The 115,343-nt window shown below is 55.9% G+C and carries 80 protein-coding genes, 3 tRNA genes, 1 pseudogene and 1 riboswitch (2 of these 85 only partly in view); of the genes and pseudogenes, 59 read left to right on the top strand and 25 right to left on the bottom strand.

Annotated elements, in window-relative coordinates; genetic code table 11:
- From brxC to B9Z47_RS05505, 11 genes are all read left to right on the top strand, one after another.
- On the top strand, nt 1–664 hold the final stretch of the coding sequence (brxC, locus tag B9Z47_RS05555; RefSeq protein WP_108330269.1) for a BREX system P-loop protein BrxC. 2,801 nt of this gene lie to the left of the window's left edge; only the last 664 of its 3,465 coding nucleotides appear in the window; the start codon falls outside the window, past its left edge; its stop codon occupies nt 662–664.
- A 146-nt stretch (nt 665–810) separates the two neighbouring features.
- Complete coding sequence (locus tag B9Z47_RS05550; protein ID WP_108330268.1) at nt 811–1,854, top strand: ATP/GTP-binding protein; 1,044 nt, start codon at nt 811–813, stop codon at nt 1,852–1,854.
- A complete protein-coding gene (locus tag B9Z47_RS05545) occupies nt 1,851–2,378 on the top strand; it encodes a hypothetical protein (RefSeq protein ID WP_108330267.1) in 528 nt (175 codons plus the stop codon). Before B9Z47_RS05550 ends, B9Z47_RS05545 begins: the two co-directional genes overlap by 4 nt.
- Nucleotides 2,379–2,477: 99 nt before the next feature.
- Entirely contained in the window at nt 2,478–5,840 is a 3,363-nt protein-coding gene (locus B9Z47_RS05540) for a BREX-1 system adenine-specific DNA-methyltransferase PglX (RefSeq protein WP_233253668.1), read from the top strand.
- Entirely contained in the window at nt 5,837–7,135 is a 1,299-nt protein-coding gene (locus B9Z47_RS05535) for an AAA family ATPase (RefSeq protein WP_108330265.1), read from the top strand. The genes B9Z47_RS05540 and B9Z47_RS05535 overlap by 4 nt, the downstream gene beginning before the upstream one ends.
- Nucleotides 7,132–7,848, top strand: a complete 717-nt coding sequence (locus tag B9Z47_RS05530; protein WP_108330264.1) for a hypothetical protein — start codon at nt 7,132–7,134, stop codon at nt 7,846–7,848. Before B9Z47_RS05535 ends, B9Z47_RS05530 begins: the two co-directional genes overlap by 4 nt.
- Nucleotides 7,848–10,205: a BREX-1 system phosphatase PglZ type B gene (gene pglZ / locus B9Z47_RS05525; protein WP_108330263.1), complete on the top strand. Its 2,358-nt coding sequence runs from the start codon at nt 7,848–7,850 to the stop codon at nt 10,203–10,205. Before B9Z47_RS05530 ends, pglZ begins: the two co-directional genes overlap by 1 nt.
- Before the next feature lie 9 nt (nt 10,206–10,214).
- Nucleotides 10,215–12,260: a protease Lon-related BREX system protein BrxL gene (gene brxL / locus B9Z47_RS05520; RefSeq protein ID WP_108330262.1), complete on the top strand. Its 2,046-nt coding sequence runs from the start codon at nt 10,215–10,217 to the stop codon at nt 12,258–12,260.
- A gap of 37 nt (nt 12,261–12,297) precedes the next feature.
- Nucleotides 12,298–13,611 (top strand): hypothetical protein, encoded by a 1,314-nt coding sequence (locus B9Z47_RS05515; RefSeq protein WP_108330261.1) that lies wholly within the window; start codon nt 12,298–12,300, stop codon nt 13,609–13,611.
- Between the two features lie 30 nt (nt 13,612–13,641).
- Nucleotides 13,642–14,946, top strand: coding sequence for a hypothetical protein (locus tag B9Z47_RS05510; protein WP_146185759.1), 1,305 nt, complete (start codon nt 13,642–13,644; stop codon nt 14,944–14,946).
- A 149-nt stretch (nt 14,947–15,095) separates the two neighbouring features.
- The gene (locus tag B9Z47_RS05505; RefSeq protein ID WP_108330259.1) at nt 15,096–15,638 is read left to right on the top strand and encodes a macro domain-containing protein; all 543 of its coding nucleotides are present in this window, start codon (nt 15,096–15,098) and stop codon (nt 15,636–15,638) included.
- On the opposite strand, the gene B9Z47_RS05500 is transcribed toward B9Z47_RS05505, so the two are convergent.
- Both B9Z47_RS05500 and B9Z47_RS05495 read right to left on the bottom strand, forming a co-directional pair.
- Nucleotides 15,624–16,586, bottom strand: a complete 963-nt coding sequence (locus tag B9Z47_RS05500; RefSeq protein WP_108330258.1) for a YafY family protein — start codon at nt 16,584–16,586, stop codon at nt 15,624–15,626. The two genes, B9Z47_RS05505 and B9Z47_RS05500, sit on opposite strands and share 15 nt — an antisense overlap.
- 243 nt (nt 16,587–16,829) lie before the next feature.
- Nucleotides 16,830–17,822 carry a YafY family protein gene (locus B9Z47_RS05495; RefSeq protein ID WP_108330257.1) on the bottom strand — a complete coding sequence of 331 codons (993 nt, stop codon included), beginning with the start codon at nt 17,820–17,822 and terminating at the stop codon, nt 16,830–16,832.
- A gap of 215 nt (nt 17,823–18,037) precedes the next feature.
- On the opposite strand from B9Z47_RS05495, the gene B9Z47_RS05490 reads away from it, so the two are divergent.
- The 21 genes and pseudogenes from B9Z47_RS05490 to B9Z47_RS18850 all read left to right on the top strand — a co-directional run.
- A complete protein-coding gene (locus B9Z47_RS05490) occupies nt 18,038–18,775 on the top strand; it encodes a hypothetical protein (protein WP_108330256.1) in 738 nt (245 codons plus the stop codon).
- Nucleotides 18,776–18,847: 72 nt separating this feature from the next.
- Nucleotides 18,848–19,159 (top strand): hypothetical protein, encoded by a 312-nt coding sequence (locus tag B9Z47_RS05485; RefSeq protein WP_108330255.1) that lies wholly within the window; start codon nt 18,848–18,850, stop codon nt 19,157–19,159.
- A 138-nt stretch (nt 19,160–19,297) separates the two neighbouring features.
- A complete protein-coding gene (locus tag B9Z47_RS05480; protein ID WP_108330254.1) occupies nt 19,298–23,848 on the top strand; it encodes an ankyrin repeat domain-containing protein in 4,551 nt (1,516 codons plus the stop codon).
- A 68-nt stretch (nt 23,849–23,916) separates the two neighbouring features.
- Nucleotides 23,917–24,513 carry a hypothetical protein gene (locus B9Z47_RS05475; protein WP_146185758.1) on the top strand — a complete coding sequence of 199 codons (597 nt, stop codon included), beginning with the start codon at nt 23,917–23,919 and terminating at the stop codon, nt 24,511–24,513.
- Between the two features lie 3 nt (nt 24,514–24,516).
- Nucleotides 24,517–25,227, top strand: a complete 711-nt coding sequence (locus B9Z47_RS05470) for a hypothetical protein (protein ID WP_108330252.1) — start codon at nt 24,517–24,519, stop codon at nt 25,225–25,227.
- 1 nt (nt 25,228) lies between these two features.
- Nucleotides 25,229–26,680, top strand: a complete 1,452-nt coding sequence (locus B9Z47_RS05465) for a hypothetical protein (RefSeq protein ID WP_108330251.1) — start codon at nt 25,229–25,231, stop codon at nt 26,678–26,680.
- A gap of 28 nt (nt 26,681–26,708) precedes the next feature.
- Nucleotides 26,709–27,677, top strand: coding sequence for a DUF1963 domain-containing protein (locus B9Z47_RS05460; protein ID WP_108330250.1), 969 nt, complete (start codon nt 26,709–26,711; stop codon nt 27,675–27,677).
- Nucleotides 27,678–27,736: 59 nt separating this feature from the next.
- Nucleotides 27,737–28,234 (top strand): hypothetical protein, encoded by a 498-nt coding sequence (locus B9Z47_RS05455; protein ID WP_108330249.1) that lies wholly within the window; start codon nt 27,737–27,739, stop codon nt 28,232–28,234.
- Nucleotides 28,235–28,287: 53 nt separating this feature from the next.
- On the top strand, nt 28,288–30,087 hold the full coding sequence (locus B9Z47_RS05450) for a hypothetical protein (RefSeq protein ID WP_146185757.1): 1,800 nt from the start codon (nt 28,288–28,290) through the stop codon (nt 30,085–30,087).
- The gene (locus B9Z47_RS18345; RefSeq protein WP_146185756.1) at nt 30,084–31,796 is read left to right on the top strand and encodes a hypothetical protein; all 1,713 of its coding nucleotides are present in this window, start codon (nt 30,084–30,086) and stop codon (nt 31,794–31,796) included. The genes B9Z47_RS05450 and B9Z47_RS18345 overlap by 4 nt, the downstream gene beginning before the upstream one ends.
- 23 nt (nt 31,797–31,819) lie before the next feature.
- The gene (locus B9Z47_RS05435; RefSeq protein ID WP_108330245.1) at nt 31,820–33,082 is read left to right on the top strand and encodes a toll/interleukin-1 receptor domain-containing protein; all 1,263 of its coding nucleotides are present in this window, start codon (nt 31,820–31,822) and stop codon (nt 33,080–33,082) included.
- Between the two features lie 38 nt (nt 33,083–33,120).
- Complete coding sequence (gene ligA / locus B9Z47_RS05430) at nt 33,121–35,766, top strand: NAD-dependent DNA ligase LigA (protein WP_108330244.1); 2,646 nt, start codon at nt 33,121–33,123, stop codon at nt 35,764–35,766.
- A 231-nt stretch (nt 35,767–35,997) separates the two neighbouring features.
- The gene (locus tag B9Z47_RS05425) at nt 35,998–40,086 is read left to right on the top strand and encodes an ankyrin repeat domain-containing protein (RefSeq protein WP_108330243.1); all 4,089 of its coding nucleotides are present in this window, start codon (nt 35,998–36,000) and stop codon (nt 40,084–40,086) included.
- Entirely contained in the window at nt 40,083–40,625 is a 543-nt protein-coding gene (locus tag B9Z47_RS05420; protein WP_108330242.1) for a hypothetical protein, read from the top strand. Before B9Z47_RS05425 ends, B9Z47_RS05420 begins: the two co-directional genes overlap by 4 nt.
- A 177-nt stretch (nt 40,626–40,802) precedes the next feature.
- The gene (locus B9Z47_RS05415) at nt 40,803–45,236 is read left to right on the top strand and encodes a WGR domain-containing protein (RefSeq protein WP_158271623.1); all 4,434 of its coding nucleotides are present in this window, start codon (nt 40,803–40,805) and stop codon (nt 45,234–45,236) included.
- A gap of 165 nt (nt 45,237–45,401) precedes the next feature.
- Nucleotides 45,402–48,941 (top strand): STY4851/ECs_5259 family protein, encoded by a 3,540-nt coding sequence (locus B9Z47_RS05410; RefSeq protein WP_108330240.1) that lies wholly within the window; start codon nt 45,402–45,404, stop codon nt 48,939–48,941.
- 25 nt (nt 48,942–48,966) lie between these two features.
- Complete coding sequence (locus tag B9Z47_RS05405; protein WP_108330239.1) at nt 48,967–55,311, top strand: DEAD/DEAH box helicase; 6,345 nt, start codon at nt 48,967–48,969, stop codon at nt 55,309–55,311.
- Between the two features lie 4 nt (nt 55,312–55,315).
- Nucleotides 55,316–59,422, top strand: a complete 4,107-nt coding sequence (locus B9Z47_RS05400; RefSeq protein WP_108330238.1) for a WGR domain-containing protein — start codon at nt 55,316–55,318, stop codon at nt 59,420–59,422.
- 120 nt (nt 59,423–59,542) lie between these two features.
- Nucleotides 59,543–60,544 carry an AAA family ATPase gene (locus tag B9Z47_RS05395; RefSeq protein WP_108330237.1) on the top strand — a complete coding sequence of 334 codons (1,002 nt, stop codon included), beginning with the start codon at nt 59,543–59,545 and terminating at the stop codon, nt 60,542–60,544.
- 23 nt (nt 60,545–60,567) lie between these two features.
- Nucleotides 60,568–61,743, top strand: coding sequence for a VWA-like domain-containing protein (locus tag B9Z47_RS05390; protein ID WP_108330236.1), 1,176 nt, complete (start codon nt 60,568–60,570; stop codon nt 61,741–61,743).
- A gap of 77 nt (nt 61,744–61,820) precedes the next feature.
- Nucleotides 61,821–62,024: pseudogene (locus B9Z47_RS18850) on the top strand (WGR domain-containing protein); the annotation flags it as partial.
- Between the two features lie 1,719 nt (nt 62,025–63,743).
- On the opposite strand, the gene B9Z47_RS05380 reads toward B9Z47_RS18850, so the two are convergent.
- The 16 genes from B9Z47_RS05380 to B9Z47_RS05310 form a co-directional block, all read right to left on the bottom strand.
- Nucleotides 63,744–64,940: a helix-turn-helix domain-containing protein gene (locus B9Z47_RS05380; RefSeq protein WP_146185755.1), complete on the bottom strand. Its 1,197-nt coding sequence runs from the start codon at nt 64,938–64,940 to the stop codon at nt 63,744–63,746.
- A gap of 180 nt (nt 64,941–65,120) precedes the next feature.
- Complete coding sequence (locus B9Z47_RS05375; protein WP_108330233.1) at nt 65,121–66,821, bottom strand: recombinase family protein; 1,701 nt, start codon at nt 66,819–66,821, stop codon at nt 65,121–65,123.
- Nucleotides 66,822–66,832: 11 nt separating this feature from the next.
- A complete protein-coding gene (locus B9Z47_RS18535) occupies nt 66,833–67,006 on the bottom strand; it encodes a hypothetical protein (protein ID WP_158271622.1) in 174 nt (57 codons plus the stop codon).
- Nucleotides 67,007–67,220: 214 nt separating this feature from the next.
- Complete coding sequence (locus tag B9Z47_RS05370) at nt 67,221–68,441, bottom strand: site-specific integrase (protein WP_108330232.1); 1,221 nt, start codon at nt 68,439–68,441, stop codon at nt 67,221–67,223.
- A gap of 377 nt (nt 68,442–68,818) precedes the next feature.
- Nucleotides 68,819–68,894 (bottom strand) — tRNA-Asn (locus B9Z47_RS05365).
- A gap of 79 nt (nt 68,895–68,973) precedes the next feature.
- Nucleotides 68,974–71,184: a TonB-dependent siderophore receptor gene (locus B9Z47_RS05360; RefSeq protein ID WP_108330231.1), complete on the bottom strand. Its 2,211-nt coding sequence runs from the start codon at nt 71,182–71,184 to the stop codon at nt 68,974–68,976.
- Nucleotides 71,185–71,250: 66 nt separating this feature from the next.
- A riboswitch (TPP riboswitch) is annotated at nt 71,251–71,353 on the bottom strand.
- Between the two features lie 27 nt (nt 71,354–71,380).
- Nucleotides 71,381–72,418, bottom strand: a complete 1,038-nt coding sequence (locus B9Z47_RS05355; protein ID WP_108330230.1) for an NAD(P)/FAD-dependent oxidoreductase — start codon at nt 72,416–72,418, stop codon at nt 71,381–71,383.
- A 58-nt stretch (nt 72,419–72,476) separates the two neighbouring features.
- Nucleotides 72,477–72,806 carry a ferredoxin FdxA gene (gene fdxA / locus B9Z47_RS05350; RefSeq protein ID WP_108330229.1) on the bottom strand — a complete coding sequence of 110 codons (330 nt, stop codon included), beginning with the start codon at nt 72,804–72,806 and terminating at the stop codon, nt 72,477–72,479.
- Nucleotides 72,807–72,921: 115 nt separating this feature from the next.
- Nucleotides 72,922–74,202 (bottom strand): sulfate adenylyltransferase subunit 1, encoded by a 1,281-nt coding sequence (locus B9Z47_RS05345; RefSeq protein ID WP_108330228.1) that lies wholly within the window; start codon nt 74,200–74,202, stop codon nt 72,922–72,924.
- A 117-nt stretch (nt 74,203–74,319) separates the two neighbouring features.
- Nucleotides 74,320–75,249: a sulfate adenylyltransferase subunit CysD gene (cysD, locus tag B9Z47_RS05340; protein WP_108330719.1), complete on the bottom strand. Its 930-nt coding sequence runs from the start codon at nt 75,247–75,249 to the stop codon at nt 74,320–74,322.
- 160 nt (nt 75,250–75,409) lie between these two features.
- Complete coding sequence (locus tag B9Z47_RS05335; RefSeq protein WP_108330227.1) at nt 75,410–76,165, bottom strand: phosphoadenylyl-sulfate reductase; 756 nt, start codon at nt 76,163–76,165, stop codon at nt 75,410–75,412.
- 71 nt (nt 76,166–76,236) lie between these two features.
- Complete coding sequence (locus B9Z47_RS05330) at nt 76,237–76,611, bottom strand: DUF934 domain-containing protein (RefSeq protein WP_108330226.1); 375 nt, start codon at nt 76,609–76,611, stop codon at nt 76,237–76,239.
- Between the two features lie 18 nt (nt 76,612–76,629).
- On the bottom strand, nt 76,630–78,441 hold the full coding sequence (locus B9Z47_RS05325; protein WP_108330718.1) for a nitrite/sulfite reductase: 1,812 nt from the start codon (nt 78,439–78,441) through the stop codon (nt 76,630–76,632).
- A gap of 20 nt (nt 78,442–78,461) precedes the next feature.
- Nucleotides 78,462–79,253 carry a sulfite exporter TauE/SafE family protein gene (locus B9Z47_RS05320; protein ID WP_108330225.1) on the bottom strand — a complete coding sequence of 264 codons (792 nt, stop codon included), beginning with the start codon at nt 79,251–79,253 and terminating at the stop codon, nt 78,462–78,464.
- Between the two features lie 288 nt (nt 79,254–79,541).
- The gene (locus B9Z47_RS05315) at nt 79,542–79,817 is read right to left on the bottom strand and encodes a plasmid stabilization protein (RefSeq protein WP_108330224.1); all 276 of its coding nucleotides are present in this window, start codon (nt 79,815–79,817) and stop codon (nt 79,542–79,544) included.
- A 4-nt stretch (nt 79,818–79,821) separates the two neighbouring features.
- Nucleotides 79,822–80,097 (bottom strand): prevent-host-death protein, encoded by a 276-nt coding sequence (locus tag B9Z47_RS05310; protein ID WP_108330223.1) that lies wholly within the window; start codon nt 80,095–80,097, stop codon nt 79,822–79,824.
- A 217-nt stretch (nt 80,098–80,314) separates the two neighbouring features.
- Here B9Z47_RS05310 and B9Z47_RS05305 point away from each other — a divergent pair, with 217 nt between their 5' ends.
- Complete coding sequence (locus tag B9Z47_RS05305; protein ID WP_108330222.1) at nt 80,315–81,514, top strand: ABC transporter substrate-binding protein; 1,200 nt, start codon at nt 80,315–80,317, stop codon at nt 81,512–81,514.
- Between the two features lie 65 nt (nt 81,515–81,579).
- On the opposite strand, the gene B9Z47_RS05300 is transcribed toward B9Z47_RS05305, so the two are convergent.
- The 3 genes from B9Z47_RS05300 to B9Z47_RS05290 form a co-directional block, all read right to left on the bottom strand.
- Complete coding sequence (locus B9Z47_RS05300) at nt 81,580–82,887, bottom strand: SPOR domain-containing protein (protein ID WP_108330221.1); 1,308 nt, start codon at nt 82,885–82,887, stop codon at nt 81,580–81,582.
- 153 nt (nt 82,888–83,040) lie between these two features.
- The gene (gene mnmC, locus B9Z47_RS05295; protein WP_233253667.1) at nt 83,041–84,918 is read right to left on the bottom strand and encodes an FAD-dependent 5-carboxymethylaminomethyl-2-thiouridine(34) oxidoreductase MnmC; all 1,878 of its coding nucleotides are present in this window, start codon (nt 84,916–84,918) and stop codon (nt 83,041–83,043) included.
- Nucleotides 84,919–84,999: 81 nt separating this feature from the next.
- Entirely contained in the window at nt 85,000–85,272 is a 273-nt protein-coding gene (locus tag B9Z47_RS05290; protein ID WP_108330220.1) for an oxidative damage protection protein, read from the bottom strand.
- A 205-nt stretch (nt 85,273–85,477) separates the two neighbouring features.
- Between B9Z47_RS05290 and B9Z47_RS05285 the strand changes: the two genes are divergently transcribed.
- The 9 genes from B9Z47_RS05285 (at nt 85,478) to B9Z47_RS05245 (ending at nt 94,423) form a co-directional block, all read left to right on the top strand.
- Nucleotides 85,478–86,254, top strand: coding sequence for a ferredoxin--NADP reductase (locus B9Z47_RS05285; RefSeq protein WP_108330716.1), 777 nt, complete (start codon nt 85,478–85,480; stop codon nt 86,252–86,254).
- 85 nt (nt 86,255–86,339) lie between these two features.
- Nucleotides 86,340–86,837, top strand: a complete 498-nt coding sequence (locus B9Z47_RS05280; protein WP_108330715.1) for a disulfide bond formation protein B — start codon at nt 86,340–86,342, stop codon at nt 86,835–86,837.
- Between the two features lie 74 nt (nt 86,838–86,911).
- On the top strand, nt 86,912–88,414 hold the full coding sequence (locus tag B9Z47_RS05275) for a sigma-54-dependent Fis family transcriptional regulator (RefSeq protein ID WP_108330219.1): 1,503 nt from the start codon (nt 86,912–86,914) through the stop codon (nt 88,412–88,414).
- Nucleotides 88,415–88,625: 211 nt separating this feature from the next.
- Entirely contained in the window at nt 88,626–89,813 is a 1,188-nt protein-coding gene (locus B9Z47_RS05270) for a substrate-binding domain-containing protein (protein WP_108330218.1), read from the top strand.
- Nucleotides 89,814–89,950: 137 nt separating this feature from the next.
- Nucleotides 89,951–90,715 carry an ABC transporter ATP-binding protein gene (locus B9Z47_RS05265; protein WP_108330217.1) on the top strand — a complete coding sequence of 255 codons (765 nt, stop codon included), beginning with the start codon at nt 89,951–89,953 and terminating at the stop codon, nt 90,713–90,715.
- 11 nt (nt 90,716–90,726) lie between these two features.
- Nucleotides 90,727–91,452, top strand: a complete 726-nt coding sequence (locus tag B9Z47_RS05260; RefSeq protein WP_108330216.1) for an ABC transporter ATP-binding protein — start codon at nt 90,727–90,729, stop codon at nt 91,450–91,452.
- Entirely contained in the window at nt 91,449–92,435 is a 987-nt protein-coding gene (locus B9Z47_RS05255; RefSeq protein WP_108330215.1) for a branched-chain amino acid ABC transporter permease, read from the top strand. Before B9Z47_RS05260 ends, B9Z47_RS05255 begins: the two co-directional genes overlap by 4 nt.
- A 10-nt stretch (nt 92,436–92,445) precedes the next feature.
- The gene (locus tag B9Z47_RS05250) at nt 92,446–93,534 is read left to right on the top strand and encodes a branched-chain amino acid ABC transporter permease (RefSeq protein WP_108330214.1); all 1,089 of its coding nucleotides are present in this window, start codon (nt 92,446–92,448) and stop codon (nt 93,532–93,534) included.
- Between the two features lie 7 nt (nt 93,535–93,541).
- The gene (locus tag B9Z47_RS05245; RefSeq protein WP_108330213.1) at nt 93,542–94,423 is read left to right on the top strand and encodes an alpha/beta fold hydrolase; all 882 of its coding nucleotides are present in this window, start codon (nt 93,542–93,544) and stop codon (nt 94,421–94,423) included.
- A gap of 36 nt (nt 94,424–94,459) precedes the next feature.
- Here the strand turns inward: B9Z47_RS05245 and hemH are convergent, their stop codons facing one another.
- Nucleotides 94,460–95,548 (bottom strand): ferrochelatase, encoded by a 1,089-nt coding sequence (gene hemH / locus B9Z47_RS05240; protein WP_108330714.1) that lies wholly within the window; start codon nt 95,546–95,548, stop codon nt 94,460–94,462.
- A gap of 19 nt (nt 95,549–95,567) precedes the next feature.
- Here hemH and B9Z47_RS05235 point away from each other — a divergent pair, with 19 nt between their 5' ends.
- From B9Z47_RS05235 to B9Z47_RS05220, 4 genes are all read left to right on the top strand, one after another.
- Complete coding sequence (locus B9Z47_RS05235) at nt 95,568–96,275, top strand: HAD family hydrolase (RefSeq protein ID WP_108330212.1); 708 nt, start codon at nt 95,568–95,570, stop codon at nt 96,273–96,275.
- 144 nt (nt 96,276–96,419) lie between these two features.
- Nucleotides 96,420–97,070: a glutathione S-transferase family protein gene (locus B9Z47_RS05230; RefSeq protein ID WP_108330713.1), complete on the top strand. Its 651-nt coding sequence runs from the start codon at nt 96,420–96,422 to the stop codon at nt 97,068–97,070.
- 74 nt (nt 97,071–97,144) lie between these two features.
- Entirely contained in the window at nt 97,145–97,738 is a 594-nt protein-coding gene (locus B9Z47_RS05225) for a nitroreductase (RefSeq protein WP_108330211.1), read from the top strand.
- Nucleotides 97,739–98,026: 288 nt separating this feature from the next.
- Nucleotides 98,027–98,254 carry a helix-turn-helix transcriptional regulator gene (locus tag B9Z47_RS05220; protein ID WP_108330210.1) on the top strand — a complete coding sequence of 76 codons (228 nt, stop codon included), beginning with the start codon at nt 98,027–98,029 and terminating at the stop codon, nt 98,252–98,254.
- Between the two features lie 48 nt (nt 98,255–98,302).
- Here the strand turns inward: B9Z47_RS05220 and hpnD are convergent, their stop codons facing one another.
- Nucleotides 98,303–99,142 carry a presqualene diphosphate synthase HpnD gene (gene hpnD / locus B9Z47_RS05215; RefSeq protein WP_108330209.1) on the bottom strand — a complete coding sequence of 280 codons (840 nt, stop codon included), beginning with the start codon at nt 99,140–99,142 and terminating at the stop codon, nt 98,303–98,305.
- Between the two features lie 56 nt (nt 99,143–99,198).
- On the bottom strand, nt 99,199–100,230 hold the full coding sequence (locus tag B9Z47_RS05210) for a squalene/phytoene synthase family protein (RefSeq protein ID WP_233253666.1): 1,032 nt from the start codon (nt 100,228–100,230) through the stop codon (nt 99,199–99,201).
- Between the two features lie 201 nt (nt 100,231–100,431).
- Here B9Z47_RS05210 and B9Z47_RS05205 point away from each other — a divergent pair, with 201 nt between their 5' ends.
- The 13 genes from B9Z47_RS05205 to B9Z47_RS05150 all read left to right on the top strand — a co-directional run bounded on the left by B9Z47_RS05205 (nt 100,432) and on the right by B9Z47_RS05150 (nt 115,080).
- The gene (locus B9Z47_RS05205; protein WP_233253665.1) at nt 100,432–101,496 is read left to right on the top strand and encodes an efflux RND transporter periplasmic adaptor subunit; all 1,065 of its coding nucleotides are present in this window, start codon (nt 100,432–100,434) and stop codon (nt 101,494–101,496) included.
- Nucleotides 101,497–101,500: 4 nt separating this feature from the next.
- Complete coding sequence (locus tag B9Z47_RS05200) at nt 101,501–104,656, top strand: efflux RND transporter permease subunit (RefSeq protein WP_108330206.1); 3,156 nt, start codon at nt 101,501–101,503, stop codon at nt 104,654–104,656.
- Nucleotides 104,657–104,772: 116 nt separating this feature from the next.
- A tRNA-Leu gene (locus B9Z47_RS05195) sits at nt 104,773–104,859 on the top strand.
- Between the two features lie 64 nt (nt 104,860–104,923).
- A complete protein-coding gene (tig, locus tag B9Z47_RS05190) occupies nt 104,924–106,237 on the top strand; it encodes a trigger factor (protein WP_108330205.1) in 1,314 nt (437 codons plus the stop codon).
- Between the two features lie 123 nt (nt 106,238–106,360).
- Nucleotides 106,361–106,969: an ATP-dependent Clp endopeptidase proteolytic subunit ClpP gene (gene clpP, locus B9Z47_RS05185; protein ID WP_108330204.1), complete on the top strand. Its 609-nt coding sequence runs from the start codon at nt 106,361–106,363 to the stop codon at nt 106,967–106,969.
- A 109-nt stretch (nt 106,970–107,078) separates the two neighbouring features.
- A complete protein-coding gene (clpX, locus tag B9Z47_RS05180) occupies nt 107,079–108,347 on the top strand; it encodes an ATP-dependent Clp protease ATP-binding subunit ClpX (protein WP_108330203.1) in 1,269 nt (422 codons plus the stop codon).
- Nucleotides 108,348–108,446: 99 nt separating this feature from the next.
- Nucleotides 108,447–110,870, top strand: coding sequence for an endopeptidase La (gene lon, locus B9Z47_RS05175; protein ID WP_108330202.1), 2,424 nt, complete (start codon nt 108,447–108,449; stop codon nt 110,868–110,870).
- Nucleotides 110,871–110,969: 99 nt separating this feature from the next.
- Nucleotides 110,970–111,045, top strand: a tRNA-Gly gene (locus tag B9Z47_RS05170).
- 13 nt (nt 111,046–111,058) lie between these two features.
- Nucleotides 111,059–111,202, top strand: coding sequence for a hypothetical protein (locus B9Z47_RS18530; RefSeq protein ID WP_158271621.1), 144 nt, complete (start codon nt 111,059–111,061; stop codon nt 111,200–111,202).
- Between the two features lie 116 nt (nt 111,203–111,318).
- Nucleotides 111,319–112,563 (top strand): LysR family transcriptional regulator, encoded by a 1,245-nt coding sequence (locus tag B9Z47_RS05165; RefSeq protein WP_108330201.1) that lies wholly within the window; start codon nt 111,319–111,321, stop codon nt 112,561–112,563.
- Between the two features lie 124 nt (nt 112,564–112,687).
- Entirely contained in the window at nt 112,688–113,857 is a 1,170-nt protein-coding gene (locus B9Z47_RS05160) for an ABC transporter substrate-binding protein (RefSeq protein ID WP_108330200.1), read from the top strand.
- Between the two features lie 10 nt (nt 113,858–113,867).
- Entirely contained in the window at nt 113,868–114,620 is a 753-nt protein-coding gene (locus B9Z47_RS05155; RefSeq protein WP_108330199.1) for an alpha/beta fold hydrolase, read from the top strand.
- A 1-nt stretch (nt 114,621) separates the two neighbouring features.
- Nucleotides 114,622–115,080, top strand: a complete 459-nt coding sequence (locus B9Z47_RS05150; RefSeq protein WP_108330198.1) for a nuclear transport factor 2 family protein — start codon at nt 114,622–114,624, stop codon at nt 115,078–115,080.
- Here the strand turns inward: B9Z47_RS05150 and B9Z47_RS05145 are convergent.
- Nucleotides 115,066–115,343, bottom strand: the 3' portion of a protein-coding gene (locus tag B9Z47_RS05145) for a YgcG family protein (RefSeq protein WP_233253664.1). It continues 598 nt past the right edge of the window; the window shows 278 of its 876 coding nt (coding positions 599–876); the start codon falls outside the window, past its right edge; it ends in the stop codon at nt 115,066–115,068. The two genes, B9Z47_RS05150 and B9Z47_RS05145, sit on opposite strands and share 15 nt — an antisense overlap.

The raw sequence follows: 115,343 nt of genomic DNA, 5'->3' as shown, positions 1-115,343 counted from the left end.
CGCCCAACTGCTGGAGCTGTTCAACCGTTACGACGAACTGCTCTCGCTGTCCAAAGACTGGACCCAAACCGCCGAAGCCATTGCCAAGCGCTTGCCTGTTTGGAGCCAGCTCAAAGAACTGCTGCGCCACGCCCAAATATTGGGGCCTTATGCCAATCTCAAGGCTGAGTTGGACGCCATCGAAACCCAGCGCAGCCTCTTGGCAGACCCGGACGCGGTGCGCCCCCTGCTCGACAAAACCGTGGACCTGCTGCGCCAGGCCCTGAATGCCAAGCTCGACGCCTTCGGCCAGGCCTATGCCCAGCAACAAAGCCAACTGTTTGCCGATGCCGAGTGGAACAAGCTCACCGATGCCCAGCGCCAGGACCTTACCGCCAAGCACCACCTGAGCCCCCCCGATACCGTACAGCTGAGCACCCCAGAGCAGTTGCAAGACGCCCTGGACGACTGCGACCTAGACCACTGGGTCTCAAAAACCCAGGCACTGCCCAGCCGCTTCGAGGCGGCCCGCCATGCTGCTGTGCAACTGCTCAAGCCCAATGTGGTTCAAGTTTCTCTGCCCAAGCGCACCCTCAACGACGAAGCCGAACTCAAGGCTTGGCTGCTCGAAGTGGAGAATCTTTTGCGTGACAAGCTGGGCCAAGGCCACCCGATTTCCCTGTGAAAACCCTCAGGACCGTCCTTTTGACCGTGTGAGAAAATGACACCAACAACACCCGCCACACTTCAGGCCTTCGCTTTGGCGACCGCACAGTGCTCCCAGGGCGGGTTTCTTTTTTTGAGTCGCTGCCCAGCGGCTAAGGATGCGACATGCTAGATCACATCAAATTGGAGCGCTTCACCGCGTTTGAAAAACTCAGCTTGAGCTTTTCACCTGGCCTCAACATCTTCATTGGTGAAAACGGCTGTGGCAAAACCCATCTGCTCAAACTGATCTACGCAGCATGCGACGTGAGCACCAGCCAAAAGTCGTTCGCAGAAAAAATCAACCGCGTGTTTTTGCCATCGGGTGAGCAAATTGGCCGATTGGTCAAGCGGCGCAAAAACAGCAGCACTGGCAGCGTTGAGGTCGCACGCAAGGTGCAAGTGGAGGATCAGGCCAAAACCATTGCCTTGCGCTTGTCCATGTCCAACCACACCAAAGAACCCTCGAAGGCCACCATATCGGGAGCCTTTAAGCAATGGCAAGAGCACCCCCTGACCTCGGTGTACATCCCCGTCAAAGACATGATGGCCAATGCACCGGGTTTCCGTTCGCTGTACAGCCTGCGCCACATCCACTTTGAAGAGGTGTACGCCGACATCATCGACCGCGCCTTTTTGGGCACCCTCAAAGGCCCTACCGACAAAGACCGCAAGCGCTTGCTCGACATCTTGCAGCAGTCCATGGAGGGCAAAGTCGTCTCGCGCAACGAAGAGTTTTTCCTCAAAAGCCCCCAAGGCGAACTCGAATTCACGCTGCTGGCCGAAGGCATCCGCAAGCTCGGCCTCTTGTGGATCTTGATCCAAAACGGCACGCTGCTCGACGGCAGCGTCTTGCTTTGGGACGAGCCCGAGGCCAACCTCAACCCCAGGCTCATGCGCACCGTGGTCGAGATCCTCATTGAGCTGCAACGCCTTGGGGTGCAGGTGTTCATCACCACGCACAACTACAACCTGCTGAAAGAATTTGACCTGCAAGTCAAGCCGCAAGACAAAGTCCAGTACCACAGCCTTTTCCGTGATGCCGACAAAAATGTGCAGGTGTCTTCTTTTGCCCGCTACGATGATTTGCAGCCAAACGCCATTGACGACACCCTGGGCGCACTGGCCGACCGCGAAATCCGCCAACAAATGGGGGAGTTGGGCCAATGAGAATTCAAGCCGACGGGTTCGAGTTTGACTTTCCGGGCGCACTCGATGCGTATGTCTTTGACGAGCAGGCCAAGACCGCCCCGCGTTTTCATGGCCTCTCACACGCCATGAAAGCGGTGGACCTGGTGGTCGAGATGCCCAACGACACGCTCTTCATCGAGATCAAAGACTTTCACGCGCCAGACGATTACAACTTCAAGGCCGCTACATCTGATGGGGAAAAAACACAACGTCGCCAGTCGGTCAACCACCTCATGAATGTGCTGGTGCACAAATTTCGCGACACCTGGCTGTACCGCTGGGCTGAGCGCCCAGCGGGTGCGCCCGACAAACCCGTGCGCTACCTGTGCCTGCTGACGCTGGACAACGGCCTCTTGGGTGTATTGAACAAAGAGCTGCGCCAAACCCTGCCCATTGGCATGGCTGGACCGCGCTGGCAGCGCGAGCTTGGCGTGGGTTGTGCCGTTCTCAATCCACAGCGCTGGGCCACCACCTTTCCCGCGTGGTCACTGCGGCGCGTTTAATGCCTGCTTGTGCAGGCTGATATCCATCTCCCCCATGCTTTTTAAGCGCTCAGTCCTCACCGACTTTGATCGCCCACTTTTTTGAAGACCAATCGAATGATGGCCGCACAGCACCCCCTGCCCAAACCCCTGCGCACGCAGCTAGAAAACACCGTCAAAGCCGCCCGTGATGTGGCCGAGATTGCTGCGACGGCAGCCTTGGTACAACTGGCAGTGGGCGAGGGCAAAGCCCCTGACTATTTGACTGACCCACAAAAAGCCCTGCGCCGTCGCTTGCGTGCGCACGGCCGAGCCTTGGGCGATATCAAAGCCGCAGACGACAGCCAAAGCATTCGCCACCTGGTGTGGGAAACGGCTTACGAGCACTGGCACCGCATGCTGTTTGCCCGCTTCTTGGCAGAAAACGGTTTGCTGCTGTGGGAGCCTGGTGCACCAGTTACTTTGGCCGAGTGCGAAGAAATGGCGCAAGATCCAGCCACCAACCTGGGTGCCAAAAGTGGCTGGGACTTGGCGGGCAAATTGGCCGCTCGCATGCTGCCGCAAGTCTTCAAGCCGCAGCACCCCGTGTTTGACATGGCCTTTGCCATCGAACACCAGCGCAAACTCGAAACGCTGCTTGCCGCCTTGCCAGAAGAAGTCTTCAAAGCCAGCGACAGCCTGGGCTGGGTGTACCAGTTCTGGCAAGCCAAGCGCAAAGACGAAGTCAACGCCTCTGAGGTCAAGATCGGCGCAGACGAGCTGCCCGCCGTCACCCAGCTCTTCACCGAGCCCTACATGGTGGACTTCTTGTTGCACAACTCGCTGGGTGCTTGGTGGAGCACGCGTCACCACGGCAAAACTTGCCCCGTGCCTTTGACCTATTTGCGCACCTTGGACGACGGCACTCCTGCTGCAGGTAAGTTTGAAGGCTGGCCCGACACCCTAGAGAAATTCAAGCTGCTGGACCCTTGCTGTGGTTCGGGGCACTTCTTGGTAGCGGCCTTCTTGTTACTGGTGCCCATGCGCATGGCGGCCGAAGGCCTGACCGCCATGGACGCGGTGGACCTGGTGCTGCAAGACAACCTGCACGGCCTGGAGCTGGATGCACGTTGCGTGGAGATTGCAGTGTTTGCCTTGGCCTTGGCGGCCTGGCGCTACCCAGATGAAAGCGGAGACTCGCTTGGCGTGCGAGCAGACATGCCAGCGCCAAACATCGCTTGCTGCGGCTTGAAGGTGGGAGCCAAGTCTGCTGACTGGACGGCGCTAGTCCCTGAGCATGTTGAAAACGCAGATGAACTGAAGAATGGTTTGCGGCAACTACACAAAGCGTTCACGCAAGCGCCCATATTGGGAAGTTTGCTCGATACAGGCAAGTCAAGTGGCGATCTGTTCACGGCCGATTACAAACTGTTGTCCAGCTTGCTGCAGCAGGCACTCAAGGCTGAACAGCAGTCTGATTTGTTAGAGGATGGTTCTGCCACCTGGAACAACGCATTGACGGCACTGGGCTTGCTGGATGCTGCACGTCTATTGGATGACCGATACAACTTGGTCATCACTAACGTGCCTTACTTGGCGCGAGGCAAGCAAAACGATACGCTGAAGGAATACTGCGAAACGCATTACGCAGATGCCAAGAATGATTTGGCCAATGTATTTTTGGAGCGGTGTTTGGAGTTGAGTCAAGAAAATGGTGTAGGCGTTGTGCAAATTGTGATGCCCCAGAATTGGTTGTTTTTGGGTAGTTACAAGAAGCAGCGGGAATCTTTGCTCAAACGCGTGCAATGGAATATGTTGGCATGGCTGGGACCAGGTGCATTCGAGACAATCAGCGGAGAAGTAGTTCAAGCCGTGTTGCTGACTCAAACCAGAACTTCAGTTTTGGATGATTTTCAGCTACGTGGTTTAGATGTTAGTCAATTCAAAGAGCCTAATGAAAAAGCCAAATATTTAAGTGACATAGACATCGTAGAGGTTGGTCAAAACGACCAATTGAAAAAACCAGATGCCCGAGTTAATTTGGAAAAATTATCACATCTGGAGTTACTTGAGAAGTTTGCGTCTGCCTATATAGGGCTTCATGTTGGCGATTGGGAGGCATTTAGAAGATCCTTTTGGGAGGTAGTTCAAATAGGTTTGGAGTGGCAGACGCTGCAAAATTCAGTATCAGGTACAGATCCCTATTCAGGACTCGATGACATCATTTATTGGCCTAATGAAGGGCGGATGCATAAAGAAAATCCTGCAGCAAGGGTACAGGGTCGACCAGCATGGGGTAAGCGAGGTGTCGCTGTAAGTTTGATGTCTCATCTACCAGCAGGCCTTTACGGTGGTGGCTTGTTTAGAAACGGAGTTGCAGTAATTTCACCCAAGGATCCGAGCCATCTCCCCGCAATTTGGATGTTTTGTAATAGCATTTATTTCAATCAGGAAGTTCGTAAGATTGATCAAAAGTTGTACGTTACTTGCGGTACCTTAGTCAAAATTCCGTTTGATTTGAAACGTTGGCAGCTAGCAGCTGACGAACGCTTCCATAAAGGGTTGCCCAAGCCATATACCGACAATCCGACTCAATGGCTGTTCCACGGCCATCCACAACCCGCAACCGATCCACTTCAAGTTGCAGTCGCTCGCCTCGCCGGTTATCGCTGGCCCGCAGAAACCGATGCGACCATGGAGTTGTCCGACGAAGCCCGTTCGTGGATAGCCTATTGCGCCAAATTGGCCGACCACACCGACGACGACGGCATTGTCTGCTTGCCCTCGGTGCGTGGCGAGCCTGCAGCGCATGACCGACTACTCAAACTTTTGATTGCGGCCTGGGAAACAGTGCAGCCCGGCTGCTGGAAGCCTGCAGTTCTCGATAAGCTGCTGACTGACGCCGACTGGGACGGCAAGGGGTTGGACACCTGGTTGCGCGAAAAGTTCTTCGAGCAGCACGCCAAACGCTTCCACCACCGGCCCTTCATCTGGCATGTGTGGGACGGCCTGAAAGACGGCTTTGCCGCGCTGGTCAACTACCACAAGCTCGACACCAAAAACCTGGAGCGCCTGATCCACACCTACTTAGGTGACTGGATTCGCCAACAAGAAGGCGGCGTGCGCGATGGCGTGGACGGAGCCCCAACTCGACTGGCAGCGGCACTCGACCTCAAGCGCCGTTTGGAGCTGATCTTGGAGGGAGAAAAGCCCTACGACATCTTCGTTCGCTGGAAGCCCTTGGCCGAACAACCCATCGGCTGGAACCCAGACCTGAACGACGGCGTGCGCATGAACATCCGCCCCTTCATGACCGCCGAAGTCCTGCGCCACAACAAAAAGCCCAAGCTCAACATCACCTGGGACAAAGACCGGGGCAAAGATGTGGAGAGTGCGCCGTGGTTCCACAAGTTTGAGGGCGACCGGATCAACGACCACCATTTGACGTTGGCTGAGAAAATGGCTGCGCGTAGCCTTGTGTCCAGTCTTGGAGTCAAACCATGAATATCAAGCAGCTAAGGGTTCAGAACTTTCGGTGTTTTGAGCAGGCAACGTTTGACTTTTCGCCCGGATTCAATCTTTTTGTGGGCATCAATGGCAGTGGCAAGTCATCGCTGCTGAAAGCCGTTGCGGCCAGTTTGGCCACACCCCTTAATGGTCTGGGAAAAAAAATGGTTTGGCTGCATGACCAAGAAGTCAACGCCCGTCTGGCTTTGGTGGAGTTGAAAGGGCGCGTGCGCTACGAACGCTGCTATCCGGTGCGTCTGGAAGTGACAGGGACGCTCAGCGGTGAAGTGCGCAGTTGGTGGATGGAGCAGTCAGGTCCAGGGAACAATCAAAACAAATGGGAGCACACCGCCTTTGCAGCCTTGACCGAGATCTCTGCGAGCATTTCTCAAGGCGGAGCAGGGGCGCTGCCGATCGTGGCTTTTTACACGGCTGAACGTCAATGGACGTTGGTGGGTGTTGGTGCTGATACGGCCGTCCGCCAGCAGGATTCAAGGTCGGATGGCTACGCGTCTTGGGAAAATGCCGCCTTGGATATGGCGGGCTTGGAGACCTGGGTGGTGGCTAAGTCCTTGGAGCGATTGGAGGCCGTGTCGGATTCGGGGCCTGTGCTGAGTGGCTTGCCCTTGGATGAACTGGACTTGGTCAATCAAGCAGTGGTTGAGGCGGTACCCGGCGCCAAAGGTTTGCGCTATGACATCAAATACCGCCGTCTGGTGCTGGACTGGGAGAATGCTGAATCGACGCCTTTTGACACACTCAGTGACGGCCAACGTGGTGTAGTTGCCTTGGTCGCCGATATGGCACGGCGCATGTGTTTGCTCAATCCGCAGTTGGGTGACGCAGTGCTGTCTGAAACCCCTGGCATCGTCATGATTGATGAGCTTGACATGCACCTGCACCCTGCGTGGCAGCGACGCTTGCCGGGTGTTCTGAAAAAGACTTTTCCTAGGGTTCAATTTATTGCCGCCAGCCATTCGCCGCAAATCATTGGGGAGTTGTCTGCGTCTGAAGTCTGGCTCATGCGCGACGCCAAGGTGCTCGGGAACCCGGAGCGTGCGCTGGGTTTGAGCAGCGGCGAGGTTCTGGAGGAGTTGATGGAGGGCAAGGCTCGCAATGTGGATGTGGCGTCTCAGCTCGACACTATCCGCGTCCAGCTGGACGAGGACGATATCGCTGGCGCACAAGCAGCGCTTTCGTGCTTGCGTCAAACGGTGGGCGATATTCCACAGGTGCTGGAACTGCAAGCTTCCATCGATAGCCTGCAATGGCTGGAGGATGGCGACGCATGAGAAGCATCAGCAAAGGCGCACAGCCGCAAGACCTGATTCGTTGGCGGGCTGATAACGCGGCTGTGCCGCAAAACTTGGTGTACGGGGCAGGCGGCTTTCCGGGCGAGGCGGTTCGCCAAAGTTTGCTGGCTGAGCAGTTGCACTTATGCGCGTACACCATGCGCCAGCTCAAAACTGCTGAGCAATGTCAAACAGACGGTCTGGATACAAGGGCTTCGTGCCACATTGAGCACCTCTTGCCTCAATGCCGCAAAGTGTCGGGCGAGGACATTGAATACAAAAACATGGTGGCCTGTTACCCACCCAGCCAAACCCATGTCGCATGCGAGTTTGGAGCCCATGCAAAGGCTGACTTTGACCCCGATACGGGTGGTTTTGTGTCACCCTTGTCACCCAACGCGCAGGCGCATTTCAAGTTTGATGAGCGCGGTGGCTTGCATGGCAGCACTGCGGATGGCGTTTCAACCATTCGGGTTTTGAATCTCAACCATCCAGCCTTGGTTAATGACCGTGCGGCGGTGGTCAAGGGCGCTTTGCAGCCCAGAGGGAAAAAGTTGACGGCGCAGGCCGCCCGTCGGTTGGCCCAGCAGGTGTTGCGGCCGGATGCCCAGCAACGGTTGCCGGCTTACTGCGTTGCCATTGCTCTGACTGCGCTGCAGCACGCTGATCGTGAAGAGCGTCGTGCAAACAGAACGAAGAAAGTGGGTGCGTGATGTCGTCCAGTGAGCAGTTGCGTACAGCCCTAACCATTGCACAGTCACTGAAAAGTTCGCTGGAATCGGCAGCAAAAGGCAATTCACACACCACCACACCTGCTGCGGCGGTGCTTTGGCCTGATAAAGAGGGCCAGTGGCAGGCTGCTATGCCAACGCTCAAGAAGCTGATTCCCAGCCTGTGCGAGTTGGGCACTTACGCCCCGGACGAACGCCGTGGACCTGCGGTCTGGGTCAAGTGTGTGCTTGCAGGTTTGCTGCCTGACGCTCAGCTCGAAGGCGTGCCTGTCATTTATTTGCCTCATGTGAGTCGCGCTGAACTGCGTGCCATTGAAAGTTGCCCGCGTGAGTTGCAGCCGCTTGCCGAACTGCAATACCGTGGGGCGTTTTGGAGCCAGGCCAACGCCAAGGACTGGACGTTGGGGGCATTTCTTGCGTCTAAAAATGGCGGTCTGGGGCTGGATATTGCCCAAGATAAAGCCACCCAAGAGGCGCTGTTTCAGGCGCTCGAAGCTGGCGTTCTATTGGACCGCAGTGTGGCCGATCTCAATGGTCGCACGATCAACGCCGAATGGTTGATGAGTCTTTTGGCCCCCAACCCCGCACGCGATTTGTTGGTCTGGATGAACGATCCGGACGCCGCTCAGTCCAAATGGAGCAAGCAGCGGTGGGCGGTGTTTGAAAAACGGGCCAAGACGGATTTTGGTTTTGACCCGAAAGCAGACGGTGTGCTGGCCGCAGCTGAAAAGCTGGCCAAAGCGGCTGGCCCATGGGCGGCAGTGTCTGAGCTTTATAAAGACTCGTTTGGCAGCTTTCCCAAGGTGTTTGACCTGCTGAGTCAGGTGCAACCACCTCAGCGAAGCTTGTTTGACGGCTACGAGGGCCAAGAGGGCTACCCGCAGGCCAATGAGGGCGGCGAGTCTGCCTTGCGTTATGCCTTGGCTGCTTGCGGCCCCATGATGCCGGACCAGGCCCGAGAAGAAATTGCCAAGTTAGACAAGGACCATGGCTTGCGCCGCAATTGGCTTTGGGCACGCATGGGGCAGGCACCTTTGGCCACGGCCTTGGGTTTTTTGGCGACTGTGGCATCGCAGAGTAAGCAATTGCCAGCAGGAACAACACCCGGTGCATTGGCTCAGAGTTACCAACAAATGGGTTGGCAGGTGGATGCTGCAGCCTTGAGTGCCCTGGCCGCTGTCACAACCAAGGTGGATGTGGACGCTGTGTCTGCAGCCTTGCGGGCCGTGTATTTGCCTTGGCTGGACGAGTGCGCCAAGCGCTTGCAAGAAGCGGCAAAAGCCTCGGGTGGTTTGCGTGGGCAAGCAGCGACTCCTGGTGCTGTGGGGCCAGTGCCTGGCACTTGCACTATTTTTGTGGATGGTCTTCGATATGACGTGGCGACGCGCTTGCAATCGCTTCTGTCCGAACTTGGGACGGTGAACTTGGATGGTGCTTGGACCAGCATGCCGTCGGTCACTGCTTCAGGCAAAGCCTGGTGTTCGCCCGTGGCCAATGCCATTGCGGGCGACAAGGATGACACCGAGTTCCAGCCCCGTGTGGCTGCCGATGGCAAGCCCCTGTCTACCCACCATTTCCGAAAACTCTTGTCTGATCACGGCGTGCAGTTCTTGGACAAACATGAAACGGGTGATGCGTTGGGCTCAGCATGGACTGAGGCGGGTGATTTGGACCATTACGGTCATGCGCACGGCATTCGATTGGCGCGTGACATGGATGTGCAACTGGCCCAGGTGGTCGAGCGTGTTGTGGAATTGCAGCAAGCGGGCTGGAACAAGTTCCGCATCGTGACGGACCATGGTTGGTTGTTGGTGCCTGGTGGCTTGCCCAAGTCGGATTTGCCTAAGCATCAAGCCGAAACCCGCTGGGGGCGTTGCGCCGTGCTCAAAGACTCTGCCCACGGTACACCCCTGACGTTTGGCTGGGATTGGTGCAACGACGTTCAAGTGGCTTATGCGCCTGGCGTGTCGTGCTTTGTTGCGGGCCAAGATTACGCGCATGGGGGCATCAGTTTTCAGGAGTGCTGGGTGCCTGTCTTGAGTCTGGAGGCTACCGCGAGCACTGCCAGCCAAGTCAAGGCCACCATTGATTCAGTGACTTGGAGAGGCTTGCGCTGCGTTGTGACCGTGACGTCGACGGCTTCGGACCTGAGCACGGATATTCGTACCAAACCAGCACAAGCTTCCAGTAGCCTGATCGCATCGCCCAAACTGTTGGTGGATGGCAAAGCCAATTTGGCCATTGCCGATGACGATCAAGAGGGCGCCGCTGCCGTGGTGGTGATCCTCGATGCGCAGGGCAATATCATTCAAAAAATTGCCACTACGGTCGGCGGTTAAGGACCTAATATGCAGCTCGACGAACTGGACAGCAAATCGACCAAGGCCTTTGAAGGCTATGTCGTCAGGAAAGATTTGGTGCGCACTTTCAGCCGCCAGTTTCCTGTGCCAACCTATGTGGTGGAATTTTTATTGGGGCGTTATTGCGCCACCACCGATGAGGCTGAAATTCAAGAAGGCATTGAGATTGTTCAGCGTCAATTGAGTTCCAGAACAATCAAGGCTGGCGAGGAGGAACTATTCAAAGCCCGTGCTCGCGAGTCAGGCTCGGTCAAGATCATTGACATCATCACGGCCAGATTGGATTCCAAGACCGACTCGTATGTGGCCAGCTTGCCGAGCTTGCGCCTGAACGATGTGCGCCTGACACCAGAGATGGTCAAGGACAATGAGCGCATGCTGACGGGGGGCTTTTATGCCGAGGTCACACTGGAATACGACGCATCAATTGCCCAGGAAAAAGGGGGGCGTCCATTTGGTGTTGAGTCGCTCAGGGCCATTCAGCTGTCTAAGCGAGAAGTGCTGGACGTTTTGGCCAAGGGGCGTGAAAACTTTTCGACGGCCGAGTGGCGCGATCTTTTATTGCGCAGCGTCGGATTTGAGCCTGCAACCTTGTCTGAGCGAGCCAAAGATGCGTTGTTCTTGCGTATGGTTCCTTTTGTGGAGCGCAATTACAACCTGGTGGAGTTGGGGCCGCGTGGAACGGGTAAGTCACATTTGTTCCAACAGGTATCGCCTTATGCGCACTTGATTTCGGGTGGTAAAGCCACCGTGGCGCGGATGTTTGTCAACAACGCTAACGGCCAGCGCGGTCTGGTGTGTCAATACGACGTGGTGTGTTTTGACGAAGTCTCTGGTGTGTCTTTTGATCAGAAGGATGGCGTCAACATCATGAAGGGTTACATGGAGAGCGGTGAGTTCTCTCGTGGCAAAGAAAGCATTCGTGCGGATGGCTCAATCGTGTTGGTTGGCAACTTCGATGTGGATGTGGAGCATCAACAAAGGGTGGGGCATCTGTTCAGTCCGTTACCACCCGAAATGCGTGATGACACTGCTTTTATGGACCGCATTCACTGCTTCTTGCCAGGCTGGGATGTGCCCAAGCTGAACCCAAGCCTCTTCACAGAGCACTTTGGTTTGGTCAGTGATTTTTTGTCGGAGTGTTTTACTCAGCTGAGAAATCAGAGCCGCGTGTCCTCTCTGCAGGGGCAGGTTTTTTGGGGTGGGGCACTTTCCGGTCGCGATATCAACGGCGTGAACAAAACCGTTAGCGGCTTGCTCAAGCTGATGTACCCCGACGCCAACAGCAAGGTCTCACCTGAAGACCTGGAGTGGGCCGTAAGGTTGGCATTGGAAGTTCGCCGTCGCGTCAAAGAGCAGCAAAAACGCATTGGCGCTGCCGAGTTCAGAAACACGCATTTCAGCTACACGATTGGCACAGAGGGCGTCGAGAAGTTTGTATCCACGCCCGAACTGCAAAGCCAGGGTGGCATTGGTGATGAGCCCTTGGAGTGTGGTCAAGTTTGGACTATTTCCCCTGGCGGCCAAGATGAACATCCGGGCCTTTTCAGGCTTGAGGTGAATGAGGGACCGGGCAGTGGTGTACGGGTTCTCAACAATCCAGTTCCTCAGGCGTTCAAAGAATCAATCCGTTGCGCAGAGCAAAACCTCTATGCACGAGCCATGCAGCTGGTCGGAGACCGCGATCCGCGTTCACATGAATTTTCTGTCCAGCTGCGTGGCTTTGATGCTGCAAAGTCCGGTTCAAAAACAGGCGTTGCCGCACTTATCGCTTTGTCCGGGGCGCTGCTGAAAAAGTCAGTGCGTGGTGGGTTGATTGTGGTCGGCGAGGTCACTCTTGGCGGCACGATTGAGCCGATTCACAACGCAGTGTCATTGGCTGAAATTGCAGTTGAGAAAGGTGCCAAGGCTTTATTGCTTCCTGTGTCATGTCGAAAGCAATTATTTGACCTGTCGGATGAAATGGCTACAAAGCTGGACATTGAGTTTTACCAGGATGGACGTGATGCACTGTTGAAGTCGTTGGCTGAGTGATTGGCAACTGACCACCCTCTTTTATCAAGACTGACAAATGACGAATTCCGATGATCCGGTGCAATCAGCAAGTGATGTAGCGAATGTCCTGCTGAATTTATTGACTCATCCCAAACCCAAAGAGGATGAATGGCAAGAGAAATGTGGGCGATTGACTGCGCGCCTTTCCGTGCACTTTGTTTCTGAGGTTGATGACGAAATTGCATTGTTACTGTTAGCCACTATTCAGCTGGCAGGTAACGCGGGCGTCAAGCAAGCTAAGAAAATCAACCCCAAGTTAACTCGTTGGCATGCAATGCCACCGGCTTCCGTTTTGATGTTGGAGGTGTTGGATTTGCAGTTGGCGGCGTTGGAGGCGCTTTCTCCAATCCGTGCGCCTTGGGTCAAGCGTTATTTGCTTGATCATTTGATGCATCCTGCGGTCAAGCCAGATCACGTCACTTTGTTGATGCAGTGGGCTCGCCAAATCTCTCCTGATTGGTTGGGTTTTGTGAATGACTTCTGCGCCGATGTTGTAACCCACAAAGCAGGACAGTCTGATGTATTGCTATCTGTAGTGAAGGCGGCTGATAAATGGATGTGGCCAGCCAACACCGATGCCTTATCTGTTGAGCAAGGCATGATCAGTTGGACGAGAGCATTGACCAAAGATATGCCTTCGGCCGAATCGGACAGCAAAGATTCAATTGTTCTTTTAACGCTGGCCTACACATCACTGGGCCATGCTGTCGCTGCACAACCGTCGCTATTGTTCCGGCCGATTTTTTCGCAGCTTTATGCTGATTTGTCGCAAGTTTCCAAATCAATAAAAAAGAAGCCACATACATCTGCTGCCAACGCATTGGCTGTTCTCATGGATTTGATTGAAGATGCGCTTCAGCGTTATGGTCATTTGGCATTGGATCAGTATCGGCCCATGGTGCCTTTGTGGCGAAATGCTTTTTCCAATTTTGAAAACGCAGTGCAGTCGGCAGCCTTGCGTCATCCCACAATTCAGTCGTTACTGCAAATCGAATCGAGCAATACCTCTGGTGCACAAGACAATTACGCATCAGAAGCAGCATTTGCCACGCTGATATCGGCATGGTTTTCGCATTTGAATGAGTTGACCGATCAAGACTCTATGGCGATGCTGCATGAACTCTTGGTTAAAGCGACGCGGTCAATCGGTATTGAGTTGTTGGGCCAAATAGGCGACTCAGTTGTTTTTGATCCATTGGCGCATGAGTTGCGAATGTTATCCACTCGTCCGGTGGGAATGGTTCGGATTGTTCGCCCAGGCATCCAGGTCAATCGTGCTGATGGGAGCAAACGCCTGTTGGCTTGCGCGCTGGTAGATTCGGTTAATTAAGCTGGTTTTCAACTCACTCAGGAGTTACGAATGTCTGGTGCGCTTTGCATTGATTTTGGGACCAGTTCTATCCGTGTGGTGCGGCGTATGCCAAATTTTTCAAGGGTGGTATTGGAGATTGGCCGCCAGAATAAGTCAACCCTCGACAGCGTTTCCATTCAGAGCGCCATCCACATAGATACGGATTGCAAATACATCAGGTATGGCGAGCGTGCTGTCAGCGCCAGAAAATTGTCGGCAGATTGTGCACTCTACGAGGCCAGCCCTAAGCTGTGGTTGGGTCAGCCTGAAAAACTGAGCATACCGGTTCTGCAAGGCATGCGCTTGTCGCGAGAAGATGTTTTGACTGGATTGCTTGCCAATGGATTGGCAGCAGCGGTGCGTGTGATGGATATTGGCGAACGCACTTTACGTGCTCTTGAGTTGCGTGTTGCACATCCGGTGTGGCCTGCTGCTGTCAACTCAGGTGCCTGTGCGGCGCTGGGGCGCATGCTCAATAAAGCTAAGCGCATGGCCTTTGATGGCGATTGGACAACGGTTACGGCTAATAAATTGAAGGATGCCTTGCCTACCGAAATCATTTGGGATGAGCGTGCTGGTTTGGTTTTGGAGCCTATTGCCGCGGCCGTTGAGTTGCTGCCATCAACCGACAATGTTCGAAGGGTTTGTTTACTTGTTGATGTTGGCGCTGGGACGACAGATATCGGTTTATTTGAAGGAGTTGCGCCAGACTCGAATTCAAGTGTTCGTCAAAAACTATATCTGATGGGCCAACCTGTAAGCCTTTTCAAGGCAGGAGACTACCTGGACTCGCTTGTCCTGGAAGAGTTTACCTGGCAGAAATCGACGCTGAGTCAAGCACAGTTGTCTGACCTTCGGTTTGATATCCGCCGTCTCAAAGAAACCATTTTTACTGTTGGGTACGCTCAGGCAGTTGGTGCACGTGTATCGCAGAATGATGTGAGTTCATCTGTTGGGGCTAATGAGTTTGTCTTGGAAATACGCGCTTCAATTCAGGCGCTTATTAACAATGAGAAATCAAGGATTTCGAGCTACCTTGGGGCTAGTGTCAATAGGATGGATGCGCTTGAAATTGTGATGTCTGGTGGTGGAGCCAGCATTCCTTTTCTCTGTGAAGCGCTTGAGAAGCCCTTCACCCTGGGTGAGTTGAAGTTACCAGTTCGGCTGATTGATTCTTCAAACGTTGGAGCTCCAAATTTATATGGTGCTACGCGTGAACGACTTGCAGTAGCCCTGGGTGGAGCAAGTGAGCAATATGAGCTTTGTCAACACCAGCGACCAGAGTTAAGAACGATTCGCCGTGGGTCTTATTGAATTCCTCCTGATTCGGCGGTGCGGTGCACGATGGTCCCAAACCTCTAGAAGTTTGGGGCTATCTCAGACCACGATTGACACCAAATTGGTGGAGCTCATGTCGTGAGCCTGTAAAGGCTCAAAATTCTTTGTTCCAAAGGAGCAAAACCATGAAGATCGAAGTCATTGTCGGCAACATCGTCAAGCAACCCGACATGGAAGCTGTGGTCAACAGCGCCAACGCCAACTTGCGTTTGGGCTCGGGTGTGGCTGGAGCCATCCATACCGCTGCTGGCCCCAAGCTGGAGGAGTATTGCAAGCCCTATGCGCCCTTGCAATTCGGCGCATTCCTGGTCACGCCGGGCTTCAAGCTGCCCAACCTGTGGGTGATTCATGTGCGCGCTGCTTCGTACACCCACCACGATGACGCACCTCAAATTTTGGAGCAAGCCATAGAAGCCGCACTCAGGGCGGCGCACCAAAATGACATCCGAGCCATGGCGATTCCGGCCATTGGGACCGGCGTTTTCGCTTTCCCACCAGAGTTGTCGGCCGAGATCACGGCCAAGGTCTTGTCTTCTGCCGCAAAAGTGGCCCCGCACTTGCAGTGCATTCGGGTGTGTGTGGCCAGTGAGTTTTTGCGTGATGTGTATGTCGCGGCCCTGGAGGCAAAAGGGGTGGACGTTTCGCTGAAAGAGTCAGCGCCCGTATAACTGCCCCAGTTTTTGGACCTCTGCCTGGATTTGTTCACGCAGTCGCGCAGGCCCGATCACCTCGACATCCGATCCGAAACGCAAGATGTCGCCGATCAGCTCTCGTTCATCGGCATAGGGCACCACCAGCTCATAACGCCCATCGGCCAAGCGCTGACTTTTTTGTTCTGGGTGCCAGATTTCATGCTCAACCCAGGCGGCCCGCGCTTTCGTGAACCGCAGCTGTGCCCAGGCTTTGGGGCTGCCACCAAAGATGCCGTATCCGCCATCGAGCTGTTGGCGCATGGCGATCAGGTCAATGTCTTTGGCCGGTTTGTCGAGCAGGGTGGCTTGGGTGATGGCATCGACCGAGAAGCTGCGCAGGCCACCGCGCAGATGGCACCAGGCGTCCACATACCAGTTGTCGCGGTAGTGCACCAGTTGTTGGGGTGAGATGTCGCGCACAACGATGTCGCCGTTTTGGCGGTTGACGTGCTCGACCTGAACTTGTTGGCGCTCCAGGGTGGCTTTGGCCAGGGTCTCAAAGCTGGTCAGAGGCAGGCGGCGTTTGCCCGCATGCACCGCCCGCACCCGCTGGGTTAGGGTGGCTGCATCCAGCCCTTGGCTGGCCAGCATGTCGTCCAGCCGCTTTTGAAATGGTTTGAGCTTGGGGCCGAGCAAGCCGGGTTCGAGCTGCACGATCATGCTTTGGATGGTCATTAGGGCGAGCATTTCGTCTTGGCTGAACCACATGCCCGGCAGTTCGGTGCTGTCCGTTTGTTCCAGCCGGTAGCCGCCCAGGTCTCGGTCGAACACGATGGGGGTGTGCAACTGGTCACGCAGTTTGGCAATGTCGCGCTTGAAGGTGGCCAGCGAGATCTCCAGCTTGGCCATGAGGTCCTCGCGGCTCATGACTCGGCGTGAGCTAAGCAAGGTTTTGTATTGGTAGAGGCGGTGGATTTCGGACATGTCGGTGCTGAGTTCTAATTTTTACCAGTTTAATCTTGCAGCCCAATTTGGCAAATTCAACGCCCGACCGTGTCTTTGTAAAGTTTTGCACAGCTCCGCTTATGCAGTTTGAACGTCTGTCCGTACTCAGAGAGCATCAATTTTTGCTTTTCCATCGCAACGTACTTTTGCACCGACGTCACGCTGGTTAGCGTTCCGGGGCGATAGAAGAAAAGATAAAGGGGAAAAGCGACAAGATTGTTTTCATTCAGAGTAAAGCCGTTGCAGTTCAGCTTGCTCAGCGGCGAGTTGCTCTTTTAAAAATGCCGGCGACATCACCACCGCATCAGGGCCCATGGATCGCAGCCACATTCTGAGCTGTACCGTGTCAGGCACGGTCACGTTGATTTGTGTCCATTCATCGTTGATGGGCGTCATCACTTGATCGTGGGCGACCGGGGTTTCAGCCAAGTATTTGCTCAAAATGCCTCTGACTCGTAGCGTTAAATTCAACGGCGCATCGCCCATGCGTATGCCGAATTCCCTGGAAATGAAAGCATCCATGTCGAATTTTTCGGGCCGTTTGGCATCTTCTTCCAAAAGGCGAGCGGCATCGATGCGATGCACCGCCAGAAATCGGGCGTTTTGGTAATTCTTCACTGTGCAAACAAGGTAGACCACCTGTTCCATGACCACCAATCCCAGTGGATGCAGAGGGTAGGTTTTGGCATCTGTACCCGTGGACAGTGCTCTGTATGTGACTTCTAGCTGCTTTTCCGCCAGCAGACCCCTGTAAATGGTGGCTTGAATATCGGGGTCAATCTGGGTAGGAATCCGATTGAATGAATGCGGAATCACGCGCAATTTTTCTTGCCATTTCGTGACTGTAGACGCCTGGGCGTTGGCCACACCTTGCGCAGCATCGAACCAAGGGGCCATGTGGCTGAGCGTGGATCTGGGCAGCAGGTTTTGCATGTATTGCTCGACCAGATTGAAGGTCAATGCGGCATGCGCATCCATGCTGGGTACTTCCAATTGGCTTGCTCCTTCGCGCCAACACCAGCCTTGCGGTTTTGATTCGTCAAAGTTCAATGGGAAGGTCTCTGCCAATGTGTAGAGGTCACGTTGAACGGTCCGCAATGAAACGCTCATACCCATATCTTCAAGCCTTGTATGGATGGTCGTGGCGTCAATGCGCTTGGGAAATCTGGGTATGGTGCGCAGCATTGCCCATTGCCGAATCAAAGTGTCACTCATAAGTGTTCCTAAACGGATTTTTCAAAATGAATGACGTTGGTCGATCCAGTTTGCCAATGTATTTTGCAGTTAAAAAGCCAAGACAAGCGACGCAATGTGTCGTTTGGGGCTGATACATTGATTTCCATGGTCACTGCCAATTCCCCAAAAAATTCACAACACCCTATGGATCCCCAAAGCCTGATCAGTCATCGATTGACTTGGTGAACCTGACCATGAATTCAACGAAACAACCTGGGCTGGAAACGATCTATTTGCTGGCGCCTCAAATCGTGGCGCTTGGGCGTGCATTGAAGCCTTTGTCAAAAGCTGCCCGCGATGCACTGCGGCACACGGTTCCGCAAACGGATCAACCTTTTGTTGCTCTCGATGACTTGGTGCGACACATGGGTGTTATCGAGCATGCCTTGTCCGCATTGGGCTCCAGGCTAGACGGGCTCATGGCTGAAGTGATACAGAACGGCGAGGCAGATGCACTTGTTGTCGGTCGGTCCGTAGGTCGGCTAGAGCAAGTCCTTTGGGAGTTCGTTGATGGTTACCACGATGCGAAGGCTTGCCAAGCAGGACCTGAAAGCGTGGAAGCGCAGGCATTGATACTGGGTGTTTACCGTCATCACATCGAAAGCATCTGCACCTGGCTGGACGAGCTGGTGACGACGGTGCTGAGTCCCAAAAAGGCGCTTGATCTGCGCGGCATCAAGCCTTCGAGCGATATCACATTGAATGTCTCTCTCAATATGACCGATCCCCCGGAAATGTCTGAAATTGGCAGCTTGGTCAAGTCATTATTGGCTCAGGCAGAAGAAGCAGCAGAGGCAGCACAGGTAGCACAGGTAGCACAGACCTTCGCAGGAATGGCTCGTGAAGCGAAGCCTGGCATCTTCAGCACCATCGGGGCGATGGCGTTCGGGTTGGGTGTTTCCGGCGCAATTTTCGGGAAAAAGCATGATTGAGCTCGAAAAAAATGCGTTGGACCTGCAAGAGGTCAATGTCCGACACTCGGTTTTTTTAACCAAGGAGTAAAAATGAAATTTCCAGGCTATTGGGTTTCCATGTCATCGGGCAAAGCTCTGTTGGAGCGCACCACGTTTGATGAAACGGATCTGGATCCGGCCACGAATTGGAAGCAGACGTGGCAAAACGAGGAAGAGTCATCCACCTGCAATGGGTTTGTAGAACTTCGAGAAGCATTGATATTTGCTGCAAAACTGCTTTCAACGGCTGAAGAGAGGGCGCTGAGCAAAGATGAAATTGCGAAGATAGTTCTTATTGATCCGCTGTGGATTAAAGACTCGTTTGAGATTTCTACAATTTCGCAATTGCTAAGTGATAAATGAGTCGGAAGAGCATCACAATGTTTATAAATAGTTGAATACCAAACGTCTTGCTCTTGTGAGTTGAAAAACCAATCGGGTACAAGAGTGTCGAAGATAGCTAATCACTACCAATTGGTTAAATAACATAAGGAATTGATCATGCTTTTCGGACTTTTTGGCGGTGAAAAAAAGCGAGTGGCCGAAATGATTGACGCAACTCGAACGGGAAATATTGAAAAAATAAAGCAACTCTTGTCTGAGGGTGTTGACATCAATGCTGCCGAGCCCGAGTCGGGCGACACACCGCTTCTGGCCGCCATCGACAAGAGCCAATGGGCTGCAACCGAATTTCTACTGCAGCAACGACCCAACTTGAACATTGAGGACAAGAACGGCAATTCGCCCCTGTACCTGGCGGTTTCCCGTGGCGATGAGGCTTTGGTACTTGTCAATCAGCTTCTGGACGCTGGTGCACAAGTTGACCTCGGACCGATGAAAGGCGACAACGCTGGTGTGACACCGCTCCATATAGCATGCGCAACGGGAGCCAATGGGTGTCTTGAAACCCTGCTGCGCCGTGGTGCATCGGCGACAAAGCAAATTCCAAGTGGGGCAACACCCCTGCACACAGCGGCCATAGGTGGCGATAAGAAGACGATCGATCTGCTGTTTAAGGCGGGTGGTAATGTCACTGCGCTTAATGCAGATAAGAGAACGCCACTGCATAACTGCGGCATCACAGGCAATGCGAAGGCCGCGGCTGCCTTGATCCAATACGGTGCTGAGATAGATGTTGTGGACGCCGAAGGTTGTACGCCGCTCATGCGAGCGGTAATGAAAAACAATGTGGAGGTCGCTAGGGTTTTGCTTGACCATGGCGCCGATCCGGATCGCATTGACAACATTGACGGCACCCCGTTTTATCCAGTGTTCGTTGCGGCTATGAATGGGTATACCGATTTGGTTCGCATCCTGATTGAAAAGGGTGTGAACGTTATGGCAAAAGTTGAAGGTGTCATTGCTCCCCTGGACGCGGCCAAACATAACGGGCACGAAGCTGCGGCCTCGTTGCTCTCTGCTGCAATCAAGAAAAAGAAGGCTGCGGAAAAGGCCGATAAAGAGGGCGAACTGATCTGGCGTGATTTGTTATCTGCGCTCAATGGAGTAAAAGCCAATCAGATTGATACTCTTGCAGCTAAACCAGCTTTTGCTAAATTGACACTAGATCAGCAACTAATTGTGCAATCAGTGCTCGGTGCAACCGAAAAAGTACAGGCCCTTCTTTCCCATGGGGCCAGTCCAAATGCTTCATTTGATGATGTGTTTTTTGGTGCACCAGTGCTTTATGTTGCTGCGGGTCGCGAGGGCAGCACCGATGTACTTGCTCTGTTGTTGGAAGCGGGTGCTGATCCACACTTAACCCAAAAAGATGGCTCAAATGCGCTGCATGTGGCAGCCAAACGCGGTAATGTCAGGGCCGCCAAATTGTTGATGGGAAAAGGTGTAAATCCGAACATTGGATATGCGGGGGGCCTGACTCCGCTGATTGATGCTTGCATTTCAGGAAATACGCGGATGGTGGATGCGCTGATCGATGGGGGCGCCGATGTCAATGCAACAATTGAGATGGGATTTTGTGCCTTTGCAGCCGCCATTGACAACAAGCGTATGAAGCTTGCGGAACACTTGCTGGCGCGCGGAGCTCATCCCAGTTTCGGTGAAGTTGAAACACTGCCCTTGGCGGTTGCAGAGCATGGCAATATGGCCCTAATCCAGGCGATTGCGTCGCGAGGGGGTTCAATAGTTCGCCCTGATATGTTGGCTCGTGTTGCTTTTATAGCTGCTCGTAACAAAGACAGCGAGGTGCTTGACTATGTCTTGAGAAACGGCGCGGATCTTTGTTTTGGTAATGATTTAAATTATTCCGAACTCACTCTGGCATCAATATCAAATCATCCCAAACTGGTAGAACGATACCTGAATCGCGGGGATGATGCCGGTCACCTGGATGTTGATCTTGAAACTGCCTTGTCACTGGCCATTGAAATGGAACATAGTGACGTGATTTCAATTCTTCGTCGACACGGTGCGCAGGTGATCGAATATCCCGAATTGTCGCACGATGAATCGATGCTAAAAGCGGCTTTAGACGGTGCGTTGGGAACAATTCTCAATCTTCACGACGAAGGGGTTTCAGTCAACGCGGAGGATTCTTTGGGTAATTCTCCGTTGATGATGGCTGCGCTTAATGGCCACGTTGGGGTAGTACGAGCCCTCTACCACCTTGGTGCCAATATCGACCACAAGAACCGTGATGGCCAGTCGGCATCGAATCTGGCAAAAAAAGCTGGCCAACAGAAAGTACTGAAGTCGCTTATGGAGTTCTATGCTTCGGATGCAACTCGGGACCTTTATGGATTCGAGTCAGAAGAGGGTAAGAGGACGTTCGATGCGTTTGATGCTATTCACGGTCGTCAAACACATCCATTTAAAAACAAACGTCCTTATGACGCTGAAGAAGATGCGGATGGTCAGGCGGATGTAGAAATAATCGATGAAGAAGAAAATATTTCGAAAGCAGCTAATTCACTTGTCAGCGACGAAGTCGCTGACATGCTTAGTAGGCTTGAAACAGCTCTAGAACAGCAACACATCATCGACTCAATCTCAGAAAACGACCTTGAGGTCATAACTGCTCGCATCAAATTGATTTGGTCTAGAGGTGAGGGTGCGATACCGCCTGACCAATTGAAAGAGTTGACTCAGGTGTGCGAAAGATTTGAAAACCAGTCTGAATTCAAAAATCCGACTCCATCACTTTTTGAGGTTGCAACAGTGGGCAATCTTCAAGAGTTTAGAAAACTGGTCAGAAGCGGTGCGAAGATTGATGAAACCCTTCCTGATGGCACCACACTGCTGATGACCGCGTCTCAGAACGGCCACGTTGCTATTGCCAAGGAATTGATTGCCTTGGGCATCGATGTGAACAAACGACAAAGTGAAACATTTACAGCACTTATTTTTGCCGTAATCCTTGGCCACGAAAACATAGTGAAACTCTTGGTTTCCAGTGGGGCAGACGTTAATGCAGGGCACAGTATGCCCTCAAGCCGAGGCTCCTCTGGCGGACAGACGGCATTAACGGTGGCGGCAGCACGCAAGAACATATCAATGTGCAAGCTATTGATAAAGCTTGGAGCCGATGTAAACGTTGTAACTGAAGCGGGCTACACAGCATTAATGTGGTCGCTGGCGGGGACTCACGATGGCGACTGTGCCAAGCTTCTTCTTCAAGCAGGTGCTGACCCGGACCCTGATGCAGTTCCTTCTCCCTCCGTTAGTTTCGCGACCCTGACGTCGCCGCTTATCCTTGCTGCAACCAACGGAGTTACTGACATTGTTAAGGAATTGATTCGCCGGAACGTGCGCTTGGATAAGACGGATGGAAACGGCTGTACTGCACTTAAACAGGCGGCCCATGGAGGGCACGTTGATATTGTTCTTGCGTTGACCAATGCCGGTGCTTCAGTTGAAGTTGCCGACCATGAAGGTTGGACAGCTCTTATGTCTGCCGCCAGTAAAGGACGGCTAAAAATTTCAAAGGTATTGATTAATGCTGGAGCGAATGTTGCGGCTGTAGCAAATTCAGGTGAAACAGCGTTGGCGCAATCAGTTGGTTCTCGTTCTGACGGTTTGGCGCTGAGTGCCCTGCGAGATTTAAATCAGATGTTGGGTCGCGAAGCCGATGACGGCAGCGGTGTGATGGAGACGATAGATCTAGCGGATGACGCATTAAAGTTGACAAATATTTTGCTCAAAACAGGGGCCAACCCTAACGTTGAGCTCGACGGGAAGTCGTTATTTGAGATTGCCATCCAAGGCGGTGATGAGGAACTCGTAAAACTCTTAAAAAAGCATGGAGCGACCGAAGTTAATAAGACGTCTGAATTGGATGTAGACGAACACAATAAAATTGTTCCGCCAGAACTTGAGCTTGAGAATTTTTGGGATGAACAAGGAGAGAAACTACTTGATGCGGTTCTCGACTGCAATCTCAAACCAGTAGCGGAAATTCTCGATGACGGAGCAAATATTAACTATGTTAATTCCGAGGGTAAGACCGCATTGAGCATTGCTATATATGGACTGAACGAAAAAGGTATGACGCGTCAAATGCGTCGTGGCCTTAGGGAAATAGCGGACTATCTTTTGCGTTGTGGGGCCGATGTCAACGTGCTTGGCTGTGATCCGACTCCGTTGGGTTGGGCCGCCTGCGCTGGTGAAATCTTCCTGGTTAAAGCATTAATTAAGCGTGGTGCCGATATTGAAGCGCGGCTTGGTGGAAGAACAACTGCTTTATTGACAGCTATAGCAGAGAAGCGAGAGGACTGTGCAATAGCACTTATCAAAGCTGAAGCCAACTTGCACACGCGTACAACCGGTGGGCAAACAGCCCTGCATTTAGCAGCTGCTATGGGCTTAGAGCGTGTTGTTGAAGTTTGTCTTGATCGTCATTCGGATCTGGTTAACACGGTTGATGAGAATTTTGAAACCCCACTTATGTTGGCAGCAAGAGAGGGCTATGAATCAATTATTCAATCACTGCTGTCATTTGCTCCCGATAAATCGATGAAGAATAAGATTGGAAAAAGCGCTGCCAATATTGCTCAAGAAAATGGATACATAGATATTGTTGAAGCATTGACTTGATACATCAGTTTAAGTTGATGCTGATTCAAACTAAAAAACAAAATTATAAATAACATAAGACCTAAATCATGGCTAAACCCATCGTCGTCTCATTAGACGGAATTGAATCGAGTTTTGACCACATCAAACTCGATCGAAAGCGCCTTTATGGTGAACGCCGTCGTGTTCCCTTAGACCTCACAGGGGAGCCGTGTGTCAAATCTGCATTGACATCAGATGGCCTGTACCTGCTTCAGAGCGGCATGACAGCTCAAGGGTATTTTGATGAAAGCGGACGCTGGCTTCAAAAGTCTCAATTGGTAGGCATCGGATCGGATGGGCAAGCTTTAGAGCCGATGCCCTCTACTTTGGGTGCTGTGCAGCCGTTGGAGTTGGTCGAGCCTGATGTCTTGCTAGAGCACGTCGTTGAATCGGTTTACACCCTGGAAGCAACGGATCTGGCTGCAGCACTGCAAGAGAGATTGGCTGCAGGTGACGTTTTTCGATTTGGCTTTAGTTACTCAGCCGATTACAAGCAATCAGCAGCGTTTTTGTTGAAAAACACTGAGGGCATTTTTTGTTTGATTGGCGCGCCTCTTACTGCAACATGGTCAGAGCCGGGCAAGCTTGCTGAGGTGGTTGACGCCGAGGATTCGTCTGATGACCTTGATTTCGAAATGTTCTGACCTATGACTAAATCGATCCGAATCACAAACGCAAGCGGTCGCGATGGAAGCGCGCAGTTCATCAGCCCGAAGAGAGATGCCCCTATCAGTCTGGGCATCCCCGGCCATTCGATCCTCTTTCACCGATACCTCAGCAGCACAGAGACGGGGCGCGGGGAGGTTTTGACGAAGTCACTTGGGGATGATTACGCCCAAGCTCTTATTGATGGCGACCCGGAAATCGATATCGAACACGTTGGGCGATCAATCGGTGAAACAAACATCGTCTTTCTCACAAGTAAAGGTGAATTTCTCCACAGTCCTCCAAAAATCATTGAAGTGATTACCGGCCCTGATGGAGGGGAAAAAGAGCGTAGAGATCCGATAGATGTTGAATCCAATGTCGATGAAGAAAGACCCATTCGATGGACTGGAAGGAAAGTTCCAATTGCCGATGCGGTCAGGCGCTTTATGTTCCGCCGCAGCCTTCAGGTCACACATGTTGATGGCGTGACGTATGACTTCTTACACGCGATGGCGAAGGAGCTTGCCGCAGACAGAACCCTCATGCTTGTCGGGGGCGGAGCAAAAGGGAGTGAACCGTTGGTGTTCCAGGCAAACGGTCGACCCTGCAGGGGTTTCCTTGAAGGTCGTGTCGATGGAGAAAAATATCAACTCATGTTGCATTTAAGCGATATGGAACTAAAGCGTCCTGTGTCCGTCAAGGAAAATTGAGATGAATTTGAACAACGGCAGCCCATTGGGCAAAGGCACATTACATCCAGCCGGCTCTGTCTTGGATGCTGAGTTAATGGCGAGCGTCCAGACTTACCGCAGGCGCGTTGCCAGTGCCTATCGATCTGTCAAGCCTGATGAAATTGGGACGGGCATATTTGGTGCACCATTTTTGGTTTCACCCAAAGTTGATGGTGAGTTGTGGTTTTTAAAAATAGAGGAAGGTTCGGCAGCACTGATCAGTAGCAACGGAAAATCGATTGTTGGCGATGTGCCAATTCTGATCGAGGCGAGGGAGGTTGCCGCCAAAGTAAAAGGCCTAACGCTCATCGCTGGTGAGTTGTTTGCCGCTTCAACTGGTAAGGATCGTCCTCGGGTTGGTGACGTTGCTTCCGCTATGGCTGGTGGGGCATCTGCCAAGGTTGAGCGGTTGGGTTTCATGGCCTTTGATTTAGTGCAAGGCTTATTGAGCGATGCGCCGCAGCAGTTGGCATATTCGGAGCGGCTAGATGCGATCACTGGACTTCTTGCCAGTGGTAAACGCTTGAAGGCCATAAAGACGGACCCAATTTCGAGTGTTTCGGAATTACCCAACTTATTTGCTGAGTTGGTTGATGGTGGAAAAGCAGAGGGACTCATTGTTCGTTCGTCTCAAGGGACGATCTATAAGGTGAAGCCTGAATTCACTGTAGATGTTGTGATCATGGGGTACACGGCACGGACAGAAGATCCGCAATCTGTGCGAACGTTGCTGCTTGGGCTGACCCGTGAAGACGGTCATGTACAGATTGCAGGTCATTGTGGAAATCTGGGTGGCGATTCAGAGCGACGCGCTTTGATGTCCAGACTGCAATCACTTCAATGCGCATCCACGTTTCGGTGCCCTAGCCGCTCGGGTGACCTCTTTACTTTTGTGCGGCCTGAGGTCGTAGCTGAGATTAACGTTACCGACCTGCAAGTGGAATCCAGTGATGGACATGTTGTGAGATCGATGGCCCTGGATTTTGATGAGAAATCCGGCTGGAGGGCCGTTGGCGCGATGCCAACAGCGAATTGGCTTCACCCGGTTTTGGTTCGAATCCGAGACGATAAAAAAGCAGATGCGATTGGGACTCGGTTTTCTCAAATATTAGACAGATGCCACGTGGAGGATGTGAGTGCGCATGTCCATGAACGACAGTTACCAGAATCCAAGGTCATCAGGCGAACGGTTTGGACCAAGACAACCAAGGGCAAAGTTGCCGTCCGTAAATTGGTGGCATGGCAGACCAATAAGTCAGATATCGATCCAACTTTTCCCGCCTACGTTTTGCATTGGACAGATTACTCATCTGGACGGGCAACACCACTGGATAGAGAGGTTAGGACGGCGCCCACAGAAGAGTTGATGCAAGAAATCGCAGCCAGGATGATCGAAGAGAACATCAAAAAAGGCTGGGAAGAAGTTTCTTGACTTTTATAAATCAGAAAGATGTTTATCAATGAACTCAATTAATGAGCGTTTAAATAGATTTTTACCATTAGATGAGCCGGGTACTCAAGAATTTTTAGCTATGTTTGCGGAAAATCAGAGTGATGAAGGTCTGGGTAATTTCATTAGAGATTATGAAAGCCAATCACGAATTTTTTCTGTTCCAGTATTGGAAGCTTTTGATATTAATCAGCGGAAAGATGATTTGTTTTTTGGAGGGATTCCATTTACCAGTGAAAAATGGCCTTGGCCATTGAATTCTAAAGGGCATAGGCTTTATCCTATTGCGCAAATTGATCTTAAAAACGCAAGCGAAATTATTTTATTTAATTTTGGCTCTGGGAAGCTTCAGATTTGGGGTGAATATCGTGGAAACTGCTACAAAGGGTTTGAGAAAAATTTCGATAAGAAAATAAATTCTGAAGATTGGAGATTAAGATTTTCCGATGATTTTAAGTTTATTTTCAGAGTAATCTCTGAGGGGGATCTGTTGGATCAGGTTTTGCCTGAAGTAAGCAAAGAAATAGATTCAATCGGAGATAAATTATTTTACAAATATTCACAAATAATTGGCTTGGATGAAGGTTTTAATAAATTGAATTGGCAGTCACAGGGTGAAATGTTTTATCCAAATTTTGAGAAATTTTTTTATTTTGGAGAGGTAAGTAATAAGAAAGATAAAAAAAGTTCCATCAAAGTCAGCGAGTGCTATCAAGATTTAGAGGAGGAATTTTACCTCGCCCTAGATAAAGAATTAAACGATTCAGATGTAATGAGTGCAGATAGGTTATGGCGCAAAATTGGGCCTGTCTGTACTTTGGGTGGATACCCCCCATCTTTATATCATAATACATTTTCTTATGACTCAAAAATCTTTCTATTTTTTAAATGCAAAGGAGATTTTGCAGTAACTTTTAAAAAAGATAGTAAAGGAATTTTAAATTTTTCATTGGATTCACATTACGATGATGTGGATTAACTTTGAATCACCTTGATAAAGTTAATATTTTTAAATTTGATTAATGATTGGAGTTCATTATGGCCAATACAGAATACTATCCCACTGCAGTGCAATATAGCTTGAAGGATACGGCATATAACGCAGTCTACGATGCCGCAGACGGGAGTTCGTCTAATCCGGAATGGTACAAAGCCATGAGCGAGCTTGTAAGTAATGGTGTGAAACCTATATTCAATAGTATTTCAGACAAGATTTGCGCTACTGCATGGGTTGATTTGGTTCCTAAGCTGGGCTTTATGCCAAATATTTTATCAATTAAAATTGCGCTGGCAGCTGGGGTTAATACTAAAGAGGATATGCTAATGGTATTCGCCAGCAATAAGGAATGGATTGATCAGGCTAGTTTTCGGAGTGCATTAGGAAGTTTTTTATGCATTCACAATACACAATTACTACCACTCTTTTTGGTGATTGGTCAAGAAAAAAGCACTCAAAAGTTGGTTGAAATATTTTCGAATCCAGAATCCGCAGTTAGTTTTTTGGAGGAAAATAATATAATAAATTCATTAGATTAAAATAGAATTTTTGATTAACTAATTGAAACTATGGCCAGAAATATAAATTAATTATGTCCGAATTTAATATATCAACTTTTAATGGGGTGATTGAATCCAGAATCTCGTTTAATTCTCTGCTGGTAGTGGGGCCCGTTGGTGAGCAAGGTTTGACAAGCAATGGTGTTCTCGCCATGAAGCAATCATTGCGTGAAGTGGTGAGCGTGCTTAAGAATGAACGCACCGATGAGGCTTCACTATTTGGAATATTGATAGGCGTTCGAACATGGGTTGAGAAATTTGCAGCGGAACTTGCACATCAAGAACGCCTGTCTTTATGCCTGCTTTCAATGGGAAAACCGGGCAGCCTGACGGAATCACAAAAACTCGCCCAGCGCCAAATTTGGTTGGGTGCTGACGTTGATGACATCAAAACAGGATTGCCACAATCCATTAGAAATGAAGCCGCTCTTGGGTATGCAGATATCTTATTGGTAGTTTGGGATGGAGTGACCATAGACGATGAGGTTGTGCCGCTGCTCCTGAGCGCTTCGCTGGCGATGAAGCCGGTAATTTGGATAGATGTGACCGGAGTGGTTCGCGTACTCCAGCGGGAACTGTTGACCAAAGCGCAGCGGCACATACTTCAGAGTCCAAGTCCCCCTATCCAAAGCCTGCTTTCCAGTTTTTCGTCGCCAATTGCACTGCAAAATCCAACTCTATTTTTGCAGGCAATTGCGGATCCTGTATCCAGCTTGGATTCAAACGATCCTCAACATAGCGCAACCAGTAAGTCACGAGCAGGAACCGTTCATAAGCTCATGATGGCCTTGGTTCAAGGCCATTTTAAGAAGGCTTTTTCAGCTGTGGCGGCAAGTCCAATTTCCGCTTACAGAGGTCCCGCATGGGATGAGTCAGAAGGAATCGTTGCCTCCACTCCCGTTCTGGATGAGCAGTTTGACCGTGCTGATATAGCGGCCAGTATTTCAGCGGGGAAGCATCGCAGTTCAGCATGGATCAGCTCACTTGCTTCCACTACAGCCGTGTTTGCAGCCGTAGCTGGGGCTATCAATCTTTGGTCAAGTCTGCATGGTGCGTTTTGGGCAATCTTGGAGTTGGGCTTGGTCGCACTTGTAGTGTCAGTCCTTTGGCGAGCCAAAAATATGCAGTGGCACAGCAAATGGATTGGCAACAGATTTGTCGCTGAACAGCTCAGGTACACACGCATGGGTTTGCCTTTGTTAGCGGTCACCAAATCGTTGTCAGAACCGTCGTTATGCGTATTGCCTGACGCGAATGGTCAACCCAGATTGGCAGTTTTATCGGAGGACCTTCGTTTGGTTCAGCAGACGATTGTCCGAATGGGCTTGCCCTCGGCTTCAACGGGTAGTGTGTTCATTGCATCAGACTCTTACATGCTTCCAAAATTGCGCGATTACGTTCTCGCCGTTGTCCATGATCAGGTGGCATACCACCATCGCGTTCATCATGAGCAACATAAAGTTGACCATATCCTTCATGTTCTGTCACTTGTCCTTTTTACGCTCACGGTTGCAGCCATTGGAGGGCATTTCCTCTTGCACGCCGATTGGCTGCTGATATTTACGGCATTTTTTCCGGCACTTGCCGCAGGGATACACGGCCTGACAACAACACTCGAAATCTCACGCCTGGCCGATCAATCAAAGACTACCGCTGAACATCTGCATGAGTTATCAGAAGCTATTAAAAATGTATTGAACGCAGATCAAAGCCCCTGGGAAAACTGGCTGCAATTACGTTACTTGACCCTTCGTTCTGCGGAAGTTATGTCGGACGAAAATAGTCAATGGCAAAAGTTGGTGACGCATCAAAAACCAAAGTTGCCTGCATGAATTCAGCCACAACTTTTGACCTTGCTGGTCGCGTACCCATTGTTCTTGCAGTTACAGGCCATCGACTCATCCCAAAGCAGGATGAAGAGGCCTTGTGCAAGGCAGTGAATGACGAATTAAATTTAGTAGCGCAATCCAACCCCCATTCGCCTCGCATCTTGATAAGTGCGTTGGCTGAAGGTGCTGACAGATTGGTGGCAAGTTGTGCTTTGGCTCTAGGTTGGCAACTTTGTGCTGTTCTTCCTCTTATGCAAGGGGATTACGAAACTGATTTTCATGACGAAAAATCGGTTGCCGAATTTCGTGAATTGTTGAAACGATCCACATGGGTGAAGGTGCTTGAATCGAAGCATCATCTGCGCCCCGCTTGCTATCACGAACTGGGTCTTTGGCTTTCTCAACAAGCTCAAGTGCTGATTGCTTTGTGGGACGGAGAGCCAGCCAAAGGTCCTGGTGGAACAGCAGAGGTAATTCGAAATTTTCGTGAAGGCGTTGCTTTAGCTCAGCCGATACTTCCTGATGCTGGTCCTGTTATCCATATTCAAACTCGACAAACGCTGCACCAGAAGGCTGCGGCATACATTGAGGTAGGACGCGTACGAATGCTTCCTGCAAGTCCTGGTGGCCTCCCTAGCGATGGCGAGGCCAATCGATGGCTCGTCGTACTCTCACGGATCGATAAATTTAACAAGGACTCCATTGACGCGCAGCGCGTTGATGGTCAATTGACCGCTACTTGGGGATTGCCCCTTCCTACATGGGCATCTACTCATCTGGCGGGTTCGAAAGTGGAACTTGCTCGTCAGCTGTTCTTATCCGCCGATGCGCTCTCTATATCGGCTCAAAAAGAGCGTGATCGCATGTTCATGGGCCTTCTTGGCTTCAGTGCAGTTGCCATCTTACTGTCGCAAGTCTATTCAAGCTTGTTTTCTATCGCCACTCTTTTGGCTGGTGCAGTAGGACTGATTGGAGTCGGTGCTTGTTGGTATTGGGCGTCGAGTCAAAGGAACCTCGAGGGGCGCTATCTTGACTACAGAGCACTTGCAGAAGCTTGTCGAGTTCAGTATTTTTGGAAGCTTGTTGGCATCGAAGAATGCGCTTCAGTTCATTTTTTGCGTGAGCAACGCGATGAATTAGAGTGGATTCGCCAGGCGATCCAGACGTCTGAAATTGGCGATGAAGAAGCCAACGAAGCCCCATTGTTGGATCGCTTGTTGTTTGTGCGCACAGCATGGATTGACGATCAGCTGAACTACTTTGGTGGGTCTAGTGGAAGGATTGGCAAGGCTGAGTTGAATCACTTGAATGATGTGAAGTGGTCTCAACGCAGTCGATTGTTATTCGTACTGGGCATGACGCTCACACTGATGACGGCCATCTTCCACATGTTTTTTGCTGATACGAGTATTCCACTTCACGATTGGACTCTACGCAGCATGATTGTTGGCTATTGCATTTTGTTCGCATCGTCTGGTCTGGTGAAGGTTTACCAAGAAACGCGAGCGTTTGCTGAACACGCAAAGTTATATCAACGCATGGATTTAGCGCTGCAATTGACCCGAACTCGGCTTGATGCTGCATTGGCTTGCGGTGACCTGGAACTGGCGGTTGAAATCGTCAGATCTCTTGGTATCGAAGCGCTTGCTGAAAATGGAAACTGGCTGCTCATGCATCGTGAGCGGCCTGTATTGGTTCAAGGAATTGGTTGAGACTCAAAAGAAGGACGACTCAAATGAGCTATGACGTATTTATTTCATTCAAAAACTCTGGCAAGGATGGCAAAGCTACGCCAGATGCAACGGCTGCGCGAGGCGTATACAACGCGCTCAAAGGCGCAGGAATGAAGGTTTTTTTCAGTGAAGAATCCCTGGCAGAAGTGGGTAAGGGACAGTTCGGTAAATCTATTGAAACAGCATTGGAGTCTGCTCGCGTTCTTATCTTGGTGGCGTCATGTCGCGAACACATTGAGTCGCCCTGGGTCGAAACCGAGTGGGACTCTTTCTTGCAAACCGTCCGAAGTGGGCATAAAGAAGGTGAACTTTTCATCTTTAATTGTGGTGACTTGAAGCCTGCTGATCTGCCGTTGTTTTTGCGCCGGCAGCAGATGTTTGCCCAAAACAGCATGGACAAGCTACTTCAGTTTGTTGCAAGCGCCGTTCCCACATTGCCCACGCTCGGTGACTTCATTCAAGTCGCTTTGCATTGTCTGCGACCAGAAAAGAATGAAGACAAAGTGTATTTAGTGACAGTCCACCCTGGCACTACAGCAAGCACTTGCCACGTCACTGCGCATTGGGGTGCTCGATCGGCTAAGCGCCTGAGCAGTCAAATGAAGTCCATCAACGTTAGCAAAGATGTGGCTGCGATAGAGGTTGAAAAAGCTAAGCAGGAAAAGCTTAGAGGGGGCTACATGCCTGCTGCTTATGCCCAGTTGTTGACAGACGAAGCCAGATCCCACCTTTCAGCTTCCCTGGGCTTGTTCGAGGCCGAGCAGACACCCAAAGCTAAAGGTAAAAGTGAAGCGAAAGAGAAATCGGATGCAGGCAAGGTGAAACCTGCCAAGGTGCTGTATACCAAGCCTGCCACAAAGCAAAAGCCACCGAGCAAAGATGAACTTAAGCCAGATGTCAAGGCAGTACCCAAGCCAAGCAAAAAACAGTTGCCAGCAGATGTCAGCAACGCCAAAACGAAGAGTACAAAAGAGGCTGCTAAACCAGATTTAGCGTCGGTACCAACGGTCGCCGTAAAGTTGACTGAGAAAAAATCAACAGTCAATAAAGTTGCCGATGTGCCTAAAAAACAAGCGGCAAAAGTTTTGATTGATGAAGTTGTAAAGCTTCCGCCGAAACTCGCTCAACGCACGCCACAAAAAACTGTTGCAAAAAAATTGACCCAGGAGGATTCACCAGCACCATTGAAACCAGCAAGTAAAAAAGCTGTGAAGACTGCGATCACCCCAACTGCGACGGCCAAGACGCCTTCTCGTCGTCGTTAACCGGTCACACCTTCACTATTGACACTGGCTAAATTCGTATGTCCCGCATCACAGAACTTCGAAATTTAATCATCAAGGCCAAGCACGCTTATTACTACAGCGGTGAGCCCATGATGGATGACGCTGAGTATGACGCTCTTGAGGATGAGTTGCGTCAGCATTCACCGGATGATCCTGTACTGAAGATCGTTGGCGCTCAAGTTCCAGCGGAGAGTATGTTGACCAAGGCGCGACATTCCATTCCGATGGGTAGCCAAAGCAAAGTTAATTCTGAAAATGAGTTTAGGACTTGGTGTCAAAGAAATGATGTAGGTCCTATTCATGCGAGTGTCAAAGGTGACGGCGCCAGCGCGGCCGCTTATTACTCAAATGGTCGATTAGTTCAAGCCATCTCACGAGGGGATGGAGTTTTAGGTGAAGACATTACGGCCAATGCCTTGCGATTCAAGGGCTTGCCGGTATGGGTTGAAAGTGAGGGGCGTCCCTTCAACGGTGCAGTCCGGTTTGAGGTCATCCTGACCGTTGAAGATTGGACCCGCATTGATCCTTCAAGAAGTAAAAATCCTAGAAATGCCGGTACCGGAATCATGGGTCGCAAGAACGGATTGCAATCTGATTTCTTGACAATTTTTGCTTTCGATTTAGATGAGTCTCGTGATGGGACGCCCTACAACTTCGCGACTGAAAGTGAAAAAACAGCACGGCTTGCTGAATTAGGCTTTAGCGTGATGCCGCATACCCATTGCAGTGATGCAGATGAGGCAGTTCAATACTTTAAAACCATTGCCCAGACGCGCAATGAGTTACCGATCTGGATTGATGGTGTCGTGATGAAGATCAACGCCATTGAAAAACAAGTTGAGTTGGGCGTCACGGGAGGGCGACCCAAAGGGCAGATTGCTTGGAAATTTGACTCTGCAGGTGCAGAAACTGTTCTTGAGGGAGTCGTGGTGAGTGGTGGGCACACGGGTGGTCTCTATCCAACCGCACAGTTGCGAGCGGTAGACATTGGTGGAACGACCATCACCAATGCTTCTCTTGCAAATTACGATGAAATCGCCCGGCTAGATGTTGCGATTGGTGACTCTGTATGGGTTGTTAAAGCCAATGACATCATTCCAAAAATCATTCGCGTGACTGAACGCCCGGCCCATCGCCGAGCCATTTTGCAGCCGGCCTGTTGTCCATTTTGTGGAGGGGAGGTTGGGCGCAGGATCAACGTTGCCGGCAATGATGGCGTCATCATTGAATGCCGAAATTTGAATTGTGAAAAGAAGTCGACAGGAAAAATTCGAAGGTGGATTGCAAGTCTTGATATTTTGGGTGTCGGAGATGTCGTGCTGGAAGCGATGGTTGAAAAATTGGATCTGACTGATGCAGCAGATTTGTATACATTGCGCGAAAGAGGGGATGAACTGGCAGATTTGTTGATCAACGTTGATCGTGACCTCAAATTAGGAGCTAAGCGGGCAACATCAATCCTGGACGCCATTGAGGCTACGCGTGAGCTTTCATTGAGTCAATTTCTGGGCTCCTTAGGCCTCGACCACCTTGGTAAAAGGCGTGTTGAGATCATGATTTCGGCTGCAGATGGTGCTTTGGACGAATTAACAGCCTGGAGAAGCGGCCTGCTGCGTGATGCTTCATTCGCAGCAGGTGTAGGGGTTCCAAGCATCGGCGCTGAGATTCAAGACGGTATTGACTCGATGTCACAGGTTATTGATAAGCTTTTAGATGCAGGTGTGTCCATCACCACTGGTTCCGCCCATGGAACTGCCGAACAGCCTGAGCTCACAGTTTGTATAAGCGGAAAGCTGCACAGTGGCCGTAAAAAATCTGATTACCAAGAGCCTTTGCTTGCCATCGGATATGCCTTGGTTGATGAGGTCAGCAAGGGTCTTAATTTCCTTGTTCTCGCCGATGCTGACTCGGGAAGCAGCAAGGCTGAAAAAGCAAGAAAACTGGGTGTTCAGGTGATATCTGAAGCTCAACTCATTGAGATGGTTGGCAACTTTACCTCTCAAGAGTCCGTCAGTAAGTTTGAATTACCAATACAGACTTCCATTGTGTCCAAACCTCAAAAGGAAAATGCCATGTCCAAAGCTACCACCCCCTTGTCTGTAGATGCTTCTGCTCGACGTTTTGAATTTGTTGATGACAAGTCAGCCAAATTTTGGGAGGTTGATGTCATAGCCGAAAGCGTTGAAGTGAAGTTTGGAAAGATCGGTATAAACGGCCAAGCTCAAATAAAAGAATTTGAAACAACCGATGCAGCCCGGAAGCATGCTGAAAAGCTGGTTCATGAAAAGCTGAAAAATGGATATCAAGAGGTCGTTCAGGGTGCATACCAAAAGGTATCCCAAGCACCGGCGAAGCCAGTGCCTGCCCCAGTGAAGCCTGTTTCCGTGAAAGCCAAATCTTCGCCCGCGCCAGAGAAAAGTGCTCCGAGCTCTAAAAAGGTATGTATCAGCGGCAAGCTACCAAGCGGCAATAAGAAGGCTGACTATGAAGCGCCGTTGCTTGCTGCCGGGTACTCATTGGTGGACGATGTGGTCCATGATCTGGCGTATCTTGTCTTGGCGGATCCTGCTCCGATGAGTAGCAAGGCAGAGAAGGCCCGCAAGCTTGGTGTGGCGGTTATATCGGAAGAAGATCTCCAAGTGCTTCTACATACAAACCCATGATTAATTTCTAAATATATCTTGATGTAGAAAAAAATTTGACTTTATGGGTACTTAACAGAATTTTTTTGGAATCGTCGATCAGCACCTAAGTCCATTACGGCAACTGTTTTGCTTGGATGCTAGTTGGAGACAATGGCTTATCACAGTGAGGTGGTCTCCGAACCTCTACCGATTAATGAGTCGAACAAACCATCTGTTAGGTTTTCTAAAATAATTTAAAGGAAAAGAGTGATGCCAATAACTTATGAACAATTCAATACTTTCTTGGTAGCCGAAATGGATCAAGCTCGCGAGATTGCTAAGGCGTTTACCATAGATATTAATTTGCCAATAGAAAATGAGGGTTACTTGCAAAAAACTCCCCTCATAAAGCTATGCAGCAATAAAGAATTAAACCAAAAAGAAGAAAAACTCAAGTTGCTGTTAGATCTCGGGGCTGATGCTAATATCGTAGAAAAATACTACGGCTCGCCGTTAATGCAAGCACTGGAATACGATTTGGGTGCAGATTTCATAAAAGTATTACTGGACGCAAAGGCGGACATCAATCTTCCTGACAATGACGGTAAAACGGCTGTATTTGTGGCGGTAGAGTACCGCAGGTTTGATGAACTTCGTAATCTACTTAATCGAGGTGCAAACCTAAACCAAAAAAACAACAATGGGGACACAGCCTTAACGGAAGAAATCAAGCGCAATGAACCATCGCTCGAAGTTGTCAAACTGCTGATTCAACTTGGCGCTGATATCAATGCAGCTAAAGCCCTGCATGCTTCATTCAGAGGACGAGGACGTGCTTTAGATATGGCACAGACGTTGATTGAGCTTGGTGCCGACGTCAATACAAAAAACGAGGAAGGCAACTCGCCGCTTTCCTTGGCCGCATCAATAACCGATTGCCCTTTAAATACCATGGCGATGCTGGTCGCAGAGGGTGCCGTTATTGATTCTATCGATGCTAAAGGTATGACGCCTCTTTTGAGTGCTGCAGAGAGAGGCCATGCGAAAGCCGTTAAATTTCTCCTTGATTCCAAAGCTTCCGTGACTCATTGTGACGCGGAAGGAAAAAGTGCATTGCACTGGTGCTGTAGATCTGGTAAAGCTGCCAGTATTTCATTGCTGGTGAAAGCAGGAGCAGACATTAATCTTCAGGATAAGGCAGACGATGACGAAGGAGAAACCAATGGAGGCCGAACTCCATTGATGTATGCCGTGACCAGAGAAGACGTTGCAAAAGAAATTCTGAAATTCCGTCCTGACTTAAACATTGTCGATAAGAAAAAATGGTCCGCATTGATGCATCTGGTATCAGGATATTCAGATAAAAAAGCGGTTCTTGTTGAGATGCTTTTGAAAAAGGGTGCAAAAGTTGAATTATCCGACTTCGAGGGAAACACTGCATTACATCTCATGGCAAATCAATATCACTCAACAGATGCGGAGGTAAAGCTATTACTAGATGCCAAAGCCGATCCGAATGCGGTGAATGATCTTGGTGAAACACCCTTGATGATTTGTAATAGCACCAAATCGATGGAGCTTCTTATCAAGGCTGGAGCCAGTGTTGATGCTATTGATAAAGCACAAAAGACCGCATTGATTCACGGCATCGGCGGCTATCGCTCTGATGCCCATTTGAGAGTAAAAGTCTTATTGAATGCCAAAGCCAATCCAGACATTAAGGACAACGATGGCGAAACGGCCTTAATGAAGGCAGTAAGAAGTGACAACTACCACAAGTCAGTTAGGCTACTTGTGGACCATGGTGCAAATCTTGAAATTTTGGACTCGAATAAACAACCAGCGACAGCACATGCGTCCCCTGAAAACTTGATGCTTTTGATTCAAGCAGGTGCTAGCCCCAGTGCGTCTGAGGGTATGAAGTTGTTAATAGCCGTCAATGACGACAACCTCCCGCTTGCCACGATCCTACTTGAGCGTGGAGCGAAGATGAAGTTGAAGCTTCAGTGGTTTGTAAAGTACAAAAAGACACTCGAAAAATTAGCCCGAGCAAACTCAGATCTTCTTCGATCTGGGGTTGAATGTACCGACCCAGAAGCGCAAGAGCAGTTTGATGCGCTATTGACTAAGTTCACCAGCAATAAAAACATTGCAGACGACGATGAACTTCCTCTAATTCTGAAGAAAGGAGCTTGGCCAATTAAGATTTCGACGCGCAAGCCAGTCATCCTTCCTGACGGGCGTATCAGCGAAATTGAAAAATCGATCAATTACTGTCAGGGGACGATCCAGTGGCCTGATAACTTAAAGGAATCAGTACTAAAGTACTTCAAGAAGAGCGGTACAGATAAAAACACAAAAATTTCTGATTCGGACAAGGAACCCCAGCAAGATTACTTGTCTGGTTTGCTAAAAAAGAAGGGCACGATCAGCTTCAACGCTTTGTTCAAGAATTGGAACTCAGAGAGTGATGCAGAGTTCATTAAATTTTGGAATAGCAATGGGGCGGCGCTAAAGGCGAAAATTGCCATCGAGATCTATTGGAGGACACGCCCAATTGATACAGATGAGATCCTATACCTCCTCGCTAGATTTGATATAGCTGTGTTACCGGGCATCTTTGATGCACAAAAGAAGTCGTCCAACTTTGCAGACGCTCTTCGATTTGTTGATGCGCCCGGCTGCGCATCAGTTATGTCCCGTGGGATAGTCTCCGGCCCAATTACACGTATCGCACGTCAATGGGCTTTGAGGTTCCCTGAATCTTGCGCTAAAGGACTCATGGTGGCTGCTGTCTCAAAGTTGGACAAAGATCGAGCAGCAGCTGAAGCGAGTTTGCGATTCCTGGCATCAAGTGGTCACAAACAAGTCATCGAAAGTGTCGCAGCACAGTTTGGTGACGATGTCATTGAGTCGATTGCTGAGACTTTATCCCAGGATCCTAGATCAGACTTCGTGCTGGCTACTCCCCCGAAAATGCCAACGTTCTGGAGTGCCGATGTCTATCCTGCTCCAAGGTTGAAGTCCAACAATAAGGAACTTCCTGCTTATGCGATCAATGCCCTTGCGAGCATGATGTCGATATCGAGCACCGAAGTCAGAACACCAGCTTTGGATTCCGTCATCGATGCTTGTGATTCAAAGTCCCTTGCCAGTTTTGCTTGGGGAGCGTTTGAGGAATGGGCGGCAAAAGGTAAGAAAGACAGCGAGTGGATCTTTGACTCTCTGTCATATCTTGGTGACGATACTTGCGCTCGTAAACTGACGCCTTTTATTAGGAACTGGCCCCGTGAGAATGGTATTGCCAGAGCACGTAAAGGACTTGAGATCCTTGCTGCCATCGGGACTGATGTTGCTTTAAGTCAGATCCAGGCGATCTCGCAGAAGAACAAGTACCAGTCAGTTCTGGACAGCGCACAAGAGATGATGCAGAAAATCGCAGTCGCCCGCGATTTGAACCCCCAACAGCTGGAAGACCGCCTCGTTCCCGACCTTGGATTGTCAGATAAGGGTGATATCAAGCTGAACTATGGGCCCAGGTATTTCATAGGTTCTGTGGACGCACAGCTCAAGCCAGTGATCAAAGATGCATCCGGCGCTGTCGTGAAAGCGCTTCCTACTGCAGGAAAGGATGATGACAAAGCTCTCGCAAAGGGGTCCGCTGCTGCATGGTCTGAACTCTGCAAGGAGTTACGACCTGTCGCAAAAATCCAATTGGAGCGACTTGAACTGGCAATGGTGAACTCGCGCAGGTGGACAGGGGCAGACTTCAAAACGCTGTTTGTAGCTAGTCCATTGTTGCAGAATCTTGTCAAGGGATTGGTCTGGGGCATCTTCTCATCCAAGACCAAGACCAAGATCGCGGCGTCATTCATAGTCAATGCGGAAAATAGGTTTGTTGACGCTGAGGGCAAGCCCATTAAGGTAACCGACGGGTCATCAATAGGCATCCTGCACCCATTACTGATGGACGAGCTGTCGATAGCAGGCTGGCAGAAGTTGTTTGCCAAGAACAAACAGATCCAACCTTTTGCGCAACTTGTTCGCAAGACATACCGCGCAAAAGACGATACGGAAAAGAATCGTTTCGGACTCGTCGGAGCAACCGTCGCATCTAAAGCGCTTAAAGGCCTGTTGGCTATGGGATGGTCAACCGATATCGGGGACGCTGGCTGGATTTGGTCATTTGATCGAAAATTTTCATCCGGATACGCTTCAGTTAGAGCGGAGCCAGGTGTGCACATCACCGATTACGAGATGAACGCCAAGGAGCAAAAACTTGACGTCACCATTCCTGACTCACTGAATCCCATGGAGTTTAGTGAGACCATCCGTGAACTCATGACGCTAAAGAAATGAGCGATCTACAACCGTTCGTTGCAGATGAGACCGAAATAGCGAAGGCGCTTGAGGACGTGGAGCTTGATCTATCCACATTGGAAAGCTTTGCATTTCGGTCATTCAAGATCAATCGCATTATTGCTCTTCACCCCAACGCCAGTGCGGCGTTGCTTGCAAAACTGGCGCAGTCGCCAGATAAACCTACCCGACGCAATGTGGCCCGGAATCCGCAAACTTCAAAAGAAGTGTTGTTGAACTTGGCGCCCACATTTGCAGGTGAGTTCTTCCTCAATCCGGCGTTTGATTTTCTCTTGATGGAAGATCCAAACTTGTTGTTTTCTCTGCCAGTTGGGGTTCTAAAGAACATCCTGAAACGCGATGACTGTCCAGATTCATTTCAGAATTGGGCTGCCAAGTGTGGCGACAAATCGCACCAGCTTGCAGTTGTTAGTCGTACTCGAATACGCAAAGAAAATTTGCAACTGATTGCTAATGGACCCAATGTGAAACCGGCAGAGATTGCCGCAGGGCGTCTGATTTCTGGAGATTTTGAATAGTGATGCACCAAAAAAACACTATTTGGGTCAGGCGGATGCCGGTTTCTCCAGCAGTAAGGCTGTGACAGCCCGGAAATGGAGTGCCCGTCTAATCACGGAAGATGCCCTAGCAGACCTGCTGACCTTGCCCTGTTGAACTATAACAACCAACCAAATCGAAATAAGTCCGGAGTGATCATGAGCAGTACAAGCACAAGAACCTTCGGATTCAAAGACGACAAGTCGTCAAAGTTCTGGGAAATCACTCAGGTTGGCAGCACGGTAACCGTTCGGTACGGTAAGGCCGGGACCAATGGACAAATCCAGGAGAAGGTGTTTAATGACGCATCTGCTGCTAGCAGACATGTTGCCAAAGTCATTACTGAGAAAACTGGCAAAGGCTACTTGGAAGTAGGAAGCGCCCCTTCAGCTGGTGCCGAGAAGAGCGCGCCATATGGCGAAGGTCGGGCGGTAGAGGGCGTAGCCAAACCACTCGCCAAAACCAAAGCCCCCAAATTAGCCAATACTAAGCCGACCAAGCCAAAAAATCCGGCACAAGATCCCGAGGCCACACCAGAAAGTTTAATGGAGTTGCTGGACAAAGACGAAGCCACTAACCGTCTGTTGGCGAAACATCCGAAAGCCAGCGAGGAGTTGCTAGAAAAGTTGTCGCACAGCAGAGAGAAGGCCATTCGGCAGTTGGTGGTTCTTCATCCAAACACCCCTAAAGAAGCCCTGCTTGCTTTGGCACCACAGTTCCCCGGGGACTTTTTCAAGAACCCTGCGTTTGATTGGTTATTGCTGGAAGACCCTGAGCTGCTTTTCAAGATCGGTGGGGGCGTGCTGAAAAACATTCTCAAGCGTCCTGAATGTCCGGTGTGCTTTATGCAGTGGGCCCTTAAGCGTGGTAACGAAGATGAGCAGCTTGCATTGGCGATGAACCCAAGCACTCCCTCAGAAATTATCAAGACATTGGCACAAAGAAAGGGCTCAGTGGGGGACGCATCCAGAGGGCGTGCTGAGGCTAAAGGAGGGACGCAGTCTGATACTCTGGATTTGGAGCAAGCCTACATTGCTGAGGTGAAAAAGGCATTGTCAGAGGTAAAGCCTGACGAGGTTTTGTCTGCCTGGAAACGGGACATGATCACCTCAGCACACTGGGCATGGCTGAGCTTGGATTGCCGTGTAATGGTGTCTGACGTGCACTTATCAATGGTTGTGGCGAGTGCGATCCGTGGCCATGAAGATGAACTGGCCAAACATTCAAGTTCGAATGTTCGAGCACTTGTGGCAAGTTATTTGGAGAATGCGCCGCAGCTTTTAGAGGCTTTGGCCTCTGACACCAGTCTCTATGTTCGAGCAGAGGTAGCCTCCAATCCATATTGCCCTGATGAGTTATTCAAAACACTTGTCAAGGACAAGCAAGCCGCTGTACGTGCTGCTGCCGCAGGCAATGTCAACCTTAGCACTGAGCAAGCGGTTGCGTTAGCCTCAGATTCATCGCCCATGGTTCGCGAAGCAGTGATAGCAGCCTGGCGTTTGCCCCGTGAAATTCTTGAAGTATTGGCTCAAGAAAAAAATGCTGCAATCCGGAAATCTGCTCTCAAACGATTGGAAGAACTTTCCCAGCAAGGCGCCGATCCCAGGGCATCATCAGAGGAATTAAGCAAGATCGCCAAGGTTGCAAAGGCGGCAACGAAGCTGCTGCTTGCAGCAAACCCAAGCACACCAACTGAGTGGATCAATCTATACATTATGGAAGGTAATGACTCACTTGACAGAGCATTATTAAAAAACCCTTGTTTGCCATCCGATGTCGCCGAATTGGTTTATAGAAGACGTTTTGAAGAATTGCATCCAAAATGGCCCGTTTTTATCGCTCAGTTCATTTGGTCAATTCGTATCCCGCTAACTGTACTAGAGTTGGCTGCTGAAAAATCATGGATAACTCAGTGGCCCGAATCTAAAGATTGGAGACAGGATGCCTTTGAATTTCTGTGTGAACCTCGGGCTGGCGTAGACCAAAGTGCGTTGCTCTTAATTCCAGAGGGTATGGAAGCGAAGTTTGCATCGAGTGCACTGAGGTCTGCCAGATTGCTGGGTTTAGCCAATCCGCGAACACCACCCGACGTGCTGATTAAGCGATCAAACTCTGTGGATTGGGCTGAGAGGCTTGCGATTGCAAGGAACACCTCACTTCCAACAAATCTGATCGTAAAGTTGAAGAAAGATCCTCACAGGCTTGTATCGGCTCAAGCAGAAATAACTGAAAAAGCAAAGGCACAAATCAAAGATCGTCAAGCGGAGTTGCTGGCTGAAACGTCTACTGCGGTGGATTGGGGCTCTATTGTTCAGTTGTTGCAGCAGGAAATCAAAGCAAAAGGGGTCAGGCCATGGGAGTGGTATGGAACGTCTTGGTGGTCGCATCTTGATCTTAAAGAGCGTCTGGGCTATTTACGTGTGGAACAAGGCTACAAGGTCTTGAAAGAGCCTTATTTAGAAGAGTTTTTTGCGGATGTGTCGTTTGGTTTTGAACGACTGATTGATTCGAAAATATCCATTGTTCGAGACTGGATTTCTGGGTTTAAAGGGACACCTCTCAAGTTGTTGGAGGCGTTGTTTGATACGCAAAAAAATTCTGTTGCACAAAGAAACTGGCTGTCACGCGTGCGGACAGATCTTGATCCTGAGTTGCCTGAAAAGCTCCGGATTGCAGCGGGTCAGACCAAGCCTTCAGATGCCAAATGGAGTGGCTTTCTAGATCAGTTGATGCATCACCCTGATATGCCCTCTGAGGGGCTGATTCAATTGGCGCACGCTGTTGAAGGTAAATCGTCAGCTCAGCGGTTTTTGAAAATTTCGTCTTTACCGCAAGCCGCACAGGAAATCCTTGCCGAAATCTGCAACAAAGATGAGATGACGGAAATTACTCAGTGGGCACTAGATCTGAAGACCGACGCACGAAAACGTGCTGCAACTCATCCCCACGTCCCGTTGAGTGTTCTCGAGCAACTTATTCAGGATAAAAATAAGCAAGTTCGATTGTTGGCAGAAATTTCTTATTTTGCCAGTACACAAACATGTGATTCGGCTGAAAGATCAGCCAAAATTCAAATTTTATTGAAACAATTAATTTCTCAAGATGCGGAATTCAAACGGGAAGTCTGCCGCCTTAAAAATTGCCCAGCAGAGTTGATTGAGGTCATTTCAAAGGAGAAAAATCTATGGCCGATGGCGCAAGAATTAGCCCGCAATCCAAATACGCCCGTATCTGTTTTGATTAAGCTGGCCAAATTGGAGCGTAAATCTGATTGGCCATTTAATGTTCATCGTGAAATCATTGAAAATCCTGTTACAAATAAAGCTGTTTTACAACAACTTCTCATTTCTAAGTCAGCTAATTTAAGAGGGGCTATTGCATGGGCCCAGCAGACGCCATCAGATTTACTGTTGGGCTTTGAGAAAGATCCAGAAGCCACGGTCCGAGTAGCAATTGCTAAGAGGCAAGATAGCCCCAAAAATGTGCTGGCTTTACTTGCTGACGACACAGAAGTTTCAGTACGGCTTGCAATAGCTGAGCGAAAAGATATTGATATCGTCCTCCGTGAAAAATTGGCCATGGATCAGGATAATGATGTTCGATACGCAGCATTTCAAATGGGTGGCTTTTCTGAAGATTTTTATACAAGATTTTTTGAAGCAGGAGGAAGTAATCTTCCTTCAAGCTGCATAAAAGAAATTTTTGACGAAAAAGTATTGAATTTAGTGGCTAAGGATTTGGGTACACATTTCACCGGATTTAACCAATTTTCGTTGGATATTATTTTAGATCGGCCATCAATTCCACATACTGTTTTCATGGCCTTGTCCCAATTTCCAGAGTGCAGGAGAAGGATTGCCGTGCATCCCGATATTCCTCCTGAACTCCTTGAGGAATTAGCTCATGACTCAGAAGAGCGCATCGTCTCGAACGCACTCCAAAATCCAATCATCTCGGAGACACTAATGCGCGAGGTGTTAATAAAGCGCAAAAATACTAAATTTTATGAAATCCGGGGTAATTATTTTGCACCTCACGACCTTCTCGATATTTGCGACAAAAACGGCGGCATAAATAAATACACAGCAAAGACTTGGTATGAGAAGAAGTTGGCTGGGGAATCAATTGCTGACCAAGTTAAAACTTTTTTGATTCAAACGATGGAGTTGGCCATGCATCCCAAGACGCCGCTAGATCGATTGCGATCAATGGCTTTGAGCGGGGTCTGGATCATTCGCTGGGCGGTGTCATCCAATGCGAATTTTCCGAAAAATGAAGCTCAAGCGATCCGTGATGCTCTATGGCATGAAGTTCAGGAAACGCTTTTCAGTAAGCCCCTTCCGTTCTCAGCAGAGTCCCTCGGGGAGGAAGAAATTCGAGCTGCCTTGCAAAGACTCGACCTGATGCCGCATGCGGATGACAAAAAGGCGATTGCCTCAGCTGCCAAGTCATCTCATGTCTTGAGCCGAGTAGCAGCAGCTTTGAACCCTGGAATTCAACCCAGCGTGCTGAAGATGTTGCTAGAAGACACGGATGTCAATGTCAAGGCATTGGCAGCGGAGAAGTTGCGGCTTATGGAATCGTCAGTATGAACTTGCCCCATGCTGACAAACGACGCGACCTGCCTTTCACGAAAGAAGAACTCCCGGGCTAGCTGAAGCTCAGTTGTCGAACTGACCCCACCCGACAAAACTCCTTGCACAAGGATTAAGCATGAGCAGCACCACAACCATTGATTTCAAAGCTTTAAAAATCAGATGAAACTTGATTCCCTCTCAAATTGGTTGCTTTCATTCCTGAAGGATCGTGGTCTGAATCCTGACGGCAGGTTGTTGTTTTCTTATGACCTGAGTCAGCAGGAGTACGAAGCACTTCGATGCAAACTCTCTGAAACGATTGCCTCTGCTGGGGGTGTCGAGCTACTTGCCTCACTGAGTCTGGGGCCTAGGCGATGGACAGCACCCCCTGCGGCTTTCGTGCTTTACGCCTCGGAATGGTGGAAGCATGAGTACGGCGGCGGTCCCTGGAGCTGGGCACCACTCCTGGAAAGCCTGGGCGCTGAGACTGATCGTTTCCCCCCTCAGCTTCGGTCGGAGTTCGTGGCCAGGGGGCTGTCTTTCTGGCATCTGCGCCCTCTGGACAAAGGCAGGGCCTACATCGGTGCCATCGTGGTCAACGGGGGTATCCCGATGCGCCTCCTTGCTCACGGTGAGGGTCCTGTTGCCCTGTTGATGAGTCAGGTCCTCAAGCTGGCGAACCGATATCACTGGGGAAGCACCCAAGTGCTGGATGCCATCCATGAGCGAATGCACCTTCTGCCCAACGCCTATCGCCAATCTCAGATTTCCGATCTGCTGGCCCGATTTGTCGAGGCAGCGCTCCATTTGAAGGAAGAGTATCAGCTAGAGGGTGTTGCAGACCCGGTCGCATCTCTCGATAGCACGCTGCCGACCTGGCGTCGCCGTTTTCCGGTATCGCTTGAGAGCGAAGCGGCGCAAACCCTGCTTACAGGGCTAGTGCGCGAGGCAGCAGCCCAGGGTACAGGTTCGACCCATGGGCTGTTCATGGCCGAGCGCAGACTGGTAAAAGGTCTGGATGCTGGCTGTTTCTCTCTCGAGTCGCATCTGAGCTATCCGGGACGGATTCCAGTTGAAAGTTTGGCCAGCCTGTTCGGTTTGCGCAATGAAGAGATTCCCCGTCACTTCACAATCGACTTTTTGGCCGATATGCGACAGCCCTGCACCGATGGCAGATTGGTGTTGGGAGCGTCGGAACCGATGGCTGTCCTCAACGTCCGCAAGTGGGTGCTGCGCGGTCCGTCCGCCATAACCGAGATCCAGCTGTACCTGCGCTCCCAGACAGGAGATCATGGAGAACCCTGCACCATCGAAGGTGGCAGTGCCCTCGCCGAAGACGATCCTTGGATCTTTGTCGAGAGCGACACCGGGCATCCGGTGCTGGCAGCAGTAGGCGGTGCGCGCTTGCCGCACGCCAATGCCTGGGTGGCCCTGGCGCCGGGATGGGTGATTGAGGGAGCGCAAGAGGCAAATTTGGTCGGGGAATTGCACGGTCCGGGCTTGCCGACCAGGAAGATCTACAGTCTGAAATCCGATGCCCGGATCGTATCGGCCGAACTGGCCTTTCGGGTCCGCCTTGGACAGGTTAGCCAACCCGGTCAAATCTATCAGTGGAAGGGCATGCGCCTGACTGAGGCCTGCGGGCGTTCGGTCTTTCGTCACACTCAACAGCCCCGCCTATTTCGTGCGAGCGAGGAAGGGCTGAAGGTCGTCCCGCAATCAGACCAGCAATGGCGGCGCATCGGCAGCCAGGAAACGCTTCAGCCTCGGGAGGCGCGTGGGCCGGTCGAGGTGCACATCATGGACGAGGGCGAGATGGTGGCGCGGCAGCGAATCTTCATGCTGCCGCCCGAGGCACGGATCGAATACTGCTCAGGGCAAGCCCTAGGTGTCGCGCAAGTGCGGTTTCGCCACTGGGGGCCTGTGGAGCTTGCCGCTGAAGTCCCCGTCAACGTGACGGCAACCCTGAGCCAGGAAGGCTCCGACAACGTCCGAATTGATTTGTCATCCCAGGGTACGCCACCAGTGGAGTTCCGTGTCCATGTCCGCTGGCCGGGTATGAATCACGAGCTGACGCTGACCGTGCCTTACCCTGTCAGCGGGGGACGCTTCCTGCATGCCGATGGTTCGGTGATGCAGGAACAGGAAACTGTGACCCTGCGCGAATTGATCGGCATGCGGCTGCAGATCTTCGACACCAATCCGGATCAGCCCAGCCGTTACGAAGTACAGCAGACCCTTGGAAGCGGGAAACAGCAAGTATCGAGCCGCCTGCCCGTGCCCATGCTGCCTGGCGTAGGCCGTGCCGAGATCCGCTTGCTCGACTATCAGCAACAAATCGAGTCTCTGCTGGGCCTGTTCGATGACCTAGACGCCAAGGTCAGGATCAGCTTGCTGGCCGGCGGGCAGAGCAGCTGTGAAATCCTGGTCGGGCGTTACAGCACGACGCTCGGGTCAGAAGACGGGCAGTTGCGGTTTCCTGCAGAGGCATTGGGACTTATACCGGTAGAGGAATTGGAGCAAACACGGATACTGGCCTGCCCCTTGACCCAGCCCGAGACAACGCCTCTGGGATTGAACCCGGTGCGATCCGAAGGGGTACACACGGGATCTTGGGAGGCCGAAGGAATGACGCGAGAGCTTGCGCCCTGGCTTGTCTACCCAGCCTCCGATTCGGCGGTACTGTTCCGCCCGCTGATCTGGGTCGAGGCCCGCAATCCCGACACAGAGAGCACCGATGACAGCGAGCAAGCCGTTGAGGTAAAGAACCTGCCCGATGCGATGTCCCAGGCGGATTCTGAGATGCGCCGGAGCAGCATACATTCGGCCTTGAAGGCCATGAGCGAAGACCATCGGCACGAGTCCTGGCCCTTGATCGATAGCATCTGGCAAACCTTCCACCACCTGCCGCTGACGGCACTCGATGTTTGGCGCATGCTCGCCAAACAACCCAAGGCGGTGCTGTCATTCCTGCTGCGTTCCGAACTGTCCGACGCCGAGCTGGCTGCAGCACTGCGGCGGCTGCACCGCGAAACCGGCTGGATGCCGGAGCTGACGACAGTGGAAGATCTCTGCGAAGTCAGTCGAGCATTGTGGCTGCGCTGGGCTGACCAGTTACCGCCTGAGCTGTGCAAGACGGTTTTCAATACCACCTTGATGAGTCGTCTCAGACTGCTTGGAAACGAAATACCGAGTCTGGGACCCTTGATCGACACAGTCGTTTTTGCCGCCACGGACTCGATGTCGCCGCTGTTGACGGAGCTGGCCATGTCTCGCAGCAGGGATGCCCCCAACATTTTTATTCGACAGCTGTGGGATGGCGGAAATTCCCTGGTTAATTCGCAGCTATTCCTGGTCAACGCGGATCGCGAAATCTCTGCCTGGCCTGGCAGGGATTTCGTACTCGAGCATGCCTGGCCAGCCTTTGTAAAGACCTGCTCTACGACGAATCAGCAGAGGCTCCTGCCTTACTTCAGCAAGCTGTTCTGGCCTCAACCGCAAGACCGCAAATTTTCGGTCGCCAACCTGCCGGTGCTATGTGCGCTGTGGGCGGCGACCTCGACCAGCCGGCAGTGGTGGTCCGACCCACGCAGTCGCTTGGCACTCAAACAAATCCGGGATTTCGACCCTATCTGGTTCGAGCAGGCCTACCGCCAGGCTTTCAAGGTCTGCATGAGCATTGACGGCCTGGTCCAGCTGCCCGTCATCACGGAGCAGTGACTTTCATACCAATTATTTAGCACTCATGAGTCAAACCTCTTTGTCATCCGCTTACTTCTCGACCCTCCTGCCCGAGCTGGCAACCCGTGCTGCACGCGCGACCGTCAGTCGGCTGGGTTTCTCCAATCCGGCCCTGCGCCAGTACCTGAGCGAGCGATTCTCGGTCGACCTCGGGCAACCGGGCTGCTTTGTCGGCGAGCCTGTCTTCGAGGCCACCTTTGGCTGGAAGGCGGCTGAGCAGACTCTGGCCAACTTGTCCCCGAGCCTGCTTTCGCCACGACTGATCGACGCGCTCGACCGTCCGGCTGGCCGTCAGGGTTCGAACTACCGCTTTGCGCGTGATGCCAGACCCTACCGCCACCAGCTTGAGGCCTGGGAACTACTGGCCGAGCAGCAGCCCCAGTCGGTCATCGTTACCAGCGGCACGGGTTCGGGCAAGACCGAATGCTTCATGGTCCCGATCTTGGACCAGCTCGCACGCGAGGCTGATTCGTGCATGGGTCCGATCGAAGGGGTGCGTGCCCTCTTCCTCTATCCGCTCAATGCCCTGATCCAGAGCCAGCAGGAACGCCTGCATGCCTGGACCGGCCCCTTCGGAGGGGATGTCCGCTTCTGTCTCTACAACGGCAATACCGTCGAGAAGCCCGGTCCCGCTCACCTCACGGCTCAGACCCCGAATCAGGTACTTGACCGTCAGGCGCTGCGTGCTTCGCCGCCCCCGATCCTGGTGACCAACGCGACCATGCTCGAATACATGCTGGTGCGGTCACAGGATGCCCCGATCCTGGAGAAGTCCAAGGGTAAGCTGAAATGGATCGTGCTTGACGAAGCGCACAGCTACATCGGCTCTCAGGCAGCAGAATTGTCACTGCTGCTGCGGCGCGTGCTGCACGGCTTCGGGGTCGATTCCAACGAGGTACGCTTCGTGGCCACGTCAGCCACCATCGGTGACCCTAAGGGTGAAGCGGGCCAGAAGCTCAAGGAGTTCCTGGCCGGCTTGGCGGGCGTGGGGCTGGATCGCGTGCATGTGGTGGCCGGCGAGCGCCAGGTGCCCGAACTCCCGGTAGGCGACGATGACTATCTCAGCGCCGCTCTGGAGGCGCTTGAAGCGATCCCGCCAGAGGATGAAACAGCGCGCTATCAGGCGGTCTGTGCCAACCAGACAGCAAATGCAATCCGGCGACTGTTCGTGCCCCATCAGGGTGGCCAACCGGCGCGCCTCTTGCGCGACGTCTGCAGTGTGCTGGTGGGACAGCGCGACCACCATGCGCCACAGATCCAGCAGCTGGCTCTGCGCTGGCTGGACCTGCTGACGCGTTCGCGCCATTTGCAAAAAAATGAGCACGTGCCGTTCTTGCCGCTGCGTCTGCATGCCTTCCACAACATCCTGGCTGGTCTGTGGGCCTGCAGTAACCCGCAATGCAGCTGTCGCGCTGGAACCGCACTGGATTCCCTGGACTGGGCCTTTGGAGCGATCTACACCGAGGAACGCCAGACCTGCGTATGCGGAGCGCCCGTCTACGAGCTGCGCTCGTGCAACGACTGCAACGAGACCTATCTCTGGGCCCGGATCGTCACAGATAGCCAGAGCGGTAGCTGGACCGTGATTCAGGACAACCTGGAGATGACGGACGATTTCAAGCTGGAAGCCATCGCAGAAGAGGACTCCGAGCATGTCGCTCCCTTAGAGGCCACGGAGGATCTGGTCGAGCAGGAGAGAAGCCAGCAGGTTTCGCCGCTGGTCCTGATTGCGAATAGGCATCTGCAGGAGACGGGCGAAGCCACCATCGACATCGGCACCCGGATCCTGAACAGTTATACCGACCTGCCCAAGGTCAATGTACGGATCAAGGAGATGAAGGAGGAGCAGCTCACCTGCCCTGAATGTGGAGGCCATCACGGGCAGGGCAAGCTGATGTTCCGGCCGGCGCGCCTAGGTGCACCCTTCCTGCTGATGCAGGTGATCCCGACCGTGCTGGAGTTCTGTCCGGATGGTGACGATGCACTCAACAAGCCCTTGCGCGGGCGGCGCATGATCACCTTCACCGACAGCCGCCAGGGCACGGCGCGCATGGCAGCCACGCTGCAGCGGGACTCGGAACGCAATAGCCTGCGGTCTGCTGTTTACCGATTATTGGCTGCAGCTCAGACGCCTACCAACAACATGGCACCGGACCTGTTCCAGCAGATTCAGATGCTCAAAGCCATGAACAACCCGCAGCTTGCACCGACGATAGCGGTGCTGGAGCAGCAGGTAGCAGCGGAATCGGCACCCAAGGTCATCACTTTTGAGGCCTTGGCCAAGCAACTGGCCATGCACGACATGGATATCTGGTGCTGGACACTTTCGTACTACCGGGAGATTAATCCCGCCCAATTCGAAGGTGATTCAGGGGCACTGGAACTGGCAAGACTTTTCCTGTTTCGCGAGTTTTCCCGCCGCCCCAAGCGTGGCAACAGCTTGGAGACGCTGGGCCTGGTCGCGGTGCAGTATCCCAAGCTTGATCGTGTGAACGGCGTGCCGGACCAAGTACGCATTCATACCCAGATGAGCGTGGAGGAGTGGCGACAGCTGCTCAAGCTCACGCTTGACTTCGTGGTGCGCGAGATGTCCTGTCTGGAATTCAGTAGCGACTGGCAGAAATGGATCGGCAAGAAAACCGTGAGCGCCAAGTTCCTTTCACCAGAGAGCAAGGATAAGGCCGTCGGAATCTACAGACGCTGGCCACAGACCCACAAGGTTGGTTTGCAAAACCGCATGGTCCGACTGCTGGCTGCCGCTTGCCAAAAGGATCCCGAGAGCGATGGTGGCCGCGACTCCATCGACTCGATACTGCGTGCGGTCTGGGATGAGCTGGTTCGTCTCGAATTGCTGCGCAAAGCGACCGACGGCCGTTACTTGGCGCTCGATGATCTGGCCTTCGGTCTTGTCGACCAGGCTTGGACCTGCCCGGTGACTCGCCGCGTGCTCGATGTGACCCTGCGCGGCCTGACCCCCTACCTGCCCGGGCACAAGCGCAAAGCGTCCACCATCGAGTGTCCTAGCATCAGGATTCCGAAGTGGCCTGGCATCAAGGACGATTTTCCGACTCAGGAACAACGCATCGGCGCGGCCCGCGCCTGGCTTGCAAAAGACCCTGGCGTGGCGCAGCTGCGTGAACAAGGCATCTGGTCGGATATCAACGACCGAATTGTTGAAGGGGTGCGTTACTACCGCACGGCCGAGCACTCGGCACAGCAGTCCGGAGCGGTGCTGCAGGACTATGAGGACCGTTTCAAGCAAGGCACTATCAACCTGCTGAGCTGCTCGACCACGATGGAGATGGGTGTTGACATCGGTGGCATCAGTGCCGTGACAATGAACAACGTGCCGCCGCACCCGGCCAACTACCTGCAGCGTGCCGGCCGCGCCGGCCGCCGCGGCGAAACCCGCTCGGTCGCGCTGACGGTGTGCAAGAACAACCCGCATGACCAGATGGTGTTCGGCCAACCGTTGTGGCCCTTCGTCACCCAGCTGCCGGCGCCCGTCATCAAGCTCGAAAGCCCGATCATCGTTCAGCGCCACCTCAACGCCATGTGGCTGGCCAGCTTCCTCTGGCAGCAGCTGGAGCAAGTTGGCGGCAAAGGCGACCTCAACCGGCTAAACATGGCCTGGTGGGCACTACCTAAGGGCGAGTCCAAGGCTGACGAGTTCATCGCAAAGCTCCGCTGCTTCGAGCCACAGCAGGGTGAGAGGCTGACCAGCGGCCTGCGCATGCTGCTGCGCAACACCTGCTTCGATGGTGGGGTGACGCTGTCCACGCTCGCTTGCGAAGCAGCCAAGATGATGGAAGCGATGCTGGAAGGCTGGTATGGCGAATATTTTGGGGTCAAGACGCAGCTGAGCAACTTTGACGAGAAGAAACAGGCCAATGAACCCGCCTTCCGTGCCCTGTCCATCCAGGTCAAACGCCTGACTGACGAGTACCTGTTGCGGGAGCTCGCCAGCGGTGGTTTCCTGCCCGGGTACGGCTTTCCGACTAACATCACCTCGTTTGACACGCTCAACCTGGAGCAACTCAAGAAGGAAAAAAATCAAAAGAAGCAGGAGCGTGAGGACAACCGCATGCTGAGGCGCGACCTGCCCAGCCGCGATGCTGTCACGGCATTGCGCGAGTACGCTCCAGGTTCCGATGTGGTGATCGACGGCCAAGTCTACCGCTCGGCGGGTGTCACGCTCAACTGGCATGCACCGGCGTCGTTTGACATCAAGCAAATCCAGAGCATCCGTCAAGCCTGGCGGTGCAGCCATTGTGGTGCAAGCGGTACCGAGATCACACGCGATGGGCATAAACGCTGCGAGGCTTGTGGTGAAACACTTGACGATAACGAGCGTTTTACCTACCTCGAGCCGGCAGGTTTTGCGGTAGATCTCTACGCCCCGATCCACACCGATGTCAGTTCACAGAGCTTCGTGCCAATCAAGAAGCCTTGGGTGAACGCCGAGGGCCCCTGGCAGGCTCTGTCAAACCCATCGCTCGGCAAGTTCCGCAGTAGCCCGACGGGGCGGGTCTTCAACCATTCAAGTGGTGCCAACGACAAAGGCTATGCCATCTGCCTTGAATGCGGCCGGGCTGAACCGATGCCGCTGTATCCCCACCCCCAAGACAAGACCGGTATGGGCCATCTGCCAGCTCTGTTCCGTAAGTCACACAAGCGCTTGCGTGGCGACAAGGGGAAGGACGAAACAACGGCCGAGTGCAAGGGCAGCCACAACCACAACCCATATGCGATCAAGCCGCATCTGCACCTCGGTCTGGAAGAGGTCACAGACGTAATCGAGCTGCAGCTCAACGGCCTTGATGGACTGCCGATTACAGAAAAGATAGCTGCCTTCACGATTGCCGTCGCACTGCGCTCAGCTATCGCCGCCAGCCTAGGTGTCGAGATCGACGAGATCGGATGTGACGTCAAGCCGATCCGGCACCCAATGCAACAGCAGGAGGGCCATGTCATAGTCCTGTACGACAACTCCGCAGCAGGGTATTGCTCGTCAGTCACGGAGCGCCTGCCCGAACTGCTGGAGCAAGCGCGTGACAGTCTGCTGCACTGCTCAGGTCACTGCCAATCTGCTTGCCAGCATTGCCTGCTGGACTACGACACCCGCTTCCGACTGGCTGAACTGGATCGGTTTGCCGCGACAAAGTTCCTGACACAAGAATGGATGCAGCGGCTTAGGCTGCAGCCCGAAGACCAGATTTTTGGACCCAGCGCTTCCAAAGCGGAGACTTTGCCGCTACCGGAAGCCATAACGCGTGAATGGTCCAGGGCTGGAGTCCGTGAGCTGCGTCTTTACTGCCAGGGTGACCCGCTCGACTGGGACTTTGCAGTCCCGGTGCTCAAACGCCATTTGCTGCGCTGGAGCGAACGGAGCGAAGTCAGGCTGCTGCTTCCGTCCACGGCACTGGATCAGCTGACGGGCGAACAGCAGGATGCGCTGGGCCAGATCTGCAGCTGGGGCAAGTTGACCGTGCACCGCCATGAAGGTCAAGTCACCGGCCTGCTGGCCGAGGTTGTGGATGGCCAAGGCTGCACGGCCTGGGGGGCGCGCGACACCAGCACGGGTCTGCCGTGCGAAACCTGGGGCCAGATGGGATCAAGTGTGCTGGTCAGGGCCAGGCTGATGGAAGTTGCAGCGCTGGGCGATCCAGTCCAGTTCCAGAGCAAGCCGCCCGTGCAACCGTCGGGCAGTGGCGGACGCCTGGACATCAAGACTGAGCTTGACGGCAAGGTTGATGGTTTTGGGCGGAAGCTGCTGGAGCGGCTCAACGACAAGGTGTCAGGTCAGCTGCTCGAAGGCAATGCAGACATCACGACGGTGATCTACCGCGACCGCTACTTGAACTCGCCCTTGCCCGTCGCCTTGCTGCTGGACTTCATTGGTGCCGTCAAGGAAATGCACCAGAAGCGCTGGGACAACCCCACCATCGAGATCGTGTCGATTGACGTGCCAGAAGACAGTCGCAACTTTGCGCCGCCGTCACAGGTTTTCCACAACTGGCAGAAAACCACGGTACGAGAGAAGGTGATCCAGGCAGCTTTTGAACAGCGGGGAATGAATGCAGTGATAAGAGCTTTGCCAAAAAATCTAGCGTCACACGCCCGGTCACTGGAAATCGGCATGTCGGACGGCCGCAAGCTCAAGCTCTGGCTGGATCAGGGGTTTGGCTACTGGACCAGCCCGAAACCGGGCACACGGGCGGCTCAGACCTCCTCAACATGGTTCGGCTTCAACGAACTACCGTCCTGGCAGGGAGCAGAAATTGCAGAAGGTCGCTATGCGATCGAAGGTCAGTCGTTCGCTACCCACATCTTCTTCGAAAAGGTCTGAGACCATGACCACTGGACATCAGAAACGCTATTTCGAATTTCGAGATGAAAAGTCCGCCAAGTTCTGGGAAGTCACGACAAATGACTCGGCCGTGACAGTGCGCTACGGCAAGTTCGGCACGAACGGCCAGACTCAGACCAAGGAACTTGCCGATGTCGTCGCCGCCACCAAGCATGTGGCCAAGCTCGTGGCGGAGAAGACCGCCAAGGGCTATGTCGAGTCGGGCCAGGGCTCTGAATCACTGATCGCCAGCCAACCCCTTCCTGCGGCGACACCAGCCAAGAAGACGGCTTCCACTGATCCAGCCAAGGATCCTGAAGCCAGCTCCGAAAGCCTGCTGGCACTGCTGAACAAGGACGACACGACCAACCGTCTGCTGGCCCGGCACCCCAGGGCGAGCGCAGACCTGCTGGAAAAGCTCTCGCACAGCAGCGACAAGGCCACGCGGCAAGGTGTGGCAGCCAACCCCAACACACAGCCTGCGACCTACGTCAAGCTGGGTCAACAGTTTCCAAAAGAGTTTCTGGCCAATCCAGCGCTGGACCTTTTGCTGATGGTGAACCCGGCCCTCATGGAAGAGGTGCCCGAGGCGCTGCTGGTTCGCCTAGTTAAGCAGGCGGACTGTCCGGCCTCTTTGCTGACCTGGGCTGCAGGCCAGTGGTATGAAAAGATACAACTGGCGGTCGCGATGAACGCCAGCGCAACAGAGGAAGCAAGGCAGCGGCTTCAGGAAAGTGAGCACCAAGCTGTTCGAGAGGCTGTACGGGGCAAGCCAGGCACAACACTTGGGCAGGATCCCGAGCAGGCTTTTGAGCAAGCAGTCAGAGAACGACTAGGCTCCTTGGAATTAAATGACTTACTCAAAGCTTGGTCATCCGGAGATATTGGATTGGCGCAGTGGAGTGCCCTGCCCATTACTTTTAGACTTGAAATTGCATCCCATAAGAAAGCACTAAAGGGAATTGAAGTAGGAATGCTGCCTCAGGCTGTATTTGCTAGATTAGCAAGCCTGCCCTGTGCAAAACTACTGCGTGCAGTCGTTTCCAACCCCAACGCTCCTGTGCAGTTGCTGGAGGCCCTGGCGAAGGACGAAGACCCTTTCTTGCGCATGAGTGTCGCCGAAAACCCCAGCACCCCCATCCATGTGCTGGAGGCCCTGGCGAATGACGAATACTATTTCTTGCGCAGTAGTGTCGCCAAAAACCCCAGTACCCCCCCCCGTATTCTGGAGGTTCTGGGGAAGGATGAAAGTGATGACGTTCGCTGTGAGGTCGCGATCAACCCCAATACCACAGTGCAGGTACTAGAGGCTCTCGCTAAGGACAAAACCGTTGCCGAGTCGCTTGTCTATAACCCTATCACACCCGCCCATCTTCTGGCGGCCATGGCGAAGAGTAAAGACCATTACGTTCGCTCTGAGGTCGCCGCAAACCCCAGCACGCCCCTCCACGTGCTGGAGGTTCTGGCGAAGGATAAAAATATTGACGTGCGCTGTGAGGTCGCTGCCAATCAAAAAACCCCTGCGCAGGTGTTGGAGGTTCTGGGGAAGGGTAAAAATATTGACGTGCGCCGTAAGGTTGCAGCCAACCCCAACACCTCAGTGCATACCCTGGAGGCCCTAGCGAAGGACGAATACTCCAGCGATATGGTCGCCACCAACCCAAATGCCCCTGTGCCGTTGCTGGAGGTCCTAGCGAACGACGGAGTCTGGACGCGCAGTAAGATCGCCGTTAATCCCAACACCCCCGTGCAGATACTGGAGGCTCTGGCGAAGGACTCAAACAAAGACGTGCGCAGTGCGGTCGCCTACAACCCCAACACCCCCGTGCAGATACTGGAGGCTCTGGCGAAGGACAAGAATTTGCTGGTCGCGCTGGCTAATCAAGCCCATCGCAGCTATAAGATTTTCCAGCAACTCCGTACCAGTTCGAGCAAAGAAGTGCAAAGCGCCTTGCGCAGCGCGCGGGGGCTTAGCCCTGATGCTCTGGAAAGCTTGCTTGAAGACGCCCAAGAGGAAAGCGAATGGGCTGATTTGTTGTGCAACCCCAGCTTGAGCCCCAAGACTGCTGAGATTATTGTCGAACGGTTTTTAAACACCCCAGCCACCGACAGCCCTTGGTATCTTCGTGAATTGTCGCAAGCCAGTGCTGAGATCCGCACGGCGGCAGAGAGCGGATCATTGCTCAGCTATACCGGTAAGGATCCCAACAAGGCTGTTTTAGCCAAAAGAGCTTTGGCTCCCTTGATGGCACTTTGTGCAGGACCTTTCATCGAGCCCGCCAGGCTGGTCAAGGTGGTGGGGTCGACGGATTGGCTGGTGCGTGCAGCGGTGGCTCGAAATCCGGGAACACCGCCAAACCTGATCAAGAAGCTGAGTGGCGATGCCCATCCGTTGGTGGCTTCGCTGGCGAAGAGATCGCTAGTACCCAACCCGAAAGTCGGCACAACAAGCGACAACCTGGATGAGGAAGACCTCAACCTCGCACGCGCAGTGGCCGAAGTGATGCAGCGAATCAGACAGATCGCGGGCGATAAACCAGTGATGTTGTGTAGGGTTGTCTCTGATGATGCATGGGGCGATCAGGTGGACGTTGGCGAGGTGATGAACTCTTTGCGGGTGATGGGAAAAATCGACCGCGTTCTACCGCAAGTTTGTTCCAAGCTGGGCCAGAAGCTTCAGCCACTGATGTGGGAAATGGGCGCGAAGGCGACCGAACCCAAAGTGAGGCTAGCACTGGCACAGGATCCACAATGCCCGGTGGGTGTGATCACTAGACTGGCTGAAGACGACAGCCTGGACGTTGTGCTCGCTGCCTTGAAAAATCCTGTGTTGCCTCCAGAGAATAGAACCCCAATCATCCAGGGCTTGTTAAAGCTGCGAGGCTCAAGGTTGGCGCAGGTGGCGTGTAATTCGAATGCTCCACCGGAATTACTGGAAACGATGGCCACAAGCCGTGATGAAGGTATCCGCTCATATGCTGCCGGGAATCGCTCCACGCCCGAGTCTGTTCTGTTGGCATTGTCCAAGGATGCTGACTTTGAGGTCAGGCTTGACGTTGCCTCGAATCCCTCCACGCCAGTGCCGGTGCTGGAGGCGTTGTCGAAATCGGCCAATCACGAAGTGAAACAGCAGGTGGCCGCTAATTGCTCGACGCCTGCGTCGGTGAAAGCGCGAGTTCTGGAAGCCTTATCCAAGTCTGCTAAAGCCGAATTCCGCATCAGTGTCGCGAAAAATCCATTCACGCCTTCATCTGTGCTGGAAGCATTGTCCAAGGACTCCGAGAGTTTGGTTCGGCGTGCAGTCGCTGGTAATCCCTCAGCACCTGTATCTTTACTGGAAATCTTTTCTGAAGATTCAGACATTTCGATCCTGAAATCGGTTGCCGCCAACCGCGCCACGCCTGGTTCGGTGCTAGAGGCCTTGTTCAAGAACTCTGAATGGCACATTCGTGAAAAAGTGGCGGGAAACCCTTCCACTTCATCGTCTGTTCTGGAGGCTTTGTCAATGCTCGACCCGATGCGCATTGAAATATATTATTCCTTTCCTGGCATGGTTCGGATGGAACGATCCGTCGCTGATAGCAGCATTAAACGTGCTGTCGCGGCTAACCCCTCAACTCCTTTAACGGCGCTGGACACCTTGTCCCGGGAGTCTGACGACCAAGTCAGGCTCGCTGTCGCACTCAACCCCTCAACCTCTGTGGCTGCTCTGTCCTGTCTAGCGCGGGACCCAAATGAGCACGTAGCTATCACCGCTGCCTTCAATCCATCGGCCCCTTTCGAGGTTCGTGAGAGTCATATTGAATGCTGGTTAAATCGGATGGAGCGCGCTATACAGCGAGAAGCCTGCATTCTTGCGGACAAGACGCCCGTTCCGCAAACACCCATCTCGACCGACGACCTGTTGCGCGCCCTGGAGTGGCTGGATTACCTGAATCAGGGCGCTGACAACAAGGTGCTGACCAAGGCGTCGCGATCCAAGGACTGGCTGACGCGACTGGGCGCAGCGTTGCACCCCGGAGCGAGCGCAGGCATCCTGAAATTGCTTTTGCAGGACAGTGAAGAGGATGTGGCAGGGGCGGCGCGGTTCAGACTTCAGGCTACAACATGACCCGCACAGCCTGCTATTCAGAACTTGGGGGGATGATCCGATCTGCCCAAGAGAATACTTTGGCAATGACCTACAAGCATCCCTGTTCGGATCTCAGGTTTCTACTTGCACCAACATAACATGACACCACAAGAACTCCTTCCCTACCTGAGCCGCCTGGTCGAGCACCAACTACAACTGAGTCTGATGCTCTGGGGGCCGCCTGGCATTGGCAAGTCCAGCATCGTGGCTGAAATCGCCAAGCAGCATGAGCTACAGCTGGTCGACCTGCGGCTGAGCCAGCTCGCACCTACCGACCTGCGCGGCCTGCCCGTGGCGGAAAACGGTGTTTCCCGTTGGTTTCCGCCTGAGTTTTTACCCACCGAAGGCAAGGGCATTCTGTTCCTGGACGAGATCAATATGGCACCACCAGCCATGCAGGGCATTGCCCAGCAACTCATATTGGATCGACGTGTGGGCAGCTACCAGGTGCCCGAGGGCTGGTTCATCTGGGCTGCTGGTAACCGCAAGTCAGACCGGGCAGCTGTTTTCGAGATGCCTTCCGCACTGGCCAACCGCTTCATCCACCTAGACTTGTTGCCTGACTTTGACAGTTTTAAGGCATGGGGTTTGCGTGAGTGCCTGAGTGAACAGATCTTGGCATTTCTTGCCTTTCGTCCCACATTGCTGCACCAGATCGATGCACAGCGGCCGGCCTGGCCATCACCACGCTCGTGGGTCATGGCCAATCACTTACTGGGTGCTCACTTGTCGGTGGCGCCCGCCATTGGTCCGGGTGTTGCTGGCGAACTGGAGGCTTTCTGTGCGGTTTATCAGGGCTTGCCCGATCTTGAGTCGATTTTGGCGGGCAGTACCAAGGCAAGTTTCCCCGCTGAGGCTTCAGCACGTTATGCCACTGTGTTGGGGTTGATCGTTCGCGCTGACTCTCCCGAAAAAGGTGTTCATGCACTGAGCTGGCTGGTCAAAACGGCTGGCGCTGAATGGGTCCAGTTTTTTGCGACTGATCTTTTCAGGTCTTTGCGAGAAAAAGGTCAGTTCGGTGATTTGGCGCGACTGATAAGCACCCATCCGGAACTGAAGGATTTCGCTCGAAGCATGCGTGATCTGATTTTCAGTACTTGAAGAATTCCCATCCAGGATTGCCAGTGACTCAAGATATTCCCAAACGTTTACAGGGGGCGTTGATGCGCATCCGGGGTGACCACCCATTTTTTGGCACCTTGGCACTGTTTGCTGAACTTCGTGTGACCGACGACATCGATACTGCTGCCACAGATGGCCGTGTACTTTGGTTCAACCCGGTCTTCATTGACAAACTGGTAACCAATGAACTCTGTGGTTTGGTGGCACATGAACTGCTGCACGCAGCTCTTCAGCATGTGTACCGTCGCAGAGAGCGAGATGCCCGTTTGTGGAACATCGCTGCAGACATTGTTGTCAATGGGATGATCCGAAGCGACACCGCATACGAACTACCCGAGGGTGGGGTGGAGGTTCCATCACTGGCGCACCTGAGCGTTGAAGAGGTCTACGAGCAATTTTCAGCGGGTAAAAGCAAAGTGCCATCCATCACGTTGCTGGACCTCATGCCTGAACTGGCCGAACGAGAAGGAGAGGGCGTACCCGCTAATGAGCACGGCTCTGGTGATGATTGCCTGGAACGGGATAAGGCAGAACGACTTGAACGACATTGGCGCGCTGCCTTGCAACAGGCGGGGGCCGTGGCACGGCGCATCAATAAAGGGTTTGGCAGGCATGGCCTTGGTGGCGCACGCGAATTTGCAAGTGCCACCAGTGCACAAGTTGCTTGGCGAGAGCTTCTGTGGCAGTTCATGGTGGCCACGCCTTACGACTTTGGTGGTTTCGACCGGCGCTTTATCCACCGCAAAATGTACCTTGAGGACGTGGTCGGTGAGTCAGTGGAGGTCGCCATTTGCATCGATACCAGCGCATCCATCGGCGACCGAGAGTTGGGTGCATTCTCTTCTGAAGTTCAGGGCATCCTGGATGCGTACCCGCAAATACGCGGCACGTTGTTCTTTGCCGACGCAAGCCTATACGGGCCACACGAATTCAATCTGGCTTCTGGCATACCTGCTGCAAAAGGGGGAGGAGGAACTTCCTTTGTGCCGTTCTTTGACTGGGTTCAGCAGCAGGAATTAAGTGGATCGCAACCCCTTTGCATCTATTTCACCGATGGTTTTGGCTCCTTCCCCTTAAGTCCACCGACTTCACCCGTGCTTTGGGTGGTAATGCCTGGAGGGCTGCAGACCCCTGGCTTTCCGTTTGGGGAGGTAGCAAGATTGCAAGACCATGCGTAGAGGTCGTCCAGTGCTCTTTGCAACTCAAGCCCTACTGAGCCCACTTCAACCCAAAACATGCGAACTTTGGAGAGACCATGGTCAATGAATCAAGAAGAACCTTCGAATATAAGGACGAGAAGTCGTCGAAATTCTGGGAGGTGATTCAGACTGATAGCACCGTTACGGTCAGGTATGGTAAAACGGGAACGAATGGGCAGAGCCAGGAGAAGTTGTTTGGTGGCACTGCGGAGGTCAGCAAAAATGTTGCCAAGTTGATCTCAGAAAAGACCGGTAAAGGCTATGTTGAAGTAGGTGCTGCTCTTTCTACCAGCGAAGCTGCGGCAGTGTCATCAGAAGAGTTTGCCAGACAAAAAGATCAACCGGTCACCAAAATCCAACCCCAGAAGGCAAGTGCGTCCAGGATCATCAAACCCAAGAGTCCAGCACATGACCCAGGGGCTACTTCAGAAAGCCTCACGGCACTTCTGGGCGAGGATGATGTGACCAACCGGCTTTTGGCCAAACACCCCCGAGCTAGCACCTATCTCTTAGAAAAACTTTCACACAGCATCGATAAGACGACGAGACAGAACGTAGCGGCTAATCCGAATACGCCGCCAGAACACCTCGTTCGACTGGGTCAGCAGTTCCCCGAGGAGTTCCTGTCCAACCCGGCACTGGATCTGCTGTTGATGGTCAACCCAGACCTCATGGAACAGGTGCCCGAAGCGCTGCTGGTTCGACTACTCAAGCAAGCAGATTGCCCTGGATCTTTGCTGACCTGGGCTGCGGGTCATCAGCAAGCCAAGGTGCAATTGGCGGTGGCTATGAATGCCAAGGCACCCGAACAGGCCACGCAAAAGTTGTTAGCAAGTCAGCACCAATCTGTGCGTGAGACGGTGAAGGAGCCTACTGGTGTTGATGCAAGTGACCCCCATGAAGATCTACAGACGTCATTCGAGCAGGCTGTAAAGGATCGATTCAAATCAATGCCTATTCATGAACTTGAGAGTGCTTGGATAGCTTGTGATATTTGCCTTGCGCAGTGGCCCTATCTGCCTCTCGCTTTCAGGCTGCAGCAGGCAAATGAAGGCACACCGGATTGGCTGGCGGTGTTGGACCAACTTGCCAAGACCACGTGGACAGCTGATGCCATTCAGCGACTGATTGGTTACGATGTAATAGGTCGTTACATTGCGCGGCATCCAAATACACCCTTGGCTGTCCGTGAAGCAGTTCTTGAGCAATTGTCAAAAGATCCAGATGTCTGGGAGCGTCGATTTTCGGCTGAGAGCCATTTCACACCTGTTCATGTTCTTGAGGTGTTGGCGAAAGACAAGGACAGTTCAGTGCGTAGTGGCGTTGCAGCGAACCCTTCGACTCCTACATCCGTAATGGAGGAATTGACTAAAGACAAAGATGATTTTGTGCTTTTGGGAATAGTCCGAAATCCGTCGATATCAACAGATCTTAAGTGGGCACTAGCACAAAAAAAAGAACACTTCTTACGAAGCAGCATTGCCGAAAATCCAGTTACGCCCGTGGACTTACTTGAAGTTTTGGCCAAAGACAAAAACAGCGAAGTGCGAATAAGTGTTGCCAAGAACAGTTCTACGCCCGCGAGCATCCTGGAGGTAATGGCGAGAGACTCAAACAGTGATGTATGTCGAAGCGTTCTTCAGCAAAATTTAGTTCCTGTGATCGTCTTAGATGCATTAGCGAAAGACAAGAACAGCGGCGTACGCAGCGTCGTCGCCAACCATACCGCCACTCCTGGCAGTATTTTGGCGGCATTGCCAAATGCGTGCACGCGAACACGCCGCTGCGGTGAAGAGCCTGATCCAGTCGGCCACGCTCAATGGGCAGGATCCGCACGTACACCTCAAGGACGTGATGGACAAGCTGCTCACCTAGCCGAACAGCCGCGTCAATGAGCCTTTCACCATTTGTTTGAATGGCCCAAAAAAGCCGGCGAATATCGCCGGCTTTTAGAGGTTGCACAACTTTTTATTTAAGCATCATGTAGTTTTTTGACGATGCATTCGGGTATGTTTCAGGATGGATTCCTCAATCATGGAATTGAGGTCAACACCATATTTTTCAGCCCAGATGCGTTGTTTTTGCGCTCTCTTGAATAACGAAATCCGTTTCGGGTATTCGTTTTCTTTCAGTCCCAGTGCTTTGCAGCGCTGTTGCATTTGCTCCCACGCCCTTACGACTGTCTGTTTTGGCCTAGCAAGTTCTTCAGAAATGATGTTTTCAACAGCATCACTCCAGTCTCGCCGAGTTTTTTCAGGCTGTTTTGTGGGCACCCATGGAACAAAATGCATTGAACCTTCGAAATATTGCCAACGACCTCCTGCCTTGCGAGCCCTTGATGCCAGTGCTGGCGTATCAAAGACAGACCATTCAAGCGATGCTTGAATGTGGGAAGCATCTCCACATTCGCCCATTTCACCCAAACGCTGCTGCGTCAGTGCAAAGAGAGCCTCCCTGTGAATTGCTGCATCGTGGCCCACGCGAACACCCAAGGATGAGTTGGCGAGCAACAACTTTGCATCTCCGGTTTCAAGCCATCCAATAGGGACGTTTAGTACCCGCGCAAGCTTTTCCAAGTTGGTGGGCTTATTCAACCCCTTTCCCCAGCGCCTTACCAGCTCTCGCGTCACCCCTATTGCTCGGCCAATCTGAACATCCGTCATGAGTTGATAGTCACGTGCCAAACGAATCCGCTCGGGCAGCGTCGTATCTTTAGAGTCTACGCGAGCTGCCTTTTCATTGACGCGGGCCTCAAGCTTTCCAAGCACCAGTGGGTCAAAGCGACGCAATCTCCCCACTTTTCCGGCTTGGGTTCTGAACCCCGCTTCCTCTAAAAATCCTTTCTTGCGAAGCCTAAGAAATTTTCGCATCGCTTCCACGTATTTGCACTGATTTGCCTTTTCAAATAGAGACATTAGATTTTTCCTTTTTAAGTTGTCTCTCAAGAAAATTCTTGAGAGCTGCAGTCGCTTGTTGAACAAGTTGTGCATAAAGGTATAGCGCGACATTAAAAAGTTCTTGGCCTCAAAAATGTAAAAACTTCCACTTTTTGGGTTACCGCATAGACGACCTGGTGCCGCACAATCTAAAAACATGCGGTGTTCCCGGCAATCTGTCGGATCGGAGTCACCACCCAACAACGAAAAATATTTTTTAAAACGATCAGACAGCAGCACGGATAGCGCTGGGTGGACCGTTTTTGGTCATCAAATTGACCTTGGGTGCTCTGGATAAGACTAGGTTTTGTACTGTTTTGGGACCCAAACGATACAAAAAAACCTGCTGTTTGTGGGGCAGGTTTTTTGTGTAGTGCTTAGATGTTCTTGCGTTCAAGAAAGTAAGCCGCCATTGGCATCCTAGGCGTTGGGTGCGACCAACACAGGCAATCCCATCATTTCGGCGCTCCAATTCGGCCCGGTCTTGGTTGCGTTTATGTAACTAAGCTCGAACCGTGCTTCGTATTGCTGGTCAACTTGCGTGCCGACGTCATTTGTGGCGGCCGAAAAAACCGCCCCCATGGCAAATCGAAGTTTGAAGTACGCGGTGTGAGTGCCGTTCTTGCCTTCATAGACCGCAACGGGAAACAGTCGGCTGAGTAAAGCTCTCAGGCGCTCAGGTGGGAAACTGCCATCAAAAAGCTTGTCAATCAGTATCTCGGGGTGCGCCTTTAGCTGAGCTTCAATAGCGTGGGCGTTGACTTGTTGCAGGCCGCTCTGGAGCTGTTCGTGGCGCGCTTGAGTCTCCTGCAGACGCAGCCGTGATTCTTGGTACTGGGCTTCTAAAAGCGGGTCGTCGGTATCCAGGTTGCCCAGCATACGGGACATCCTCTCCATTGTCTGTCGAAGCTTGCGCATCCGTTCTTCGCACTGGCGAACTTCCTCCTGAGCCCCGCCTGTCAGTCGTAACTTGAGTGCATTGCGAAATGCGACAATGAACTCCGGTGTCATGAATTGTTGCAAGGCCAGTTTCAGCATGACCGAAACACCATCCACTCCTACGGTCGTTGTTTCTCTGTGTCTCTGGTTGTCTGTACCCTTGGCAATCATGCAGTCAGGGCAGTAAATCGAACGAGAGCGTTGCTTGGCCGTCACATTCATAGGTCTGGTGCAGCACGCGCAAGTGAAAATGCTGCTGAAGGCGTGTTTGCCGCCGCCATAGCCCGAACGGCTGACCTTGTTTTGATTGCAGATGTCCCACAACTCGTCGCTGACCAACCGCAGTTGCTCACGCACGTAGGCCACAGACTCCACCTTGGCGTTCATATCACGCATTTTCTTGCGGAAGGCAACCGAACCCCTGAAGAAAAACATGCCCTTATAGATGGTGTTTTGCAGCATGTTCTTGACAGCTGAAGGCCTCCAGTAGCCCCCATCGGGGTTGCGTGCTTTGCGTCGGCAAGCAATACCTGAAGTATTGAGCCAACTCGCAATCTGGTGCATGGATTGTCCACGTGATCGCATTTCGAAGACCTGCTTTACGATGTCGGCCTCTTGTTGCTTAACAACCCAATGCGTGCCTATCGAATTCCCGACTGCGTCGTATTCGCGGCGGGTCTGGTAGCCGTAAGCGGGTGCGGCAATCATGAAACCACGCTTGAGCTGACCCTCCATGCCACGCGCTACCCTAAATCGGAGGTTTCGGCTCTCTTGTTGAGCCAGCATGCCTTTGAGTGCCAAGGGCAGTTGCCAATCTGTATTGTTGGTATCGGTGCCGTCGCAAGTGAGCAGCCTGCGCCGCTTGTCTCGCTCCAGCGTCCTCACGAGCTTGGCCTGCTCGACACCATCGCGGCTGAGACGACTGAACTCGTCGACCAGCAGCACGTCGAATTTTCCTGCGTGCCAGTCGGCCATCATTTGTGTGTAGCCCTCTCGTTTGGAAGTGTCTTCATCGCTGGCGGTGAGCGCGGCATCTGTATAGAAAGGCACTTCGCCTTGAATGCCGAACTTGTGTTGCGCGAGTTCGCGGCATCGCCGGATTTGGTCTTCTAGCGAAGTGTCGTTTTGCTTTTGGCAGGAATAGCGGGCATAGATTGCCACGGATAAATTTACAAAGTTCATAGGAAATCCTTTTATGAATCAGCTTTTTGGTTAATGACAAGATGTGCTGCAGCGATCGCCGCCAGTACATCGGCCAACTCCCGAACTGCCGGTGCAAGGACTCTCGCTGAAGCAGTCAGTTGATTGGGTATAGGGTTCTGATTCGCACGAACAGGCGTTTTTTGGGAAATTTTTTTCGATTTCATAAATCGCTGGCCTTTTAGGACAATTTTTTTGACTGAATTTTTTGTGGTGATCGCGCACACTCATGTGCAGCTGTGTGTGCGCATGAGCATCTGGGCTTGGACCTGTTTTGAGCGCACACGAACAAAGACGCACGGGCCCGCCCTGTAGGCAAGCCGTGCGTTTGTGGTTAAAGATGACAGCATGGCCAAATGGCCATGCTCACTTTCTGGGTCACTATTGCTTGAGTGCTGATGGCAAGCCTGGCACGCAAAAGCTCTTGAGCGAGTAATTGCTGACAGGCAGGCTGTTTAGCGCAATACCTTGCGTTACTAAACTGATGGTCGCTTTTTGATTGCTCTCGTCATCGCATGCCTGGGGTGGTGCCTTGACATTCACCCCTTGACTTGCCTCCTGAGCCTTAGCCAACCGCATTTGACGACGCGCTTTGCTGCCTTCGTTCATCAGGTCAACGTTCTCGACGCGCTCTTCATCCGTAGGATTGAAGTACCGCGAGGCCATCTTGTCCGACTTCCATCCCATGCTGTCTTTCAACATCAAATGTGTTCCGTGCGGTGCCCGTTGGCTTGCAACCTCATGTCGAATGTCGTGGAATCGAAAGTCTTTGATGCCTGCGACCTTGCATGCTTTGCGCAAGGCGTCCCCCATGCCGTTGACATCATAAAAACCCGAAATGATGTGTTCACTCTGGCGTGGCAGCGACGCCAGCAGTTCAACAGCCCCCATGGTCAAGGCAACACGTCGTCGATCCTTGTTCTTGGTGTGAGGCAGGACCAGAATACGTTTGTCCAAATCCAAATCGCACCACTTGGCTTTGAGTATTTCGCCCGACCGCATGCCTGTCTCCAAAGCCAGCCGCAAGGCAGCATCCAACCAAATGCGCGTGCTGCGCGCTTCTTCTCGGTGGACTGCTGCGAATAGTTTTTTGTACTCTTCTTCCGTCAGTCGTCGCTCACGAGCTGGGTTGGCACGTGGTTTGGAGATGCTTTTGAGAGGATTGGTCAGAGGCCAGCGCCACTCATTTATGGCGATTGTGTACAGATGCGACAGCAAGGCCAATTCCAGTCGAACGGTTGTTCCGCTGACCGTTGCGAGCCGCATGTCGCGGTAATTCACGAAGTCGAGGGCGTTGAGCTCGGCCATGCTCTTTGAGGCAATGGGGAGTCTGGAGAACATCTTGATGCGTGCCAGCTCGTTTTGAGGCTCGCATTTGTTGACGGTGACCTTCTCGCCGTACATTTGCAAAGCTTGTGCCAAGCTAATCTTGGTCATGGAGCTGCGGTCCTGAAAGGAGCCGGCATCTATTTGAGCCTCCACGGCCCTGGCCCAGCTTTCGGCTTGGGCTCTGGTTTCGAAGGTTTTGGTTTGTGGGCGGTGCCCCTTGCGGCGGATCAACGCTTGAAATTGATACGGACCCCGTTTGGAAATAGTAGACATTAAATTCTCCAGGTTAAAAAACGGTATAGGTAAGCAATATTGGGTTTTCGGCCTTTTCGTAACAAATTGTTACAACTTCGTGTGTTTTTCGTGACGTCCTCGTACCGTACGCATGTGCGCCTGTCGCAAGGTCTCGTGAAACCTCTGCATCAGTTCTGAGGGGAGATGGATGAGGTGGCCGCCAAATTGATGGCGAAGTGATCGTGCACTGAGGGATGTAAAGGCATGCCATGAAGGGCTCCTGAAAGAGCGTGGCATGCGACAGCAGAAATTGCGGGGTATTTGGGCCAGTTTTCCGGAGGTGTCGCAGAAATGTCGCAAAAACGGGCTCAGAAACGAAAAAGCCCGCTTTTGGCGGGCTAAGTCGTTGTTTTTATTGGCTCCTCAACCTGGGCTCGAACCAGGGACCTACGGATTAACAGTCCGGCGCTCTACCGACTGAGCTATTGAGGAACAGCTTTGAATTATAGAGCGATTTTTGGGGCGTTTTGAGAGGAGGCCGCAGTTTTTTTAAAAATCTGCGGCCGCCATTTCAGAAGCTGGCTTTCATGCCGACGCGCAAGGTTCTGGGGGCACCGGCATACAGGTAGACATGGCCAAATTCCTTGGGCGATTCACGCCAGTAGTGGCGGTCCGCCAGGTTGTCCACGGCCAATGTCCATTGCGTGCGTGTGCCCGCGATGCGGGTGTCGTGATGCAGGGCCCAGTCCAGCGTGGTCCAGCCCGGCAATTGAACGCTGCCGTCTTCGGTGGCATGGCGTTCGGCCTCATGGCTCAGGCGCAGGCTGGTGCGCAGGCCAGGCAGCTGGCTGAAGCGGTATTGCGCCAGGCCGCGCAGCGTCATGCGGGGCACGTTCAAGGCGCGTTGGCCATTGATGCTGGGGTCGATCACGGCGTTTTGGCGCAGGGCTTCGATCCAGGCCGCACCCATGTCCAGCGACCAGGGGCCTTGTGTGGTGCCTGCGGCCAACTCCAGCCCGCGGTGCCGGGCTTCACCGTCGATTTGGCGTGTGCAGGTGTTGACTTCGTCGCAGGTGCCGGCATCACCGGATTGGGGCCGCGTGATGTCAAACAGGCTGGCTTGCCAGCGGGTGCGCGTCCATTGGCCTTTGATGCCAATCTCGTATTGCTCGCTGCGCAGTGCGGGCAGGGCTTGCCCGGCGTTGGTGTAGCGGCTTCGGTTGGGCACGATGTCGGTTTCTATTCCCTCACCGTAACTGCCGTAGACCAGATAGGCGGGCGTGATCTGGTGGGTGATGGCCAGCCACGGTGTGTTGAAGCTGCGCTCGTCCTGCACGGCGCGGCTGCCGTCGGTGCGCACGCTGGCCCGGTTCAGGCGCGTGTGGCGCATGCCCAGCCAGAGTGCAGTGTTGGCGCTCAGTTCAATGCGGTCCTTCAGCGCGATTTCGGTGGTGTATTCGCTGCGGTTGGTGTTCAGGTCGCCCGGTGTGGGCTGGGCTTCGGGGCTGTCAGACGTGCCGTCGATGTTGCCCGTGCCCGCCCAGTTGTAGGCTTGCTGGTCGGACAAGCGGTCCAAGAGGCGGCTGCGCATCACGCTCACGCTCAAATCATGGCGCAGGCCAGCTAGGCGAAGTTGGCCGCTGAGTTCGGTTTGCAGGGCATCGCTGCTGCGGCGCTCGTTGTCACTGCGGTAGTCGTACAGGTCAAAGCCGCCATTGCTGCAGTATTTGTCGCCCAGCCAGTCACCGCTGGGTAAGGTGCAGCCAAAAGCAAAGCTCAGCCGGTCGTCGGTGCGCAGGCGCTGTGCGCCGTATTGCGTGGCCCACAGCCAGCCGCCGTCCAGGTTCTGCTTGAAGCGCAAGGTGCCGGAGGTGCCCGCAAAAACGCCGGGCACCGACCAAGCTTGGCGCGTGATGTTGCGGCTGCCGTCCACCACGGCCGGCAGCGTGGGCACACCATTCAGCGGATCGGTGGCGTTGGCCAGCAGGCTGTAGCCGTTGACGCCGATTTGCTGGCGCACGCTGCGCTCCATGTCCCACTCCAGGCGGCTGTCGGCCGTGAGGCGCCAGTCCATGGCCAGCGCCATGAGCGTGCGGTGGCCTTCGGTGTTCTGGATGTAGGGGTTCAGGTTTTCATAAGCGGCATTGAAGCGGTAGCCCAAAGCTTTGTCCTGGCCAAAGCGGCCGCCCAGGTCCAGGCTGACGCTGCTGCTGTGGCCGGGGCCGTAGCTGGCGCTGACCGTGCGCAGGGTCTCGTCCTTGGCCGTGGGGGGGCGTTTGACCACGTAGTTGACCAAGCCACCCGGCGCGCTGGTGCCGGCCTGGATGCCGCTGGTGCCCTTGAACAGCTCGATGCGCTCCTTGTTGTCCATGCCGATCATGGTTTCGGCCGAAATCGGCAGGCCTTCGCGGCGGTAGTTGTAGCGGTTGTCGAGTTTGTAGCCGCGCACGCTCAGGCTGTCCCAGTAAGCGGGTGAGTTGTAGCTGTCGGCCACGCTCGCGTCCAGGCGCAGGGCGTCGGAGACACGCTGCGCACCAATGTCCTGCAAGGTCTGGCTGTCGATGGTGATGGCGCTGAAGGGTGCTTTGCGCAAAGGCACATCGCCAAAGCCGCTGACCTGTGAAGGGGCCGACTCGGTGATGGTGATTTCAGTGAGCGACTGCGCCTGAGCGCTGCTCAGGCAGAGCAAGGCCACCGCGCTGGCGATGTGGGTGGTGCGAGATGCCCAACGGTCAGAAGACCGGCGAGCTGGAGACGAAAAAAATGGCGAAAAAAATGCCATGACGTTTTCCTTCAACGTAATGGCAGGTCGGCTGGCTGGGAACGTGCTGCGCCCCGAGTTGGACGCCGTTCTTTTGACAAGCTTCCCTGCGCGAGGATTACCTCAATCAGGTTCAAAGGGACTTTCTCAGTCGAAGACCTCACGGCCCTCAACACCCCTAGCGGATGCGCCGCAAACATGCGACGCGGGTTGGATTCTATGCGATGCCCAAACGCTGATGCAGCAAGGTGGAGGTGGTGGTGTACTGCAGCAGGGTCTTTTCTTCGGGGCGCAGCAAGGCTACGGCACCAAAAGCGGCGAGCGTGGCTTCGTGGAAGCCGCAGAGGATGAGTTTCTTTTTGCCCGGATAGGTGTTGATGTCTCCGACAGCAAATATGCCGGGCTCCGACGTGGCGAAGTTTTCGGTGTTGACCACCAGTTGCTTGCGCTCCATGGCCAGGCCCCATTGCGCCACCGGTCCCAGCTTGGGAGACAGGCCTAGGCAGGTTTGCAGCACATCCAGCGGCAACCACTCGGTGTCACCTTGCGGGTTAAGCAGCTCCAGTGCCTCCAGCCGACCCGCCGCGCTGCGCAGGCCGGTGGGCTGCCCGGCCACAAAGCGCATGCGGCCTGCCGCGCAGGCTTGGCGCATCTGCGCGATCAGCTCGGGCGTGGCGCTGAATTGGTCACGGCGGTGCAGCAGCGTCACGCTGGCGGCTGCTTGTGGGCCTTCGATGGCACTCAAGCAGGTCTGCAAGGCGGTATCGCCGTCTCCGGCCACCACCAGGTGCTGCCCCGCCCAGCGCGCGGGCGCGGGGTGTTCGGCAAAGACCTGGGTGCCTTCAAAGACGCTCAGGCCATCAAGCACCATGCGGCGCGGCACAAAAGCACCCACGCCAGCGGCAATGAACAAGGTCGGTGTGTGGAATGTGAGGCCTGAGCCAGTGGTGACCTTCAGGCGTTGATCGGGCAGGCGCTCAACGCTGTCAACTTGTTGGCCCAGATGCAACGTGGCTTTGAAGGGCGCTATTTGTTGCTGCAAGCGCTCGACCAATTCGCTGCCGGTGCAGAACGGGATGCCGGGGATGTCGTAAATCGGCTTGCCCGCGTACAACTCGGCGCACTGACCGCCCACATGGGGCAGGGCGTCGATGACGTGGCAGTGGATGCCTTGCAGCCCGAGCTGGAACACCTGAAACAGGCCCACGGGGCCTGCGCCAATGACCAGCGCTTCGGTGTCGATGGGGTGGGTCATGCGGGGTGTCCAGAAAAAAGGCCGGAAATTCCGGCCATGGGGATCATGCGCGATGCAATCAGCGGATCAGTTCGGCCAGCTTGCCGCTCTTGTCTTTCCACTGCTCGGCATCGGCCATGGGCGCTTTGCGCTTGGTGATGCTCTTCCAGCCGGGCAACAAGGCCAGCTCGGCATTGAGCTGGGTCATGTGCTGTTGGTCGGCCGGCAGGTCTTCTTCGGCATAGATCGCGTTCACGGGGCACTCTGGGATGCACACGGCGCAGTCAATGCACTCATCGGGGTCGATGGTCAGGAAGTTGGGGCCTTCGCGGAAGCAATCCACAGGGCAAACGTCCACACAGTCGGTGTATTTGCACTGGATACAGGATTCGGAAACAACGTGGGTCATGATGGACTCGGAAAATGGGGCTGCGCAGTCAGATTAGCGCGGAACCGTGGATTTTAAAGGAGATCGTTGAGCACCTTGTGAGCCAGCCCCTGCTGGGCAAGGGGTTGAAGGTGAATCAATTGACCAACACAGCCCCTGAGGTCTTGTGGCTGGCGGTGTCCACCAGCACCAGCGCGCCCAGGATGCGCGACTGGGCAAAGGGCAGGGTGACCAGCGGCTCTTGCAGGGCCAGGGTGACGTGGCCGATGGCGTTGGGGAGCAGCTCGGTGGCTTCTTCTTCGGCCAGGGTGTTCACGTCCAGGCGGTGCACCACGCGCTGCACTTTGACCTTGACCCAGCGGTGGCCGTGCAGCGCCCAATACAGGCGCCCAGCGACCAGGGGTTCGTCGTCCATCCAGGCGATGGTGGTGCTCAGCTGGCGCTGGCCTTCGGGGGCGCCAACGGCAGCCAGCAGCCAATCGCCACGCGACACGTCCACCTCGCGGTCCAGCACGATGCCTGCGCTGTGGCCTGCGGCCTTGTTTTGCGGCTGGCGGGTGGCGCTCAGTACCTGCGACACCACGGCGGTCTGGCCGCTCGGGAAGACCTTGATGGTCTGGCCCGGCTCGATGCTGCCAGTGGCCACACGGCCCCAGAACACGCGGCGGCCTTGGGTGGTCACGCCGGAGTCGTGAAACTTTTCGACCCACTGCACCGGGAAGCTGAAAGCCACATCGGTCTCGGCAGGCGTGACGGGCAGGTCTTCGAGGATGCTGAGCAGGCTGGGGCCGGTGTAGCCGCACCAGTCGCTATGACCATTGTTGTCGGTGTCCACCACGTTCCATCCCTTGAGGGCCGATACGGGCACCATGGCGGTGATGGTGATCCCGGCTTCTTTGGCAAATTTTTCCAAAGCCCCCGCGATGTTTTTGTACGCCACGGTGGCATCGGCCACAGCGTCGAGCTTGTTGATGGCGAACACGATGGACGGCACGCGCAGCAGGTTGACCAGCAGCGAGTGGCGGCGGGTTTGCGGCAGCAGTTGCAGGTCGGGGTTGGCCCAGTCGAGCTTGATGGCATCGACCAGCACCACGGCGGCGTCGGCACTCGATGCGGCCGTGACCATGTTGCGGGTGTACTGCTCGTGACCGGGCGCGTCGCCAATGATGAACTTGCGCGCTTCGGTGTTGAAGTAGCGGTAGGCCACGTCAATGGTGATGCCTTGCTCGCGCTCGGCGGAGAGGCCGTCGGTCAGCAAGGCCAAATCGGTTTCGCCAGAGCGTTGCACGCCGGCCAGGTGGTCTTGCAGCACGGCCTTGGTGTCCACCAGCAGGCGGCCAATCAGCGTGCTCTTGCCGTCGTCAACCGAGCCGCAGGTGATGAATTTGAGTGCAGAAAAGTGTTGTTCGTTGTGCATGATTCGTCTTTTGTTCGTGTTCTGTGGGAGCGAGCCCCTGCTCGCGAATGGTGATGCTCCTTGAGCGCCCATTCGGCCGCAGGGGCGGCCTCCCACAGGGGATGGATCAGCTATAGGTCAGAAGTAGCCATCCTTCTTGCGCTTCTCCATCGAAGCCTCGGACGTCTTGTCGTCCATGCGGGTCGCGCCGCGCTCGCTCACATCGGCGGCCAGCGTCTCGATCACGATCTGCTCGGGCGTGGCCGCATCGCTTTCCACCGGGCAGGTGCAGGTGATGTCGCCCACGGTGCGGAATCGCACGTCACGCACCACGACTTTTTCGCCGTCTTTGGGCGGGGTCAGCTCTGTCACGGGCACCAGCAAGCCTCGGCGGTCCACCACTTCGCGCTTGTGCGTGTAGTAGATCGACGGCAGCGCAATGCGTTCGCGGGCGATGTACTGCCACACGTCGAGCTCGGTCCAGTTCGAAATGGGGAACACGCGGAAGTGCTCGCCCGGCTGCAGCTTGTGGTTGAACAGCGTCCACAGTTCGGGGCGCTGGGCCTTGGGCTGCCACTGACCAAAGCTGTCGCGGTGAGAAAAGATGCGCTCCTTGGCTCGGGCTTTTTCTTCGTCGCGGCGGGCGCCACCGATCAGCGCGTCAAAACGGAATTCTTCGATCGCTTCGAGCAGCGTGACCGACTGGTGCACGTTGCGGCTCTCGCCGGGGTGGGCCAGTCGCACGGTGCCACGCTTCATCGAGTCTTCGACGTTGCGCACGATGAGTTCTGCGCCGAGCTCTTTGGCACGCGCGTCGCGGAAGTCGGTCACTTCGGTGAAGTTGTGGCCCGTGTCGATCATCAGCAGCGGGTAGGGGATGCGGCCTGCGCCGAAAGCTTTTTCGGCGCACTTGAGCATGACCAGCGAATCCTTGCCGCCCGAAAACAGCAGGGTGGGGCGCTCAAAGGCGGCGGCAACTTCGCGCAGGATGAAGATGGTCTCTTCTTCCAGCGCATCCAGGTGGCTGTTGCTCAGGGTGTGCAACTCGGTTTGTGTCATGGCATTCATGTTCATTTCTCTTCAAATTCGGTCAAGTCGTTGACGGGGTGACCCGCAACGGTTGACGTGATGTGGGGTGGGCTCGGGGGCGCAGGGGGCGACGATGTGTGGCGCGAAGCGACTTCTGAGGAGCCCACTGTGCCCCCGAGTCCGCCCCACATCAGACTCATCAAGCTTTGACGTGCAAGCCGCATTCCTTGGCCGCCTCGTCTTCCCACCACCAGCGACCGGCGCGGAATTCTTCGCCCAGGCTGATGGCGCGGGTGCAGGGCGCGCAGCCGATGCTCGGGAAGAACTGGTCGTGCAGCGGGTTGTAGTCCACTTGGTTCTCAGCGATGTAGTGCCACACATCGCCCCAGGTCCATTTCGCCAAAGGGTTGAACTTGGCCAGGTTTTTCGTGGCTTCTTCGCTGGTGTCAAGCAGCGGCACCTCGGCGCGGGCCGTCGATTGTTCTTGGCGCAAGCCGGTGATCCAGGCGCGTTGGCCTTGGAGTGCGCGGGCCAGCGGCTCCATCTTGCGCACGCCGCAGCATTGTTTGCGCAGTTCGATGCTTTGGTAAATCGCGTCTTGGCCTTGGTCGCGCACGAACTGGATGACCGATTCCTGCACGGGGCGAAACACGTTGATCGGCGCACGCGAGTGCGCCTGGGTCCGCTCCAGCAGGGCCAGGGTTTCGGTGTGCAGCGCGCCGGTTTCCAGCACGAAGACCGGGATGTCGAGCTGCAAGTGGTTGATGAGGTGGGTGATCACCACGTCTTCGGCACCGAGACTGGAGGCTTGGGTGACGGGGGAAAATTCAGCGGCAGCGCGTTGCAGCAATGCCCGGGTTTCGGCCAGTTTGGCGGCAAAGTCGGGGCTGGCTTTGGCGTGCAAATCGGTGGCCTTGGCCGGGGCGTTGCGAGAGGCAATGAAGGAAGAAGTCATGTGGTTACGCGTCATCGCGAGCGCAGCGTGGCGATCCGGCACTGGGCTGCCGCGCTTCGCTCGCAGTGACGTCAGGCCTTTGCAAAATGAGGTTGCGTCTCGACGGCCGAGCCTTGGTAGAAACCGGCATAGCGGTCCAGCTGGCGCTGGGCGGCACTGGCATCCACGCCATCGGCCAGCACGGCCACGTCGAAGCCGGTGCGCTGCATTTGCACCAGCTGGTCGATCAGCACGTCGCCTGTGGCACGCAGCTCACCGGCAAAACCCAGTCGACGACGCAGCAAAAAGGCTTGGCTGTAAGCGCGGCCATCGGTGAAGGCCGGGAACTGCAGGTCGATGCGGGTGACACCGTTCAGGTCGAGCGTGCGTGGGTCCAGGTCGTTGGCGAGTTCCAGGACGCCGGTTTGGCTGGCGGTCTGGTGTTCTTGTTTGGAAATGATTTTCATGTGTTGCTTTCCCTGTGCTCAGACCGTTTCAGCGTCTGCGGCTGGATGGCGGGCTGCGTTGGCGGCGGCCTTGAACGGGTCCTGGCCGACACGGCGCAGCGTCTCGATGAAGGCTTCTTGCTTGCCGTTGGCAGCTGCCACGCGCACTTGCTTGTAGGTCTCGAGGATGGCTTCGATCACGTCGGGCACCTCGAACGAGGAGAACGACGGGCCGACCACCTTGCCGGGCGTGGCCGCGCCGGACAGGTCTTTGCCGTCCGATCCGCCGAGCGTGACCTGGTACCACTCCTTGCCGTCCTTGTCCACGCCCAGGATGCCGATGTGGCCCGAGTGGTGGTGACCGCAGGAGTTGATGCAGCCGCTGATGTGGAAGTCGATGTGGCCCAGGTCTTCGAGTTCGTCCAGGTCTTGGTAGCGCTCAAGAATGGCGCTGGCCGTCGGGATGGAGCGGGCATTGGCCAGCGCGCAGTAGTCGCCGCCGGGGCAGGCGATCATGTCGGTCAAGAGGCCAATGTTGGGCTGGGCCACGCCCAGTGCCTTGGCTTCGAGCCACAGGGCGTGCAGCTGGTCCAGGCGCACCCAGGGCAGCAGCAGGTTTTGGGTGTGCGACACGCGGGCTTCACCAGCCGAGTATTTCTCGATCAGGGCCGCAGCGGCATCCAGCTGTTCGGCTGTGGCATCGCCCGGGGCGTAACCGGGGCGCTTGAAGGACAGCGACACGGCGCGCAGTTGCGGATTGCGGTGCGGACGCACATTGCGCGCCAGCCAGCGGGCAAAGGCGGGTGTTTTGGCCGCTTCGATGCTGAGGGCCGCTTCGGCCTGGGCCAGCCACTCGTCTGTGTTTTCGGGAAGCTGAAGGGCAGGGTCTACAAACCCGGCTTTCACGCGGTCGAGCTCGGCTTGCGGCAGGGTGTGGGGTGCGCCGTCACGCTCCAGGATTTCACGGAACTCGGTCTCGACTTCGTCAAAGTAGCGCTGGCCTTCGGCCTTGACCAGTATCTTGATGCGGGCCTTGTACTTGTTGTCGCGGCGGCCCCAGCGGTTGTAGACGCGCACCACGGCTTCGAGGTAGTTCATGATGTCCTGCCAGGGCAAGAACTCGCGGATGACCACGCCATTCACCGGGGTGCGGCCCATGCCGCCGCCCACCAGCACCTTGAAGCCGACTTCGCCCGCGTCATTCTTGAGCACTTGCAGGCCCACGTCGTGCCAGCCAATCGCGGCGCGGTCTTCGGTGGCGCCCGTGATGGCGATCTTGAACTTGCGCGGCAGGTGCGCAAATTCGGGGTGCAGCGTGCTCCACTGGCGGATCAGCTCGGCATAAGGGCGCGGATCGACCACTTCGTCCACGGCCACGCCGGCCAGCTCGTCGGTGGTGGTGTTGCGGATGCAGTTGCCGCTGGTCTGGATGCCGTGCATGTTCACGGTGGCCAGCAGTTCCATCACGTCGGCCGATTGGTCGAGCGGAATCCAGTTGAACTGCACGTTCTGGCGGGTGGTGAAGTGGCCGTAGTTGGTGGTCAGTTGAGGGGCCAGGCCCGGCAGCTTGTCTTGTGTGGCCTGAGCTTCGGCCAGCAAAGCAGCATCAGGCGTGTCGAACTCACGGGCGATTTTGGCCAGGACCTTGATTTGGGCGGCGTTGATTTCGCCGTAAGGCACGGCCACGCGCAACATGGGGGCGTAGCGCTGCACATACCAGCCGTTTTGCAGGCGCAGGGGGCGGAATTGTTCGTCGGTCAGCTGACCGTTTTGCCAGCGCTCCAGCTGGTCGCGGTGCTCTGCGGCGCGGGCACGAACAAAGGCTTTGTCAAATTCGGTGTACTGGTACATAGAGGTGAGGACAGAAAAAATCAGATCAGGACCAGCTTGGTGCCAGCCCATGCGAGGAGCACGGACAGCAAAGAGCGGATCACGCGGTCAGGGGTGTGGTGTGTCAGGCGCGAACCCAGCCAGATGCCGGGGAGTGAGCCGGCCAGCAGCTTGGCCAGAAGTGGCCAGTCCACCGAGCCCAGCGAGGCATGGCCCAGACCGGCCACCAACGTGAGTGGCACGGCATAGGCAATGTCGGCCGCCACGATGCGCGGCAAGGGCAGGAGAGGATACAGCACCAGCAGCACCGTCACGCCAATGGCACCTGCGCCCACCGAGGTCAGCGTGACCAGGGTGCCGATCAGCGCGCCAAACAGCAGCGGCAGGCTCCAGTGGCGGGGTGTGCTGGCATGGGCTTCGTCGGCTGCTGCCAGGTGGCGAGGCACTTGTTTGCCGCGCACCGCCTTGTAAAGCATGGCCGCTGCCGTCAGCAGCAAGGCCACGCCCAGTGTGGTGGTCATCAGCGACTGCACTTGGGGATCGGCCGGGCCGACCCAGTGCAAAAAGCCCAGGGTGACGAGGCAAGCCGGGATGCTGCCCGCACTGAGCAAACCCACCACGCGCCAAGGCACGATGCGCTGGCGTGCAAAGCTGATGGTGCCGCCCAGCTTGGTGAAAGCGGCAAACAACAAGTCGGTGCCGACCGCCATGTAGGGCTTCACGCCAAAGAAAAAGATGAGCAGCGGCGTCATCAGCGAGCCGCCACCCACCCCCGTCAGGCCCACGATGGTGCCAACGAAGAAACCTGCAAAGACATAAGCCAAATCAACCATGGGCGAGACTGTAAAGGCGCTTTATGCTGAAACCAACGATTTTTTAGTTGGGTATATATGCCATATGCTTATAAGAAGTGGGTCCGTGCCTTCGTCTGCGATTTGTTCAGCTCTCCAAAGTTCAGCAGAGGGTCCCCAACATCATGTCGATGTTCACTCGGAGTCGAGGCGCGTTGAGCGAGCGCTGCTCACTGGCAAGCCATCGCCCTCGCTGCGCACCCTGCAAAAATACGCCCAAGCCGTGGGCAAGCGGGTGCAGATTTTGTGGGTGTAGCCAGCCAGCCCCAGTCAATACACCGTATCGTGATCGCCCACATTGATGAGGATGATTTGCTGGTCTTGAATGATCAGCTCTAAGGTGATGCGGTATGACAGGTTGATCGACACCGAGTGCAAGCCTGCCAGACGACCCGACAAGGCATGCAAACGCAAAGACGGGTGGTGTGGATTGAGCTCAAGTAGCCCCAGTGTTTTGGCGTAGGGGTTGCGCAGCTCGGGGTGGCGTTTGAAAAACCGTACCGCACGGCGCATGTAGCCGTCGGTGATGACCAGCGTGTAGGGCACGGCCTTAGTGCGCGCTTGTGTCGTTGAGCAATGCGTCCAGGCGTGCCATGTGGTCTTGTGCGCTTTCTTGCACAGCACGGCCTGCTGCGACGTCAGCTTTGCTTTGCATCAGTGCCGCTTCAAGCTCACATTCGCGCAAGTAGTGGTACTGCGCCATGTCCATGACCACAAACCGATCTTTGCCGCGTACCGAGATGGTGGCCTCGGTGTGGTTGATGAGCACGGATTCAATGGCCGCAATGCCGCGTACTTTGAGGTCGTTGGCTGTGAGTTGTGTCATTGCGGGATCCATTTAAATTTCAATGGTCGCGATTATTGGTGTTGTCAATCGTGCTGTCAATCATGCGTATTGGACCCATACGCCATGGTATTTTTGTGGCCGAGGCCGACCCTTGCAATTCCCCTCATGACTTCAGTTTTGTGCGTCAAGTCAGCAACAGGCCAAAAACGGGCTGCTACAGTCGCACTTTTGCGACGTTAACCCTAGGACTATTTTTATGAACCGCCTTATTGCCACCGGTCTGCTGACCGCCGCCGCCACGACCACCGTCATGGCCCAAACCCCGATCAAAATCGGGGAAATCAACAGCTATTCCGCCATTCCGCAGTTCACCCAGCCCTACAAGCAAGGCTGGCAGCTGGCGGTCGAAGAAATCAACGCCCAAGGCGGCTTGCTGGGCCGCAAGGTCGAAGTCATCGCCCGGGACGACGCCGGCAAGCCCGAAGAAGCTTTGCGCCATGCGATTGAGCTGAGTTCCAAAGAAAAAGTCGATGTGCTGGCCGGGGGCTTTTTGTCCAACGTGGGCCTGGCCCTGGCCGACCACGCCGCCAAAAACAAACGCCTGTTTGTGGCCAGTGAGCCGCTGACCGACGCCATCGTCTGGGACAAAGGCAACCGCTACACCTTCCGCCTGCGCCCCAGCACTTACATGCAAGCGGCCATGCTGGTCGAAGAAGCAGCCAAGCTGCCCGCCAAGCGCTGGGCCACCATCGCGCCCAATTACGAATACGGCCAAAGCGCGGTGGCCAGCTTCAAGGAGCTGCTCAAAGCCAAGCGCCCCGATGTGGAGTTTGTGGGCGAGCAGTGGCCCGCCCAGGGCAAGATCGACGCGGGCAGCACCCTGACCGCCACCATGGCCAGCAAACCCGACGCCATCTTCAATGTGACTTTTGGCGCGGACCTGGCCAAGCTGGTGCGCGAAGGCAACCAGCGCAATGTCTTCCCCAAGACGCTCGTGGTGTCGCTGTTGTCCGGCGAGCCCGAGTACCTGGAAGTGCTCAAAGACGAAACGCCCAAGGGCTGGATCGTGACCGGCTACCCTTGGGACCAGCTCGACAACAAAGAACACGCCAGCTTTGCGGCCAACTACTACAAGAAGTTCAACGAGAACCCCAAGGTCGGCTCGGTCGTGGGCTACGCCACCATGCAGGCCATCTTTGCGGGCATCAAAAAAGCCAACTCGACCGACAACGAAAAGCTGGTCATCGCCATGCGCGGCCTGAAATTCAGCACCCCGTTCGGCCCGGCCGAGTTCCGTGCGATTGACCAGCAGTCCACCATGGGTGCCTATGTCGGCAAGCTCGACTTGCGCGGTGGCAAGGGCACGATGGTGCAGTGGCGCTATGCCGACGGCAAGCACTACCAGCCTACGGACGCTTATGTGAAGGCGCGTCGCCCGGCCGAGGCCTCAAAGTAAGGCTGCATCCAGGACAGTTGTGCAAAGCACCGTTGAGCGGCCGCTAAGCCGTGCTGTCCCCGAGGTCAAGGCCGGGCCTGAGCCTCGCGCGGGCTTGGCGCCAGGCTTTGCTGCAAGACCCGGGACACTTCTTCAATGTGTGTCTGGGGCGGCAGTTGTTGGCGTGCCTTGAAATTTTGGGCGCGTTCTTGCGAACGAAAAGGTCCCGTTACGACCAGGTAGCGGGCAGGCGCACCCTTCAGTGATTGGAGCATGACGATGCGGGCGTTGGCCAATTCGGCTTGCGCCTTGATCAGTCGCTGGGCTTGCTGGGCGCTTTCAAAAACCCCGTGTTCCAGCACGAAGCTCTCTTTGGGCAAACCGGCCAGCCAGCGGTGGCCGCGGATGGCCACATCGGGCATGGCCGCACGCAGCGGTGTTGGTGGCTGCGTGGTGGTGTCACTGGCGGCCCATCCGGGCAGCCGGTCGGGCGCAGAAGTCGGGGCAGCAGGTTTTGCCGGGGTTGGCGCAGCAGGCTCCCGGGGCATGGATTCGGAGCCTGTCACGGCATGCGGTGCCAGGGTCTCGGCTGTAGGCGGGGTGGGCGTGCCTGTGGCTGGCCCCAACGCCGGGGTCGGGTTCGACAAGGCTGAACCGGTCAGGCCCGCAGCAGGGCGTTCGCCGGGGGGTGATGCAGGCCACATCAGCAAGAGTCCTGCCCCCAAGAGCAGCGCCATCAGCAAACCGATGGCGGCGGTTTTGTAGGGTTGGGGTGTGATGGCGGTGCGCCGTATCTGCGGCTGGGGCACGAGGGCCCATGTTGCAGGCGCTTGCCCTGGCACCACCGGCAGAGAAGTCAGAGCAGGCGGTGCAGGGCGATGGTCGGCCCCATCGATCTGCCATTTCAGCCAGTGCTTCATGTCTTGGTTCAGCAGGGTTTGCTTGTCAGGGCTCAGGGGCGTTGACGCATTCAAGAGCAGCACCCAGCGGATGGTCCAACCGGGAAAATGGGCATTCAGGCGCAGCAATAAAAACAATTCATCGGCGGACAGGTATTCGGCGTCGTGCACAAACCAGATGCCTTCCGGTGCGAGCGCAGGGCCAGGCGGCGTGAGCTGCCGCAGGTTTTGCTGGCTGAGTTTTTCGTTGATTTGGCCCAGCAGATTGGCTGGTTGCTGTCCCGAAAAATGGGTGATCGCCATGTCCGGCCATTGGCTTTGCCAATGCGCCTGCAGCGACTGTGCCAGGCCCAGCAGCAAGACGTTTGCGGGACGCCAGACCATCAGGCTTTGGCCCTGGTGCAACACGGCGTCAGCAAATTCCGACAGGTCTGGGGCGGCCCGAACGGTCGGTTCGATGCGGGCGTGTTCTGGCGAGGAGGACCAAGAAGTCATGGCGGGCAAGGCAATTCGAAACAGGGCTTTGATTAGACACCAACCAAAGTGCACATTCCCGCTTTTCAAATTCTTACAGGGTTTTCAGATGTGAACCTGATGCCCAGCCGGGGCTTGCCTTCGGTGATGGGGGTGGTTGTGTGAAATTTGAATTCAGTGACGCGCAAACCGCTGGGCCATCAGGTGTTTGGCCAGCGACGGGGCGAGCGGCAGCGGTTCGTTGTGGAGCCAGGCTGCCGTGAGTTCGCCACACAAGACGGCCAGGCTGATGCCCCGGGCGCCCATGCCTGCACTCATCCACAAACCCGGGTAGCGTTGTTCATCGATCGGGCCGACTGCGGGCAGTCGGTCGGGCAGAGTGCAACGCAGTCCTGCCCAACCCTGGACGCCCCCTGAATCGAACGACGGTTTCAGGGCATGACCCAACTCGGGCAGCAGTTTGGCCAGGCGCAGTTGGTTGGCGGCATGGTCCGTCTCGCGCACCGGTGCCTGCGTGCAGTCGCGCTCAAACGTGGAGCCGATGTACCAACTGTGTTGTCCTTGTGGCGAGGGCACGCCGTGGATGAAACTGCCGTGACCGTTGACCGGAAAAGGGGGTAATGGTTGGCGCTGCGCCTCGTTCAGCTCGGTCATCGCGCCGTAACTTATTTGCCCGCGCAAGGGGTTCAGCGGCACGGACAGCTCGGGCAGGTTGTTGAGCAGGGCCATGCTGTCGTAGGCGCTGGCGATCACCAGCAAAGGGGCTTGGCCCAGCACACGGCCCTGCGCGTCCAAGGCTGACCAGCTCTCGCCGGTGCGTTCGATGCGATCAATGCGCTGCCCCCACAACACCTGCACACCAGGGGTTTGCAGCTGCGCTGCGACCAGTTGACGGGGGCGTATCCAGCCCGCCAAGCCATGCCACAGCGCTGAGGATGTTTCAGGCACGCCGGCCGCAGCGATTTGTGCCGCCGATGCCGGCGTGCTCCAGGTGTGTCCTGCTGCCGGCCAGGCATCACCCGCTGGCAGGCTGCGTTTGCCTTCGACGCGGTGCTCCAACACGCCCGAGTGTGCCCAATCGCTGCCTGCTTTCAACACCGATTGCGCCCGTTGCAGCGTGGCGCGCACCCCCGCACGGCTGATGCGTGACAGCACGCTGTCATCGGGCGAGACATGCGGTGCCGCCAAACCGGCGGGCAAGCCGGATGCGCCTGCGCCCACCCCGCTGCCCTGATCGATGACGGTGACCGACCATCCCCGCATGGCCAGGCTGTGCGCGACAGCCGAACCCGACAAGCCCGCGCCAATCACCAAGGCTTGCAGGGGCTGGGGCGGCAAGCTTTGTCGCAAACGCTGGCGCGGGGTCCAGGCGGGCTGGTAGCGTGCTGTGACGCTGCCGGTGGCGCTGAAGCTCGGTTGTGCAAAGCCACTTGGGTGCCATGCCGGATCAGCGTCCAGCAGGTCGGGCGCAGCGTTCTCGGTGATCAGCAAATGGGTGCCCGTTTTGCACAAGCGTGACAGGGCGGGCCACGGGATCTGTGGACGCTGTGAAACGCCGCGCTGGGCATTCACGCCCTGCAAGGGTGACGCACAGGGCGCTGCGCCCGATGGGGGCGGTTCGGATGACAAAAAGGCTTGCGTGATCCACAGGCAGTCTGCGGCGGTGTCCAGCTCGCGCAGCATCTTGTCGGGTTCACCGACGCACACGGTCAGTTGTACACGTCCACCGTCAAGCACCAGCCGGTGCATGCCCGGCATCAGTCCGTGCCACAAAGGCATCAAAGGGTCGGTCAGCGCTTGCAGTTCAGGCCAGCGGCGCGCGATGCCCTGCCAGTGCTCTGCACAGGGCCATGCCAGGCCGACCGCGGTGTAGAAAAGCCGGGAGGACCTGTGCGCGGTGTTGCGCCACGCCTGCCAGCTGCTCAAAAAATGCAGGCCCAGGCCAAAGCCGATCTCCACCACATGCCAAGGGCGGGGCGGTGGTGCTGCCGCAGTGGCGTCGGCGGTGTGGGTGTCCAGCGCATGCCTGACTTGGTCTTGAACGTGGGTCAACCAGGCTGTGTCGTTTGCTGACGGTCCTTGCTGTTCCCGCTTGGGGGGCTCAGAAGTCAATGTGCCGGTCACACTGCCCGTTCAGGCTGCCGGCGGCACATAGCCTTGCGCAGCATCTGCCCCTGAGCCAAAGAAATGCTGTTCCATCTGGCGAGCCAGGTACTGGCGGGCGCGCAGGTCGGCCAGGTTCAGGCGGTTTTCGTTGACCAGCATGGTCTGGTGCTTGAGCCAGTCGGCCCAGGCCTGCTTGCTCACGCTTTCCCAGATGCGTTTGCCCAGTTCACCGGGGTAGGGCGCAAAGTCCAGACCTTCTGCTTCGGTGCCGAGTTTGATGCATTGAACGGTGCGTGCCATGGGTTTCCTTGTGCTTCTAAATAGAGATTGGTTATACGGATATAAAATCTTAGTATTTCCAGTTGTGTGCAATCCGCTGGACAATACAGCCCTGTCATACAACAGCGACTGTTTGCGCGTGGTCTTTCAAGCCCGCAACTGTAGCAAGCTTCTGCATCCCTTTATGGCCTGGGGTTTGTCTCCTGGCCCTACATTCCAAAACACCATGAGTGCTTTTCTCGAAGAACGCGTTTTGAGCGTTCACCACTGGACCGACCGTTTGTTCAGTTTCACCACCACCCGTGACCAAGCCCTGCGCTTTTCCAACGGCCACTTCACCATGATCGGCCTGCGTCAGGAGTCGGGCAAGCCGCTGCTGCGTGCCTATTCGATCGCCAGCGCCAATTACGAAGAGCATCTGGAGTTTTTGAGCATCAAGGTGCCCGACGGCCCACTGACCTCGAAGCTGCAACACATCCAGGTGGGCGACACCATCGTCGTGGGCCGCAAGCCCACCGGAACCTTGCTGTGCGACTACCTGCTGCCGGGCAAAAACCTGTACCTGCTGTCCACCGGCACGGGTCTGGCCCCGTTCATGAGCATCATCCGCGACCCCGACACCTACGAACGCTTTGAAAAAGTGATCCTGGTGCACGGCGTGCGTCAGGTCAATGAGCTGGCGTACCACGACTACATCACCCAAGACCTGCCGGCCCATGAGTTCCTGGGCGACATGGTCAGCAAGCAGTTGCTGTACTACCCCACCGTGACCCGCGAGCCCTACAAAAACCAGGGCCGTGTGACCGACCTGATGGAAAACGGCAAGCTGTTCGCGGATCTGGGCCTGCCCACACTCAACCCCGAGACCGACCGCGTGATGATCTGCGGCTCCCCCGAAATGCTCAAGGACCTCAAACGCATCTGTGAAGAGCGCGGTCTGAAAGAAGGCAACACCAGTACGCCGGGTGCCTTTGTGATCGAGCGGGCGTTTGCCGATGCCTGATGCGGCAAAGGCTTTGTGATTTGCCTCAAGCTGGCACCACCACAACGGGAGCACAATGCGCCCGTTTTGTTTGATTGACCCGCCCATGAACCTGTCCTCCATTTCCCTCAACCGCTGGTTGGCCCTGATCGCCTTGTCGGGCATCGGCATGCTGGCTTTTGGCCTGTATTTGCAGCATGTGGTGGGGCTCAACCCGTGCCCCATGTGCATCGTGCAGCGCTATGCGCTGATCGGGGTGGTGCTGGTGGCGGTGGTGGGCTCGCGCCTGCGCGGCATGGGGTTGGTGTTGTCGGGCGTGCTGCTGGCGATGGTGTCGGGCTTTGGCGGCTTCACTGCCGCCCGCCAAAGCTGGTTGCAGTGGTACCCCCCCGAAATCGTCACTTGCGGGCGTGACTTTTACGGCATGGTCGAAAACTTCCCCATCAACCGCGCCATCCCCATGATCTTCAAGGGCAGCGGCGATTGCACCAAAATTGACTGGACCTTTCTGGGCGGCTCAATTGCCAACTGGTCTTTTGTCTGTTTTGTGGTGTTTGGCCTGGCGGGTTTGCTGATCGCCTTCAAAGCCATGCGCAGCCGTTGATGGCCGTTTGAGCCGCCATGTTCATGTGTGCGGGCGTTGCGCTGGATTCATGACCGTTCGCCTGACACGCCCCGATGGAAAAAATCGTTGACCCTCTGCCCAAAGATGCACAAAGCATTTTGAATTTGGCCGCCCGGTCGCTGTTTGATGTCTTTGCGGATGCCAGCGAGGGCATGTTGCTGGTGGACCGTTCAGGCAGTGTGGTCTGGATCAATGACCAGTACCGCCGGTATTTGCCTGCGCTGGGTTTTGCCAGCGAAGCCGAGTTTGTCGGACAGCCCGTGTCCTCGGTCATTCAGAACACGCAAATGCTGCAGGTGCTGCAGACCGGTAAACCGATCCTGATTGACCTGTTGACCAACAGGGCGGGCACCTTTGTGGTGAGCCGTTTTCCGTTGCACGACGATGCGGGTCACGTCATCGGCGCGCTGGGGGTGGTTTTGTTTGACCAGCCGCAGTCGAACCTGCAACCTTTTTTGGCCAAGTTCACCCTCATGCAGCGTGAGCTGGACGAAGCGCGTGATGCGCTGGCGGTGCAGCGGCGCGTGGGGGCGGGTTTGCGCCAAGCCAGACACAGTTTTGCCAGCTTCATTGGCTCCAGCAGCGTCGTGACCGACCTCAAGCGTCAGGCGCGCAGGGCCGCGCAATCGGGCAGCCCGGTGTTGCTGTTGGGCGAGACCGGCACCGGCAAGGAATTGCTGGCGCATGCCATCCATGCGTCCTCGCCCCGGGCCAGGGGGCCGCTGGTCAGCGTGAACATTGCCGCTGTGCCTGAAACTTTGCTGGAGGCCGAGTTTTTTGGCGTGGCTCCCGGGGCTTATACCGGCGCAGAGCGCAAGGGGCGCGAGGGTAAATTCAGGCTGGCCGATGGCGGCACTTTGTTTCTGGATGAAATTGGCGACATGCCGCTGGGTTTGCAAGCCAAATTGCTGCGTGCTTTGCAAGAAGGGGAGATTGAACCGTTGGGCTCCAACCAGCTGCAAGCCTTTGATGCCCGGGTCATCGCCGCCACCTCCCGGGATTTGGCCCAGTTGGTGCGCGAAGGGCTGTTTCGTGAAGACTTGTACTACCGCCTGAATGTGCTGCCCCTGCGCGTGCCGCCGCTGCGCGAACGGGCCAGCGACATCCCGGCTTTGCTGGAGGTGCTGGCCGAGGAACTGACCTTGCGCAGTGGCGTGCCACACCCCGAGTTGAGTGCGCAGGCCGTGGCCTTGCTGTCAGCTCAGCACTGGCGGGGCAATGTCCGGGAATTGCGCAATGTGCTGGAGCAATTGCTGTTGCGCAGCGACACCGGTGTGATTGACGCAGAGGATGTGGCGCAGGTGCTGCGCCTGTCGGGGCTGAGCGACATTTCGCCGGCATCGCCTTTGTCCGCTGTGGATGCTGAGGGCGGTGCCTGGGCGTCAGGTGATCGGCTGGCGCAGGCCCCTGACCTGCAACGCCCGCTGGCGCAGCAGGTCGAGGAATTGGAGCGACGGGCTGTGGCCGCAGCTTTGCAGGCCACACAGGGCAACAAGGTCGCGGCTGCCCGAATGTTGGGGTTGTCACGGGCCAAGTTGTACCAGCGCTTGCCCTAACGTGTCTTTTATTTGAACAAGTGTTCAAATAAAAGACACGTTGCATGTATTTAAAAAATACATGCTAATCTGTCGCCAGATGGGGGTGTCAAAAATGCCTGTCAAGACAAGGGTTTAGGATGCTGCCGTGAACGCGGCCACCTGGCACGGCTTGTGCAAAGCTGACAGGTGCCGTGAAACAAAGCACGTTTTACTTTTCAGGAGACCCCACATGTTCCGTCGACACCTCATTTCGCTGGCTGTTCTTTCCGTGACAGCCGCTTTGGCCCCTGCCGCCATGGCCCAGGGCAAAGACATCAAGATCGCCCACATTTACAGCAAGACCGGCCCGCTGGAGGCCTACGGCAAGCAGACCCAGGTCGGCCTGATGATGGGGCTGAACTACGCCACAGCTGGCACCATGCAAGTGGCTGGTCGCAAGATCGTGGTGATCGAAAAAGACGACCAAGGCAAGCCCGACTTGGGCAAGAACCTGTTGGCCGCCGCTTATGGCGACGACAAGGTTGATCTGGCGGTGGGCCCCTCGGGTTCGCCGGTGGCGCTGGCCATGTTGCCGGTGGCAGAGGAGTACAAAAAGATTCTGTTGGTGGAACCCGCTGTGGCCGACTCCATCACGGGTGAGAAGTGGAACAAATACATTTTCCGCACCGGCCGCAACAGCAGCCAGGATGCGATCTCCAACGCCGTGGCGGTGGACAAGGACGGCGTGAGCATCGTCACCATGGCGCAGGACTCGGCCTTTGGCCGTGACGGCGTCAAGGCCTTCAAGGAAGCGCTGAAGAAATCCAAGCTGGTGCACGAAGAGTACCTGCCACCCGCCACCACCGACTTCACCGCCGGCGCGCAGCGCATGATCGACAAGCTCAAGGGTCAGCCTGGCCGCAAGATCATCTTCATCATCTGGGCCGGTGGCAACCCGTTCAAGATCGCCGACATGGATTTGAAGCGCTACGGCATCGAGATCGCGTCGGGTGGCAACATCCTGCCCGCCATGGTGACTTACAAGCAATTCCCCGGCATGGAAGGCGCGGCCTATTATTACTTCGGCATGCCCAAGAACCCGGTGAACGACGCCATGGTGTCCATGCACTACACCCAGTTCAAGTCGCCACCCGACTTCTTCACGGCGGGTGGATTTTCGGCGGCCATGGCGTTGGTGACAGCGCTGAAAAAGACCAACGGCGACACCAGCACCAACAAGCTGATCAGCACCATGGAAGGCATGAGCTTTGACACGCCCAAAGGCAAGATGACCTTCCGCAAGGAAGACCACCAAGCCATGCAGAGCATGTACCACTTCAAGATCAAGGTCGACCCGGCTTTTGCCTGGGGCGTGCCCGAGCTGGTCCGCGAGATCAAGCCCGAAGAAATGAACGTGCCGATCCGCAACAAGCGCTGATCGGGTGTCCTGTAGGTCGGTGGCTTTAGCCCCGACATGGTGGTGAAGCGAAGGCACTTGTCGGGGCTGAAGCCGCTGACCTACAAAAATCACGTTCTGTTGCATTGACGGGTTCGCCCATTTTTTGAACTGATCTCATGCTTGAAACCCAAAACCTGACTGTGCGGTTTGGCGGTCATGTGGCGGTGAATGCGGTGTCGTGCCGCTTTGCACCCGGTACGCTGACCGCCATCGTCGGCCCCAACGGGGCGGGCAAAACCACTTACTTCAACCTGATCTCGGGGCAGCTGCCTGCCACCGATGGCAAGGTGCACCTGAACGGGCGCGAGCTGACGGGTCTGAGTGCCTCGGCGCGTACACGCGCTGGTTTGGGCCGGGCGTTTCAGCTGACCAATTTGTTCCCCAATCTGTCGGTGTTGGAGAACGTGCGCCTGGCCGTGCAGGCCACGAAAGAGGGCGCACACCGCCGGGGCTTGAACCTGTGGAGCATCTGGAGCGACCACGCGGCTTTGACGAACCGCGCTTTGGAGATTCTGCAATCCGTGTCGATGACCGCGCAGCAAGACGCCCCCGTGGCGAGCCTGCCGCATGGCGACCAGCGCAAGCTGGAGGTGGCGCTGCTCATGGCGCTCGAGCCCTCGGTCTACATGTTCGACGAGCCCACCGCGGGCATGAGCCACGATGAAGCGCCGGTGATCCTGGATTTGATCCGCCAGCTCAAAAAAGACAAAACCAAAACCATCTTGCTGGTGGAGCACAAGATGGACGTGGTGCGTGAGTTGGCCGACCGCATCATCGTGTTGCACAACGGTACGCTGGTGGCCGATGGCGAGCCGAACGAGGTGATAGCTTCGCCCATCGTGCAAGAGGCGTACCTGGGCAAAGCCAAGGTGGCCGCATGAACAGGCCTGACATGAACACGAATTTGCTGACCCTCGAAGGCGTGCACACGCACATCGGGGCGTACCACATCCTGCACGGGGTGGATTTGGTGGTGCCGCGTGGCGAGCTGACCATGCTGCTGGGCCGCAACGGCGCGGGCAAGACCACCACGCTGCGCACCATCATGGGCCTGTGGCAAGCGTCACAAGGGCGCATCAGCTTTGGCGGGGAAGACATCACCGCACTCAACACGCCGGCCATTGCGCAAAAAAACATCGCCTATGTGCCCGAAAACATGGGCATCTTCTCGGACCTGACCGTGAAAGAAAACATGCTCTTGGCCGCCCGCAGCGCCAGGCATGCGGCGCAGATGGACGACGAGCGTTTGCAGTGGATTTTCAAACTCTTCCCGGCTGTGGAGAAATTCTGGAACCACCCGGCGGGCAAGCTCTCGGGCGGACAAAAGCAGATGCTGGCCGTGGCACGCGCCATTGTGGAGCCGCGTGATTTGCTCATCATCGACGAGCCCAGCAAGGGCCTGGCCCCGGCCATCATCCAGAACATGATCGAGGCGTTTCAGCAGCTCAAGGCCAGCGGCGTGACGATTTTGCTGGTGGAGCAAAACATCCACTTTGCCCAGCAGCTGGGCGACTCCGTGGCCGTGATGGACAACGGCCGCGTGGTGCATGCAGGCCGCATGCAGGCGCTGGCCGAAGACACGGCTTTGCAGCAATCCTTGTTGGGGCTGGCTTTATGAAATTCTTGGAAGACATCGATACCCGGCCTTTGCTGCTGGTGCCTGTGTTGGCGCTGTTGGCTTGGCCTTTGATCGGCTCGGGCTCGACCTGGCTCACGCTCACCGTGGCGGGCCTGGCCATGGGCATGATCATCTTCATCATGGCCTCGGGCCTGACGCTGGTGTTTGGCCTGATGGACGTGCTGAACTTCGGCCACGGCCTGTTCATCGCGCTGGGCGCTTTTGTGGCCACCAGCGTGTTGGGTGCCATGGGCGACTGGACCGGCTCGGGCGAGTGGTGGCGCAACATGGTGGCGGTGCTGCCCGCCATGTTGATCGCCATGGCCGTGGCCGCCGCTGTGGGCCTGGCGTTTGAGCGTTTCATCGTGCGGCCGGTGTATGGCCAGCACCTCAAGCAGATCCTGATCACCATGGGCGGCATGATCATTGGCGAAGAACTCATCAAGGTCATCTGGGGCCCGCTGCAGATCGCCTTGCCGCTGCCCGAAGCCATGCGCGGCTCGGTGTTCTGGGGTGATGCGGCCATCGAGAAATACCGCTTGCTGGCTGTGGCCGTGGGCCTGTCGGTGTTTGCGGTGCAGATGTGGGTGCTGGGCCGCACCAAGATCGGCTTGCTGATCCGCGCCGGTGTGCAGGATCGCGAGATGGTCGAGTCGCTGGGCTACCGCATTCGCCGCTTGTTTGTGGGCGTGTTCGTGGCGGGCAGCGCGCTGGCGGGCCTGGGCGGTGTCATGTGGGGCCTGTACCAGCAAAACGTGGTGCCGCAGATGGGCGCGCAGGTCAACGTGTTGATCTTCATCGTCATCATCATCGGCGGACTGGGCTCCACCGGTGGGGCGCTGATCGGTGCTTTGCTGGTGGGCCTGATGGCCAACTACACCGGCTTTCTGGCGCCCAAACTGGCGCTGTTTTCCAACATCGCGCTGATGGCGGGTGTGCTCTTGTGGCGTCCACAAGGGGTGTACCCCGTGGCCAACCGTTGAAAGTCTGGACATGTTCAATCGACTCATTTCCAATGACCAGCCGCGCAGCCGTCTGCTGGCCGCCTTGTTGGTCCTCACCTTGCTGGGCCTGGCCTTTGCGCCGTTTTTGTTCCCGGGCGTCAAGGCCCTGTCGGTCGCGGCCAAGGTGCTGATTTTTGTGGTGCTGGTGGCGGGCTTTGACCTGCTCTTGGGCTACACCGGCATCGTGAGCTTTGCGCACACCATGTTCTTTGGCATCGGGGCCTATGGCATTGCCATCTCGTCCAACACCTGGGGGCCCACCTGGGGCGCTTTGGCGGGCGGCTTTGCCTTGTCGCTGGGCCTCACGCTGGTGCTGTCGCTGGGCATTGGCCTGTTCTCGCTGCGCGTGCGGGCGATCTTTTTCGCCATGATCACGCTGGCTGTGGCCGCGGCTTTTCAGACGCTGGCATCGCAATTGTCGGACTTCACCGGGGGCGAAGACGGCCTGAGCTTCAAGTTGCCCGAGCTGCTTTTGCCCAGCACCGAGTTCAGTGAAGAGCCCTTTCTGGGCGTTTCGCTGGATGGCCGTTTGCTTTGCTACTACCTGCTGTTCGTTTTGGCCGTGGGCATGCTGCTGTCGCTCTTGCGCATCGTCAATTCGCCGTTTGGCCGCGTGCTGCAAGCCATCCGCGAAAACGAGTTCCGCGCCGAGGCCATTGGCTACCGCGTGGTGGTGTACCGCACGCTGTCGAGCGTGTTGTCGGCGCTCTATGCCTGTGTGGCTGGGGCCATGCTGGCGCTTTGGCTGCGCTACAACGGGCCGGACACCTCGCTCAGCTTTGAAATCATGATGGACGTGCTGCTGATCGTGGTGATCGGTGGCATGGGCACGATCTATGGTGCAGCCATTGGCTCGGTGCTGTTTTTGCTGGCGCAAAGCTATTTGCAGGATTTGCTGCGCTGGGCCAGCGAAGCGGCAACGGCCTGGCCCTTGCTGTCGGCCTTGTTGTCGCCCGACCGCTGGTTGCTGTGGCTCGGTGTCTTGTTTGTGTTGTCGGTGTATTACTTCCCGACCGGGGTGGTGGGGCGCTTGCGCAGCCGCGCCGCGCTGCGCCGCCTTGCCCTTCAACGCCGCTGAGGTGCCTATGCCGTCTTCCCTGAACGCTTTCGCATCCGGCTACATCACCTGTGCAGGTTTGGAAATCCATTACACCGACTGGGGCCAAGCCGAAAAAGGCACGGTGATCGCTTGGCATGGACTGGCCCGCACCGGGCGCGACATGGACGAGCTGGCTGCGCACTTGAGCGCATGCGGCTGGCGTGTGATTTGCCCGGACACGGTGGGCCGTGGCCTGTCGCAGTGGAGTGCCGATCCGCAGAACCAGTACTGCCTGGCCTTTTACGCCCGGCTGGCGCGTGAACTGATGGATGGCTTGCAATTGCGCGCCGTGCATTGGGTGGGCACCTCGATGGGCGGGGCGATTGGCACGCTGTGCGCGGCGGGTTTGGTCGAGCCCACATTGAAGCACCGCATCCTGAGCCTGACGCTCAACGACAACGCGCCCGAACTGGCACAAGCCGCCATTGACCGCATCAAGGCCTATGCGGGCACCCCTCCCGCGTTTGCCACGGTGACCGAACTTGAAGCGTTTTTGCGTCAGGTCTACAAGCCGTTTGGCTGGTTGAGCGACGCGCAGTGGCGTCGGTTGACGGAAACGTCCACCCGTCGCCTGCCCGATGGCCGCGTCACGCCGCATTACGACCCGGCCATGGCGATGCAGTTCACCGCGCACCCCAACGACTACCTGATCTGGGACCACTATGACGCGCTCAAATTGCCGGTGCTGTTGCTGCGTGGGGCCGACTCTGATCTGGTTTTGCCGCACACGGTGGCCGACATGCGCCGTCGGGGGCCGGGGGCACGGGGGCAACTCAAAGTGATCGAGGTGCCCGGCTGCGGTCACGCACCGGCTTTGAACGTGCTGCAGCAGCTGGAGTGGGTGACGGACTTCATTGAAGCCGTTTGACGTTCCGGGCCGATCGGTTGTTTTGCGCAGGCGATCTCAGTTTTTGGCCCCGTGCGCCAAAGCCCGCGCCCGGCTTGCCGCCAGCGCCGCAGTGTCAGGCACTGACAAATCCCAGCCCTGCATGTGGCTCAGGCTGATGTCGGCCAGCGCCTCAATCCATTGCGCGTGGTTGTTCAGGCAGGGGATGTAGCTGAAGCTTTCGCCGCCTGCGTGCAAAAACGCTTCTTGCGCTTCTTGCTGAATCTCCTCCAGGGTCTCCAGGCAGTCGCTGGTGAAGCCCGGGCAGATCACGTCCACCTTTTTCACGCCTTGCTGCGCCATGGCGATCAGCGTGGGCTCGGTGTAGGGCTCCAGCCATTTGGCTTTGCCAAAGCGCGACTGGAAGGTCAGTTTGTACTGGTCCTTGGACAAGCCCAGCGCTTCGGCCAGCAGGCGACCAGTTTTCATGCATTCGCAGTGGTAGGGGTCGCCCAGTTGCAAAGTGCGCTCGGGCACGCCGTGAAAGCTCATGACCAGCTGCTCGGCCTGGCCGTGTGCAGCCCAGTGCTCGCGCACGGTGGTCGCCAGCGCGGCGATGTAGCGCGGGTCGTCGTGGTAGCGGTTGACAAACCGCAGCTCGGGAATCAGCCGGGTTTTCAGGCCCCAGCGGTAGACCGCGTCGAACACGCTGGCCGTGGTGGTGCCGCTGTATTGCGGATAAGCGGGCACGATCAGCACGCGCTGCACGCCCTCGGCCTTCAAGGCGCTGAGTTGCTCGGGGATGGACGGCTGGCCGTAGCGCATGGCGTAGCGCACGGTGACGTGGTGGCCACGCTCTTGCAGCGTCGTGCCCAGCGACTGGGCCTGTTGTTCGGTGAAGGCTTTCAGGGGCGAGCCCTGCTCGGTCCAGATGCTGGCGTATTTGGCGGCCGATTTGGCCGGGCGCACGCGCAAGATGATGCCGTGCAGGATCAACCACCAGATGGGTTTGGGGATCTCGACCACGCGGCTGTCGCCCAAAAATTCGGCCAGGTATTTGCGCAGGGCCGGGGCTGTGGGGGCGCTGGGGGTGCCCAGGTTGCAATACAGCACAGCCGTTTTGGGGGCCTGACCATGTTGGAAGGAGGGTTCTTGTTGAAATGCCATGCGGTATTCTCCCACCACCATGATTGACATTTCCCGAATCAAAGCCATTACCCTCGATCTGGACGACACTTTGTGGCCCGTCTGGCCCACGATTGGCCGTGCCGAGGTGGTTTTACAGACCTGGCTGAGCGCCCATGCCCCCGGTGCGGCAGCGCTGTCGGCCGATGCCGAACTCAAAAAAGCCATCCGCGCCGAAATCAACGCCCGCCACGCCGACCGGGCTCATGATTTGTCGTTTCTGCGCCGGGAGTCGATCCGCGCCATGCTGCATCAAGCCGGGGAGCCTGGGCACCTGGCCGAGGTGGCTTTTGAGGTGTTTTTTGCCGAGCGTCAGCGGGTGGACTTGTTTGACGATGCGATGCCCGCGTTGGCATTCTGGAGTCAGCGCTACCCGGTGGTGGCGCTGTCAAACGGCAACGCCGATGTGCACCGTGTCGGCATTGGCCAGCATTTTCACGCCAGCGTCAGCGCCCAGTCGCTCGGCGTGGCCAAGCCGGATTTGCGGGTTTTTGTGGCCGGTGCCCAGGCCGCAGGCGTTGCACCGCACGAGGTGCTGCACATTGGCGATGACGCCCACGCTGACTGCGTGGGTGCCTTGGCTGCAGGCATGCAGGTCGCCTGGCTCAACCGCGAAGGCCACGACTGGACCCATGGCGACACTCGCCCGCATCTGGAGGTGCGAGACTTGCACGCGCTGTGCGCCAGCTGGCCCGACTACGTTTTCTAGGTCGGCGGCTTCAGCCCCGACATGGGATCTGTGTCGCGCCCGAAGACGGCGGACCTGAATGTGCCGACGGGGAACGTCCCCTTGTATGTTGGTGGCTTTAACCCCGACATGAAATCTGTGCAATGTGACCATCAGGAGACCGACATGACTTTGAAAATTTACGGCATTGGCGCTTCCCGCGCTGCACGCCCGATCTGGACTGCACTGGAGTTGGGTGCGCCGTTTGAGCACATCGCCACGCCATACGCAGGCGGCGCGACCCGCACGCCCGAGTTTTTGGCGATCAACCCCAATGGCCACATCCCGGCTGTGGTGGACGAGCGCCCCGAAGGCACGGTCACCGTTTGGGAAAGCATGGCCTGCGCGCTGTACATCGCCCGCGTGCATGGCCAGGCCGATGGCCAAACGATCACGCCCGCCACGCCCCGCGAAGAGGCCGAAGCCTTGCGCTGGAGTTTCTGGACCGTGACCGAGTTGGAAAAAGACGCGCTCACCGTGCTGATGCACCGCATGGCCATGCCCGCAGACCAGCGCAAGCCAGAATTGGCGGACCAGGCGGAAAGCCGATTGAAAGTGCCGCTGGCCGTGTTGGAAAAACACCTGCAGGCCCAAAACGCCCAAGGCGAGGCTTACCTGGCGGCGAACCGCTTCACTGTGGCCGATGTGTGCGTGGCCAGTGTGGCCAGCTGGGTCCGTCCGGCCGGCGCTTTGTTGGCGCAATACCCGTCAGTCTCCAGTTGGCTGCATGCCTGCGTGGAACGCCCTGCCCAGAAACAGGCGAGGGCGATGAAGTAAAAGCCCATGAGGTGGTGTGTGGTGTATCGGGCAAACTTCATGTCGGATGAAATGATCAGTTCGAGAGAGTCCGCATGAGCGAAGCCGAAAAAGAAACCACCATACAGCTGGCCAGTCAATGGATCGCTTCGCGCCAAACTGTGTTGCCCAAGCGGTTGGTGGCCCCGGGACCTGATGCCGCTGAACTTGAACAATTGTTCCGGGCAGCAGCCGACGCGCCGGACCACGACCTCATCAACCCCTGGCGGTTTTTGATCATTCCCGAGCACAGAAGGGCCGATTTGGGCGCGCTGTTTGCCCAAGCCTTGCTGGAGCGTGATGCGAGCGCGTCCAACGATCAGGTAGCGCAGGCGCGCGACAAGGCCCTGCGTGCGCCTTTGCTGATGCTGCTGATCGTGGACGAGGCCAAAGGTGATGCCGACATCGACCTGAACGAGCGCGTGCTGAGTGCAGGTTGCGCCGTGCAAAACTTCATGCTGCTGGCCCATGCCATGGGCTATGGCTCGGGCTTGACGAGTGGCAAGGCACTCAAGGCAGATTCTTTCAGAGCCGGTCTGGGGCTGGGCGCGTCAGAGCACGCGATTTGTTGCCTGAGCGTGGGCACAGTCAGCTCACGCAAACCCTTCAAGCCGCGCCCCGAGGTGTCGCAATTCACCCGCATCTGGTGAGTGGATGAACGCGGTTGCGCTGTCAGGGGGCAGGCGGTGCTCGGCGCTGTCCCGCTTGCGGAGCTTGAGTGTGTCCATGTCCTTACTCCTTCAATTGGCGCGCGAGACACAGCTTGCGCAGCGGTGTGAGCGCTATGCATGGCGTTGTCGAGTGATAGATTGATTTCCCGAACGGGAAATTATTTAAGCAGATGCTCTTGAAATACAGAAAAATTCCCGTTCGGGAAATACACATTGCCTTGAAGTGAGTCCTGATAAAAAATTCCTGAACGGGAAATTTTGGAAACCATGACCAGCATTCATTCACCACAGCAATTGGGCGATGCCATCCGCGCAGCCCGCAAGCAGCTCGCGCTCACTCAGCCTCAGTTGGCCTTGGCGGCAGGGGGCGGTGTGCGCTTTGTCGTGGAGCTGGAGGCGGGCAAACCCACGGTGCGACTGGCACAAGTGTTGCGCGTACTGCACGCGCTGGGTGGCGAGATCCATATCACTGGATTGCCAGAGGCTGGCGTCTGACGTTCTTGCTGAGACGTCATGCCGTGCATGCCCTTCAAGCAGAGGGCCTCAAAACCGCCCCAGCGCCTGCATCTTCCAAGCCAGCCACAGTTTGCGCAGTGGCGTGAGCGCGATGCGCTGGTGCAGCACCTGAAAGCCCGAGGCTTCGATTTCGCGCAGCAAGGTGCGGTAGATGCTGGCCATCATGAGGCCGGGTTTTTGTGCGCGGCGGTCGGCCGCGGGCAGCAGGGCCAGGGCTTCGTCGTACAGGGCGTGGGCACGGTCGGTCTGGAACTTCATCAGCGCGGTGAAGCGGTCTGAATAGTCGCGCTGCATCAGATCGTTGGCTTTGACGCCAAAGCGTTGCTGCTCGTCCAGCGGCAAATAGATGCGCCCGCGCAGCGCGTCTTCGCCCACGTCGCGGATGATGTTGGTCATCTGAAAGGCCAGGCCCAGTTTGTGGGCGTAAGCGGTGGTGGCCTCGTCGGTTTGGCCAAAGATGCGGGCGGCGACTTCGCCCACCACGCCGGCCACCAGGTGGCAGTATTTCGTCAGGCCAGCAAAGTCCAGATACCGGGTCTGGTTCAGGTCCATCTGGCAGCCTTCGATCACGGCCATCAGGTGGCGGCTTTCGATGCCGAACGGCTGGGTGTGCGGCATTAGCGCATGCATAACCGGGTGGGTGGGCTGGCCCGCATAAGCTTGCTGCACTTCTTTTTGCCACCAGCCGAGCTTGGCGGCGGCCACGCTGGGGTCGCTGATTTCGTCGACCACGTCGTCCACTTCGCGGCAAAACGCATAAAACGCGGTGATGGCTGCGCGGCGCTCGGGGGGCAAGAACAGGAAGGCGTAATAAAAGCTGCTGCCCGAAGCGGCGGCTTTTTGCTGGACGTAGTCTTGCGGGCTCATGGGCTGGGATTCTCGCATCGAAAGAAGGCGCTCTAGGCAGGGCTCAAGGCGGGGGCTCAAAGCCTTGTGTCGCCAGACAATCGGCGAAATTGCTTGTCCAGCACGGCGGGTGAGGCCAAGCCCAAAGCAATGCGCCCCATCAAACCGCGCATTTCGTGGCGCGGCATTTTGACGCGGCGGGTCAGGGCCAAAGGCCCGGCCTGGCGCAGCAGGGTCACGGTGCGCGCACCGATCAAGGCGGGCAGGGCGCTGGCCAGGCGCAAACGCAGCGGCTTCAGAGCCAGGGTGTAGCGCATGCCATCGGCCAGTTGGGATTGGGTGTGGTCCAGCCATTGGTTGTACAGCGGGGCCAGGGCTTGCAAGGTGTCGGCGCGTCCTGATTGGGCGGCTTCGGCCAGCAGCGCCGGGGTCAGGCCTGCTGTGGCCAAAGTCTTTGCAGGCCAGTAGCAGCGGCCTGCTGCCAGGTCGGCTCCGGCGTCGCGCACGATGTTCAGGCGCTGCAGGCCCATGCCGTATTGCCGACCGATGCGCATCATGTCTTCTTGCGGCAGGCGGGCGTAGCCGGGCAGATGGCGGCCGCACAGCTCGGTCCAGAATTCGCCCACGCAACCGGCCACGAGCCAGGTGTAGTCCGCCAGCTCGGCTTCTGTTTGCAAAGCGTGCAGTCCGGGGCCAAAACGCGCCATGTCCAGGAGCTGCCCCCGGGTGATGTGGCTGAGCACCTGGCGCACGCTGGCTTGGTCTTTTGTGGACAGCGTCAACAGCAGCGGCAGACATTGGGGCAGTGCCTGCATCAGGGCGCGTTCGTGCGGGTCGGTTTGTTGCGCGGCAAATGACTGGGTCAGCCGAGCCAGTTCACTGTGGTGTTCTTTGGACATGTCCGGTGCGGCAATGGCCTGCGTCATCAGCGCCAGCAAGACCTGGCGTTCGGCCAAGGGCAAAGCGGTGGTGTCGGCCACGGTGTCGGTGGCGCGGGCCAACAGGTAGCCGATGGCCACCGGGGCTTGCAGCACGTTGGGCAGCAGGCGGATGGACAGGTCAAACGAGCGTGACACACCGCGCAAGAGACGGCGTTGATCAGGGCTCAAACCCGGACTTGGCGGCCGCTGGAATAGGGGGGCATTTTTCATGGTCAATGGCTATTGTCGCTTGACAGAACGGGTCACTTTGAATAGATTACTAACCAGTCAGTCATTATCTTTTTCGGGAACTACATGCCAATCCACTGGTCACTCGCCGCGCGGCGAGTTTTTCATTTCTGCGCTACCGCAGTTTTTTTGACAACTTTAGTGGCATGTTCAAAAAAAGAAGCGCCGCAAGAGCCTTTGCGTTCGGTCAAGCTCATCACGGTCACGGCAGGCGAGTTGAACGTTTCGGGCGAGTATGCGGCCGAGGTGCGGGCTCGCGTGGAGTCTCGTTTGGGGTTTCAGGTGCCGGGCAAACTGGTGGCGCGCCCGGCAGATGTGGGTCAGCGTGTCGCGGCTGGGCATTTGTTGGCCCGGGTGGACGCGCAAGATTACCAATTGGCGGCTCAAGCGGCCCAGGCCCAGGTGAACGCTGCATCAAGCCAGCGCGATCTGGCAGCGGCAGAATTCAAGCGCTTTGAAGCCTTGAAGACGCAAAACTTCATCAGTGGTGCCGAGCTGGAGCGTCGCGAAACCAGCTTGAAGGCGGCCGAGGCGGCCTTGAGTCAGGCCAAAGCCCAGGCGCAAGCTCAAAGCAATCAGGCCGGGTACGCCCGCTTGACGGCCAGCCACGCGGGGGTGATCACAGCTGTCGAAGCCGAAGTGGGGCAGGTGGTCTCGGCGGGCCAGACTGTGCTGCGTTTGGCGCACGATGGCCCGCGTGACGCGGTGTTTGCCGTGTCCGAGCAAATGGTTTTGGCGCTGAAAGTGGGGCAAACCATGCAGGCCACCTTGGCCAGCACGGGGCAAACCTTGAAAGGCCAAGTTCGGGAGCTGGCCGCCAGTGCCGACCCGGTCACGCGCACCTATGCCGTCAAATTGGCGCTCGACGCTTCAGAGCGCTTGCCTTTGGGGGCCACAGTCAATGTGCTGGCCGCCGGATTGCTGGGCAGCCAGAGCGCCGTGATCAAGTTGCCGACCAGTGCGCTGCGCCAGGAAGGACAGGGCACCGTGGTGTGGCTGTTGGACGAAGCCAGCATGACCGTGAACACCCAGGCGGTGCAGGTGGGCCGTGTGGATGGCAACGAGGTGGTCATCGCTGCGGGTCTGAAGCCAGGGCAAAAAGTGGTGAGCGCGGGCGTGCATGTTTTGTCGCCAGGCCAGAAGGTCACGGTTTACCGCGCTGGGCCATCAACAGCGCCGGCTGCTGCGGCTTCAGCCCCACGGTGATCGCATGAGCAGCACCGAAAACACCGCATTCAACCTCTCGCGCTGGGCGCTGGAGCACCCGGCCCTGACCCGCTACCTGATGGTGGTGCTGATGGTTCTGGGCATGGCCTCTTACTTTCAGCTGGGGCAAGACGAAGACCCGCCTTTCACGTTCAGAGCCATGGTGGTGCGGGCCTATTGGCCGGGTGCCACCGCCGAGCAAGTGGCCGAGCAGGTGACCGACAAGATCGAACGCACCCTGCAAGAGGTGCCTTTTACCGACAAGATCCGCAGCTATTCGAAGCCGGGCGAAGCGCAGATCATTTTCCAGATCAAGGACAACTCCAAACCGGGCGATGTGCCCCAGGTTTGGTACGCGGTCCGCAAAAAGATTGGCGACATGCGTGGCAGCTTGCCGCAAGGGGTGGTGGGGCCATTTTTCAACGACGAATTTGGGGATGTGTATGGCGTGATCTATGCCTTGAGCGGCGAAGGTTTCTCGCCCGCCGAGGTCAAGACCGAGGCCGACAGCCTGCGCCAAGCCTTGCTGCGCGTGCCCGATGTGGCCAAGGTGGAGTTGTTTGGCGCGCAGGACGAAAAGGTCTTTGTCGAGGTTTCTCAAAAGAAGCTGGCCCAAATGGGCCTGGACATGGGGGCTGTGCTGGCCCAGCTGAACCAGCAAAACGCGGTGGAGTCGGCAGGCAGTGTGCAGTCGCCTGCCGATGTGGTGCAGGTGCGTGTGGGCGGCCAGTTCCAGAGCCTGGCCGATTTGCAGGCCATGCCGATCCGCGGGGCCTCGGGCACGCAAATTCGCCTGTCGGACATCGCCACCGTGACCCGTGGTTATTCAGATCCGCCTTCCGTCAAGGTGCGCCACGAGGGGCAGGAAGTGATCGCGCTGGGCGTGTCCATGGCCAAGGGCGGCGACATCATCGCCCTGGGCCAATCCTTGCGTCAGGCGGTCGCGCTGGCGCAAACCCATTTGCCTGCGGGCATGACGCTCACGCAAGTGCAAGACCAGCCCAGTGCTGTGTCCAACTCGGTCAACGAGTTCATCAAGGTCTTGATCGAGGCGGTGGTGATCGTGCTGGCGGTGAGTTTTCTGGCACTGGGCCTGCACAAGCGGCCAGGTCACAACCCCGTGTGGCGGCGCTGGACGCTGGACATCCGGCCCGGTCTGGTGGTGGGCATCACCATTCCGTTGGTCTTGGCGGTCACCTTTTTGGCCATGCATTACTTTGGCATTGGCCTGCACAAAATCTCACTGGGCTCGCTCATCATCGCCTTGGGGCTGCTGGTGGACGACGCCATCATTGCGGTGGAGATGATGGTGCGCAAGATGGAAGAGGGCTACGACAAAGTGCGTGCCGCCACCTTCGCCTATGAACTCACGGCCATGCCCATGCTCACGGGCACCTTGATCACGGCGGCGGGTTTCTTGCCGATCGGCATGGCCAAGTCCATGACGGGTGAATACACCTTCGCGATTTTTGCGGTCACGGTGGTGGCTTTGCTGGTCAGCTGGGTGGCTTCGGTTTACTTTGTACCTTATTTGGGGGCCTGGCTGCTCAAGCCGCCAGCGCATGCCGTGTCGGCCGCGCACCTGGATTCGGCCGAGATGTTTGACACGCCGTTTTACCGGCACTTTCGCACTTGGGTGACGTGGTGCGTGACGCACCGCTGGAAGACGATTGGCATCACGATTTTCTTGTTCGCCCTCGGCATTGTGGGCATGGGCAAGGTGCAGCAGCAGTTCTTCCCGGACTCCAGTCGCCCTGAGATCATGGTGGACTTGTGGCTCCCGGAAGGTTCACCTTTCAAGGCCAGCGAAGACATGGCCAAACGGGTGGAGCAACGCTTGGCGCAAGAAGACGGCGTCAAGTCGGTCACGGCCTGGGTCGGCTCGGGCGTGCCGCGCTTTTATTTGCCACTGGACCAGGTGTTTCCTCAGACCAACGTGTCTCAGTTGATCGTGCTGCCCAAGGATTTGAAAACCCGCGAAGTGTTGCGCGCCAAGCTGCCCACTTTGCTGGCCCAGGAGTTCCCCGAAATCCGTGGACGCGTCAAGTTGCTGCCCAATGGCCCGCCTGTGCCTTACCCGGTGCAGTTCCGGGTGGTGGGTCCGGACCCCAAGGTCTTGCGTCTGAAGGCCGACGAGATCAAGGCCGAGATGCGCCAAAACGCCAACACCCGGGGCGTGAACGACAACTGGAACGAGTCGGTCAAGTCGGTGCGGCTCGAAGTCGACCAAGCCAAAGCCCGTGCTTTGGGCGTGACCAGCCAGTCCATTGCCCAGGCTTCTCGCACCTTGCTTTTGGGCTCTACCGTCGGGCAATACCGCGATGGCGACAAGCTGATCGACATCGTGCTGCGCCAGCCTTTGGCCGAGCGTGACGCCTTGTCGGACTTGGGTCAGGCTTACGTGCCCACGGCATCCGGCAAGTCGATCCCTTTGCTGCAAATCGCCACCCCGGTGTTGGCCTGGGAGCCCGGCGTGATGTGGCGCGAGGGTCGCCAATACGCGATCACGGTGCAGTCCGACATTGCCGAAGGCTTGCAGGGCGCGACCGTGACGGCGCAGCTGCTGCCCGCCCTCAAAAAGACCGAGGCCACCTGGCAAGGCCAGGGCTTGAGCGGTTACCGCATCGAGGTGGCGGGTGCGGTGGAGGAAAGTTCCAAAGGCTCCGCTTCTATCGCGGCGGGTGTGCCGGTCATGTTGTTCATTACGTTCACCTTGCTGATGCTGCAGTTGCAAAGCTTCAGCCGTGCCATGTTGGTGTTTTTGACCGGCCCTTTGGGCATGGCAGGTGTGGCAGCGGCTTTGCTAGTGCTGAACCGGCCGTTTGGCTTTGTGGCTTTGCTGGGTGTGATCGCGCTCATGGGCATGATTCAGCGCAATTCGGTGATCCTGATCGACCAGATTGAGCAGGACCGGGCCGCTGGCGTGGCGCCGTGGCAAGCGATTGTCGAGTCGGCCGTGCGCCGTCTGCGCCCGATCGTGCTGACGGCAGCGGCGGCTGTTTTGGCCATGATTCCCTTGTCGCGCAGCATCTTTTGGGGCCCGATGGCAGTCGCCATCATGGGCGGCTTGATCGTGGCCACGGCGCTCACCTTGCTGGCGCTGCCTGCCATGTATGCGGCCTGGTTCAGAATTGAACGCCCAAATGAAGCCCGTGCCTGAATTTGGCCCATCGAAGCGGCTAAAATAGAAAGTTGACCGATTTCATCCGGGCGGTCAGGTGCGTGAGACAGCTTTGGGGCTGGCTGACGGGCCTGACGCCCTTTTTGTTTGGACCCGCGCGGGTGGCGAAATTGGTAGACGCACCAGGTTTAGGTCCTGACGGTGGCAACACTGTGCGGGTTCGAGTCCCGCCCCGCGCACCAACCGACTTGTGGCCAAAGGGGTAACCCTGCGGTATGAGAGACATTCAATTAACCGAGAACGACGATGACTGTGACTGTTGAAACCCTTGAAAAGCTGGAACGCAAGATCACCCTGACTGTGCCCGTGACGGCCATCCAGTCTGAAGTGGACGCACGTCTGAAGAAAATGGCCCGCACCGTGAAAATGGACGGTTTCCGTCCCGGCAAAGTGCCCATGAATGTGGTGGCCCAGCGCTATGGTTACTCGGTTCAGTACGAAGTGTTGAACGACAAAGTGGGCGAGGCTTTCAGCAAAGCCGCTAACGAGGCCCAAGTGCGTGTGGCCGGTCAGCCCCGCATCTCCGAAAAAGAAGGCGCGCCTGAGGGCGAGCTGAACTTCGAAGCCATCTTCGAGGTGTACCCCGAAGTCAAGCTGGGCAACCTGGCTGACACCGAAGTCGAAAAATTGACCGCTGAAGTGTCTGACGCGGCCATCGACAAGACCATCGACATCCTGCGCAAGCAGCGCCGCACCTTCGCCCAGCGCGCCCAAGACGCTGCCGCACAAGACGGCGACCGCGCCACCATCGACTTCGAAGGCAAGATCGACGGTGAAGTGTTCTCCGGCGGCAAAGCCGAAGACTTCCAGTTCATCTTGGGCGACGGCCAGATGCTCAAAGAGTTTGAAGACGCTGTGCGCGGCATGAAAACCGGCGAAAGCAAGACCTTCCCGCTGGCTTTCCCCGCCGATTACCACGGTCAGGATGTCGCTGGCAAAACCGCCGATTTCTTGGTCACCGTCAAAAAACTCGAAGCCGCCAACCTGCCCGAAGTCAACGAAGCCCTGGCCAAGTCCTTGGGCATTGCCGATGCGACCGTGGAAGGTTTGCGCGCCGACATCCGCAAAAACCTCGAGCGCGAAGTGAAATTCCGCCTGCTGGCCCGTAACAAGCAAGCCGCCATGGACGCTTTGGTTGCCAAGGCCGAGCTGGACCTGCCCCAGTCGATCGTGCAAAACGAAATCGAGCGCCTGAAAGAAGGTGCCCGTGCCGACTTGAAGCAGCGCGGCATCAAGGACGCCGACAAGGCCCCGATCCCTGACGACATCTTCCGCCCCCAAGCCGAGCAGCGTGTGCGCCTGGGCCTGGTGGTGGCTGAAGTCGTGCGTGGCAACACCCTGCACGCCAAGCCTGAACAAATCAAGGCGCACATCGAAGAGCTGGCCGCCAGCTACGAGCGCCCCGATGACGTGGTACGTTGGTACAACAGCGACAACCAGCGTCTGGCCGAAGTCGAAGCCGTGGTCATCGAAGGCAATGTGTCTGAATTTGTTCTGTCTCAAGCCAAGGTCACCGAAAAGGCCATCACGTTTGAAGAACTGATGGGCCAGCAAGGCTGATCGTTTTTTTGATTCGCCTGAGAATGGGGCTTGTGCCGGGCTTGCAGTCTGGCTGACAAGCCCCATCTCATTGGTGGGGTTCAAAACCCGGGTAAAGTCATCCGTGAAATTTCTGGAGAAATGATGAGCGCACTGGACATCACAAATTTGGGCATGGTCCCCATGGTCGTCGAGCAGTCGGGCCGCGGCGAACGCGCCTACGACATCTATTCGCGTCTTCTCAAAGAGCGCGTGATCTTTTTGGTGGGTGAGGTCAATGACCACATGGCCAACCTGATCGTGGCCCAGTTGCTGTTTTTGGAGAGCGAAAACCCTGAGAAGGACATTTCCCTCTACATCAACTCGCCCGGTGGTTCGGTGAGTGCGGGCATGGCGATTTACGACACCATGAACTTCATCAAGCCCGACGTGTCCACCCTGTGCAACGGCATGGCCGCCAGCATGGGCGCGTTCTTGCTGTCGTCGGGCGCAAAGGGCAAGCGTTTTTCGCTGCCCAATTCCAAAATCATGATTCACCAGCCTTTGGGCGGTGCGCGTGGTCAAGCCACCGAAATCGAAATCGCGGCGCGCGAAATCGTCAAGACACGTGCACACCTGAACCGCATCCTGTCCGAAAACACCGGTCAACCGCTGGAGAAGATTGAACTCGACACCGAGCGCGACTATTACCTGTCGGCGCAAGAGTCCAAAGACTACGGTTTGATTGACGAAGTCATTTCCAAACGCGCTTGAGGGTGGCCGGGCTTTTCCGGCACCCTGGCTGACGGCGTTGACCTGCGAAGGGTGAACGCCGTTTTTCTTTCGTTATCATTGACGAATTCCGGATACCGAGGCGACATTTATGGCCGATAAAAAAGGCTCAAGCACTGAGAAAAACCTGTTCTGTTCCTTTTGCGGCAAAAGCCAGCACGAGGTCAAAAAGCTCATCGCAGGTCCATCGGTCTTCATTTGTGACGAGTGCATTGATTTGTGCAACGACATCGTGCGCGATGAATTAGCCACCAACGCCACATTGGGCGAAGGGACCAAGGAAGGCTTGCCTACCCCGCTGGACATCAAGACCAATCTGGACAACTATGTGATTGGCCAGGAAAAAGCCAAGCGCAGTCTGGCGGTGGCGGTGTACAACCATTACAAGCGCCTCAAGCACAAAGAGGGTGCCAAGAAAGACGATGTGGAGCTGGCCAAGAGCAACATCTTGCTGATCGGCCCCACAGGATCGGGCAAGACCTTGCTGGCCCAGACCATGGCCCGCATGCTGGATGTGCCGTTTGTCATGGCCGACGCCACCACCTTGACCGAAGCCGGTTATGTGGGCGAAGACGTTGAAAACATCGTCGCCAAGCTTTTGCAGACCTGCAATTACGACGTGGAGCGTGCCCAGCGCGGCATCGTCTACATCGACGAGATCGACAAGATCACCCGCAAGTCGGACAACCCTTCGATCACCCGCGACGTGTCGGGCGAGGGCGTGCAGCAGGCCTTGCTCAAGCTGGTCGAAGGCACCATGGCCAGCGTGCCCCCGCAAGGCGGCCGCAAGCACCCGAACCAAGACTTTTTGCAGATCGACACGACCAACATCCTGTTCATTTGCGGTGGCGCGTTTGCGGGCCTGGAAAAAGTCATCGAAAACCGCACCGAGTCGGGCGGCATCGGCTTCGGCGCCACGGTCAAGAGCAAGAAGCAGCGTTCGCTGACCGACGTGTTCAACGAAGTCGAGCCCGAAGACCTGATCAAGTTCGGTCTGATCCCCGAGTTGGTGGGTCGTTTGCCGGTGGTGGCCACTTTGGCCGAGCTGAGTGAAGAGGCGCTGGTTCAAATTTTGACCGAACCGAAGAATGCGGTGGTCAAACAGTTCACCAAACTGCTGGCCATGGAGGGCGTGGAGCTCGAAGTGCGCCCCAATGCGCTGACGGCCATGGCTCGCAAGGCACTGGCCCGCAAGACAGGTGCCCGTGGCCTGCGCTCCATCATGGAGCAGGCGCTGATTGACACCATGTTTGAGTTGCCCAACCAGGCGAACGTCGAAAAAGTGGTGGTGGACGAGTCTGTCATTGATGACAACAAGCCGCCATTGCTGGTTTACCGAGAGTCTGCCAAGCAGGCCTGACCCACCTGGATGCATGCTGACGAATATCCGTGGTACCCCACGGGTTGAAATCTGCGCATCAGCATCCATGTGTAGCTGAATTGACCTGAGGGACACACCATGTCTGGACATACACCTTTACCGCCCACCCTGATTGAACTGCCCATGTTGCCGCTGCGCGATGTGGTGGTGTTCCCTCACATGGTGATTCCGCTGTTTGTGGGCCGCCCCAAGAGCATCAAGGCGCTGGAGTCGGCGATGGCCGCCGAACGCCGCATCATGCTGGTCGCTCAAAAGACGGCAGCCAAGGATGAACCGGCCATCGACGACATGTTCGACGTGGGTTGCGTCTCGACCATTTTGCAAATGCTCAAATTGCCCGATGGCACCGTCAAGGTGCTGGTCGAAGGCCAGCAGCGCGCTTTGGTCAAGTCCATCGTGGACGGCGAAGCCCACTTTGTGGCCTCGGTCACACCTGTGGACCCCACAGCCGAGCAGGCCGATGCCAGCAGCGAAATCGAAGCCCTGCGTCGCGCCGTCATGCAGCAGTTTGACCAGTACGTCAAACTCAACAAGAAGATCCCGCCTGAAATCCTCACTTCGATCTCCAGCATCGACGATCCCGGTCGCTTGGCCGACACGATCGCCGCGCATTTGCCACTCAAATTGGAAAACAAACAGCAAGTGCTGGACTTGGCCAACATCAAGTCGCGCCTGGAAAACCTGTTTGCCCAGTTGGAGCACGAGGTTGACATCCTCAACGTCGACAAGCGCATCCGTGGCCGCGTCAAGCGCCAGATGGAAAAGAACCAGCGTGACTTCTACCTGAATGAGCAGGTCAAGGCCATCCAGAAAGAACTGGGCGATGGCGAAGATGGCGCGGACATCGAGGAAATCGAAAAGAAGATCAAGGCCGCCAAAATGTCGGCCGAGGCCCGCAAAAAGGCTGAGGGCGAGCTCAAAAAGCTCAAGCTCATGTCGCCCATGTCGGCCGAAGCTTCGGTGGTCCGCAATTACCTCGATGTGCTGATTGGCCTGCCCTGGGGCAAAAAAACCAAGCTCAAGCACGACCTGGCCAATGCCGAAGACGTGCTGAACCAGGACCACTTCGGTCTGGACAAGGTCAAAGACCGCATCCTGGAATACCTCGCGGTGCAGCAGCGCGTGGACAAGGTCAAGGCCCCTATCTTGTGCTTGGTGGGGCCACCGGGCGTGGGCAAGACCTCGCTGGGTCAATCGATTGCCAAGGCGACGGGTCGCAAATACGTGCGGATGGCGCTGGGCGGCATGCGTGACGAGGCCGAAATCCGCGGGCATCGTCGTACCTACATCGGTGCCTTACCGGGCAAGGTGCTGCAAAACCTGAACAAGGTGGGCACCAAGAACCCGCTGTTTTTGCTGGACGAAATTGACAAGCTGGGCACGGACTTCCGGGGTGACCCTTCGAGTGCCTTGCTGGAAGTGCTGGACCCCGAGCAAAACCACACCTTTGGTGACCACTATGTCGAGGTCGACTTTGACCTGAGCGATGTCATGTTTGTGGCCACCTCGAATTCGATGAACATTCCGTCGGCGCTGCTGGACCGCATGGAAGTGATTCGTCTGTCCGGCTATACCGAAGACGAAAAAACCAGCATCGCCATGAAGTATTTGCTGCCCAAGCAAATGACCAACAACGGTGTGAAAGAGGCTGAACTGCTGGTGACCGAAGACGCTGTCCGCGATGTGGTGCGCTATTACACCCGTGAAGCGGGCGTGCGCTCCCTGGAGCGCGAACTGGGCAAGATTTGCCGCAAGGTGGTCAAAGCCTTGTTGCTCAAGCAAATGACGCCACAGGTTCAAGTGACGGTGGACAACCTGAATGACTTTTTGGGCGTGCGCAAGTACAGCTACGGCCGTGCCGAGCAAAAGAACCAGGTCGGCCAGGTGGTCGGTCTGGCCTGGACCGAAGTGGGCGGCGATTTGTTGACCATTGAGGCTGCCTTGATGCCGGGCAAGGGCGTCATCACCCGCACGGGTTCGCTGGGCGATGTGATGAAGGAATCTGTCGAGGCCGCACGCACGGTGGTGCGCAGTCGCTCGCGCCTGCTGGGCATCAAGGACGAGGTCTTTGAAAAGAAAGACCTGCACATTCACGTGCCCGACGGTGCCACGCCCAAGGATGGTCCAAGTGCCGGTGCAGCGATGACCACCGCCATGGTGTCGGCCATGACAGGCATCCCCGTGCGCGCTGACGTGGCCATGACTGGTGAGATCACACTGCGCGGTGAAGTCACGGCCATTGGCGGCTTGAAGGAAAAATTGCTGGCGGCTTTGCGTGGCGGCATCAAGACCGTGTTGATCCCCGAAGACAACGTCAAAGACCTGCAAGACATTCCCGGCAACGTCAAAAATGGTCTCGAGATCGTGCCGGTCAAGTGGATTGATCAGGTGCTGGACATCGCCCTGGAAGCCAAACCGGTGCCTTTGAGCGACGAAGAGGTGGCTGCTGCCGCCCTGACGACTGTGCCAGCCACTGCGAAAGTGGAGGCGGTGAAACATTGATGCAAAATTTTCAGGCTGAGTCCGAAGTCAGCCTGAAATTGCACTATAATTTGACCATTGCAGCAAACAAGGCATACAATGCCAAGTTCACTGAAATACGCGGGAATAGCTCAGTTGGTAGAGCGCAACCTTGCCAAGGTTGAGGTCGCGAGTTCGAGCCTCGTTTCCCGCTCCAAACATCGAAAGAAGTGCCAACATCTTTCACAAAAAAGGAAGCAACAGCTTCCTTTTTTGTTTTAGGCCTGCTGCCTGTGCGTGACATGTTCCCGCATCTCAATGGCATCAACAATCAAATCAAGCCAGATGAAATGGACCATGAGGCGTTCGTTTGACATCAAACGGGCAATGGGTGCCGAGTTGGCCATCTTCGTCTGCTCATGGTGTTGAGTGTGCCTACCCATGTTTCGGGTGGGGCTTTCGTGTGAGCCCGCCTTGTTCGAGGAATGCCATGCCTTTGGTCGATCACATGAAATACCTGCGCGCAGCGTGCGCGGTGTCTTTGACGGGCAGCAGTGTGGGGGCCGCACACGCTTTGCATTGGTCACAGTCTTCGGTCACGCGTGCCATCCAATCGCTGGAGGAAGCGCTTCAGCAGGTGGTGTTTGACCGTTCCGCGCGCGGTATGCAGGTGACCGCGTCCTGGGATGAGCTGCTGCAGCGTTGCGTTCGTGCGTTTCAGTTTTTGGCCATTGCGCCACAGCACAAAGCCGGGCCATCAGGTGCGCTGGCCTGGCTGGGGTGCCGGTTTGCCCTGGGTGTGGGGCCCCGGCATTTGCGGGTGCTTTTGTCTTTGGCAGCGACAGGTTCAGAGACGGTCACGGCTGCGCAGTTGGGGGTCAGCCAGTCTGCGGTGCATCAGAGCCTGGTTCAACTGGAGCATTTCAGCGGTAAGAAGCTCTTCACCCGCAGCCGCCTGCATGGTTTGCGTGTGACCGAGTTGGGTGACCAGGTGATCCATGGTTGCAAGTTGTTTCATGCCGAGTTGGCGCAGGCTGACGAGGTGTTGACGGGTTTGTCTGGCCAAGTGTCAGGGCAGCTGACGATTGGGACTTTGCCTTTTTCCGTGGGGCCTTTGTTGCCGATGGCGGTCAACAAACTCTTGCAGGCTTTGCCGGGCGTTCAGGTGACGGTGGTGGATGGCACTTACGATGTCTTGATCCACAGGTTGCGTGACGCCGAGATTGATCTGATTGTGGGGGCTTTGCGACTTGACTTTGCGATTCAGGGGTTGATGCAGGAGACCTTGTTTGTGGATGGCTTGGCGGTGGTGGTGCGCGCCGGGCACCCGTTGGCTGTTCACCCGACTTTGTCTTGGCAGCAGCTGGCCGATGCGCAATGGATCATGCCCATGCCGCAAACCCCGGCGCAGGCCGTTTTTGAGCAGGCTTTGGCCAATGCGGGCTTGTCTTTGCCGGTGGCCCAGTTGCGGGTGAACAGTGCGCTGATGATGCAGTCCCTCTTGATGCAAAGTGACCGTTTGGCCATGATGTCGCCGCGTCAGATTCAAAGTGAAATACAGGCGGGTTTGCTGGTGGTTTTGCCTCTGGCCATGCCGCAGGATGTGCGCAGCATCGGGTTGATTCGTCGCTCGGGCCTGTTGCTGACGCCGGCCATGCAGACCTTGCTGGAGGCCTGCCGTCTGGTGGCGACACAGCTGACCCGTGAAAACCCTGTAAATAAGCCAAACGCATAGCTTGTTCTTCAATAGCATTGGACACCCGTCCAGGTGTGGCCAATCATGTGTGCAAGGCAAGGATTTCGCCGCTTTCATGAATGGCGGCACCCTTGGCATCGGTTCATTTTGACAGGAGACACACATGAAAAAACGTTGGCTATTGGGCGCGGTGGCGGGTTTGACGCTCAGTTCTGTGACGGGCTGGGTGCAGGCCCAGGACAACACGTTCAAGATCGGCCTGGTGTTGCCCATGTCCGGCCCCTTTGCTTCCACGGGCAAACAAATGGAGTTGGCGGCGCGGCTTTACATGGCGCAACACGGCGACACGGTGGCGGGCCGCAAGGTGGTGCTGATTGTCAAGGACGATACCGGCGCGCCCGATGTGACCAAGCGCATTGCGCAGGAGTTGGTGATCAATGACAAGGTGCAGGTGCTGGCGGGTTTTGGCCTGACACCTTTGGCCATGGCCACCGCACCGGTGGCCACACAGTCCAAAACCCCTTTGGTGGTGATGGCAGCGGCTACCTCCATCATCACCGAGGCTTCGCCTTTCATTGTGCGCACCAGTTTCACAGTGCCCCAGGTGGTGACCACGCTGGCCGACTGGGCCACCAAGAACAACATCAAGAGGGTGGTCAGCCTGGTGACCGACTATGCACCGGGCATTGATTCCGAAAAGTATTTCAACCAACGCTTCATCAACAACGGTGGCGTTGTGATCGAAACCTTGCGCGTGCCTTTGCGCAGCCCGGACTTCGCGCCGTTTCTGCAGAAAGTGCGCGATGCCAAGCCTGATGCCTTGTTCACTTTTGTGCCTGCGGGCGTAGGCTCGGCTTTGATGAAGCAGTTTGCCGAGCGGGGTCTGGACAAAGCGGGCATTCGCCTGATTGCCGAAGGCAGCGTGACCGATGACGACATTTTGAACAACATGGGCGATGTGGCCGTGGGCGTGGTCACGGCGCACCATTACTCGGCGTCGCACAAATCGGCTTTGAACAAGAAGTTTGTCGAGGCGTTTGGCAAAGCCAACAACGGTCTGCGCCCCAACTTCATGGCGGTGGGCGCGTATGACGGCATGCGCGTGATTTACGAAGCGGCCAAGACCACCAAGGGCGGCGGCGGTGAAGCTTTGCTCAATGCGATGAAGGGGCAGGCGTTTGAGAGTCCACGCGGCCCGATGTACATCGACAACCAGACCCGTGATGTGGTGCACAACATGTACGTGCGCCGTGTGGAGCGCGTGGGTGGTCAGTTGTGGAATCAGGAAATTGAGACCGTGACCGACGTGAAAGACATTGGCAAAACCCGCTGATGCAGGCCCCATGAGTGCTTTGCCCTTGATTTTGGTGCCGGGGTTGATGTGCAACCACGCCGTTTGGGAGCCTTTGTTGCCGTGGCTCGCCGTTGATCGACCGTGTTCTGTGGCGGACCATGCCCAAGCAGACTCTTTGCCGCAAATGGCCCATCAATTGCTTGCTTGGGCACCCGCTCAGTTTGTCATGGCCGGGCACTCAATGGGCGCGCGCGTTGCCCTGGAGGTGCTCAGGTTGGCACCTGAACGGGTCAGGGGGGTGGCGTTGATGGACACGGGTTTTTTGCCCAAACCATCGGGGCCAGCCGGAGACGACGAGGCGGACAAGCGTTTTGCCTTGCTGAAAATCGCCAAAGAGCAGGGCGTTCGGGCCATGGCGCAGCAGTGGGTGCGGGGCATGGTCCATCCGGACAGGTTGTGTGATGCCGAGCTGATGGAGCGCATTCTGGCCATGTTTGAGCGCAAGAGTGCGGACATTTTTGAACGTCAAATTCGCGCTTTGCTGTCGCGGCCCGATGGCTCCAGTGTGTTGCGTGGCTTGCATGTGCCCACGCTGTTGATGTGCGGTGCCCAGGATGCCTGGTCACCCCCTGCCCAGCACCAAGCGATGCAGGCTTTGGTGCCTTCAGCCTTGGGGCACATCGATCTGATCGAACAAGCCGGACACATGGCCCCCATGGAGCGGCCTGACGAGGTGGCCCATTCGTTGTCGGCATGGCTTGCGCGTTGTGCGGCCAAGACCACTGAAGACCTGGTGCATTGACATGGATGCTTTGGCTTTGTGGCTGGCCGAGCGTCAGTGCCGGCATCTGGTCATGGCCGCGGCAGAGGCGGTTGACCACCAGCAATACCAGGCGTTTGTGGATTGCTTCACCGAAGATGCGGTGCTGCAACGCCCGGGAGGCGAGCCTTTGAGCGGGCACGGGGCCATATTGGCCTCCTATGCCAGCAAAAGCCCCGACCGCCTGACGCAGCATTTGCTGTGCAACCACCGCGTGACGGTGGACCCTTCGGGCTGGGCCGAGTCGTCTTGCAAGGTCTTGCTTTATGTGAGTGACCGGCGCAGGCCTTTGCTGCCCGCAGGCAGATTGGCCGATGCGAGTCACCATGTGGGGCAATTCCTGGACCGTTTGGTTCAAACGCCCGATGGTTGGCGCATTCAAAACCGCAAAGCCTGGTTCGAGATGCAGGTGGTGTCCCCGGTGACATCACCAGCGTCCTGAGGCACCGCCTCCGCCAAACCCGCCACCCCCGCCTTTGAAGCCGCCACCCGGGCCGCCCCGACCGCCACCGTAGTGGGCGCGCAGCAAGCCGCTCAAACCAATCCATGTGGTCAGCCAGGTGATGCTGCCCGCGATGAGCGCCAGGGACAACACGCCCAGCAAAAACCAGGTCATGGCACCCACGATGGCAGCCGTCATGATGGCCCCCGGAAAACGCCCCAGCACCGCCCGCAGCACAAAGCCCAAGACAGCGCCAAGCGCGA

Source organism: Limnohabitans sp. 2KL-1 (genome assembly GCF_003063435.1).
In the GTDB taxonomy this organism is placed as follows: Bacteria; Pseudomonadota; Gammaproteobacteria; order Burkholderiales; family Burkholderiaceae_C; genus Limnohabitans_A.
The sequence above is the reverse complement of the archived record's forward strand: the minus strand, read 5'-3'. Positions and strand labels throughout refer to the sequence as shown.

Coding starts and splice junctions, on each gene's coding strand:
- B9Z47_RS05550 (WP_108330268.1), top strand. CDS start 811: ATGCTAGATCACATCAAATTGGAGCGCTTCACCGCGTTTGAAAAACTC.
- B9Z47_RS05545 (WP_108330267.1), top strand. CDS start 1,851: ATGAGAATTCAAGCCGACGGGTTCGAGTTTGACTTTCCGGGCGCACTC.
- B9Z47_RS05540 (WP_233253668.1), top strand. CDS start 2,478: ATGGCCGCACAGCACCCCCTGCCCAAACCCCTGCGCACGCAGCTAGAA.
- B9Z47_RS05535 (WP_108330265.1), top strand. CDS start 5,837: ATGAATATCAAGCAGCTAAGGGTTCAGAACTTTCGGTGTTTTGAGCAG.
- B9Z47_RS05530 (WP_108330264.1), top strand. CDS start 7,132: ATGAGAAGCATCAGCAAAGGCGCACAGCCGCAAGACCTGATTCGTTGG.
- pglZ (WP_108330263.1), top strand. CDS start 7,848: ATGTCGTCCAGTGAGCAGTTGCGTACAGCCCTAACCATTGCACAGTCA.
- brxL (WP_108330262.1), top strand. CDS start 10,215: ATGCAGCTCGACGAACTGGACAGCAAATCGACCAAGGCCTTTGAAGGC.
- B9Z47_RS05515 (WP_108330261.1), top strand. CDS start 12,298: ATGACGAATTCCGATGATCCGGTGCAATCAGCAAGTGATGTAGCGAAT.
- B9Z47_RS05510 (WP_146185759.1), top strand. CDS start 13,642: ATGTCTGGTGCGCTTTGCATTGATTTTGGGACCAGTTCTATCCGTGTG.
- B9Z47_RS05505 (WP_108330259.1), top strand. CDS start 15,096: ATGAAGATCGAAGTCATTGTCGGCAACATCGTCAAGCAACCCGACATG.
- B9Z47_RS05500 (WP_108330258.1), bottom strand. CDS start 16,586: ATGTCCGAAATCCACCGCCTCTACCAATACAAAACCTTGCTTAGCTCA.
- B9Z47_RS05495 (WP_108330257.1), bottom strand. CDS start 17,822: ATGAGTGACACTTTGATTCGGCAATGGGCAATGCTGCGCACCATACCC.
- B9Z47_RS05490 (WP_108330256.1), top strand. CDS start 18,038: ATGAATTCAACGAAACAACCTGGGCTGGAAACGATCTATTTGCTGGCG.
- B9Z47_RS05485 (WP_108330255.1), top strand. CDS start 18,848: ATGAAATTTCCAGGCTATTGGGTTTCCATGTCATCGGGCAAAGCTCTG.
- B9Z47_RS05480 (WP_108330254.1), top strand. CDS start 19,298: ATGCTTTTCGGACTTTTTGGCGGTGAAAAAAAGCGAGTGGCCGAAATG.
- B9Z47_RS05475 (WP_146185758.1), top strand. CDS start 23,917: ATGGCTAAACCCATCGTCGTCTCATTAGACGGAATTGAATCGAGTTTT.
- B9Z47_RS05470 (WP_108330252.1), top strand. CDS start 24,517: ATGACTAAATCGATCCGAATCACAAACGCAAGCGGTCGCGATGGAAGC.
- B9Z47_RS05465 (WP_108330251.1), top strand. CDS start 25,229: ATGAATTTGAACAACGGCAGCCCATTGGGCAAAGGCACATTACATCCA.
- B9Z47_RS05460 (WP_108330250.1), top strand. CDS start 26,709: ATGAACTCAATTAATGAGCGTTTAAATAGATTTTTACCATTAGATGAG.
- B9Z47_RS05455 (WP_108330249.1), top strand. CDS start 27,737: ATGGCCAATACAGAATACTATCCCACTGCAGTGCAATATAGCTTGAAG.
- B9Z47_RS05450 (WP_146185757.1), top strand. CDS start 28,288: ATGTCCGAATTTAATATATCAACTTTTAATGGGGTGATTGAATCCAGA.
- B9Z47_RS18345 (WP_146185756.1), top strand. CDS start 30,084: ATGAATTCAGCCACAACTTTTGACCTTGCTGGTCGCGTACCCATTGTT.
- B9Z47_RS05435 (WP_108330245.1), top strand. CDS start 31,820: ATGAGCTATGACGTATTTATTTCATTCAAAAACTCTGGCAAGGATGGC.
- ligA (WP_108330244.1), top strand. CDS start 33,121: ATGTCCCGCATCACAGAACTTCGAAATTTAATCATCAAGGCCAAGCAC.
- B9Z47_RS05425 (WP_108330243.1), top strand. CDS start 35,998: ATGCCAATAACTTATGAACAATTCAATACTTTCTTGGTAGCCGAAATG.
- B9Z47_RS05420 (WP_108330242.1), top strand. CDS start 40,083: ATGAGCGATCTACAACCGTTCGTTGCAGATGAGACCGAAATAGCGAAG.
- B9Z47_RS05415 (WP_158271623.1), top strand. CDS start 40,803: ATGAGCAGTACAAGCACAAGAACCTTCGGATTCAAAGACGACAAGTCG.
- B9Z47_RS05410 (WP_108330240.1), top strand. CDS start 45,402: ATGAAACTTGATTCCCTCTCAAATTGGTTGCTTTCATTCCTGAAGGAT.
- B9Z47_RS05405 (WP_108330239.1), top strand. CDS start 48,967: ATGAGTCAAACCTCTTTGTCATCCGCTTACTTCTCGACCCTCCTGCCC.
- B9Z47_RS05400 (WP_108330238.1), top strand. CDS start 55,316: ATGACCACTGGACATCAGAAACGCTATTTCGAATTTCGAGATGAAAAG.
- B9Z47_RS05395 (WP_108330237.1), top strand. CDS start 59,543: ATGACACCACAAGAACTCCTTCCCTACCTGAGCCGCCTGGTCGAGCAC.
- B9Z47_RS05375 (WP_108330233.1), bottom strand. CDS start 66,821: ATGAACTTTGTAAATTTATCCGTGGCAATCTATGCCCGCTATTCCTGC.
- B9Z47_RS18535 (WP_158271622.1), bottom strand. CDS start 67,006: ATGAAATCGAAAAAAATTTCCCAAAAAACGCCTGTTCGTGCGAATCAG.
- B9Z47_RS05370 (WP_108330232.1), bottom strand. CDS start 68,441: ATGTCTACTATTTCCAAACGGGGTCCGTATCAATTTCAAGCGTTGATC.
- B9Z47_RS05360 (WP_108330231.1), bottom strand. CDS start 71,184: ATGGCATTTTTTTCGCCATTTTTTTCGTCTCCAGCTCGCCGGTCTTCT.
- B9Z47_RS05355 (WP_108330230.1), bottom strand. CDS start 72,418: ATGACCCACCCCATCGACACCGAAGCGCTGGTCATTGGCGCAGGCCCC.
- fdxA (WP_108330229.1), bottom strand. CDS start 72,806: ATGACCCACGTTGTTTCCGAATCCTGTATCCAGTGCAAATACACCGAC.
- B9Z47_RS05345 (WP_108330228.1), bottom strand. CDS start 74,202: ATGCACAACGAACAACACTTTTCTGCACTCAAATTCATCACCTGCGGC.
- cysD (WP_108330719.1), bottom strand. CDS start 75,249: ATGAATGCCATGACACAAACCGAGTTGCACACCCTGAGCAACAGCCAC.
- B9Z47_RS05335 (WP_108330227.1), bottom strand. CDS start 76,165: ATGACTTCTTCCTTCATTGCCTCTCGCAACGCCCCGGCCAAGGCCACC.
- B9Z47_RS05330 (WP_108330226.1), bottom strand. CDS start 76,611: ATGAAAATCATTTCCAAACAAGAACACCAGACCGCCAGCCAAACCGGC.
- B9Z47_RS05325 (WP_108330718.1), bottom strand. CDS start 78,441: ATGTACCAGTACACCGAATTTGACAAAGCCTTTGTTCGTGCCCGCGCC.
- B9Z47_RS05320 (WP_108330225.1), bottom strand. CDS start 79,253: ATGGTTGATTTGGCTTATGTCTTTGCAGGTTTCTTCGTTGGCACCATC.
- B9Z47_RS05310 (WP_108330223.1), bottom strand. CDS start 80,097: ATGACACAACTCACAGCCAACGACCTCAAAGTACGCGGCATTGCGGCC.
- B9Z47_RS05305 (WP_108330222.1), top strand. CDS start 80,315: ATGAACCGCCTTATTGCCACCGGTCTGCTGACCGCCGCCGCCACGACC.
- B9Z47_RS05300 (WP_108330221.1), bottom strand. CDS start 82,887: ATGACTTCTTGGTCCTCCTCGCCAGAACACGCCCGCATCGAACCGACC.
- B9Z47_RS05290 (WP_108330220.1), bottom strand. CDS start 85,272: ATGGCACGCACCGTTCAATGCATCAAACTCGGCACCGAAGCAGAAGGT.
- B9Z47_RS05285 (WP_108330716.1), top strand. CDS start 85,478: ATGAGTGCTTTTCTCGAAGAACGCGTTTTGAGCGTTCACCACTGGACC.
- B9Z47_RS05280 (WP_108330715.1), top strand. CDS start 86,340: ATGAACCTGTCCTCCATTTCCCTCAACCGCTGGTTGGCCCTGATCGCC.
- B9Z47_RS05275 (WP_108330219.1), top strand. CDS start 86,912: ATGGAAAAAATCGTTGACCCTCTGCCCAAAGATGCACAAAGCATTTTG.
- B9Z47_RS05270 (WP_108330218.1), top strand. CDS start 88,626: ATGTTCCGTCGACACCTCATTTCGCTGGCTGTTCTTTCCGTGACAGCC.
- B9Z47_RS05265 (WP_108330217.1), top strand. CDS start 89,951: ATGCTTGAAACCCAAAACCTGACTGTGCGGTTTGGCGGTCATGTGGCG.
- B9Z47_RS05260 (WP_108330216.1), top strand. CDS start 90,727: ATGAACACGAATTTGCTGACCCTCGAAGGCGTGCACACGCACATCGGG.
- B9Z47_RS05255 (WP_108330215.1), top strand. CDS start 91,449: ATGAAATTCTTGGAAGACATCGATACCCGGCCTTTGCTGCTGGTGCCT.
- B9Z47_RS05250 (WP_108330214.1), top strand. CDS start 92,446: ATGTTCAATCGACTCATTTCCAATGACCAGCCGCGCAGCCGTCTGCTG.
- B9Z47_RS05245 (WP_108330213.1), top strand. CDS start 93,542: ATGCCGTCTTCCCTGAACGCTTTCGCATCCGGCTACATCACCTGTGCA.
- hemH (WP_108330714.1), bottom strand. CDS start 95,548: ATGGCATTTCAACAAGAACCCTCCTTCCAACATGGTCAGGCCCCCAAA.
- B9Z47_RS05235 (WP_108330212.1), top strand. CDS start 95,568: ATGATTGACATTTCCCGAATCAAAGCCATTACCCTCGATCTGGACGAC.
- B9Z47_RS05230 (WP_108330713.1), top strand. CDS start 96,420: ATGACTTTGAAAATTTACGGCATTGGCGCTTCCCGCGCTGCACGCCCG.
- B9Z47_RS05225 (WP_108330211.1), top strand. CDS start 97,145: ATGAGCGAAGCCGAAAAAGAAACCACCATACAGCTGGCCAGTCAATGG.
- B9Z47_RS05220 (WP_108330210.1), top strand. CDS start 98,027: ATGACCAGCATTCATTCACCACAGCAATTGGGCGATGCCATCCGCGCA.
- hpnD (WP_108330209.1), bottom strand. CDS start 99,142: ATGAGCCCGCAAGACTACGTCCAGCAAAAAGCCGCCGCTTCGGGCAGC.
- B9Z47_RS05200 (WP_108330206.1), top strand. CDS start 101,501: ATGAGCAGCACCGAAAACACCGCATTCAACCTCTCGCGCTGGGCGCTG.
- tig (WP_108330205.1), top strand. CDS start 104,924: ATGACTGTGACTGTTGAAACCCTTGAAAAGCTGGAACGCAAGATCACC.
- clpP (WP_108330204.1), top strand. CDS start 106,361: ATGAGCGCACTGGACATCACAAATTTGGGCATGGTCCCCATGGTCGTC.
- clpX (WP_108330203.1), top strand. CDS start 107,079: ATGGCCGATAAAAAAGGCTCAAGCACTGAGAAAAACCTGTTCTGTTCC.
- lon (WP_108330202.1), top strand. CDS start 108,447: ATGTCTGGACATACACCTTTACCGCCCACCCTGATTGAACTGCCCATG.
- B9Z47_RS05165 (WP_108330201.1), top strand. CDS start 111,319: ATGCCTTTGGTCGATCACATGAAATACCTGCGCGCAGCGTGCGCGGTG.
- B9Z47_RS05160 (WP_108330200.1), top strand. CDS start 112,688: ATGAAAAAACGTTGGCTATTGGGCGCGGTGGCGGGTTTGACGCTCAGT.
- B9Z47_RS05155 (WP_108330199.1), top strand. CDS start 113,868: ATGAGTGCTTTGCCCTTGATTTTGGTGCCGGGGTTGATGTGCAACCAC.
- B9Z47_RS05150 (WP_108330198.1), top strand. CDS start 114,622: ATGGATGCTTTGGCTTTGTGGCTGGCCGAGCGTCAGTGCCGGCATCTG.